Here is a 112,738-nt window from a genome sequence, read left to right as displayed (position 1 = left end):
ATTTTTTAACCAATTAATAGATGGGAATTATCCTGGTACCAGGCGATATTTTTATCTGAGATTTTACTCAAATTCATATTTTTAATAGCAAACCGCAGTTTATATGCCTGATATTCAACGGGCGTTTGCCAAATCAAATCAGGCATAAGTTTTTTCTAAATCCAGACCAAAAGATCACTCACTCCACTTCGGTCTGGCCACCGTATTCTTCTTCAGAAGATTGCGAAACTCCTTCAGGTAAGGTTCATTGCTGCGCCCGCGTTTGCATATCGCTGAGAAGGGAGATTGAAAGCCAAACTCATTGGGCAGCAGCACGCGCAGGCGATTCTCCTTAATCCAAGGCCAGGCGTAGTGCTCGGGAAGGTAGCCGATATATTTCCCGGACAGGATCAACAGCAGCTGCGCATCGACGGTTTCAACGGTCGCGCTGCCCTTGCTGAAGCCGCGCCGCCGCAGATCGCTGGTATTCCAGTAGCTGCGCGTCACCAGCGGACACTGGCTGATCAGCTCTTTATCGAGCTGTCGGCTAAAGAACATAGGATGCAGGTCGCTGCAGTAGAGCCAGTGCTGCTCGCGGTAGAGCGGTTCGCTAATGATGTTATGCACCCGCGAGTTGTAGCTGCCGATAGCGAGATCGATATGGTTATTCAGTACGCCGTTTAGCTGTTCCGCCGGGGTACGGATAATCAGCTTGATATGCACATTGGGAAACTTATCGCTAAAGCTGCGCAGCACCACCGGCAGCGACAGCGCGGTTTCCGTTTCGATGGAATCAAGCGTTGAGATACAAATCGTACCGCTATGCTCGCCTTTCAGCAGCGCCGACTGGCGCTCTAGCTCGTTCAGTTCACTCAGCACGCGGATCGCCTGCTGTAAAAAATGCTGCCCTTTTTCGGTCAGCGCAAAGCCGCCGCGCCCGCGCTGGCACAGGCTAAAGCCAAGCTGGCCTTCCAGCTGCGACATCGCATTGCTGATTGCGGAAACGGAAATCCCCAGCTCCTGCTGGGCCCGGCCATAGCTCTCAAGACGGGCCACCGCCTCAAAAACCTGGAGCTGTCGAATGTTAAGCGTCGCGTCGTTAAGCATGGCGTTTTAGTTCACTAATAAATGAACTAAGTATTTGCGGCAGACGATTTAAAGTCCAGCGCATCTTTCGCACTATCCCAGTTGTTGAGTTTTGTTGGTCAGATTCAGGAGCTGAAATGGATAACGTCTTTCATCAACCGCAGGGTGGCAACGAAATGCCGCGTTTTGGCGGCCGCGCCACAATGATGCGCCTGCCATTTATTGATAACTTACAGGGACTTGATGCAGCATTTGTCGGCATCCCGCTGGATATCGGGACCTCACAACGTTCCGGAACGCGCTACGGGCCGCGCTACATTCGTACCGAATCGGTGATGATTCGTCCGTACAATATGGCCACCGGCGCCGCGCCTTTTGATTCTCTGTCGGTAGCGGATATCGGCGACGTACCGATTAACACCTACAATCTGCTTAAATCGGTGCAAATTATCGAAGATTACTACACCGGTTTGAATAGTTTTCCGCTTATCCCCCTGACTCTCGGGGGCGATCACACCATTACCCTGCCCATACTGCGCGCGCTAACCAAAAAGCACGGTCCGGTTGGGCTGATTCACATCGATGCCCACACCGATACCAACGATGAAATGTTCGGCGAAAAGATCGCCCACGGCACCACCTTCCGCCGCGCCGTCGAAGAGGGGCTGCTGGACCTCAAACGCGTCGTTCAGATAGGCCAACGCGCGCAGGGCTACGCCGCCGGCGACTTCCAGTGGGGCGTCGATCGCGGCTTTCGTCTGGTCCAGGCGGAGCAGTGCTGGCACAAATCCCTGGCCCCGCTAATGGCCGAGGTTCGCCAGCAGATGGGAGATGGCCCGGTTTATCTCAGCTTTGATATCGATAGCCTCGACCCCATCTGGGCACCCGGCACCGGCACTCCGGAAGTCGGCGGCCTGACATCGATTCAGGCGCTGGAAATCGTGCGCGGCTGCCGCGGCCTGAACCTGATAGGCTGCGACCTGGTCGAGGTCTCGCCTCCCTACGACGTCAGCGGCAACACATCCCAGCTGGCCGCCAACCTGCTGTATGAAATGCTCTGCGTTCTCCCCGGCGTGAAATACCCATAGAGGAAAAACCATGCAGCTTAACGTCTTTCGTACGCTGTGGGGCGTCACCACCCCGTGGCAGCAAACGGTCAACGAACTCAAAAGCGTCGGCTGCTGCGGCATTGAAGCGCGGGTTCCGCTGACGGTGGAAGAGCAGCGGACGCTGGCCCAACGCATCGACGCGTCCGCGCTGGAGTATATCGCCATTGCCTTCAGCGGCGGCGGCGTCATTCCGGCTCAGAGCGAAACGCCCGCGCAGCACCTGGAGCGCTTAAAAGAACGTTTTGCGGCGGCAAAAGCGCTTAATCCGCGCTTCGTAAACCTGCTGGCCGGTAACGACCGCTGGCCGCTGGCGCAGCAGGTGGATTTTCTCGGCAGGGCGCATGAGCTCGCCGCCGAATATGAGCTGTTCTGCAGCTTTGAAACCCATCGCGCCACGTCGCTGTATAGCCCGTGGCTGACGCTGGAGATCGTTCAACAGCTGCCGCAGCTGCGCTTTACCGCCGATATCAGCCACTGGATCGTGGTAAGCGAGCGCCTGCTGGATGACCCCTGCGATGACTTCAGCGCTTTTATCGAACGGGTTCACCATATTCAGGCCCGCGTCGGCTACGACCAGGGACCGCAGGTGCCGCACCCCGCCGCGCCGGAATATCAGTCGGCCCTGCAGTTTCAACAGCGCTTCTGGGAACAGATCTGGCAATCGCAGCGCCGGCGCGGCTACCAGCAAACCACCCTTACGCCGGAGTTTGGCCCCGATGGCTACCTGCATCACCTGCCGTTTACTAACGTTCCGGTCGCCGACCTGTGGTCGCTGAATGCCTGGATGGCCCAGCGTGAACAGCGGCATTTTGTTGAATCCACCTCGCTAACTGAATAAGGAACTGAAGAAATGACCGCTGCAAAAAGTTCTTTTACTGAATTACCGACCATCGATATCAGCGACCTGACCTGCGACGATCTCGCCCGACGCCAGGCGGTGGCCGACGCTATCGGCCAGGCGGCCCGCGAAGTCGGCTTTTTCTACATTACCGGCCACGGCATCGCGCCTGAACTGATTGCCGGGGTCCGCGCGGCGGCCAAAGAGATTTTCGCCCTGCCGATGGAGCGCAAGATGGCGTACTACATCGGACAGTCGAAAAGCCATAAAGGCTACGTTCCGGAAGGCGAAGAGATTTACGGCTCCGGCAAGCCGGATCACAAAGAAGCGTTCGATATCGGCTTTCAGGCCGCTGACGACCACCCGTACGTCATCGCGAAAACGCCGCTGATTGGCGCCAACGAGTGGCCGGACGTGCCGGCGTTTAAATCCCGGGTGCTGGCCTACTATGAGGCGGTCTTCGCCCTTGGACATCGCCTGTTTGACGCCTTCGCTCTCGCCCTTGGCCTGCCGGAAGGCTATTTCAGGTCGATGGTCACCTGCCCGCCGTCGAAGCTGCGCCTGATCCACTACCCCTTTGACGCCAGCGCCGAAGACGTTCCCGGTATTGGTGCACATACCGACTATGAGTGCTTCACTCTGCTGCTCGCCGACCAGCCGGGTCTTGAAGTGCTGAATGAAGATAGCGACTGGATCGACGCCCCGCCGCTGAAGAACGCGACCGGAGAAGAGGCTTTCGTGATTAATATCGGCGACATGCTCGAAGTCCTGAGCGCTGGCACATTTATTGCAACTGCACACCGCGTACGCAAGGTGCCGCAGGAGCGCTACTCCTTCCCGCTGTTCTTCGCCTGCGACTACCACACGCTGATCCGCCCGCTGCCGGGTTTCCTTGAGGCAGGCGAAGCCAGCGAGTATCAAGAACTGAGCATTGGTGAGCATATGTGGAGCCAGGCGTTACAGACCTATCGCTACCTGCGCGAGAAAGTCACCCGAGGCGAGCTCCAGCTCCCCGAACGCGCCCGCGGCACTAACACCTTTGGTCATCTGAAAAAACAAGCACAGCAAAAAACCGTAAATAACCCGTGAGGATAAATGATGAACAAAACGCTAAAAAAACTCTCGCGCCGTGTGGCTTTATCCATCGCCGTCACCGCTTGTTTTTCACCGCTGGCTCAGGCCGCAGAGCTGCTGACCGAGGGCGTATTTAAAGTGGGGATGGAGGTGACCTATCCGCCCTTTGAGTCCTACGACAGCAATAACAACATTGTCGGTATCGACCCGGAGTTCGCGGCGCTGATCGCCGAGCATCTGAAGGCCAAACCGCAGCTTATCGACACGAAGTTCACCAGTCTGATCTTAGGCATCGGTAAAAAATACGATGCGGTGATCTCCGGTATGTACGTGACGCCCGAGCGCCAGAAGCAGGCGGACGCTATCCCTTATGCCCTGTCCGGCGCGTCAATCATTGCGCTAAAAAACAGCACTATTCAGCCGAAAACGGAAGACGAACTGTGCGGCGTGAAGGTGGGACTGCAGGCGGGTACCGCCTGGGTTTCGAGCCTGAAAACGCACTCCGACGAGTACTGTCTGAAAAACGGCAAACCGGCCATTAGTATTCAGGAATTCCCGACCGCGCCGGAAGCCTCCCAGGCCCTGCTGTCGAAAAATATCAACGCCCAGTTAGAAATCGCCCCGGCGGCGCAAATTATCGTCGAAAAAAGCCGCGGTCGCCTGGCCATTAGCTCAAACCGCCTGGTCTATCCGCTGCCGCTGGGAATTTACGTCGCCAAAGGCAATACCGAGTTGGCCGAGGCCATTAAATCAACGTTAGCCACCCTTAAAGCCAACGGCAAATACGACGCCATCATCAAGAAATACAACTTAGAAAGCATCAACTAATACAATAATGAAACGGGAGTCGGTATGGAGTTCGATTGGGGATACTTTTTCTCATTATTTAGCGTTGGGGCATTCTGGCAGGCGTGTGTCACCGTAGTTGTCGTCAGTTCATTGTCCTGGTTTATTGGCCTGATATTAGGTTTTCTTTTAGCCTGCGCTAAGCTCTCCGGCCCGCGCTGGCTGAAGGTTCCCGTCGAACTCTATATTTGGTTTTTCCGCAGCGTGCCGCTGATGGTCCTGCTGGTCTTTGTCTATAACCTGCCGCAGCTGTTTCCGGCCACCCAACCGCTGCTCGGCATTCCGTTTATTGCCGGGCTGGTATCGATGACGGTGACCGAAGCGGCCTATATGGCGGAAATCCATCGCGGCGGACTGCTTTCGGTCGCCAAAGGGCAAAGCGAAGCCGGCCATGCCTTAAGCTTTAGTTTTATCGGCGTTCAGCGCTTAATTATTATCCCGCAGGCGTTTCGTATTTCCCTGCCCACCCTGATTAACGAATACATCACCATCATCAAACTCAGCTCGATTCTGTCGGTGATTTCGCTGCCGGAACTGCTGCTGACCGGCCAGCGCCTGTATGCGCAGAATTTCCTCGTCATGGAGACGCTGCTGGCGGTCGCCGTTTATTACGTCATGGTGGTGACGGTGTTTACCTGGCTGTTCAGGGGGCTGGAAAACCTGCTGGATATTCAACGTAAGCGTCCGCAAACGCTCAATGAGAGTGAATGCGCAACCCTGCGCCAGAACCTGAAGCCGCCGGTACAGATGCAAAAAGCGCAGGCCGCCAACGGCAACCCGCCGGCGCTGGATCTCCATGCCATCGAAAAATCCTGGGGCCAACACCACGTGCTGAAAGGCATCGACCTGAAAGTGGAAAACGGCGAGGTGATCAGCATCATCGGCCCGTCCGGCTCCGGCAAGACCACCCTGATCCGCACGATTAACGCCCTTGAGAGCATCGACGGCGGCGAGATCATTCTTTACGGCGAGGATTATCTGAAAGGCGCATCCGTTGTCGATAAACAGCAAATGCGCGCGGGCGTACGCCGCATCGGCATGGTGTTCCAGGGCTTCAACCTGTTTCCCCACCGCACGGTGCTGGATAACGTGATGCTCGCCCCGCTCTATCACAAGCTGCTTGACCGCGCCGCCGCCAGGGAGCAGGCGCTGTGGCTGCTGGATCGCGTCGGTCTGCTGGCGCACGCCGAAAAGTACCCGTACCAGCTCTCCGGCGGCCAGCAGCAGCGCGTAGCCATTGCCCGCGCCCTGGCGCTGAAACCGGACATCATGCTGTTTGATGAACCCACGTCGGCGCTGGACCCTGAACTGGTTGGCGAAGTGCTGAAGGTCATTCAGTCCCTCGCCCGCGAAGGCATGACGATGATTATCGTGACCCACGAGATGGACTTCGCCTTATCAATTTCTGACCGGGTGGTGATGATGGAAAACGGCGTCGTGCAGAGCGATATGCCGCCGCAGCGCATTCGTAACGATGTCGCCGATCCGTCGCTGACCCGCATTCGTGAATTTATGGGAGTGCAATAAATGGCAACTGAACGGGAACTACGCCAGCAGCTGGCCGCCGCCTATCGTCTGGCGGCGCTCTTCGGCTGGGAAGACACGCTGTATACCCACTTTTCCGTACGCCTGCCCGGCGACGGCGAGCCGCGGTTTTTGATTAACCCCTTCGGCATGATGTTTGACGAAGTCACCGCCAGCAATTTAATCGTGGTCGATATGCAGGGTAAGGTCGTCGAAGGCAGCGCCCCGGCGAACTCGGCGGGCTTTACGATTCATAGCGCGGTCCATATGGCCCGCGAAGACGCCCACTGCGTGATCCACACCCATACGCTGCCGGGGATGGCGGTTGCCGCCTGCGCAGACGGGCTGCTGCAGCTTAACCAAATCAACACCGAATTTTATCAACGCGTCGGCTACCATCCTTATGAAGGCGTGGCGTTCGATCTCGATGAACGGGTGCGGATCCAGCGCTCGCTCGGCGAGAACATCGCCATGATCCTGCAAAGCCACGGCCTGCTGTCGGTCGGGCGCACCGTCGCCGATGCGTTTTATATCATGTACTACCTGAACCGCGCCTGCGAGATCCAGATGGCCGCCGCGCAGCTGGCGCCACTCAGCCCCATTCATACGATACCTGAGCCGCTGAGCCGACACGCCTGCGAGCAGCTGATGGGGGTTGAACATGAACGCCAGCTGGTGTGGCAGGCGTGGCTACGCCGCCTCGATCGTCTTGATACTTCTTATAAAAGCTAATGCCTATGACTCAGTTAACCATCGTCGTGGATTGTAACGATCCTCAGTACAGCGAGGAAATTTGCGCCGCGCTCGCGCTGTTTCCGCAAGTGAAAGCGGTTCTGCCAGAGGACCCCGCCGCCCGCGAGGCGCAATACGCCTGCTGCTGGTTTCCCGACCCGCAGCTGCTGGCGCGCTCGCCTCAGCTGAAGCTGATCCAGGCCGCGTCCGCCGGCGTCGACCATTTGCCCGCCAGCGTTTTCGCCAGCGACGTTCCGCTCTGTCGGGTGGTGGATGAAGATTTTCGTCACGGTATGTTTGAATACGCGCTGTGGGGCGTGCTGTGGTTTCAGCGGCGCTTTGACCGGGCGCTGGCCCACCAGCGCGAGCGCGTCTGGAAAATGTATCCACAGCGAGCGGCAGCCGATTATCACGTTGGCGTCATGGGCCTCGGCGAAATTGGCGGCTATATCGCCTCGCAGCTGGCCGGGCTGGGGTATCGGGTTTCCGGCTGGGCGCGTAGCGAAAAAGCCCTTACCGACGTGCGCTGCTACCACGGGGAGGCGCAGGCCGGCGAATTCCTTGGCCAACTGGATGCGCTGATCAACGTCCTGCCGTTAACCGAGCAGACGCGAGGCATCCTCGCCCATCCTTTACTGCAGCAGTTGCCCGACGGCGCGGCGCTGATTAACTGCGGCCGCGGCGAGCATATGGTGAATCGGGACGTGCTCGAGGCGCTGGATAGCGGCAAGCTCTCCGGCGCGCTGCTTGACGTCTTCCCCGTCGAGCCGCTGCCCCAGCAAGACCCGCTATGGCAACATCCGCAGGTGGTTATCACTCCGCATATGGCCTCCATCGCGCAGACGGAGGTGATTGCCCGCCAGCTGCTGGACAACATCCAGCGGCTGCGGCAGGCGCTGCCGCTGAAAAACCTGGTGAACAAACAGAGCGGTTATTAAGCCCGAAAACGTCAATAGTCTCATATCCGCTGCTACGCTTAATGGTCTGTCCGACAAAAAATAAGGCTGTCAGCATGAATATTGATTTATCGGGGAAAGTCGCACTGGTCACCGCCTCTACCGGCGGTATTGGTTTCGCCATCGCCAAAGGTCTGGCGGCCAGCGGCGCGGAAGTGATAATTAATGGTCGCAGCGAGCGTAGCGTGAGCGCGGCCCTCGCCCGTTTGCAAAATGCGGTTCCCGGCGCAACAACGCGTCCGGCGATCGCCGACTTAAGCAGCGCTGAGGGCGTCAATTTGCTGGTGCAGGCGGTGAGCGGGGTCGACATTCTGGTGAATAACGCCGGTATTTACGGCCCGCAGGATTTCTATGAAACCGATGATGCAACCTGGGAAAACTACTGGCAAACCAACGTGATGTCCGGAGTGCGTCTTTCCCGTGCCCTGCTACCGGCTATGGTGCAGCAAGGCTGGGGTCGGGTGGTGTTTATCTCTTCGGAATCGGCACGTAATATTCCGGCGGATATGATTCATTACGGCGTGACTAAAACCGCTCAGCTGTCGCTGGCCCGCGGGCTGGCGAAGTTTGTCGCCGGAAGCGGCGTCACGGTCAATAGCGTGCTACCGGGGCCAACTATCTCTGATGGCTTTGCTGAGATGATGAAAGATGAAGTCGCGAAAACCGGGAAATCGCTGGAACAGCTGGCAAAAGAGTTCGTGATGGCGAACCGCCCAAGCTCGGTGATTCAGCGCGCGGCCACGGTGGAAGAAGTTGCCAATATGGTGGTTTACGTCTGCTCGACACAGGCTTCAGCGACGTCAGGTGCGGCGCTACGCGTTGATGGCGGCGTGGTGGATGATATTGTCTGATAAGCTGCGCACCATAATATTGGCCCCGGTTTTGGCATAGGGGATCGCATCCGCCTGCCGGGTACGCTCCGGTGTGATATAGCGCGCCGAGGATTAAGCTGCTGAATTTGGTATCCGCCAGCTGTAGCGTCAGGGTGGCGTCCGCCGCATTGGCCGCCGGGACAAGTCCCGATGCCAGAACCAGCGTAGTGGCGAGATAGCGCAATGAGAGATTTCTTTTCATCATAAGGCTCCCTCGTTATTTATAGAGAAATGCGCCAATGATGGGCGTCGGCAAGCTGGCACAAGAGTTCAAACATCATGGTCGCGCCGGTCAGGCTGGTGAGATTGCCCTGATCAAAGGGCGGCGAGACTTCCACTACGTCGGCACCAATCAGATTCAATCCCGCAAGCTGACGAACGCAGCGCTGCGCCTGCAGCGTGGTCATACCGCCAATTTCCGGCGTTCCGGTACCTGGCGCATAGACCGGATCCAGGACATCGATATCGAAGCTGATATAGGTAGGCTGCTCGCCGACAATCGCGCGCGCCCGCTGCATCACCTTGTCAATACCCAGCTCGTCCACCTGCTCCATGCGAATGATGGTGATGCCGTTTTCCTCCGCCCAGCAGTGTTCATCTGCGGAAAACAGCGCGCCGCGAATACCAATTTGTACCGTACGCCGTGGATCGAGAACCCCCTCTTCTACCGCACGACGAAACGGGGTACCGTGGGTAAAGCGCTCGCCGCCGAAATAACTGTCGTTGGTATCCGAGTGGGCATCAAAATGGATCATTCCCAGCGGTTTATCCCGTCCGAGCGCGCGTAAAATCGGCAACGTGGTGAGATGGTCGCCGCCAGCGGTTAAAGGCATCACCTGCTGTTCAGCCAGGGCGCGATACCAGGCCTCAATGCGCGCCAGGCTATCCTGCATATCAACCGGATTGATACGCACATCCCCCAGGTCACCAACGCGGGCGTAATCATAGGGAGAACGGCGGGTAGTCTGGTGGATCCGACGCACCAGGCTTGAGGCATTGCGTAGCTCGCGTGGCCCGTGGCGAGTTCCCGCACGGTTTGTTGTTCCGCCGTCCCACGGCACGCCTACGATGCCGATATCCAGCTCAGCGGCCTGCGGTGCGAAAGGGAGGCGGAAAAAAGTCGGCAATCCGCTAAAGCGCGGGATTTCACCGTCCTGCGGCTGCGGATAGTTTTTTTCTGTTGCGGTAGTCATTGCGGTGTCTCCATGGCTTATTGGGCGATGAAGACATACTGCTGAACGGGGAATAGAGAAAAAATAGTCAAAGCCAAAAAATTAGTTTAGAAAAATAACAACAAAACCGGAGCTTACAGCGGAGTATCCCCTTTATGTCAGTTGGAAAATTTCCCAATCTGCGGCTGTTACACGTGTTTATTACCGTAGCGAAATACCAGGGCTACGCCAATGCGCAGCAGGAGCTCAACCTGACAGTTTCGGCTATCAGCAACTATATGAGCGAACTGGAAGAGAAACTTGGGATCATCCTCTGCCGTCGCGGCAGGGGCGGTTTTTCTCTGACCGAAAAAGGGGAAACCGTACTCCAGCAAAGCATCGACCTGCTGAATTCAATGGAGGATTTTGAGCGCAATACGGCGACGCTACGCGGCGAACAAACCGGGATCTTTAACTTTGGAGTGATCGATTCAACAATTACCGACCCGATGCTGCCGATGAGCGACATCATCGCCACATTTAGCGAACGTTTCCCGCGGGTGCATATCAATTTACAGGTCAAAAGCCCGAACGCGCTTTTGCAGGGTGTACTGAACAATGAACTGGATATTGCCATCGGCACCTTCTCGTTGCAGGCCAATAGCGTGGTGTCCCATCCGCTCTATCGCGAACAAAACTGGCTCTATTGCGGCGACAAACACTCGCTATTTACCCTTAAACATCCGACGGAAGCACTGATTTCCGAGATGCGAATGGTCACCCGCAGCTACTGGAGCAGCAGCGATTTAGGGCGTAAGGGCTTTAAGCGGAGCGTCGCAAGCGCGGAAAGTATGGAAGCGCAGCTGATGCTGATTCTGTCCGGCAAATACGTCGGCTATCTGCCGGAACACTACGCTTTGCCATGGGTGCAATCGCATAAGCTGCGCGCACTGCTGCCGACGGAATATGGCTATCAAGCGCCTTTTTCGCTGATTTTCCGCCGCGGCCGCAGCAAAGAACCCCTGATTCGCGCCATGCGCGATATCGTGCGCTTGCGCGTTAAATCACGCAAAAGTTAGACCCTCTGGGCTGCCCTTCCCCCCACCAGTACCGCCGCCAGCGCAACCACAACCGGCGCCAGCGAACCCCACAGCACGGCATTCCAGCCGAAGAGATTCATCAATGCGCCGGAGGAAAACGAGCCAATCATCATGACCCCGAAGACAATAAAATCGTTCAGCGATTGCACCTGAGTTTTCTCTTCCGGGCGGTGAAAATCCATAATCTGCGCCGACGCGCCGGTAAAGCCGAAGTTCCAGCCAATGCCGAGCAGGATGAGCGACAGCCAGTAGTGCATAACGTCGATACCGGCGAGGCCAACCATCACCGACAGCACCAGCAGAATCAACCCTGCGGCGTTAATACGCCGGGCGCCGAAGCGATTAATCAACTTGCCGGTAAAAAATCCGGGGCCGTACATGGCGATCACGTGCCACTGAATGCCCAGATTCGACGCCTGCTGCGAGATACCGTGCATGTGCATGGAAAGCGGCGCGGCGGTCATCAGAAAGTTCATCACCATATAGGAGATTGCGCCGCTGAAGACCGTCCGGGAAAACCCCGGCTGGCGTACGATTTCGCCCAGTGGACGCCCGCCAGATTGGGTCTGCGCCACCGGCGCGGCGGTTTTTACCCCCAGCAAGACCAGCGCCGATAGCGCCGCCACCAGTCCCTGAGCGATAAAGGTCATTGCGAAGGTGTGCGGTGGCCACAGATTCATGGTGCCGGTCACCAGCATCGGGCCGATAACCCCCGCCGCCACGCCACCCCCCATGACCAGGGAGAGCGCCCGGGCGCGCCGCTCGCCGCTGACGCCGTCGGTGGCGGCAAAGCGGAAAGAAACCGCCACCGCCGCATAGGCGCCGCCGAAAAAGGCCGCGATACAGAATAGCCAGAACGAACCGAGCACCACCGCCAGCGCAGCCAGCACTCCCGTCAACACGCCGGCCCCGGTGCCGGTCATAAAGACCGTTTTGCGTCCGCGCCTTCTGGCCAGTGCGCCAAACGGCAGTATGCAGGCGGCCATGCCCAGCACAAAAATGGTCACAGGCAGCGTTGCCAGCGTCGGAGAGGGCGCGATGGCGTTGCCAACAATCGCGCCGGTGGCGTAAAACACCACCGAGTTTGCCCCCGCCAGCGCCTGTGCCGTCGCCAGGCGAATAATATTCTGGTTTTGCTGCCCGACGGGCAGCGTTATCTCAGCGCTCATGGACTCTTTTTATCCTGAATTCGTTTTCGTTATGCCAATACCCTGACTGACATAATGAACGTAATCAGGCATTCCGACCAGCCATCACGCCGCCATCAATATCCCAAACCGCGCCGGTCACCCAGCGGGTGCTCTCGCTGAGGAGAAAAGCGACGGTCTGCGCGATATCATCAGGCGTGCCGACGCGGCCAATGGGATGGAAGCCGTCAAAGCTATTCATCACCGCCTTCACATCCTCTTCAGGAATAAAGCCTTCATAGATTGGCGTATGCACCACCGCCGGGGATACCGCATTGACGCGAATACCGCTGCCGCCCAGCTCAATCGCCAGGTTTTTCGTCAGCGCATGCAGCCCCGCCTTCGCCATGGAGTATGCCGAGGACGGCGTCGCGCCGATGGCCTGCTGCGCCCACATCGACCCGATATTCACAATCGAGCCTTTGATGCCGTTGGCCAGCATATTGCGCACCACCTCGCGGGTGATAAAAAACGTCGCGCGGTTGAGATGCATATACCGATCGTAATCGGCCATTTCATGTTCGATAAACGGCTTCGGGAAGAAGATGCCGGCGGCGTTGACCAGCAGGCTGATATCCTGATGCTCTGCATTGATGTTCGCCATTACCTGCTGCATACCGGCCTCGCTCGTCAGGTCAGCGACGATAACATCTACCTTCCCCGCTGCCGCCAGCGCCTGGCGCGCCCGTTCGGCCTTTTCCCGGCGATTGCCCACCAGCACCACGCTGCCGCCATTCTCCACCACCCGTTTGGCCGTCGCCAGCCCCATACCGCTGGTTCCGCCAACCACGAGCAGTTTTTTTCCCATAAACGTCGTATTCATCATTCACCTCTTCACGTTTGCTTGTATGGCCTCAGCATGCCTGTCCACAACCGCGCTGACGAATGAGAAGAAATAGTCCTGCAGCAAAGAAAATCTATCTTGATAGCCTATACTGAGGCGAAATTTGACTGAGGGATATCCAGCATGCGATCGCTTAACCGACTGAAATGGCTTCACGCTTTTGAAGCCGCCGCCCGCCACGGCAGCTTTACCGGCGCGGCGCGCGAGCTGGGGGTCACCCCCGCCGCCGTCGGGCAACTGGTCAGGGCGCTGGAAGAGTGGGTCGGCCATCCGCTGCTGCACCGCACCCGTGCCGGTAAAGCGCGTCTGACCCTGGTGAGCGAGGCCCAGGAAGCGCTGCAGGATATTACGCAGGGACTGGATAAGCTGGAGAGCGGGCTGAATAAGCTTCGCGGCCGCCGGGCGCGTTCGGTGGTGGTGATCACCGCCTCGCAGGTGCTGATGATGAACTGGCTGATGGAGCGCTTAAATCGCTTCTCCGCCGCCCATGAAAATATCGACCTGCGCCTCAACGTTACGGAAAAGCTGATGGATGTGGCCCACGGCGAAGCGGATTTAGGCATTCGCTGCGGCCGCGGCGACTGGCCCGGGGTCGATAAAACCTGGCTGATGGATGAGGAGGCGGTGCTGGTGTGCAGCCCGCTTATCGTCCCGGCAGAAAAAATCGCCTGCGGCGACTGGCTGGCGGCGCAAAAGCTAATTCATGATGATACGCCGCATCCCGGCGCCAGCTTTCCCTCATGGGAGGATGTGCTGGCCGCGGCTCAGGCCCCGACGGCGCGCGATAGCGGAATGCATATCGACTCAACGTCGGCGGTTATCCTTGCCGCCCTCAGCGGGCGCGGCGTCGCCCTCGTCCGCCGGGCGCTGGTAAAACAGCTCCTCGCCACGGGGCAGCTCGTCCAGCTACAGCCCGCCCGCCGCTGGCCGCTCACCTGGTCCTACTACATCGTGACGCCGCAGCATGCGGTCATGCGTCCGGAAGTGACGGTGTTTTATGACTGGCTGCTTCACGATGTGCTGGCGGAAAACCCGATGCGCTGATTATCTTCCGCCAAACCCGCATAGAAAATCTTTATTGCACTATGGTTTTACCTGGTCATGAATACGCCACTTCTGCTTAAGCACATTTTTATCCTGGCTGGCCAGCCACTGGTTTACCTTCTCCAGCAGCTGCGGGTTATCTTTATTCATCATGTAGACTTTAAAGCTGGCGGTGCCCGGGAACGGCGTCTCGTTAGCCACGCAGAATACGCCCGGTTCATTGCTCTGGTAATAGACGCCTTCAATCAGGTCGGTCACCATCATATCCGCCGTTTTCTGCCGCAGCGCTTCAAGGTTATCGATATTGTTTTTCACCCGGATAATTTGCGCATGCTTGATATGTTCATCGACAAAGCTTTGGTTGGTTCCCCCCGGATTCACTACCACCTTCACGTTCGGCTGGTCGATTTTTTCCAGGCTACCGAGGGCTGGCGCCGACGCGCAGTTAGCCAGCGCAATCTTGCCGTTCGGCACCACCGGCTGGCTTAACGCGAAATCCTTCGCCCGCGCCGCGGTTTCCGTCACCCCGCCCATGGCGATATCAAACTTATCGGCCTGCAGATCGGCGGAGAGCGTTGGCCAACTGGTCGGCACGAAGCGCACCTTCAGGCCAAGCTGCTTGCCGAGATCTTTCGCCATATCCACATCGTAGCCCAGCAGTTCTCCGGCTTTATTGTGAAACGCCAGCGGCGCGTAGTCTCCCGGCACACCGACTTTAAGTTCGCCGCTTTGTTGGATGCTGTTCATGTCGCGCGCCTGGGCGCCAAAGGCGATGGCGGCAATGATGAAAGCAAGACCTGACTTCAACTTCATCTTTATATCCTTGTCCTAATGTGAACCGCTTTTGATTAAACCGCGCTGCGCAGCGGGTTCTGTTTATTCGCCATAAAATCTTTAATCATGGTCGCCGTCAATACCGGCGGCGAAAAAGCGGACAGCGTCCCTTCGGCGGCGCGCCCGGCGAGCAGCTCGCAAAAGCGTTCAACCTGATTAACCGGACAAGCGGCAATATCCTGGGCAGAGTAACGCCACCAGCGTAGCGCCAGCAGCTGCGCGATAATCGCCTCGCTAAAGCGCATGCGGATGACCTTCGCCGGATTACCACCGACGATAGCGTACGGCGCGACGTCTTTGACCACCAGCGCGTTGGCGGCAATAACGGCCCCATCGCCAATCGTGATGCCCTGCGCCAGGGTGACATTCTGACCAATCCACACATCGTTGCCGATGGTGATTGGCCGGGGTGTTTTCTCAAAAGGGTAAAACTGGTTGGGCCTGCCGCTGTCGGCCGCCAGCGTCGCCATAACGCCGGAGTGATGGGCATAAAAAACCGGGCTGGCGCTGGCCCACTCCAGCGGATGCCGGTCGCCCAGCACCTGGAGCCGATCGGCAATCGAGGTGTAGCGCCCTACCCTGATGAGCGCCGGCAGCAGGGTTCGCGTATAGCTAAAAGCGCCCAGTGAGGCCAGCCGTTCGCCGCAGCGCCCCCAGTAGGTGGTATAGGCCTCGGTAGCTAAATTTTCCGGTACGTCGATCGGCAGATCATCACGGTAAAAGGCGTGGGCGCAGACCAGCTTCTGCCCGCCGACAAAAACGCGCTGCGCCTGCAATAGAGGCTTAAGATCACCAAAGGCGATTTTCATTTTCGATTTTCCCGCACAAAAGTACTCCCGGCCAGCCGCTTAATCTCTCGATCATTGATAGCGTACCGATCCGCTCACCGTGCGAAAAATCGTTATGACATCTCTTTTTTGTGAGCCACAGCGCGAAAGCGACGGTCAGTTATACTCCAGCGCAAACGTCACCATGCTATTGGCGGTGCCGGCGGTTACCGCGTCATCCGTCTGTACGTACTGGGCGTTGAAGTTGATATTTTCCGCCGCGCCGGCGCTGCTGGCGGTAATCCGCTTGAGCACAGGTAAGTTGCTGGCCTCGTTAATTTTGACGCCGGTTCCGGCTGCCGGCGCCGGGGCGCTGTTATTGCCGTAGGTGAGCCTGACGCCCACCCCGCTCGCGGAGGCATTGTCTTTGCTGAGCGCCAGGGTATCCGTTCCCCCGGTTTGCGTCGTCACGCCAAAAAAACCAATACGGATATCGGTCGGCGTGGAGCAGAAGACCGGAATGGAGAAGCTCCTGGCGCTGCCGCCGACGGTATTTTTGCCTTTAAACTCCGCTTTATTTACCGCGCCGAGGCTGACGTGAATATTCGCGGTTGAGACCTGACAGCTGCCGCTGCTGCCGATATCGACATTCAGCGCGGCCATATCGAGAGTGACCGGCGGGCTGGCGACAAAAGCGGCACTGCTGTCGGCCTGCTGCTGAATAGTCAGTTCGCCAATCTGCGGCTGCGCCGGAACGTTAGCGTGGTTACCGCTGGCCAGGGCGACCTCGCCGGTCTTATAAAACGTCACGAAGACTTTCACCACAATCTGCTGCTGCGTCAGCAGGTTAGCTATTTCATTGCTGTCGCAAACCGTCACGGACTCCGCGCTACCGGCCGCATGGCTGCCATCAATCACGCGAATGGCGCCGCCGCTGCACTGAAAACCCAACGTGTAGCCCATGCCGTCCAGCGCGGAGGGAAAAACGTGCTGGCCGCCGATCGACAGGGGCGATGAGGCGGTTTTAAGCTGCCGATACACCAGACGTTTAGCCGCCGCTTTCGGCAGCTGAAGATCGCAGGTGAAATGAATTCCGCTGCCGTTATCCGCCATCACGCTGGTCATCTGCGTATTCAGCGGCAGCGTAGGCAGGTACTTGATATTCTGGACGTTAACGGTCATCTGACCGATATCCCCTTTGCAGGTTTCCGCCCACCCGCCGTGGCTATAAATCCCGGCCATTAGCAGCAATAAAAACGATACTATGCGCAAAATCACCTCTGTGCTGACCTACTGGCAGACGCCAGAGACGGTTTTTACCGGACTCTGCCCCTGCTGTACGGTATCGGTAAGATGGAAATGCAGCGCGCATTTCCGCGAGATATTGTCGGCGTTCCAGGCGACATCAAGCGTCCCTTCTTGCGGGATACCGCTCAGATAGACCTGCCCGCCATCGGCCACCATGCCGCCCGGAGCCGCGCCTTGCTCGTCTTCAGCCTTACGCAGGCGAACGCTGGCGCCAAACGGCAGCGGGCCGCGGCTGTCGCTGAGCGTAAACAGTACGCGGTTGCCGATATGGGTCTGATAGTTTGCCTGCACCACCGCCCCGCCGCCGGGGATCACCGTCTGTCCTTCCAGCTCAACATCGGCATCGTCGGCCAGCGATTCGGTATCGAGCGTAATGGTGTTTTTGCGATACGCCGTCAGCGAGGGCACCACCGCATACCCCCGCCAGTCGGTATGCACGTTGCTGCCGTTTTGAATCGCCACATCGGCGGCTCCCGGCGCGCGAACGATGGCAAAGCTTTCGCCGACGGTCTGCCCCAGCGTCACGCCATGAGGATGGGCGACGATGGAGCCCGATGCGCCCCAGGTCAGCTGATGGCTTGCGCTATCCTGGCGATAGCCGAGCTGCGCGGTTCCGTAGCCGCCATGGTAATCTAGCGATGCGCTGCTGTTACTCCCCTGGCCGCCGTTAGCGTAGCCCTGCTGCAGGGAATAATAGAGATTGGGATTACGCGGAATCGAACCATACAGCGACGCCTGCTGCGAGGTGCGTCCGTTATTGCCGGAGGTGGTGCTGTAGCTAATCGCGCTCTCGGCAAGCGGGCCGCCAAGCGGAATGCTCAGGTTGAAGGACCACGAGCGATCGGCTTTTTGGCGATCGGAAGACTGGGTGTAGTAATAACCCACGCCCCACGAAACGCCTCGCCAGGCGCTGTAGAATCCGAGATGGATTGTTTCATCGCGGCTTTGGCGGTGCCAGTATTCCTGCGACCAGGCGGAAATCGCCAGGCTGCTCATACCGCCAAACGCCTGCGATACAGAGATTTCCTCGCGGCTGCGCTTGTTGTCCACGAGACCATTGCGGCTCTCAAGCGCGTTGGCCTCGCTAAAGTCGTAATAACCGCCAGAAGAGTAGCGATAGCTGGCGAGGCTAAATGAGGTGCCGGTTCCGGCAAAATCCTTCTGGTACTGCACGCGCAGCGAGTGGCCCGCCGAGCGCTTTCCCGACGGCGTCGTGGTGTTGGCCCATGTCGCATCGCCCCCAAGCGAGCCCAGCTCGCCAAAGCCGCGTCCGACGCCGAGCGCCCAGGACTGGTAATCCTGCGCCAGCTGGCTACCGCCGTAGAGCGTGAACTCAGCCGGCAGCCCATAAAATAGCGTCCCCTGTAAAAACGTCGGCGATGGCGTCCGGCTCTGCCCCGAATGGTAGCGCCCGGCGCTCAGGCTGAATTTCACCCGTCCTTCGCGCAGCATAAACGGTACGGCTGAAAAGGGTTGGGTAAAGGTCCGCACCGAACCGTCGCTCTCTTTTACCTGGACTTCGAGGTCGCCGCTTTGCGCCGTCGGATAGAGATCGCTTATGGCGAACGCCCCCGGCGAAACGAACGTTTCATAGATAACGTAGCCATGCTGGGAGATGGTGACTTTCGCATTGCTGTGCGCCATCCCGCGGATCGTCGGGGCGAAGCCGCGCTGGCTATCCGGCAGCATTTCATCATCGGACATCAGCTGGACGCCGCGAAACTGCACGCTGTCGAAAACGTCGCCGCTCGTAAAGGTATCGCCCATCCGCAGCAGGCTTTTGAGTGACTTCAGGTCGCGCTGCAGCCAGGTGCTCTGTGAATTCCAGCGCCGGGTCCGGTCATACTCCATCGACGAGACGTTACGCAGTCGCCAGGCGCCAAAGTTCACTCCGCTGCGTAAATTCAGGTAGCTGGAGCGGCTGTTGTCATCCGACTGCCGGGTTTGTGACCCGGTCAGGTTGTAGTTAACAAACGCCGCCGGAATCCCCTCATCCCAGCGCGCCGGATCGACGTACCCGCGGCTTTGCTCGTTCATTGCCGCCTGGGGAATGCTTAAGTTCAGGCGCTGAGTGGCAAAGTCAAAACGGCTGCTGGCATCGGGGATATAGCGTTCGATGTGGGTGAACGGCTCTCCCTCATGCAGGGTATTAAACGCCGGGAAAGCGCTGACGTTGACGCCATATTCCGCCAGCTGCGCCGGGGTTAACTGCGGCTGCAGCGCGCCGTTGCTGTCGACAAATGTCACCTCGCTCTGGGCTATTTCCTGGTTATTTACCCAGATGCTGACCGGATATGTCCCGGGCTGCTGGCCGCCTGATTTAGCAAAATAGTGTAAATCAGCGGTCTTTTGCTGCGGATTGGCAAATTCTAATGCCGCCGGATCAAAGTAGTCCTCCGCCCGCGCGATACCGCTTTGGCACAGCAGAAAAATCGCCGTCGGCAATAAGAAAATCCCGCCGGTTGGCGCCGCGATCGCCGAATAAACGGAAGTCATATCAGAAGTGTTATTTTTCACAATATCCCGACCAGGCGAAGCAAAATAATTACTGTTGCGCGTAATCCGTAATACCACCGAAGTCATTAATAGCGCGCCATTTAACTACCCCGGAATGAGTAATCGGCCACTCTTTATGGTCAAGGGGGCCAATCATGCCGGGTTCAGGAATGTCTGTCGCGCCAACCGAAATAACAAAAAAGGAGACAAAATAGGGCGTCGGGTTTTGGGCAACCAGTCTGGAACCTTCGATTTTAAACGTCACCTTGCGCCATGCATCGGCAGGCTCCCCCGGGAGACCATTCGGACGATAGAAAATCTTAAATTTTGATTTAATATTAACCTGAAGCTTATTCGCTTCATCTTTTTTCGTGGGCGCAATGCTTTTTACGTTGAGCCAAAAAACGGATTCGCGATCGGTGGGCAGCGTTCCGCCAATATAGTTAATACGCAATACGTTCTGCTGTTCGGGATCGAGACGGAAAAGCGGCGGCGTCACAATAAAAGGCACGCGGCTTTTATTGTTTTCCGCATAGTTTTCCACCCACGATTGCACCAGATAAGGTGAATGAGTATCCGCGTTGGTGACCGATATTGCGGCTTCACGTTTCCCTTCCTGATAAACAACACGGGTTCCTCCCATGACAATACCGGCCTGTGCCGCAGTTGATAGCAATAAAAAGGCTATCGCGGCGATCGTTCGTTTCATAATGACTACCGTCCGGGAATAATAAAAGCGGGTATCACGACCTGAAGCTGATAAAAAATTTGCAGTAATGCTGCAGCCCGTATTTCAGCCAGGCGGCGGCTCGGTCTGGGAAGCCATGAATAACCGCAGCTTTACCCGCTTTTAGGGTATTAGTTGTAAACCATATTGAAGTTGGCCGTACCGTTGGCAGAACCGGCGGAAACCGCGCTGGTTGAGACATAGTCGGCAAAGAATTCCAGATCGGCGGTACCTGTCGCCGCCCCGCTCGCGCCAGCGGTAACGCTGTGGCCGCGTGACACGGCGCCGAGATCAACCGGCGTTGACTTGTCGTCTTCGTAAAGCTTTATCGCCACCCCGCTTGCGGTACCGTTAATCGCCAGCAGATCGCTATTGTTGGTATCGCGGGTACCGTCAAACAGTACCGAGACGGTGGTAACGGTGGAAGGACAATCTTTTACTTTGATGTGGAAGGCGGTTTTCGTCGTTTCAGAACCAGCGCCGGTAAAATAGCTGCTCGCCCATTTCCCCAGATCGACGCTTTGGTTCGCGCTGGTGCTATCGACATTACAGGAGGAGTCAGTAATGGAGCCGGTAAATTCTACCTGGCCGCCCGTGCCCTGGGTTCCCGCATTAGAACCGGGGTTAACGGTCATTGCTGAACTGGCCGGTTGTGAAGGGCTGGATAATGCGCTAGCGGAAACCAGAGCACCGACAAACATTGCCATAATACGAAATTGCGTTTTCATTATTCATCTCATCTCTAACTTATATTTTCGACAGATTGAGCGCGAGGGCTTAAGCCTCGTACAAATCTGCGTACAGATCCTCCATGTTAATAATATTCGCGTTCCGTCCGCAGGATAGCAGGCAGCAAAAAATCTGAGCTGCTTATTTGACTCTTTTATTAAAAAGAAAGTTACTTCGGCGTAATTGATAAACCATTCATTAAGGGAACAAATAAATAATATCCTTACCCATTACAATTCGCAATATTTTGTTATGTTAATGAAATGCTGTTTTATTTTACATATGAAAATAATATTCAAAACATTGCTCTGTTTGTTAATTAACGCAACCAAAAATCACGAGACAACAACATTAAAAATCAACATCAGACAGTGTAATTTAACAATCACACTTAAATTTACCGCGATTTTTCGGCAATCATTCTGTGAGCGGACCGTGAATTTACACAATATTAGGATAAATCCTAGATTGGTTTTAATCTTATTTTTGTAACCAAATAAACAATAATCACCTGAGTAATTATATATAGGGGATATCAATGGCAAGGGTATTTCATGTGAAAGTAAGGAAGGCAAAACGAATAACAGCACTTTCTTTGTGGAATAATAAACCCGCAATCCGTGCTGAAGATTGCGGGTTTTCCTAAAATAAATAGCTGAGGGCGCCGATCAGAACAGACCCAGCGGCGCCGTGCCGTAGCTCACCAGCAGGTTCTTCGTCTGCTGATAGGCGTTAAGCGCCATCTTATGGGTTTCGCGCCCTACGCCGGACTGTTTGTAACCGCCGAACGCGGCGTGCGCAGGGTAAATATGATAGCAGTTGGTCCACACTCGGCCGGCCTTAATGCCGCGCCCCATGCGATAGGCCAGATTGGTATCCCGCGTCCACACCCCGGCCCCAAGGCCAAACTGGGTCTGGTTAGCAATAGACAGCGCCTCGGCTTCATCTTTAAAGGTGGTGACGCCGATAACCGGGCCAAAGATCTCCTCCTGGAAGCTGCGCATATCGTTGCGCCCCTGAATCAGCGTCGGCTGAATATAGAAACCGTTATCCAGTTCGGCAGAGATACTGGCGCGTTCGCCGCCGGTCAGGATCTTACCGCCTTCATCGCGGGCGATCTTAATATAGGAAAGGATCTTATCGAACTGCTGACGCGACGCCTGCGCGCCAATCATCGTGTCGGTATCAAAGGGGTCGCCGCGGCGAATTTGCGCTACCTTATCCATGACCCGCGCCATAAAGGGCTCGTAGATAGACTCCTGAATCAGCGCGCGGGACGGGCAGGTGCAGACCTCGCCCTGGTTAAAGAAGCCCAGTACCAGGCCCTCTACCGCCTTCTCGATATACTCTTCTTCGCCTTCCATCACGTCGGCAAAATAGATATTCGGCGACTTCCCGCCCAGCTCAACGGTACAGGGGATAATATTTTCCGCCGCGCAGGCCATAATATGCCGGCCTACCGGCGTGGAGCCGGTAAAGGCGATTTTGGCGATGCGTTTACTGGTTGCCAGCGCTTCGCCCGCCTCTTTGCCAAAACCCTGCACCACGTTAAGCACGCCCGCCGGGAACAGATCGCCAATAATCTCCAGCAGCAGCGTAATGCTAAGCGGCGTCTGCTCCGCCGGTTTAAGTACCACGCAGTTGCCAGCCGCCAGCGCCGGAGCCAGCTTCCAGGCGGCCATCAGCAGCGGGAAGTTCCACGGAATTATTTGCCCGACCACGCCGAGAGGCTCATGGAAATGGTAAGCCACCGTCGTTTCATCAATCTCCGCCGTGCTTCCCTCCTGCGCGCGCAGGCAGCCGGCGAAATAGCGGAAGTGATCGACCGCCAGCGGCAGATCGGCGTTAAGGGTTTCGCGGATCGGCTTGCCGTTATCCCAGCTCTCCGCCACCGCCAGATATTCCAGATTGGCTTCAATACGGTCGGCAACCTGCAGCAGCAGATTCGCGCGATGCTGAGCCGACGTTTTACCCCAGGCGTCGGCGGCCCGGTGCGCCGCATCAAGGGCGAAGTCGATATCTTTGGCATCAGAACGCGGAAACTGCCCGATGTTGCTACCGTCGACCGGGGAGGTATTCATAAAGAATTCACCGCCGATCGGTTCGACAAATTTACCGTCAATAAAGTTACCGTAGGCTGACTTCAGTGCAACCAAAGCGCCCGGCGTGCCAGGATGTGCATAACGCATCGCGAATCTCCTTCATGTAGGGTTGAAGCGCAGCGGCGTATTAGTTTTGTACGGCTGCTCGCTGCGCCTCTCCTCCATTGCAGGGGTTATGCCATTTTTCCAGGTTTAAAATAATTATTTATTTTCAATTACTTAATAAATTCACTTTTCGTTCTGTCGCACGGAATGTCTCTTATGTGTCGCAAATCGCAACACTACAAAAACCTTATAGCTACAATATTGCAACACAAATAAAACCACGAGGTGTCCCGTGCCAGGAAATCCGTTTGCCCTGACGCCAGAGATCGAAGCGAGTCCGCTGCTGAGCGACTCCTGGTGCCGCAGCCAGCGCTATGGCCTCGACCCCGCCACGGATGACTTCCCTCGCCTGCACGCCAGCGAACTGGCCGAGAGGCTCGCCAGCCACAGCCGCCTGCAAACGCTGGCCCAGCCGGTCGTCAATGCGCTTTCCCGCAAAGTCAACGACCTGCAATCCGTCGTGGTTCTCTCCGACGCCAGCGGTCTGGTTTTGCAAACCTTTGGCGATACGCACGCCATGCAGAAAGCGCAGCGCTTCGCTTTAGCGCCGGGCAATCTGTGGAGCGAAAGCGGACGCGGAACCAACGCCATTGGCACCGCGCTGGCGATTGACGACAGCTGCGAAATCGATGGCCGCCAGCATTTCCTGACCAGCAACCGGGGACTTTATTGCGCCGCCGTGCCGCTGCAAAGCCCCGATGGCAATATCGCCGGGGTGCTGGATATCTCCGGCCCGGCGCACTATCCGCACGCGCGAACGCTGGCGTGGGTGAAAGGCGCCGCGAAGCAAATAGAATATCTGTGGTTTAAGCAGAGTCTGCATCCGCAGCAGTGGCTGATGAGCCTGCATCCTCAGCCGGAGAAACTCGACGGCGTCGACGAGCTGCTGCTGGTGTTTACGGATGCGGTTCTGACGGCCGCCAACCGGCTGGCGATGCGCGAATTCTCGCTCAACGCAGAACAGTTCGGCCATCTCACTTTCCAGCAGCTTTTTCCACGGCTGCGGCAAACCGCCGTCAGCATACCGCTGCCGCTCGCCGCCGGGGATCGGCACTACTATTACCGTCTGCGCGCGCCCGCTACCGCAAGCGTCGCGGTGACCCCACGCCCAGGTATCGAGCTGCCCTTCTCCAGCCAGCGCGAAGGGGAGAAGCTGCTGCGTCTGCTTAACGCCGGGATCGGTTTGTGTATCGAAGGCGAAACCGGCTGCGGCAAAGAGTACGTCAGCCGCACCCTGCACCGGCACAGCCGCTGGAGCGGCGGCAAGTTCGTCGCCATCAACTGCGCCGCCATTCCGGAATCGCTGATTGAATCCGAGCTGTTTGGCTACCAGCCCGGGGCGTTTACCGGCGCAAACAAAAACGGCTATATCGGCAAAATTCGCGAGGCCGACGGCGGCGTGCTGTTTCTTGACGAGATCGGCGATATGCCGTTAACGCTGCAGACCCGGCTGCTGAGGATCTTACAGGAGAAAGAGGTCACGCCGCTTGGCGCCAGCCGGAGCTCGCCGGTTAACTTCGCTGTGATTTGCGCCACCCACCGCAACCTGGCGCAGCGCGTCGCCGAAGGTACCTTCCGCGAAGATCTGCTCTACCGCCTGCGCGAGTTTGCTCTGACGCTGCCGCCGCTGCGCGAGTGGCCTGAACTCCCGGCGTTTATCCAGCGATTGTGGCGCGATCTTGGCGGAGAAAAGCGTCGCGTCGCGCTGGGCCCGGCGCTTGTGCAACACCTGGCGACTCAGCCCTGGCCAGGCAACGTCCGCCAGTTGCAAAGCCTGATGAGGGTACTGCTGGCGCTCGCCGAAGAGGGTGAAACGCTGACAGTGGGTGATTTGCCCCAGGAATACCGAAGTTCGCCCGCCCCCCGCCCGCCGCGTGGGCTTCAGCAGCACGATGCGCAGCTGATTGCCGATACGCTGGCAAGCTATAACGGCAATATCAGTAAGGCCGCGCAGGCTTTAGGCGTCGCGCGCAGCACGCTGTATCGCCGCGCCGCCCGTCGCGGAAGCCGCTTCTGATTCGCTCGCGGCGTGAAGCGCAGCGGCCATATTACCGTCATTACCGTTACCAGGTTTCAGCCGCGCCATTTTGTCACTGCAGCATTCAGTGCTGGCGCACTGCGGCTTTTTATTTTAGACTTTACTAAATTTAGAAAAGACTAAAATAAATGAATACACCCGAACAGCTACAGGCCAGCGCCGGGGAAGCCGCCGCGCTGCTGAAAGCCATGAGCAACCCCAGTAGGCTATTGATTCTGTGCATGCTATGCGATGCGCCGGGCACCAGCGCCGGCGAACTGGCGCGCATCACCGGGCTGAGCCCCTCCGCAACCTCCCAGCATCTGGCGCGAATGCGCGATGAAGGCCTGATCGGCTGCGAACGTCAGGCGCAGCGCATCCACTACTTCATTACCCGGCCAGCGGTTCGGCACATCGTCACCACGCTGAAGTCAATCTATTGCCCTTAAGGAGCGTTTATGACTATTGCTACTCTTTCTCCTGCCGAAGCCCGGGCCCTCATCGACCACGGCGCGCGGCTGATCGATATCCGCGATGCCGATGAATACGCCCGCGAGCATATTCCCGGCGCGGAACTCGTGCCGCTGGCAACCCTGACGAATGGCGCGGCGCTGCGCGCCAGCCCTGAAGAGACGATCGTTTTTCACTGTCAGGCGGGTTCGCGCACGCAGAATCATGCCGCCCGTCTGGCGCAGGCCGCCGCACCGGCGCAGGCAAGGCTGCTGGCTGGCGGAATTCAGGCGTGGAAAGCGGCGGGTCTGCCGGTGAAAGAGGATAAATCTCAGCCGCTGCCGCTGATGCGCCAGGTCCAGATCGTCGCCGGGGTTCTGATCTTGCTTGGCGTCGCTTTAGGTTACGCTTTTAACAGCGGCTTTTTTCTGCTTAGCGCCTTCGTCGGCGCCGGATTAACCTTCGCCGGGATCACCGGTTTTTGCGGTATGGCGCGTCTTTTGGCTTTGATGCCGTGGAACCGCCGCTAGCCTCTACCTCTTTTGCTCAGTTGTTGGTAACGCTTTTGCTGAGCTATGGTTATTGTCAGCGAAAGATTTATCAGCACACAGGAGAAGCAGTATGTTTTCAGTCGGTGACCTGGTACAACCGCGCGCGGGTGGGCCAAAACTTAAAGTCGTTGAAGTCGAGGACGATCGCATTATTGCCGTTCAGGCAAACAACGAGCAGGGCGAGAAATATACGCTGAAGGCAGCCGATGTGACGGCATATAAAGAAGACGGCGATTTTGGCGTATGCTGATTAAGCCGGGTAACGATAACGGTGGGTTTCCCCACCGTTTTAACGATTAGATCAGGAAACTATCAAGGGATTTTCCCTCAGCCACCGCTTTCGCAAGCGGCTTCGGCATACGTCCCTGCCCGGTCCACGTTTTCTCGGCGCCGGTATGATCGGTAAAACGATATTTAGGCGGACGCGGCTGGCGCTTTTTGTTGCCTTTCGAGGAAGCGCTATTGTGGCCCACTAATTGTTCAGGCGTAATACCATCAGCAATCATTAATTCCAGCCAGGTATTTAGTTTCTCCTGATGTTCTGCCCGCAGTGCCTGAGCAGCCTGCTCTTCAGCACGTTTTTCTTCAGTGACGGTCCTTAGCTTTGCCAGCATATCTTCAAGCACGTCAATGGAGAATTCACGGGACATGGCGCGGAGTGAACGGATATTATTCAATTTCTCTAATAGTAATGACATATAATTCAAAAAATTCCCAAATAGCAAATGAAGCAAAGATTACGGCGCTAGTTTAATTGATACGATTATTTATTTCCAGCCTTTCACTAATTGCGGATATACCATCAGCTATATTTTGCAATAAATAAGATAAACAAATCGATAAAAGCGAAATTTCACGCAGTGAATAAACCTGGGCGAAAAGAAAAATATCAACCAGCCACTACCCTTAGCTTATTACCTGCATGCTCAGCAGGTTATCCGTATATCCACGCCAGGCCATCACAAGGCGGCACTGACGCTGGCGGAATAGTCATGCAAAAAATCTGAATGCTCACCCAGCGATTAAATCAGCATATCATGCTGACATTTTGCTTTTTGACGAGTAAAAAATGCCAAAAGTGACGCTACGCCCACCGCGACGCGATTCTGTCGCGCAATCGCCCTCTCTCGCCCCGGCCTCCCGCCGATCCCTACAGCGCACAAATCAACTATCTATTTGAAATGTATTATAAAAATAAACAATGGCAACAAAAGTAGCGTAACGAACAAAAAACAGCCTGAAGCAGAGTATTTTATCGACCAAAAGCCTTTAAATAAAAATTTATAGCTAGTTGCCTCTTTTAATGCAGAGATATAATCTACGCATATCAAAACAGGCACCCAAAAACGCTGATTTCCCGCCAATCTTCTGGCATTATCGACTTCATTTTCGAGGAGCACACCGATGTTCTCTGCGCAGTCCCGCTTGCGTCATGCGGTAGCAGACACCTTTGCGATGGTGGTTTACTGCACCGTTGTAAACATGATGATCGAAATTTTTCTCTCCGAAATGACTTTTCAGCAGTCGTTATCTTCGCGACTGGTGGCGATTCCGGTGAACATTATTATTGCGGTGCCTTACGGCTTTTATCGCGATTTCGCGATGCGCCAGGCGCGTCGCATCAGCGCGTCCGGCTGGATGAAGAACATTGCCGATGTGGTGGCCTATGTGACATTCCAGTCACCGGTATACGTGGCGATTCTGCTGGTTGTCGGCGCCGACTGGCATCAGATAGCCGCGGCGGTGAGTTCCAATATCGTGGTATCAATGATGATGGGCGCCGCGTACGGCTATTTCCTCGATTACTGCCGTCGCCTGTTCCGCGTCAGCCCCCTGCCCGCAGGCCAAAGCCTGAGTTGATGCAAAAAAGCGACTGGTTCCGCCAGCCGCTTTTTGTCAGCTATACTGCGTTTCGCCAAACAGGCCACTCAGAAAACGCTCAAGCGCCATTCGCGAACTGAACCCGTGTGGAATACCATAATGCTGTTGAGCATCCCCCGCTAAATAGAGCGGGAACTGCTCATAATGATCGCAGGTTTTGATATCCGACGCGGGCTCCGCAAGCGTTGTGCTGCGCTCTTTTAAAGCCGGATGAATAATTAACGCGGTACGCCCCATACGAGCTTCACGGTTCACATAAACATAATTATCGCCACGGCGATAGCCGTACGCTTTTTGCGTCACAACATCCATGGTGAAGCCGGCTTTTTCAAGAACACGCGCCACCTCATCGGGTCTTAAATACATACTCATTCCTCATTATCTTTTACCGCACGTTAACCTTACCTTATTCATTAAAGGCAACGCTTTCGGAATATTCCATAAAGGGCTATTTACAGCATAATTCAAAATCTTGTCCTACACTTATAGACTCAATGGAATTAAGGGAGAAACCAATGGCCAACCGAGCAAACCGCAACAACGTAGAAGAGAGCGCTGAAGATATCCATAACGATGTCAGCCAATTAGCGGATACGCTGGAAGAGGTGCTGAAATCGTGGGGCAGCGACGCCAAAGACGAAGCGGAGGCCGCGCGCAAAAAAGCGCAGGCGCTGCTGAAAGAGACCCGCGCCCGGCTTAACGGCAACAACCGCGTCCAGCAGGCGGCGTGCGACGCCATGGGCTGCGCTGACAGCTACGTGCGCGACAAACCGTGGCAAAGCGTCGGCGCCGCAGCAGCCGTTGGGGTATTTATTGGCGTATTACTGAATTTACGTCGATAATAAAACTGCCAGACCCATGAAGATAACAAATACGCGTCGACCCCTGCTCTGCAGGGGTTTTTGTTATCTCTTCGCGTAAAGCGCGGCATCAAGCTTACGCACGGCCTCGTTGGCCATTTCCGCCGACGTCAGATTAGTGAAGCTCATGATCAGCCCCCCATCTCCCCGACTCTCCATCCGCCAGTCGCTCAGCGCCTGGACGGCCAGACCGGCCCGCCTGGCGCGCTGCGCCAGAAGGCGATCGTCACCGGCCACCCTGACCACCATCTGGATCCCCCCCGCTTGAGGCACCACGGTAAAGCCCTGCGCGCGCAGCGCCGACTCAAGCCACAGGCGGCGCTGGGCATAGCTGGCGCGCATTTTCTTCAGATGTCGCCAGAAGTGGCCTTCGCGAATAAAATCCGCCAGCGTCTGCTGCCACAGCGTCGGCACGCTACAGCTCATTAGCGCGGCCTGTTCACGAAACTGCGCCACCAGCGGTTCAGGCACCACCAGCCAGGCAGCGCGCAATGCCGGAAACAAAGACTTGCTGAACGCCCCGGCATAGATGACCCGCTGCGGGGCGTCGAGGCTTTTCAGCGGCGGCAGCGGCTTACCGTGATAGCGGAATTCGCTATCGTAATCATCTTCGATAATCCACGCGGTATTCTGCGCCGCCCATAGCAGGAGCTGTCTGCGCCTGGACAGCGAGAGCGCCACGCCGAGCGGGCTCTGATGAGCCGGGGTCAGCAGCGCGAAATGGGCAGTCGGGTAATGCCGCTGCGCCCAGGCAATATCCATCCCGTCGTCGTCGACCGGAACGGGGTTGATCGCTACCCCCTCGTCGTTCACTACCGGGCGGATCAGCGGAAACCCCGGATCTTCCATCCACATTTGCTGGCCAGGCCGCGCCAGCGTGCGCAATATAAGGCGCATCGAGGCCGCGTAGCTACCGGTGATCAAGACCTGCTCAGGCCGACATTCAATGCTGCGCGACAGGCGCAAATAATCGGCGATCGCCCGGCGAAGCGTCAGTTCTCCGCAGGGATCGCCTGGCGCAAGGTCAAAACGCGTTTGCGTACGCAGACGCCGCCCCATCACGCGCGCCCACAGGCCGCGTGGAAACAGATCCAGCGCGGGCAGCCCCAGCTGAAACGGCAGCGGCGCCGCGGGCTCATCGCCCGCGACGGGCTGAACGGGCGCGTTTTGCTGCGGAATAAGCCGCTCGCTAACAAAGGTCCCCGCCTGTCCGCGCCGCTCCAGCCACCCCTGCGCCACCAGCTCGCCCCAGGCGTTCTCAACCGTCGCCCGCGATACGCCAAGCTCCTGAGCATATACCCGGCTCGCAGGCAGCCTGCTGCCGGGAGCCAGCTCGCCGCGTTCAATCGCCTGCTTAAGCTGCCTGGCAATGCGTCGGTAGTGGGGGATTTTTTGGGCGTCCATCATGGTCTGCTTTTTTCATCACAATATGGCTATCTTATGCAGTCCATTATAGTGCTATTTTCCTCGCGTCTTAATGAGGAGAGTAAAATGAACACACTACGTCAGCCGTACAATGAACTGAGCCCGGAAGTCTATAACGCCCTGGTTCAGGCCAAAATTGCGCTGGAAAAAAGCGAGCTGGATGGCGCGCTGATCGAACTGGTGTATTTGCGGGTGTCGCAAATCAACGGCTGCGCCTTCTGCCTGGAGATGCACAGCAAAGCCCTGCGTAAATCCGGTGTGGCGCAGAACAAGCTGGACGCGCTGGCAGGCTGGCGGGTGAGCGCCCATTTCAGCGATGCCGAACGCGCGGCGCTGGCGTGGGCGGAATCGGTCACCCATATCGCCGAAAGCCATGCGCAAGACGATGTTTATCTGCCGCTGCTGGACCATTTTAGCGCCCGCCAGATTAGCGATCTGACCTTCGCCATCAGCCTGATGAACGCCTTTAACCGCCTGGCGGTAAGCATGCGCCTGTAATCTCACGTTACAAAGTCCCGCCCCCCGCAGAATCCTTTTGCGGGGGCTAATCTTTACAAAAACCATATATATTGCGTTGTTGAACTTTTAAATAACTACATCTAGTATTTCCTTTATCGGTAACCCATAGCACGCGACGTCAGTTTTAGCGCCGTACTGCTATTTTAAATGGAAATACGAATCATGCGCATTACTATTTACACTAAAAACGACTGCGTACAGTGCCATGCCACTAAGCGGGCCATGGAAACCCGCGGGTTTGAATTCGACACGATCAATATCGACCACCATCCTGAAGCCGTCGATCTGCTGCGCGAGCAAGGTTTCCGCCAGCTGCCGGTGGTCATTGCCGGAGAGACCCGCTGGTCCGGCTTTCGTCCCGACATGATCAACCGCCTGCGCCCGACAGTTACAGCGGCCAGCGTATGAGCCTGATCGTCTACTTCTCCAGCAGTTCGGAAAACACGCACCGGTTTGTCCAGCGTCTGGGGCTGCCCGCCGTGCGTATTCCGCTTAACGAGCGCGAGCGCATCCAGGTAGACGAACCCTACATTCTCATCGTCCCCAGCTATGGCGGCGGCGGCACGGCGGGCGCGGTCCCTCGACAGGCGATCCGCTTTCTTAACGATCCGCACAACCGCCAGCTCATTCGCGGCGTCATCGCCGCGGGCAACCGCAATTTTGGCGAGGCCTATGGCCGGGCTGGCGACGTCATCAAGCTGAAATGCGGCGTACCGTATCTCTATCGTTTTGAACTGATGGGCACCCCGCAAGATGTCGACAACGTGCGTAAAGGAGTAAGCGAATTTTGGCAACGACAACCGCAGAACGTATAACCAGCGAGGCGCCGGATTTCCACGCCCTCAACGCGATGCTGAATCTCTACGACAGCAACGGCCGCATCCCGTTTGACAAAGACCATCAGGCGGTGGCGGCGTTTATGGCCAGCCACGTCGCGCCCAATACCGTGCCCTTCGCCAGCCAGGACGACAAGCTGACGTGGCTGGTCGCCGAAGGCTATTACGATGCCAGGGTGCTGGCACGCTACGATCGCCAGTTTATTCTCGAGCTATTTGCCCATGCCCGGGACGGCGGTTTTCGCTTCCAGACGTTTCTCGGCGCATGGAAGTTCTATACCAGCTACGCGCTGAAAACCTTCGATGGAAAGCGCTACCTGGAAGACTTTGCCGACCGCACCTGCATGGTGGCCCTGGCCCTGGCGCAGGGTAACGAGACGCTGGCCCATCAACTGACCGATGAGATCCTCTCCGGGCGCTTTCAGCCCGCCACGCCGACGTTCCTCAACGCCGGTAAACAGCAGCGCGGCGAACTGGTCTCCTGCTTTCTGCTGCGTATCGAAGATAATATGGAATCCATTGGCCGGGCGGTGAACTCGGCGCTGCAGCTATCCAAGCGCGGCGGCGGCGTGGCGTTTCTGCTCTCCAACCTTCGCGAAGCCGGGGCGCCAATCAAGCGCATCGAGAATCAGTCCTCCGGCGTGGTACCGGTGATGAAAATGCTGGAAGACGCCTTCTCCTACGCCAACCAGCTCGGCGCGCGCCAGGGGGCCGGCGCGGTCTATCTGCACGCCCATCATCCCGATATCCTGCGGTTCCTGGATACCAAACGCGAGAACGCCGATGAAAAAATCCGCATTAAAACGCTCTCTCTCGGCGTCGTGATTCCGGATATCACCTTTCAGCTAGCGAAAGAAGATGCGCAGATGGCGCTGTTCTCCCCCTACGACGTCGAGCGCCTGTACGGTAAAGCGTTCGGCGATATCGCGGTAAGCGAAATGTATGCGCAACTGGTGGCCGACGAGCGGGTCAGCAAACGCTGGATCCGCGCCCGCGACCTGTTCCAGCGGCTGGCGGAAATTCAGTTTGAGTCCGGCTATCCGTACATCATGTTTGAAGACACGGTGAATCGCGCGAACCCGATTGCCGGGCGCATCAATATGAGCAACCTGTGCTCGGAGATCCTGCAGGTCAACTCGCCTTCTACCTTTGACGAAAACCTGGATTACGCCAGCATCGGCCAGGATATCTCCTGCAACCTCGGCTCGCTGAATATCGCCCACACCATGGACTCTCCTGATTTCGCCCGCACGGTCGAGGTCGCGGTGCGCGGCCTGACGGCGGTTTCCGAGATGAGCGACATCCGTTCGGTACCGTCGGTAGCGGCGGGCAATGCCGCTTCGCACGCCATCGGCCTTGGGCAGATGAATCTGCACGGCTATCTGGCGCGCGAAGGTATTGCCTACGGTAGCGAAGCGGGCCTGGATTTCACCAATTTCTATTTCTATACCATCACCTGGCACGCGCTGCGCACCTCGATGCTGATAGCGCGGGAAAAAGGGACGCGTTTTGCCGGATTCGAGCAGTCGCGGTACGCCAGCGGCGACTATTTCCGCCCCTACCTGGAAGGCGACTGGCAGCCGAAAACGGCGACAGTCCGCGCGCTGTTCGCCCGTGCCGGTATTGTTCTGCCCGACCGCGATATGTGGCGGCAGCTGCGCGATGACGTGATGCGCTACGGTATTTATAACCGCAACCTGCAGGCGGTGCCGCCGACGGGCTCGATTTCCTACATCAACCACGCGACCTCCAGCATCCATCCGATCGTGTCGAAGATTGAGATCCGCAAGGAGGGGAAAACCGGACGGGTTTACTATCCGGCGCCGTTTATGACCAACGACAACCTGGCGCTGTATCAGGATGCTTACGAAATCGGCCCGCAGAAGATCATCGACACCTACGCCGAGGCGACGCGTCACGTCGATCAGGGGCTGTCGCTAACCCTGTTCTTCCCCGATACCGCCACCACGCGCGACATCAACAAAGCGCAAATCTACGCGTGGAAGAAGGGCATCAAAACGCTGTATTACATCCGTCTGCGCCAGCTGGCGCTGGAAGGTACCGAAATTGAAGGCTGCGTGTCCTGCGCGCTATAAGGAGAACAGGATGACCCATTTATCGCGCATCAGCGCCATCAACTGGAACAAGATTGAAGATGATAAGGATCTGGAGGTCTGGAATCGGCTGACCAGCAACTTCTGGCTGCCGGAGAAGGTGCCGCTGTCCAACGATATCCCCGCCTGGCAAACCCTCACCCCGGCGGAGCAGCAGCTGACGATTCGCGTCTTCACCGGGCTGACGCTGCTCGATACCATCCAGAATACCGTCGGCGCGCCGGCGCTGATGGCCGACGCCCTCACCCCGCACGAGGAAGCGGTACTGTCGAACGTCAGCTTTATGGAGGCGGTGCACGCCCGCTCCTACAGCTCAATCTTTTCGACGCTCTGCCAGACCAAAGACGTCGATGCCGCCTATGCCTGGAGCGAACAAAACGCGCCGCTGCAGCGCAAAGCGCAGCTGATGCTGGAGTACTATCAGGCAGATGAACCGTTGAAGAAAAAAATCGCCAGCGTCTTTCTCGAATCCTTCCTCTTCTACTCCGGTTTCTGGCTGCCGATGTACTTCTCCAGCCGGGGGAAAATGACCAACACCGCCGATCTGATTCGCCTGATTATCCGCGATGAAGCGGTACACGGTTATTACATTGGCTACAAATTCCAGAAAGGACTGGAAATAGTCAGCGCCGAGAAGCGCGAAGAGATGAAAAACTTCGCCCTCGACCTGCTGATGGATCTGTATGACAACGAACTGGCCTACACCCGTGAACTGTACGCCGATAGCGGCTGGATTGAGGAGGTCAACGCCTTTCTCTGCTACAACGCCAACAAGGCGCTGATGAACCTCGGCTACGACGCGCTGTTCCCGGCGGAAATGGCCGCCGTCAATCCGGCGATCCTCGCCGCGCTCTCGCCGAATGCCGACGAAAACCACGACTTCTTTTCCGGTTCAGGTTCATCGTATGTGATGGGAAAAGCGGAAGAAACCGTCGACGCCGATTGGGACTTTTAGCCTTACTTTCACCAGGAATATATCAGCATATTTCCTGGTGATTTATTTCACATTATTTGTTTTCACCTCACTCAATATCTTTCGGTCATCACCGTGTCATATTCAACAACATGCCCTCGATTTTCACCTGAATTAAGGCAACATAACTAAAAAATATCGACCACAAGTCATTCGTGCTCAGCCCTTATATCACGGGGGATGTACCGGAATTCTCTCCCGCGCATTTCCCTGGCAACGCCACATAAAGGGTTGTCACAGATTCTCAGTATGTTAGGGTGTAAAAAAGCAATTATCACCACCGGGTACCATATCGATATTAATAAATAACAGGAAACACTCTCTTGCATGGCAATTAAATTAGAAATCAAGAATCTCTATAAGATATTTGGCGAGCACCCGCAGCGGGCTTTCAAATATATCGACAAAGGACTATCGAAAGAACAAATACTGGAAAAGACGGGGCTATCGCTTGGCGTTAAGAACGCCAGTCTGACCATTGAAGAAGGCGAGATATTCGTCATCATGGGGCTCTCCGGTTCGGGGAAATCCACCATGGTTCGCCTTCTCAATCGCCTGATTGAACCCACCCGCGGCCAGGTCCTGATCGACGGCGTCGATATCGCTAAAATCTCTGACGCCGAGCTCCGCGAGGTGCGCAGGAAAAAGATTGCGATGGTTTTTCAATCCTTTGCGCTTATGCCGCATATGACCGTGCTCGACAACGCCGGTTTCGGCATGGAGCTGGCCGGCGTGCCGACTCAGGAACGCCAGGAAAAAGCGCTGGAGGCGCTGCGTCAGGTCGGCCTGGAAAATTATGCTCATGCGTACCCGGACGAACTCTCCGGCGGCATGCGCCAGCGCGTTGGTCTCGCCCGCGCGCTGGCGATTAACCCCGATATTCTGTTAATGGATGAAGCCTTCTCGGCGCTCGACCCATTAATTCGTACCGAAATGCAGGATGAGCTCACTAAATTACAGGCCCGACATCAGCGTACCGTGGTATTTATTTCCCACGATCTCGATGAAGCCATGCGGATTGGCGATCGTATTGCCATTATGCAAAATGGTGAAGTGGTTCAGGTCGGCACGCCGGATGAAATACTCAATAATCCGGCCAATGATTATGTCCGAACCTTCTTCCGCGGCGTCGATATTAGCCAGGTGTTCAGCGCTAAAGATATTGCCCGCCGCAGCCCGGTGGGGCTGATTCGTAAAACGCCTGGTTTCGGCCCGCGCTCCGCGCTGAAATTATTGCAGGATGAAGACCGCGAATATGGCTACGTCATTGAACGCGGGAATAAGTTTGTTGGCATTATCTCCATTGATTCTCTGAAAGCCGCGCTGAGCGAAGGCCAGGGAATCGATGCGGCGTTAATCGACTCCCCGCAGGCGGTGGATGCGCAAACGCCGCTCAGCGAGCTGCTCTCTCACGTCGGCCATGCACCGTGTGCGGTGCCGGTTATCGATGAAGGGCAACAGTACGTCGGCATCATTTCCAAACGCATGCTGCTGCAGGCTTTAGATCGCGAGGGGGCAAACAATGGCTGATCAATCTAACCCGTGGGACACCGCGCCGGCGGCGGATAGCGCAGCGCAATCCGCCGATGCCTGGGGCACCTCTACGCCAGCGCCGACCAACGGCGGCGGCGCCGACTGGCTGAGCAGCGCGCCCGCGCCGCAGCCGGAACACTTCAATATTATGGACCCGTTCCATAACACGCTGATCCCGCTCGATAGCTGGGTCACGCACGGCATCGACTGGGTAGTGATGCATTTCCGTCCGCTATTCCAGGGAATACGCGTACCGGTGGATTACATCCTGAGCGCCTTCCAGCAGCTGCTGCTGGGCATGCCGGCGCCGGTGGCGATTATTATTTTCTCGCTGATTGCCTGGCAGATTTCCAGCGTCGGCATGGGTGCGGCGACGCTGATTTCGCTGATCGCCATCGGCGCTATCGGCGCCTGGTCGCAGGCGATGGTAACCCTGGCGCTGGTGCTGACCGCACTGCTGTTTTGTATGCTGATCGGCCTGCCGCTTGGGATATGGCTGGCGCGCAGCCCGCGGGCGGCGAAAATCATCCGTCCGCTGCTCGACGCGATGCAGACCACGCCGGCGTTTGTCTACCTGGTGCCCATCGTGATGCTGTTCGGTATCGGCAACGTTCCGGGCGTGGTGGTCACCATTATCTTCGCCCTGCCGCCGATTGTCCGCCTGACCATTCTGGGGATTAACCAGGTGCCGGCGGATCTGATTGAAGCATCGCGCTCCTTCGGCGCCAGCCCGCGTCAGCTGCTGTTTAAGGTTCAGCTACCGCTGGCCATGCCGACTATTATGGCCGGGGTCAACCAGACGCTGATGCTGGCCCTGTCGATGGTGGTCATCGCCTCGATGATTGCCGTTGGCGGTCTCGGCCAGATGGTACTGCGCGGCATCGGTCGCCTTGATATGGGCCTGGCCACCGTTGGCGGCGTCGGGATTGTTATCCTCGCCATTATTCTTGACCGTCTGACTCAGGCCGTAGGACGGGACTCGCGCAGTCGCGGCAACCGCCGCTGGTATGCAACCGGCCCACTGGGGCTGATAACTCGCCCTTTCTGTAAATAAGAGCCCATCCCCCCGGCAATCGGGGGGATAGACTCCCCTTCTGATAAGTAAAAGGAACAACGATGCGACATACAGCGATCCTTGCCACAGCGTTAACCGCCCTCATTTCCACCACCGCCTTCGCGGCGGATCTGCCTGGCAAAGGCATTACCGTTAAGCCGATTCAGAGCACCATTTCGGAAGAGACCTTCCAGACCCTGCTGGTCAGCCGCGCGCTGGAGAAGCTCGGTTATACCGTCGATAAGCCGAGCGAAGTGGATTACAACGTCGGCTATACCTCGCTCGCCTCCGGCGACGCCACCTTTACCGCCGTCAACTGGCAGCCGCTGCACGACGATATGTACGCTGCCGCCGGCGGCGATAAAAAGTTCTACCGCCAAGGCGTATTTGTGAACGGCGCGACGCAGGGCTACCTGATTGATAAGAAAACCGCCGAGCAGTACCACATCAAATCTATCGACCAGCTAAAAGATCCGAAAATCGCCAAACTGTTCGACACCAACGGCGACGGCAAAGCCGACCTGACCGGCTGTACGCCTGGCTGGGGCTGTGAAGCGGTGATTAACCATCAGCTTGATGCCTATGGTCTGAATAACACCGTCACCCACAATCAGGGGAACTATGCCGCCATGATGGCCGACACCATTGCCCGCTATAAAGAGGGCAAGCCGGTCATCTACTACACCTGGACGCCTTACTGGGTCAGCGATGTGCTGAAACCGGGTAAAGACGTCGTCTGGCTGCAGGTACCGTTCTCCTCCCTGCCGGGCGTGCAAAAAAATATCGACACGAAGCTCTCTAATGGCGCCAACTACGGCTTCCCGGTCAGCACCATGCATATCGTCGCCAACAAAGCCTGGGCCGAGAAAAACCCGGCGGCGGCGAAGCTGTTTAGCATCATGAAGCTGCCGATTGCCGATATCAACGCCGAGAATGCCATGATGCACGAGGGGCATGGTTCGGAAGCGGATATTCAGGGCCACGTCGACGGCTGGATCAAAGCCCACCAGCAGCAGTTTGACGGCTGGGTGAACGAAGCGCTGGCCGCGCAGAAATAATCTCCCGCTTTTATCGCGTTTCCCCGGAAAGGCTCCCGCCTTTCCGGGCCATCAGAACGTACAGACTCCACCTTCGCTATCATCGCCCCGCCTTTCCCGCCCGATGGGTTTATATGCAAAAAATGTGCATAACTTTAACCATCAGCCTCTTAGCGGCTGTTAAGCCGCACGGCTCTCTGCTAAGGTAAATCTACCTGTTTAATCATGTGATTTTCACGTGAGTGATTAATAAGCAATTCCTATGGAAAATTCTGACGCATTGACGCATACCCCTCCCGCCGCTGAGGCCACGCTGGCTGAAGGCCTGAAAGACAGCCTGCCTATCGTCATTAGCTATATTCCCGTGGCCTTCGCCTTCGGCCTCAACGCCACGAAGCTCGGCTTCACTCCCCTGGAAAGCCTGTTCTTCTCCTGCATTATTTACGCGGGCGCCAGCCAGTTCGTGATCGTCGCGATGCTGGCGGCGGGAAGCTCGCTGTGGGTCGCCGCGCTCACCGTCATGGCGATGGACGTTCGTCACGTTCTCTACGGCCCTTCCCTGCGCAGCCGCATCCCGCGCGCGCTGAGCAACAAAAAAACCGCGATCTGGGCGTTCGGCCTGACTGATGAGGTGTTTGCCGCCGCCACCGCTAAACTGGTACGCGACGGTCGGCGCTGGAGCGAAAGCTGGATGATCGGTATCGCTTTTCTGTCCTGGGCGTCGTGGGTCTTCGGCACGCTGATCGGCGCGTATTCAGGCAGCGGCCTGCTGACCGATTTTCCGGCGGTGGAGGCGGCGCTGGGCTTTATGCTTCCCGCGCTGTTTATGAGTTTTTTACTGGCTTCTTTCCAGCGCAAGCAGTCGCTTAGCGTGACCGCCGCGCTGGCAGGGGCGCTGGGGGGAATGATTCTGTTTTCCATACCCGCCGCCATCCTGGCCGGGATTGTCTGCGGCTGCCTGACCGCTCTGGTACAGGCCAGCCTACAGGGGATGCCCGATGAACAGTGATGTCCTGACGATCGGCGTTGTGGTCGGCTGCGTAAACTATCTGTTTCGCTATCTGCCGTTGCGCCTGCGCGCCGGCAACGCGCGTCCGACGCGTCGCGGTCCGATCGGCGTGCTGCTCGATACCATCGGCATCGCCTCTATTTGCGCGCTGCTGGTGGTCTCCAGCGTGCCGGAAATTCTCCACGACGCCCGCCGCCTGCTGCCTACACTGGCTGGCTTCGCCGTGCTGGGCCTGGCCTTCTGGAAAACGCGCAGCATTATTTTGCCTACGCTTCTAAGCGCCCTAACCTACGGTGTTGTCTGGAAAATCGGCCTATGGCTATAAGCCTAAAGTATCAATTTTTGTCAATAATTCATTTGATTTATTTGTCACAATAGTTATTATATCGACTGTAATTAATGAGGTCATAACCAAAATGGATAGTTCGTTTACTCCCATTGAGCAAATGCTCAAGTTCCGCGCCAGCCGTCACGAAGACTTTCCTTTTCAGGAAATTCTGCTCACCCGCCTTTGCATGCATATGCAGGGAAAGCTGCTGGAAAACCGTAACAAGATGCTGAAAGCGCAAGGGATTAACGAGACATTGTTTATGGCGCTGATCACGCTTGAGTCTCAGGAAAACCACAGCATTCAGCCTTCTGAGCTGAGCTGCGCGCTGGGCTCTTCCCGTACCAACGCCACGCGCATTGCCGACGAGCTGGAAAAACGCGGCTGGATTGAGCGCCGCGAAAGCGATAACGATCGTCGCTGCCTGCATTTACAGCTCACCGAAAAGGGGCATCAGTTCCTGCGCGAAGTGTTACCGCCGCAGCACAACTGCCTGCATCAGCTCTGGTCTTCTTTAAGCACCAGCGAAAAAGATCAGCTCGAGCACATCACCCGTAAACTGCTTGGTCGCCTCGACCAAATGGAAGAGGATGGCGTGCTTGCGGAGTCTCTGCGCTAAGCGCGGAACCAACCGCTCAACGCTTTTTCTGGATTGACAAAGAAACGAACAGGCCAGCAGATCTTCTGCTGGCCTTTCTGATAAACAGGTCGGCTCAGCCGATGTGAAATAATAAGATCGTGGAGAATAACATGAGCGCAAATGCGGAGAGCCAAACCCCGCAGCAACCGGGCAGCAAAAAAGGGAAGCGTAAAGGCGCCCTGCTGCTGCTGACCTTGCTCTTTATTATTGTTGCCGTGGCATACGGGATTTATTGGTTTTTAGTACTGCGTCACTTCGAAGAGACCGATGACGCGTATGTGGCAGGGAATCAGGTGCAAATTATGGCGCAGGTGTCCGGCAGCGTGACGAAAGTCTGGGCCGACAACACCGACTACGTGCAAAAAGGCGATCCGCTGGTCACCCTCGACCAGACCGATGCCCAGCAGGCGTTTGAAAAAGCGCAAACCCAGCTGGCCGCCAGCGTGCGTCAAACGCGCCAGCAGATGATCAACAGCAAGCAGCTGCAGGCCAGCATTGAGGTTAAAAAAACCGCGCTTTCCCAGGCGCAGACCGACCTTAACCGCCGTATTCCGCTGGGGGCCGCCAACCTGATTGGCCGCGAAGAGCTGCAGCACGCCCGCGACACGGTTGCCAGCGCCCAGGCCGAACTGGACGTGGCGATTCAGCAGTACAACGCCAACCAGGCAATCGTGCTGGGTACGAAGCTGGAACAGCAGCCTGCTGTGCTGCAGGCGGCCACCGAAGTGCGTAACGCCTGGCTGGCCCTGCAGCGGACAAAAATCGTCAGCCCGATTAGCGGCTACGTATCGCGTCGCTCCGTACAGCCCGGCGCGCAAATCAGCAGCACCACGCCGCTGATGGCCGTCGTTCCGGCGACCAACCTGTGGATTGACGCCAACTTTAAAGAAACGCAGCTGGCGCATATGCGTATCGGTCAGCCGGCCACCGTGATCAGCGATATTTACGGCGACGATGTGAAATACACCGGTAAAGTGGTCGGCCTCGATATGGGTACCGGTAGCGCCTTCTCGCTGCTGCCCGCGCAGAACGCCACCGGCAACTGGATCAAAGTGGTTCAGCGCCTGCCGGTACGTATTGAGCTGGATGAAAAACAGCTGGCGGAGCACCCGCTGCGCATCGGCCTGTCGACCCTCGTTGAGGTGAACACCACCGACCGCGGCGGCGAGATGCTGGCAAGTCAGGTGCGTAGCTCCCCGGTTTACGAAAGTAATGCCCGCGAAATCGGCCTCGAGCCGGTCAATAAGCTGATAAACGACATCATCCAGGCCAACGCCGGATAATTCGGGGTGAGCGTAATGCAACAGCAAAAACCGCTGGAAGGCGCGCAGCTGGTCATTATGACCATTGCGCTGTCGCTCGCGACCTTTATGCAGGTGCTGGACTCCACCATCGCCAACGTGGCCATCCCCACCATCGCCGGTAACCTTGGCTCATCGTTGAGCCAGGGCACCTGGGTTATCACCTCGTTTGGGGTAGCGAACGCTATCTCCATTCCGATTACCGGCTGGCTGGCAAAGCGCGTTGGCGAAGTGAAGCTGTTCCTCTGGTCGACGGTGGCGTTCGCCATCGCCTCCTGGGCCTGCGGCATGTCAAACAGCCTGACGATGCTGATTTTCTTCCGCGTGATTCAGGGGATCGTCGCCGGTCCGCTGATCCCGCTGTCGCAAAGTCTGCTGCTCAGCAACTACCCGCCCGCCAAGCGCTCTATCGCGCTGGCGCTGTGGTCAATGACGGTGATCGTCGCGCCGATTTGCGGCCCTATCCTCGGCGGCTATATCAGCGACAACTACCACTGGGGCTGGATCTTCTTTATCAACGTGCCGATTGGTATCGCCGTGGTGGTGATGACGCTACAGACCCTGCGCAACCGCGAAACCCGCACCGAGCAGCGGCGGATCGACGGCGTCGGCCTGGCGCTGCTGATCATCGGTATCGGCAGCCTGCAGGTGATGCTCGACCGGGGTAAAGAGCTGGACTGGTTCGCCTCGAACGAGATCATCATCCTGACCATTGTCGCAGTGGTGGCGATAAGCTTCCTTATCGTCTGGGAGCTAACCGACGACAACCCGATAGTCGACCTGTCGCTCTTTAAGTCGCGAAACTTCACCATCGGCTGCCTGTGTATCAGCCTCGCCTATATGCTCTACTTTGGCGCTATCGTGCTGTTGCCGCAGCTATTGCAGGAGGTATACGGCTATACCGCCACCTGGGCCGGTCTGGCCTCGGCGCCGGTCGGGGTGATCCCGGTTATCCTGTCGCCGATTATCGGCCGCTTCGCGCATAAGCTGGATATGCGTCGGCTGGTCACCTTCAGCTTTATCATGTACGCGGTCTGTTTTTACTGGCGCGCGTGGACCTTCGAACCGGGTATGGACTTCGGCGCCTCGGCGTGGCCGCAGTTTATCCAGGGCTTCGCGGTGGCCTGCTTCTTTATGCCGCTGACGACCATTACGCTTTCCGGCCTGCCGCCGGAAAGGCTGGCGGCGGCATCGAGCCTGTCGAACTTTACGCGTACCCTGGCGGGCTCCATCGGCACCTCGATTACCACCACCATGTGGACGAACCGCGAGGCGCTGCACCATGCTCAGCTTACCGAGTCGGTGACGCCGTATAATCCCAACGCCCAGCAGATGTACGACCAGCTGCAGGGATTAGGGATGACGCAGCAGCAGGCGTCCGGCTGGATCGCGCAGCAGATAACCAACCAGGGGCTGATTATCTCCGCCAACGAAATTTTCTGGTTCTCGGCGGCGATATTTATCCTTCTGCTCGGGCTGGTGTGGTTTGCCAGACCGCCGTTCAGCGCCGGCGGCGGCGGTGGCGGCGCGCACTAAGGTTTGACCTGAAGGGATCTGCGGATCCCTTTTTTTATGGCCGCCGCGCAGGTTGTCCAGTTTGCGCTAGTTTATGTCCAGTTCGCTGGAGATGCCTTTTCGCCTTGTCATGCACGATAAAGACTCGCTTAGAAGGAGAAAATCATGCTGACTCAACCTGGTGAAAAATACCGTCCCTATCCGCCGATTGCCCTGCCCGACCGCCGCTGGCCGGAGCAGCAAATTACCCGCGCCCCGCGCTGGCTCTCCACCGACCTGCGCGACGGCAACCAGGCGCTGGCCGAGCCGATGGACAGCGCGCGCAAACTGCAGTTCTGGGACTTGCTGCTAGAGTGCGGATTTAAAGAGATCGAGGTGGCCTTTCCTTCGGCTTCGCAAACCGATTTCAACTTTGTGCGTCAACTTATTGAAGAACGGCGCATCCCGCAGGACGTGACGATTCAGGTGCTGACCCAGGCGCGGGAAGATTTAATCCTCAGGACCTTCGAATCGCTGCGCGACGCCCACCGCGCCACCGTTCACCTCTATAACGCCACCGCTCCGCTGTTCCGCGAGCGGGTTTTTGGAATGAACAAAGCGCAGGTCGTCGAGCTGGCGACCCGCGCTACCCGGCTTATCCGCCAACGGTGCGAACAGCAGCCGCAGACCCGCTGGCAATACGAGTACTCTCCGGAAACTTTTTGTTTTACCGAGCCGGAATTCGCGCTGGAGATTTGCGAAGCGGTGGCGGAAATCTGGCAGCCCTGCGCCGAACGGCCGATGATTATCAACCTGCCCGCGACGGTGGAAGTGAACACGCCTAACGTTTATGCCGATCAAATTGAGTATTTTTGTCGTCACTTCTCGCGCCGCGCCGATGTGTGCATTAGCGTTCATCCGCATAACGACCGGGGAACCGGCGTCGCCAGCGCGGAGCTGGCGGTGATGGCCGGCGCCGACCGCGTCGAAGGCTGCCTGTTCGGCAACGGCGAGCGCACCGGTAACGTCTGTCTGGTGACGCTGGCGATGAATCTCTACAGCCAGGGCGTCGATCCCCGGCTCAGGTTCGCTGAGATGAACCGGGTGGTCGAAATCGTCGAAAGCTGCAACCAGATCCCGGTTCATCCGCGCCACCCGTGGGCGGGAAGCCTGGCCTATACCGCCTTTTCCGGCTCGCATCAGGATGCGATCAAAAAAGGGTTCGACGCCCGCCGGCCCGGCGATCGCTGGGAAATGCCCTACCTGCCTATCGACCCGCAGGATATCGGCTGTAGCTACGAGGCGGTGATCCGCGTTAACAGCCAGTCCGGCAAAAGCGGCAGCGCGTGGCTGATTGAACAGAATCATGGCCTGAAGCTGCCGCGCGCGCTGCAGCAGGATTTTAGCCTGCACGTCCAGCGCGAAACCGATACGCATGGTAAGGAGATGACCCACAACGCGCTGTGGCAACTGTTTCGCGCACGCTACGGGCTGGTCCCCCAGCCGCCGCTGGCGCTGCTGGATTACCAAAGCGATAGCCAGCAGGACGGCCAGCTTTCTCTGCAGGCTTCCCTGCGCATCGCCGGCGAAACGCGACGTTTGCAGAGCCGCGGCAACGGCCTGCTGTCCGCAGCCGCCAGCGGGCTGAGCGGCCTGTTAAAGCAAAACATCGTGATTAAGGATTATCACGAGCATACCCTCGGCGAACGTAGCGACAGCCGTTCAGTCGCCTATATTCGCTGCGTCTTCCCGAATGGCGACAGCCGCTGGGGGGTGGGAATTGATAACGACGTGGCGCGCGCCTCGCTGCAGGCGCTGTGCAATGCGATGAGCGCAGGCCATTACTCCGGCGAACGGAAGTAGTCGCTGGGGGCGACGCCTGTTACCCGGCGAAACATAGCGCTAAAAGCGCTGTGGCTACCGTAGCCGAGATCCAGCGCCACCCGCAGTACCGACTGCCCCTGCGCCAGGCGAACCAGCGCTTCCATCAGCTTCGCCCGGCGCACCCATTCACTCCAGGTGAGCGTGGTCTGCTGCTGAAAATGACGATTCAGCGTGCGCTCGCTCATGCTGCTCTCTTTCGCCGCCACGGCGCTGCTCCACGAGTCGCCGGGCGCTTCTCTTACCTTCTGGCATAAACGGCGCAGCGCTTCGCTTTGCGGCTCCGGCAGGCCAAACGGCAGCACCGCCATGCCGCGAATTTCATCGAGGATCAGTTCGTAAATGCGTTCATCGCGGCTGCCCGGCGCGTAGGATTCCGCCAGCGTCAGCGACGCGACGATCAGTTCACGCAGCAGCGGAGTCACCTGCACTATCTGGCAGGCAGCGGGAAGATCGGCGCGCGCGAGAGGATCGATAAACAGGGTTCGCGCAGCCGCAGCGCCGGTAACCCGTAGGGTATGCGGGGTACCGGCGGGCAGCCAGACGCCTCGCCCCGGCGGCACGACCCAGTAGCCATGCGCAGTTTCCACCCGCACCACGCCGCTGAGAATATGCAGCAGCTGGGCGCAATCGTGCTGATGCCAGGGTTCGCTATCGCCATGGGCGTAATCATGGGCAAAAGGCACCAGCGAACGGTGTTGAAAATTGAAGGTTAAAGTCGTCGACATCGCCGCGGCGTCAGGGAATAGCGGCCCGACGGGGTTCGCCGGGCCGTGGCAGAAGCACTAGATGTGCAGTTCTTGCAGTTTTTCTTTCGGCAGCGCCAGCTCATCGTTGCTATTGACGCGGACATCGCGCTCGATGATATGGCGAGCGATTTCCTGAGCTTCTTCCAGCGAGTGCATGGTGTAGGTTCCGCACTGGTAAACGTTCAGCTCCGGGATCTGGTTCTGATCTTTCACCTTCAGCACGTCGGCCATCGCCGCTTTCCAGGCATCCGCGACGCGCTGCTCGTCCGGCGTACCGATCAGGCTCATATAGAACCCGGTGCGGCAGCCCATCGGAGAGATGTCGATAATTTCCACACCATTGCCGTTCAGGTGATCGCGCATGAAGCCGGCAAACAGGTGCTCAAGGGTATGAATGCCTCTTTCCGGCATCACTTCCTGGTTTGGCACGCAGAATCGCAGATCGAAAACGGTGATTTCATCGCCGTGAGGCGTGTTCATTTTCTTCGCGACACGCACCGCAGGCGCTTCCATTCGGGTATGGTCGACTGTGAAACTATCTAACAACGGCATTCTTCACCTCCGATAGTGATTTTTTTAAAAATAAAATGAACTCTTTTTGAGGCAGCGAGTCTGAGTATATGAAAGACGCGCATTTATTATCATCATCATCCCTGAATCAGAGATGAAAGTTTGGCCACAGTGATGTGGCCGTTTTCTTTTTTACGGCGCGTAAAGCTACGCGTGCCTTGCCAGCAGCGCTTCAAACGGCTCGCTATCCGCCGCTTCCACCTTCTTCTGACGCTGTAGCGATGCTTCACGCTCGGCAACAAAATCCGCCTCGCTTAAAATTTCCAGCGGCTCTTCGCGCAGCATCGTCCGATAGCGATCGGCCAGTTCTCTGCCGGTACCGCCAATCCCCTCTTCAAGCATAGAACGCAGAATGCGCGCCGAGAAGGTTAATTCCGGATTGTCGAAGCAGGCGACCAGCTCATCGCAGACCTGCTGATAGGCCTGACATCCGTGGATGCTATCCAGGGTCTGCGCCACGCGGCGTAAATCGCGGAACAGATCTTTGCCGACCTGGGCCAGCGGGAACTGCGCGGTTTCGCAGCCAATACCGAGCGTCAGGCCCGGCTTACGGCCTTCCAGAATCACCCGATTCCAGTTGGTGCGCGTGCACAGCAGCTCGTCGCTGCTCATCTCCGGCGCATCGGCCAGCACGCACCAGACCATAAACAGATCGAGGAAACGCACCTGCTGCTCGTCAACGCCAATCGGTGAGAACGGATTGATATCCAGGGAGCGCACTTCAATGTATTCAATACCGCCGCGCAGCAGCGCGTCGGAAGGCGTTTCGCCGCTGCGGGTCACGCGTTTCGGGCGAATCGGCGCGTACAGCTCGTTTTCGATCTGCAGCACGTTGCTGTTGATTTGCAGACGCTTCCCGTCTTTCTCCAGCCCGATATTTTCATACTCTTCGGAAGGCGTTTTAATCGCCCGCTTCAATCCTGCCACATACTCGTAGAGATCGTTAAACGTAATTCCGAGATTGCTTTGCGATTTATTGGTATAGCCCAGATCGCTCAGACGCAACGAGGTCGCGTAAGGCAGGTAGTACATGCCGTTGCTGGCTTCCTGAAAAGGCAGCGACGTCGGTTTGCCCTGCAGGAACGACGAGCAGATCGCCGGGGAAGCGCCGAACAGGTATGGAATCACCCAACCAAAACGGTAGTAGTTGCGAATGGAGCGGAAATAGCCCGCTGAGATCGCTTCTTTACCGCTTTCGGCATCCTCAACGCCGCACTTAGCCTGCCAGAAAGCCATCGGCAGCGAGAAGTTATAGTGCACGCCGGAGATGGTTTGCATCAGCGCGCCGTAGCGATTTTTCAGCCCTTCGCGATACAGCGTTTTCAGGCGGCCGATATTAGAGGTACCGTACTGCGCCAGTTCAATATCCTGGCCGGGCGCGATATAGCAAGGCATGCTCAGCGGCCACATCCGCTCGTCGCCAATATGACGTGCGGTATAGCGATGAACATCGCGCATAAAGGTGAGCATATGCTGGATATCGCCATCAACCGGCGTAATAAATTCCAGCAAAGCTTCGGCAAAATCGGTGGTAATCCATTTATGAGTCAGCGCTGAACCCAGTGCCTGCGGATGACCGGTAGTGGCCAGCGTGCCGTCAGCATTGACGCGCAGCGTTTCGCGCTCAAGACCACGTTGAATACCCTGCAGCGCCTGCGGATTTTTTTCCAGCCAGGCCAGCGCCTGTGATACGTCCGGGATCAATTTGACCTCCCGCCTGTCGAAATCGTTTGAATTAGCATAATTGTAATGGTTGAACAATCAGTCCAATTAGTGCCACCACGTCATGCCCTGAAGCGTTATCGCCGCAACGACGATATAGCGTATTGCTTTGCCAAGGCATAAAAAAAAGAGCACTGGTCCCCAGGAAATACGCATCCATCCCGCCAGTAAACACAGCAAATCGCCTATAACAGGCGCCCAGCTTAATAATAGCGCGGCCGCGCCGTAGCGCCTCAGCCAGCCGGACGCCTTCTCCTGCCAGCGCGATGTTTTGCGCAGCGGAAACAGGCGCCCCAGAATAACGTTAGTTACCCCTCCAAGGCTATTACCGATTATTGCTATTAAAACCAGTAACCAGGGCTGGCTAGCCCCCGCCAGCAGCATGGCAATCAACACCACTTCCGAATTGCCGGGAAGCAGCGTGGCGCTCAAAAAGCTGCTGGCAAACAGCGATATCAGCGACAGCGAGTCGCTCACAGCAACCGCACGTCCACGGCATCCATTCCGGCGCGCTTCGCCGCCTGCAGACCAAAGTCCGCATCTTCAAAGACCACGCATTTCTCCGCCGCAACGCCCATGCGCTCAGCGCAGAGTAAGAAAGTATCAGGCGCGGGTTTATGGTTGGCGACATGATCGGCGGCAACTACCGCCGAGAAGTAGTGACGCAGGCCCAGATGGGCCAGCAGCGCTTCAGCAACGGCGCTCTCGCTGCCGGTACCGACCGACATCGGACGACGACCGTGCCACTCCTTAACCACCTCAATCAGCGGTAAGGGGCGGACGCTATCAAGCAGCATCGCTTTCACGGCGTCCGTTTTTTCCTGCGCCAGAGAGTGAGGATCTAAATCAGCCTGATTTAATTCGATAATGGCCTGAGCGATCCGCCAGGTAGGAGAACCGTTAAGCGCGACCATGGCCTGCATATCAAAACGCATACCGTAACGTCCCAGAACCTCGTTCCATGCCTTACGATGCGTCGGCTCGGTATCGAGGATCGTGCCATCCATATCAAAAATCAGTCCTGCGTAACGTTCGTACATCGTCTTCTCACCAACCGGTTAAGGAGGAGTTACTGTAACGCAAAAGGTCTGCTTTGTCGCTGCCAGCGGTAGATGCAACAAGGGCGCTCGATGGCGCCCTTGTTGATACAGATGCAGTGTGGTGCGTTTATTTGATTCTTAAATCGTTCTCAACCATACGAACGCCCTGCACTTTTCGCGTCACTTCTACCGCTCGTTTAGCGCTATCGACGGATGAGACAAAGCCGCTGAGCTGTACACGACCTTTAAAGGTCTGGACGCTAATTTCCGAAGACTTAATCTCTTTGTCATTGAAGAGCGCGGTTTTGACTTTGGTGGTCACGACAGTATCGTCAATATACCCACCGGTACTTTCCTTTGTGGATGAACCTGCGCAGCCCGCAAGCGTGGCGGCGACCAGAAGCGTCGCGCAACACGCAGATATTGCTTTGAACCATTTCATGGATTTCTCTCCTTGCACTTATCCCACCCAGGATCAGGTCGGTTAACAGGAATAAATTATAGTGGAAAGAGGGAGTTGCCAATGAAAAAAGTGCTGAAGGACAAGGTGAATTATTGCGTTTAAGAGGTTTTGAGACAAAGAGAGTGGCTGGAGATTATCTCGCAGACCATGAAACAACAGCGTGGCTGCTATCTCGGAGGAGATGGTGCATCCGGGAGGATGACTCACTCGGTTCGCCCTTCGGGCCGTTGCTGAAGCAACGTTATCCTCCCTGGTGCTGGCGATTATCTCGCAGACCATGAAACAACAGCGTGGCTGCTATCTCGGAGAATATGGTGCATCCGGGAGGATTCGAACCTCCGACCGCTCGGTTCGTAGCCGAGTACTCTATCCAGCTGAGCTACGGATGCATCGGGAAACTTGCTTTACTGCCGATATTGATACCGCTACTAAAGCCGTATCAAGTAAGAGATGGTGCATCCGGGAGGATGACTCGCCCGGCTCGCCCTTCGGGCCGTTGCTAAAGCAACGTTATCCTCCCTGGTGCTGGCGATTATCTCGCAGACCATGAAACAACAGCGTGGCTGCTATCTCGGAGAATATGGTGCATCCGGGAGGATTCGAACCTCCGACCGCTCGGTTCGTAGCCGAGTACTCTATCCAGCTGAGCTACGGATGCATCAGGGAACTGCTAATGGTGCATCCGGGAGGATTCGAACCTCCGACCGCTCGGTTCGTAGCCGAGTACTCTATCCAGCTGAGCTACGGATGCATCGGGAAACTTACTTTACTGCAGATTTTGATACTGCTGCTAAAGCCGTATCAAGTAAGATGGTGCATCCGGGAGGATTCGAACCTCCGACCGCTCGGTTCGTAGCCGAGTACTCTATCCAGCTGAGCTACGGATGCAAAATGGCGGTGAGGCGGGGATTCGAACCCCGGATGCAGCTTTTGACCGCATACTCCCTTAGCAGGGGAGCGCCTTCAGCCTCTCGGCCACCTCACCACACGCCTCTTACGAGTGCTTCGAAGAACTTGTTTCTGCTCTTCGTCGCTGCGATGGCGCACATATTACTTTCTGGTACTTATAAGTCAAACCTTTTTTCGAGACCTTTTTTTCGTTTGCACACTTCCCGCGCAATTAGCCTGTGAAAACGGCAAAAAGAGTATTTTATCAACAAGAAATTGGCGATTACGCCGCTGCTAACGCAAAAGATAATTGTCGCGGACGCGGAGAAAGAGACAAAAAAGAGGGGCTATCGGAGAGGAAAAGTGGCAAAAACGGGGGATGGAAGGAGGCGCCTCACCGAATAGCGAGGCGCGAAAACCTTAGTAACTGGACTGCTGGGATTTTTCAGCCTGGATACGCTGGTAGATCTCTTCACGATGCACGGAGACTTCTTTAGGGGCATTAACGCCAATACGTACCTGGTTACCCTTCACCCCTAAAACTGTCACAGTGACCTCATCTCCAATCATGAGGGTCTCACCAACTCGACGAGTCAGAATCAGCATTCTTTGCTCCTTGAAAGATTAAAAGAGTCGGGTCTCTCGTATCCCGGCATTATCCATCATATAACGCCAAAAAGTAAGCGATGACAAACACCCTACGGTGTAAGCAGTCACGGCATCACATTCTGTTAAACCTAAGTTTAGCCGATATACACAACTTCAACCCGACTTTATCGTTATCAGTGCTTCTCGCGCAAGATGCTGTAATCCGAGAATCACAGCATCTATGCAATTATAGTTATTACAGTTTTGCGCTTACCCAGCCTTTCACACTGGCCAACGCAGCAGGGAGAGCAGACGCATCGGTACCGCCGGCTTGCGCCATATCCGGACGACCGCCCCCTTTACCGCCCACCTGCTGGGCGACCATACCAATCAGTTCCCCTGCCTTCACGCGGTCTGTCACATCCTTAGACACACCTGCAATCAGAGAAACCTTACCCTCTGCGACCGTGGCCAACACAACAACCGTTGAACCCAGCTGATTTTTCAGATCGTCAACCATAGTACGCAGCATTTTCGGCTCAACGCCAGCCAGTTCGCTGACCAGCAGCTTAACGCCGTTAATCTCTTCCGCTTTGCTGGAGAGATTTGCGCTCTCCTGCACAGCAGCCTGCTCTTTCAACTGCTGCAGCTCTTTTTCCAGCTGACGGCTGCGTTCTAACGCGGCACGTACTTTGTCGCCGAGGCTGTGGGTGTCCCCTTTCAGCAGCTGCGCGATATCGCTCAGCTGATCGCTTTGCGCATGCAGCATCGCCATCGCACCTTCGCCGGTGACCGCTTCGATACGGCGCACGCCCGCGGCGGTGCCGGATTCAGAGGTAATGCGGAACAGGCCGATATCACCGGTGCGCGAGGCGTGCGTACCGCCGCACAGCTCGGTGGAGAAATCACCCATGCTCAGCACGCGAACGCGATCGTCATACTTCTCGCCAAACAGCGCCATCGCGCCGGATTCACGCGCAGCGTCAATATCCATGATATTGGTTTCGATCGGCAGGTTGCGGCGAATTTGCGCGTTCACCAGATCTTCTACCGCGCGGATCTCCTCCGGCTTCATCGCTTCAAAATGCGAGAAGTCAAAGCGCAGCGCTTTGTCGTTAACCAGAGAACCCTTCTGCGCAACGTGCGTACCAAGAACCTGGCGCAGCGCCGCGTGCATCAGGTGCGTTGCGGAGTGGTTGAGGCGGATACGCTGACGGCGAGCCTCATCAACATCGGCCTGCACGGCGTCGCCGACTTTCAGCGAGCCGCCGGTGACTTTACCGATATGACCAATGGCCTGACCGTATTTCTGCGCGTCGTTGACCTGGAAGGAGAAACCGGCGCCCTTAAGTTCGCCTTTGTCGCCCACCTGGCCGCCAGATTCCGCGTAGAACGGCGTCTGATCGAGAATGACCACCGCTTCCTGGCCCGCGTTAACCGCATCAACCGCTTTGCCATCGATAAACAGCGCGGTGACTTTGCCGTTCAGTTCCAGGCTGTCATAGCCCTTAAACTCAGAGACGCCGTCGACGCGGATCATCGCATTGTAGTCCGCGCCAAAGCCGCTGGATTCGCGCGCGCGACGGCGCTGCTCTTCCATTGCCGCTTCAAAACCCGCTTCATCAACTTTGATGTTGCGCTCGCGGCAAACGTCCGCGGTCAGGTCAACCGGGAAGCCGTAGGTATCGTACAGGCGGAAAGCGGTTTCGCCGTCCAGCGTGTCGCCCTGCAGTTTAGCCAGCTCTTCATCCAGCAGCGCCAGTCCGCGCTCCAGAGTACGGGCAAACTGCTCTTCTTCGGTCTTCAGCACCTGCTCAACCTGAGCCTGCTGCTGTTTCAGCTCTTCGCCGGCGGAACCCATCACGTCAATCAGCGGGGCAACCAGTTTCCAGAAGAAGGTCTCCTTCGCGCCCAGCATATTGCCATGGCGAATTGCGCGGCGAATGATGCGGCGCAGCACGTAGCCGCGGTTTTCATTCGACGGGATAACGCCATCGGCTATCAGGAACGCGCAGGAACGAATGTGGTCAGCGATAACGCGCAGCGACTTGTTAGAGAGATCGGTCGCGCCGGTAACCTTCGCCACGCTCTTAATCAGATCGCGGAACAGATCGATATCGTAGTTGGAGTTGACGTGCTGCAGCACGGCGGCAATACGCTCGAGGCCCATACCGGTATCTACGGACGGCTTCGGCAGCGGCTCCATGGTTCCGTCAGCCTGACGGTTGAACTGCATGAAGACGATATTCCAGATCTCAATATAGCGATCGCCGTCTTCTTCCGGCGTTCCCGGAGGGCCGCCCCAGATATGGTCGCCATGGTCGAAGAAGATTTCGGTGCAGGGGCCGCACGGCCCGGTGTCGCCCATCTGCCAGAAGTTATCGGAAGCAAACGGCGCGCCTTTGTTGTCGCCGATGCGGATAATACGCTCGCGCGGTACGCCAACTTCATTTGCCCAGATATCGAACGCTTCATCGTCGGTTTCGTAAACGGTCACCCACAGTTTTTCTTTCGGCAGGGCGAACCAGCTTTCACCGGTCAGCAGTTCCCATGCGTATTTGATGGCGTCCTGTTTGAAATAATCGCCGAAGCTAAAGTTGCCCAGCATTTCAAAGAAGGTGTGGTGACGCGCGGTGTAGCCGACGTTTTCCAGATCGTTGTGTTTACCACCCGCACGAACGCAACGCTGCGCGGTGGTCGCGCGCGAATAATTACGTTTGTCGAGACCAAGGAAGACATCCTTGAACTGGTTCATCCCGGCGTTGGTAAACAGCAGGGTCGGGTCGTTATGCGGCACCAGGGAGCTGCTCGCAACTACCTGATGTCCTTTACTATGGAAAAAGTCGAGAAACGCCTGACGGATCTCAGCGGTGCTCTTGCTCATAATTATCCTGAAATCAAGCTAACGAAATGTCGCTGGCAGCCACTACCCAGTATTGACCGGCAGGCTACTCACGAAAATAAAGTGGGAATAAGATAAGTTTTCTTCACGGGGAAGTAAAATCCCGGATGGGTCAATCTGCAAAATTTCGCCAGATTTCCTGAATATCTTCCATCAGATAACCGCGATAGAGCAAAAAGCGCTGAATTTTGACTTTTTCGGCAAATACGGTGGGCAGGGGTTCGCCATATTTTCGCTGCGCCTGCTCTTTGGCAAGCTGCGCCCAGTCGATTTCGCACTCGCGCATGGCTGCCTCTATCGTCTCGCGGGAAATCCCCTTCTGCTTTAGCTCCTGGCGGACGCGCGCCGGGCCGTATCCCTTGCGGCTGCGGCTGGCAATAAACTGACGAACAAAGCGTTCGTCGTCCAGATAGCGGTTCTCAATACACCATTCAACGACGTTATCGACCTCTTCCGGCGTCACGTTTAACGCTTCCGGGCCGTTTTTACTCATAACCGGCGCGGCCAGTTTGCGCCTTAGCTCCTGTTCGCTGTGGTCGCGCATTGCCAGAATGCGAATCGCGCGATCCAGCAGCCTGGCGTAGTCAGAGCGGCGGGATGAAGTTTCAGTCACGGGCAGCCTCGCTAATCAAAAAAGCAAAAGGGCCGCGTAAGCGGCCCCTTGTTAGTCTGTTCAGACGATATCAGAAATCCTGTTCGGTTTCCGCTTCGCTGTTGCCATCAACCGCGAAGTCCGGCGTGGCATCCTGATTGCTCAGCAGCAGTTCACGAACTTTCTTCTCAATCTCTTTTGCCGCTGCCGGGTTCTCTTTCAGCCAGGAGATGGCGTTCGCTTTACCCTGACCAATTTTATCGCCGTTGTAGCTGTACCAGGCGCCGGCTTTCTCGATCAGCTTCTCTTTCACGCCGAGATCGACCAGCTCGCCGTAGAAGTTAATACCTTCACCGTAGAGGATCTGGAATTCAGCCTGTTTAAACGGCGCGGCGATTTTGTTTTTCACCACTTTAACGCGGGTTTCGCTGCCGACGACGTTGTCGCCCTCTTTCACCGCGCCGATACGACGGATGTCCAGACGCACGGAGGCGTAGAACTTCAGCGCGTTACCGCCGGTGGTGGTTTCCGGGTTACCGAACATCACGCCAATTTTCATACGAATCTGGTTGATGAAGATCAGCAGCGTGTTGGACTGCTTCAGGTTGCCCGCCAGTTTACGCATCGCCTGGCTCATCATACGCGCCGCGAGGCCCATATGAGAGTCGCCGATTTCGCCTTCGATTTCCGCTTTCGGCGTCAGCGCCGCAACGGAGTCGACGACGATAACGTCTACCGCGCCGGAACGCGCCAGCGCGTCACAGATTTCCAGAGCCTGTTCGCCGGTATCCGGCTGGGAGCACAGCAGGTTGTCGATATCGACGCCCAGCTTGCGTGCGTAAACCGGGTCCAGCGCGTGTTCCGCATCGATAAACGCACAGGTTTTACCTTCGCGCTGCGCGGCGGCGATAACCTGCAGCGTCAGCGTGGTTTTACCGGAAGATTCAGGCCCGTAGATCTCGACGATACGGCCCATCGGCAGGCCGCCTGCGCCCAGGGCGATATCAAGGGAAAGCGAGCCGGTGGAGATAGTTTCCACATCCATGGAACGGTCTTCACCCAGGCGCATGATGGAGCCTTTACCGAATTGTTTTTCGATCTGGCCCAGTGCTGCCGCCAACGCTTTCTGTTTGTTTTCGTCGATAGCCATTATTACTCCTCTCATGCCGGGTGTAACCGGGTAGTGAATTCTGTTCTGTTGAAGCAATTATACTGTATAGTCATACAGTATCAAGTATTTTGTAGAAATTGTTGCCAGAGGAGATTTAGCGCATAGGCCGTGGCCTGGCGGCGTACCGACTCGCGGTCTCCGGCGAAGCATTCGCGCCGGGTCACGCCCTGTCCGCTGGCGCTGGCGACGCCAAACCAGACGGTTCCCACCGGCTTTTCCGCGCTGCCGCCATCCGGTCCGGCAATGCCGCTGACCGAAATCGCATAGTCCGCGCGGGCCGCGCGCAGGGCGCCAACCGCCATCTCCACGACCACCGGTTCACTCACCGCGCCATGCTCAAGCAGCGTCGCTTCGCTGACGCCAATCATCTGCGATTTCGCTTCATTGCTGTAGGTCACAAAACCGCGCTCAAACCATGCCGAACTACCGGCGATATCGGTAAGGGTTTTGGCGACCCAGCCGCCGGTGCAGGACTCCGCCGTGGTCACCGTCGCGCCGCGCGCTTTCAGCGCCTGCCCCACCTGCTCGCTCAGCTGCATTAATTCGGAATCTGTCATTCGTCGCCCCACGTAAGCTGTACAACCAGGCCATCAAAGATAGCACTTTCAGCAGAGATATGGGGATGAGGTAACGAATTTACGAGTCGGCTTCCGAAAAACATCGACCGCGCCCGACGGCGTATTTTCGGATAGCCGCCAGGGGGCGCCGGTATACAATTCATCGCACGTATAAGGAAGAGTGAAATACGAGGTTACCAGGAATGGCTAAAGCAGCGATGACCTCCGAGCAGAACGTGAATACGCCTGCGTCTGTTTGTCTGCGGCGTCGTGTCACTGTTTACCGCGCTACTGCCTATGTTTACCCGCTCATTTAACTCGCTGTACCAAGGCGTACAGATCCTGCTGGGGGTGAGCTGTATTGTCTGTGGATTGACATTAATTAAAAAAAATTCAAACAGATACTTGCAGAATAATAAGGTCAGTTAACCGGCCCGCGGCGGGCCGGCTTCATTTATTTCATACTCGCCGCAATCAGCTCCACGTTGTGGCGCAGCATTTTCACGTAGCTGTCCGCCACGCCGCCCGGTTTAGAGAGCGCTTCAGGGTAGAGCTCTCCTCCCGGCTGCGCGCCCGTTGCGCTGGCAATCTGTTTAACCAGTCTTGGATCAAGCTGATTTTCCATAAACCAGGTATGCACATCGTCGGCTTTAATTTGCTTGATTAAGGCCGCCACCTGCGCCGCGCTGGCTTCACTTTCCGAAGACAATCCCTGCGGCGCGAGGAAGGTCACGCCATAAGCGCGGCCAAAATAGCCGAACGCGTCATGGCTGGTCAGCACCTTACGCTTTGCCTGCGGAATGGCGCTGAACCGATCTTTTGCCCAGCGATCGATCTCATTGAGCTGGCTGATATAGCGCTGACCGGAGGCCTCCAGCGCCGACTTATCCTCCGGGTCGGCTTTCACCAGGCCGTTGAGGATATTCTGCGCATACAGCGCACCGTTCGCGGCGCTGTTCCACGCGTGCGGATCGGTTACCGTTGCGCCATCTTCTTCCAGCGTATGGGTTTTTACGCCGCCGGAAGCCACCACCAGCTCGCCTTTAAACCCCGATGCCTTAATCAGCCTGTCCAGCCAGCCTTCCAGTCCCAGGCCGTTCACCACCACCACATCGGCTTTGCTCAGCAGCGCGCTGTCTTTCGGCGAGGGTTCAAAGGTGTGCGGGTCGCCGTCCGGCCCCACCAGCGTATCTACATGCACATGTTCGCCGCCAATCTGCTGCGCCATATCGCCTAATACGGAAAAACTACTCACCACGTTTAGCGTTTTCGCCATCACCCCGTGCGATGCCAGACCCAACGCCAGCGCCAGCCATATCCCGGTACGTTTCATCATGTTCCTTACCCCATTAATTTACGCCAGCCGACAACCAGCCGGCTGCGCGTGCCAAAAAACACCGATATAAAAAAGATACCGCTGGCGGTCAGCACAATAGCGGGCCCGGCTGGCAGGTTTGCCGCCCACGACAGGCTCAGCCCCATCCATGCGCAAAAGCCGCCGATGAGCGCCGCCAGCAGCAGAATGCCCGGCAGCGTCCGCGCCCAGCAGCGAGCCGCGACCGCGGGCAGCATCATGACCCCCACCGCCATCAGCGTGCCGAGCACCTGAAACCCGGCCACCAGATTGAGCACCAGCAGGGCGAGAAACAGGCCGTGCAGCAGCGCAGGCAATCTTCGCGCGTTTACCTGAAGCCAGACGCTGTCGAAGGCTTCGCTGACCAGGCCGCGATAAAACAGGGCAATGCCGATCAGCGTCAGGCTGGCGACGCCGCTCACAAACACCGCCGAATCGCTGTCCACCGCCAGAATCGAGCCGAACAGCAGATGCAGCAGGTCGACGTTAGAGCCGCGCAGCGAGACCAGCGTGACGCCCAGCGCCAGGGAGCCGAGATAAAATCCGGCAAAGCTGGCATCCTCTTTTAAAGGCGTGCGTCGGCTGACCCACCCCGCCACCAGCGCGACCGCGATGCCGGCGATAAAACCGCCGACGGTCATCGCCAGCAGCGACATCCCGTTGAGCAGATAGCCCGCGGCCACGCCGGGCAAAATTGCATGCGAGAGCGCATCGCCCATCAGGCTCATGCGGCGTAAAAGTAAGAAGACGCCGAGCATGGTGGTGCTCAGGGACAACGCCAGGCACACCAGCAGCGCGCGGCGCATAAAGCCAAATTCGATAAAGGGCTGAATGAACGTATGCCAGATCATGCCAGCCTCACGCCGTGAAAGGCGGGAAGCACATCAGGCGTACTGCCCCAGCGGGCGCGCTGCGGCGTCAGCAGCATCGTTTCCGGGAAATAGTCGGCGACCCGCTGGTTATCGTGCAGCACCGCCAGAATCGTCTGCCCCTGCTGATACATTTCCAGGATCAGCGCCATCAGCTCGCGGCAGGTGGCTTCATCGATGCCGGTAAACGGTTCGTCGAGCATCACCAGCGGCGCGCGCTGCACCATCACCCGCGCGAAGAGCATGCGCTGAAACTGGCCGCCGGAGAGCTCCTCAATCGGCGTTTTCGCCAGCGTTAACAGCCCCACCCGCTCTATGGCTGCGACGATGCGCTGACGCACCTCTCCGCCGAGCCCACGCAGCAGCGATACGCGCGGCCAGGCGCCCTGGCTGACGACATCCTGCACCGTGAGCGGAAACTGCGACTCCAGCGCGTGCCGCTGCGCCAGCCAGCCGATAACCGGCCGTCCCTCGCGCCAGTTCAGGCGGCCGCTGACCGGCGGAATAAACCCGGCCAGCGTCTTTAACAGCGTCGATTTCCCGCAGCCGTTCAGGCCGACGATAGCGGTCATACTCCCCGTTGCAAGCGTGCCGCTAAGCGACGGCGTAATCGCCAGGCCCTCATAGCCCGCCACCAGGTGATCGAGCTCAATCATGGCAGCGATACCGCCCACCAGGTTGCCAGCCACAGAGCGGCCAGCAGCACGCAGGCCATCCCCAGACGGGCGATGCCTGAAGTCATCAATAAGGAAGTCAATGTTTACGCCTCAACAAAACGTTATAACATAACAATATTAAAAAAGGCGCGAAATGTAAATTGGCGTCAACAAAAGGAAATGCTGCAAAATGTTACAGGCTCCTCTCCGGACGGAGAGGAGCGCAGAAGGCGGGATTACTGCATGCGGGCCTGAGAAACCGCCAGACCCAGCTGCCAGACGGCCATCGCGTAATGGGTGCTGTGGTTATAGCGGGTAATGGTGTAGAAGTTCGGCAGGCCGTACCAGTACTGGTAGCCAGTGCCGACGTCCAGACGCAGCAGGCTCGCCTGCTGATGGTTACCCAGCGGCTGAGTCGGGGTAAGTCCTGCCGCCGCCAGCTGCGAGACGCTGTATTTGGTTTTGAACCCATTGTTCAGCCCAGGCGCCTGGCCTAGCGCTTGTACCGCCACGAGATCGCCGCTCACCCAGCCGTGCTGCTTGAAGTAGTTCGCCACGCTGCCGATCGCATCGACCGGATCCCACAGGTTGATATGCCCGTCGCCGTTAAAGTCCACGGCGTACTGCTTATAAGAAGAGGGCATAAACTGACCGTAGCCCATCGCGCCGGCGAAGGAGCCTTTCAGATCGAGCGGGTCGTCCTGTTCGCTGCGGGCCATCAGCAGGAACGTTTCCAGCTCGCTGGAGAAGTACTCGGCGCGGCGCGGATAGTTAAACGACAGCGTCGCCAGCGCATCAAGGATGCGGGTTTTCCCCATCACCCGGCCCCAGCGGGTCTCGACGCCAATAATCCCGACGATAATCTCCGGCGGCACGCCGTATACCTGGTACGCGCGGTTGAGCGCATCCTGATACTGGTTCCAGAACGCCACGCCGTTCTGCACGTTATCCGGGGTAATAAACTGCTTTTTGTAGCGCAGCCAGGCGCCGTTTGGCCCTGACGGCGGCAGCCCGGTGGGCGCCTGACGGTCCATCAGACGCAGCACGTAATCCAGGCGTTTGGCCTGGGAGAGGATTTGATGCAACTGCTGTCGGTCGAAGCCGTGCTTGCTCACCATTTTATCAATGAACTGTTCCGCCGCCGGGTTATTGGCGAAATCGCCGCTCATCTCCATCACATTATGCTGCGGCTCGAGTAAAAAACCGCCCGTGCCGCCCGCCATTTCCTTTTCAGCAGAAGTTTGAGGTTTGCTGCTGCAGGCAGCGAGGAGAACGCACAGGGGGAGTAAAGCCAGGGAACGACGCTTCAACATGGGACATCCATTTAACAAATCGGCAAGGGGTAATTATGGTAAAGCATGCGCCCGCTCACAAGGAAGCGGCGGCAATGTAAATTCTTTTTTATCGCTCTTTTTCCTCCCACCCCGCCGGATCCTTCGCTCATTTCAGTCACAATCTTTCAAAATAAAATATTTATCTTTCATTTTGCGATCAACATAACAATTTCAAACCTTTTAAAATGATTAAAATCAGCTGCCAGTTAGCAAGAAAAATAACACGCTGAAGGAGAGAACAATGATTGAAGTCGTTACCCACGGCGCCGAATGGTTTATCGGCCTGTTTCAGAAGGGAGGCGAGGTGTTCACCGGTATGGTCACCGGGATCCTGCCTTTGCTGATCAGTCTGCTGGTGATCATGAACGCGCTGATCAACTTTATTGGTCAGCAGCGGATCGAAAAGCTGGCGCAACGCTGCGCCGGTAATCCGATCTCCCGCTACCTGCTGCTGCCCTGCATCGGCACCTTCGTTTTCTGTAACCCGATGACCCTGAGCCTTGGGCGCTTTATGCCCGAGAAATACAAACCGAGCTACTACGCGGCGGCCTCCTACAGCTGCCACTCAATGAACGGCCTGTTTCCGCACATCAACCCCGGCGAACTGTTCGTCTATCTGGGGATCGCCAATGGACTCACCACCCTCGGTCTGCCGTTAGGGCCGCTGGCGGTGAGCTATCTGCTGGTGGGCCTGCTGACGAACTTCTTCCGCGGCTGGGTGACCGACCTGACCACGTCGATTTTTGAGAAAAAAATGGCCATCCAGCTTGAGCAGAAAGTGCATCTGTCAGGAGCGACATCATGACCCGTATTCGCATTGAAAAAGGCGCCGGCGGCTGGGGCGGCCCGCTCGAACTCGACGCCGTTGCCGATAAAAAGATTGTCTATATCACCGCGGGCACCCGCCCGGCGATCGTCGATAAAATTGCCCGCCTCACCGGCTGGCAGGCGGTCGATGGCTTCAAAGAGGGCGAGCCGCCGGAAGCGGAAATCGGCGTGGCGATTATCGACTGCGGCGGCACCCTGCGCTGCGGTATCTACCCGAAGCGCCGCATCCCGACCATTAATATCCACGCGACCGGCAAATCGGGTCCGCTGGCGCAGTATATCGTCGAAGACATTTACGTTTCCGGCGTCAAAGAGGAAAACATTTTCGCCCTGGAAGAGGGGCACTCCCCGGCCCCGCAGGCCGCGCCTGCCCAGCCGGCGGCCCGCGACTATGACACCAGCAAAAAGATCACCGAGCAGAGCGACGGCCTGCTGGCCAAAGTTGGTATGGGAATGGGCTCCGTCGTGGCGGTGCTGTTCCAGGCCGGGCGCGACACCATCGATACGGTGCTAAAAACCATTCTGCCGTTTATGGCCTTCGTCTCGGCGCTGATCGGCATCATCATGGCCTCCGGCATCGGCGACTGGATTGCCCACGGTCTGGCGCCGCTCGCCAGCCATCCGCTGGGCCTCGTCACCCTGGCGCTGATCTGCTCCTTCCCGCTGCTGTCGCCGTTTCTCGGCCCCGGCGCGGTCATCGCCCAGGTTATCGGCGTGCTGATTGGCGTGCAGATTGGCCTTGGCAATATTCCGCCGCATCTCGCCCTGCCCGCGCTGTTCGCCATCAACGCCCAGGCCGCCTGCGATTTTATCCCGGTTGGCCTGTCGCTGGCGGAAGCGCGCCAGGACACCGTGCGCGTCGGCGTACCGTCGGTTCTGGTGAGCCGCTTCCTGACCGGCGCGCCAACGGTGCTGATCGCCTGGTTCGTTTCCGGATTTATTTACCAATAAGAGGTGCCTGAAGATGACCGTGATTTACCAGACCACCATTACCCATATCGGCGCCAGCGCGGCGATGGCGCTGGACGAGCAGATGCTGATCACCTTCCGCGAAGGCGCCCCGGCCGATATCGAAGAGTACTGCTTTATTCACAACCACGGCGAGCTCTCCGGCGCGCTGGTGCCGGGCGCTGAGCTCCAGCTTGGCGAGCTGCGCTACCCGGTCACCGCCGTCGGCGACGTCGCCGAGCAGAACCTGCGCGAGCTGGGCCATATCACGCTGCGCTTTGACGGTCACCGCGAAGCGGAATTCCCCGGAACCGTACACGTGGCGGGCCCGGTGCCGGAAGGCATCGCCGCCGGCTGCGTACTGAAATTTGTTGCTTAAGCTGTAAGGAGAAAAGTATGAATCAGGTTGCTGTTGTCATTGGTGGGGGACAAACCTTAGGGGAGTTTCTGTGTCGCGGGCTTGCTGCAGAAGGCTATCGCGTGGCGGTGGTCGATATTCAGAGCGATAAAGCGACCCGCGTCGCACAGTCGATTAACGCGGAATATGGCGAAGGAACGGCGTGGGGCTTCGGCGCGGACGCCACCAGCGAAGCCAGCGTCGTCGCCCTCGCCCGCGGGGTGGACGACATTTTTTCCCGCGTCGACCTGCTGGTCTATAGCGCCGGGATCGCTAAAGCGGCGTTTATCAGCGATTTCGCGCTGGGGGATTTCGACCGCTCGCTGCAGGTGAATCTGGTGGGCTACTTCCTTTGCGCCCGCGAGTTTTCCCGCCTGATGATCCGCGACGGCATTAAAGGTCGCATCATTCAGATCAACTCTAAATCCGGCAAAGTGGGCAGCAAGCATAACTCCGGCTATAGCGCGGCAAAGTTCGGCGGCGTGGGGCTGACGCAGTCGCTGGCGCTGGACCTCGCGGAGTACGGGATTACCGTGCACTCCCTGATGCTCGGCAACCTGCTGAAGTCGCCGATGTTCCAGTCTCTGCTGCCGCAGTACGCCACCAAGCTGGGGATCCCGGAGGAGCAGGTCGAGCAGTATTACATCGACAAAGTCCCGCTGAAGCGCGGCTGCGATTACCAGGACGTACTTAACGTGTTGATGTTTTACGCCAGCCCGCAGGCTTCCTACTGCACCGGCCAGTCCATTAACGTCACCGGCGGGCAGGTGATGTTTTAAAACGTTGCGCACTGTTTTCCCGGAGGCGATGCTGCGCATCTGTCCGGGCTACCGATTATGCGGCTTTCTGGTAGCCCGGACAGGCGCAACGCGCCGCCTCCGGGGGAATTTTCCCACACTTTAAGGAGATTTTATGGTTACCGCGCTCATCACCGTCGCCGCCATCGCCTGGATAACCCAGCTTGCCTTTGGCGGCTGGCAAATCCGCCAGTTCAATCGCGCGTTCGATCGGCTGTGCCAGCAGGGCCGCGTCGGCGTGGGCCGCTCCTCGGGGCGGTTCAAGCCGCGGGCCGTCGTCGCCATCGCCGTTGACGAAGACGACCGCATCCGCGATACGCTGTTAATGAAAGGCCTCACCGTCTTCGCCAGGCCGCGAAAAATCCCCGCTCTCCACGGCAAACATCTTAAGGAATTGCAGCCTGATGTGATCTTTCCCAATGATCCGCTCTGTCAGAATGCACTATCATTAGCGCTTAATCCGAAACATGGATAATTTCGTTGTGAACGTTAATATCTTGCGAAATTATCATTTCGAAACTTTAAACGCAGGATACAACGCCTATGAAACCACGTCAGCGCCAGGCAGCCATTCTCGAGCACCTGCAATCGCAGGGCAAATGCTCGGTCGAAGAGCTGGCGCAACACTTCGACACCACCGGCACGACCATCCGTAAGGATCTGGTGATCCTTGAGAATGCCGGTACCGTTATCCGCACCTACGGCGGCGTGGTGTTAAATAAAGACGAGGCCGACCCGCCCATCGACCACAAAACGCTGATCAACACCCATAAAAAAGAGCGGATTGCCGAAGCCGCGGTCAGCTTTATTCACGATGGCGACTCGATCATTCTTGATGCCGGCAGCACCGTACTGCAAATGGTGCCGATGCTCAGCCGCTTCAACAACATCACCGTGATGACCAACAGCCTGCATATCGTCAACGCCCTCTCCGAACTGGATAATGAGCAAACCATCCTGATGCCGGGCGGCACATTCCGCAAGAAATCGGCCTCTTTTCACGGCCAGCTGGCGGAAAACGCCTTCGAACAATTCAGCTTCGACCGCCTGTTTATGGGCACCGACGGGATTGATTTAATCGCCGGCGTCACCACCTTTAATGAGGTTTATACGGTCAGCAAAGCGATGTGCAATGCCGCCCGCGAAGTTATCCTGATGGCCGACTCGTCAAAGTTTGGCCGTAAAAGTCCCAATATCGTCTGCGGCCTCGAGAGCGTGGACAAACTGATTACCGATGCCGATATCAGCCCGGAATTTAAGCGGGCGCTGGAAGACAAAGGCATCGAAGTCATCATTACTGGAGAACATCATGAGTAACTTTCTGTTAGAAGCCGGACGCCAGACCCTAATGCTGGAGCTTCAGGAGGCGAGCCGCCTGCCTGAACGCCTGGGCGACGACTTCATCCGCGCGGCGGAAACCATCATCCACTGCGAGGGCAAACTGGTGGTCTCCGGTATCGGCAAATCGGGCCATATTGGTAAAAAGCTGGCCGCCACCTTCGCCAGTACCGGCACCCCGGCATTTTTCGTCCACCCGGCGGAAGCGCTGCACGGCGATCTCGGGATGCTCGACAGCCGCGACGTGATGCTGTTTATCTCCTACTCCGGCAGCGCCAAAGAGCTGGATCTTATCGTCCCGCGCCTGGAGGAAAAGTCGATTCCGCTGCTGGCGATGACCGGTAAATCCACGTCGCCGCTGGCGCTGGCGGCGAAAGCGGTGCTCGATATCGCGGTGGAACGCGAAGCCTGCCCGATGCACCTCGCCCCAACCTCCAGCACCGTCAATACCCTGATGCTCGGCGACGCGCTGGCGATGGCGGTGATGCAGGCCCGCGGCTTTAACGAAGAAGATTTTGCCCGTTCGCACCCGGCTGGGGCGCTGGGCGCGCGGCTGCTGAACAAGGTTCACCATCTGATGCGCCGTGACGGCGACGTGCCGCGCGTAGACGTCGACACCAGCGTGATGGACGCGATGCTCGAACTCAGCCGCACCGGCCTGGGGCTGGTGGCGGTCTGCGATGAGCAAAATCACGTGCAGGGCGTGTTTACCGACGGCGACCTGCGCCGCTGGCTGGTGGGCGGCGGCAGCCTGCAGGATATCGTCAGCCAGGCGATGACCCGCAACGGCGTCACCCTGCAGGCGGAAAGCCGCGCGATAGAAGCCAAAGAACGCCTGATGAAGCACAAAATCAGCGCCGCTCCGGTAGTGGATGAAAACGGCCAGCTGGTCGGCGCGATTAACCTGCAGAACTTTTATCAGGCCGGGATCCTTTAAGGCCCAGACGCTTCGCCAGCCGGTGCAGGTTGGCGACATCGAGCCCCAGCGCGCGGGCGGCGGCAGCCCAGCTGCGGCCGTTAGCCGCCAGCGCGCTGGCTATCGCTTCGCGCTGGAACGCCTCCGTCGCCTCGCGCAGGCTCACCGCTTCCGCCGCCGGCTGCGGGCTGACGCCCGGCAAGGCCGGCACTTCCCCGGCCAGCTGAAAATGCCGCGGCTCCAGCACGATGTCATTACCCGCCTGCGTCGCCCGCGCCAGCACCACCGCCCGATGAATCGCGTGCTCCAGCTCGCGCACGTTGCCCGGCCACGGCCAGGCCAGCAGTCTGGCCCGCGTCGCCTCGCTTAAAATCACCTGCGCCAGCCCCATGCGCAAACGGCACTGTTCGCAGAAATAGCCGGCCAGCAGCACCACGTCATTTTCCCGCTCGCGCAGCGCCGGAACCGATAGCGGAAACACGCTCAGACGATGATACAGATCGGCGCGAAAACGCCCCTCCACCACCTCCTGACGCAGGTCGCGGTTGGTGGCCGCCAGCACCCGCACATCAACCCGCAGACTGCGATCGTCGCCGACGCGCTGAATATCGCCATACTGCAGCACCCGCAGCAGCTTGGCCTGCAGCGCCAGCGACAGCTCGCCGATTTCATCGAGGAACAGCGTCCCGTTGTCCGCCATTTCAAATTTACCGCTGCGGTTGCTGATCGCCCCGGTAAACGCCCCTTTAACGTGACCAAACAGCTCGCTCTCCGCCACGCTCTCCGGCAGGGCCGCGCAGTTAAGGTACACCAGCGGATTGGCCGCCCGCGGCGATCCCTGATGCACCGCTTTCGCCACCAGCTCTTTGCCGGTGCCGGTCTCGCCGCTGATCAGCACGTTCAGATCGGACGCCGCGACGATGTCGATCTCTTTTTTCAGCTGCAGCATCGGCGCCGACAGGCCAATGATCTCCTGACGTTCGGCTGGCGGATACACGATAGCCTGCTCCGGCAGCACGTTTTGGCTCTCCAGCCGGGCGATCAGCAGCGCGTTATTGAGCGCCCCGGCCACCAGGGCGGCAATCAGCCGCAGCTCCTCGTCGCTGAAGCTGTCAAAACGGTCCGCATCCATGCCGTCGAGGGTCAGCGCGCCGATCAGGGTTTGCCCGGCAAACAGCGGCAGGCCGACGCAGGCGTGCACCTTCAGGCTCTCCTGACCGGGGATCAGGCCATCGTAAGGGTCCGGCAGGCTGCTATCCGCCGGGAAGCGCACCACGTCCCCCGCGCGGGCAATCGCCTCCAGCCGCGGGTGGCCTTCAAGGGCAAAGCGCCGGCCAAGCACGTCCTGGGCCAGGCCATCAATCGCCAGCGGCACAAACTGGTGCGCTTCGTAACGCAGCAGCGCCGAAGCATCGCAGCCGAGTATCTGCCGCAGGGTGGTAATCAGCCGGGAAAAACGGTCGGCGTGGCCGAGATCGCTTTGTAAATCAATGGCGATTTTCGCCAGGGCCTCGACGGAGAAACTCATTGTCGCCTCATAGTCATTCTGACAATCCACATAGTCATATCGACTATTTTAACCATTGTCATTTTGACATCAACAGATTTATCGGAAAATAAAAAACACATTAAATTCAATAAATTAAAAACATGGCACGCATCTTGATATAAGCAAAATATCTTTTTTGAACAACGCTGAATTAATTGAGGTTGCTATGTCTATTCTGGTTAAAAATAACATTCATTGGGTTGGCCAACGCGACTGGGAAGTGCGTGATTTCCACGGGACTGAATACAAAACGCTGCGCGGCAGCAGCTACAACAGCTATCTCATCCGGGAAGAAAAAAATGTGCTGATCGATACCGTCGATCATAAATTCAGTCGCGAATTCGTGCAGAACCTGCGCGGTGAAATCGACCTCGCCGATATCGATTACATCATTATCAACCATGCGGAAGAGGACCATGCCGGCGCGCTGACCGAACTGATGACGCAAATCCCGGATACCCCGATCTACTGCACCGCCAACGCTATCGACTCCATTACCGGCCACCACCATCACCCGGAGTGGAACTTTAAGGTGGTGAAAACCGGCGACAGCCTGGATATCGGCAACGGCAAACAGCTGATTTTCGTCGAAACCCCGATGCTGCACTGGCCGGATAGCATGATGACCTATATGACCGGCGACGCGGTGCTGTTCAGCAACGACGCCTTCGGCCAGCACTACTGCGATGAGCATCTGTTTAATGATGAAGTTGACCAGGTTGAGCTTTATGAACAGTGCCAGCGCTACTACGCCAACATTCTGACCCCGTTCAGCCGCCTGGTGACGCCGAAAATTAGTGAAATCCTCGGCTTCAACCTGCCGGTAGATATGATTGCCACCTCCCACGGCGTGGTCTGGCGCGATAACCCGACGCAGATCGTCGAAAAATATCTCGAGTGGGCGGCGGATTATCAGGAAGACCGCATCACCATTTTCTACGACACCATGTCCAACAACACCCGCATGATGGCCGACGCGATCGCCCAGGGCATTACCGACGTGGACCCCCGCGTGGCGGTGAAAATTTTCAACGTCGCCCGCAGCGATAAAAACGACATTCTGACCAACGTGTTCCGCTCGAAGGGCGTGCTGGTCGGCACCTCCACCATGAACAACGTGATGATGCCGAAAATAGCAGGGCTGGTGGAAGAGATGACCGGCCTGCGTTTTCGTAACAAGCGCGCCAGCGCCTTTGGCTCCCACGGTTGGAGCGGCGGCGCGGTTGATCGCCTGTCCACGCGTTTACAGGATGCAGGCTTTGAAATGTCCCTGAGCCTGAAGGCCAAATGGCGCCCGGACCTTGACGCGCTGGAATTGTGCCGCGAACACGGTCGTCAAATCGCCCGCCAGTGGGCCCTCTCCCCGCTGCCGGCGAGCGAGGCGCAACCAGCCGCGCCTGAAGTAACGCCCTGCGCCGCGCCCGCGGTAGCCGATCTCGGCCCGAAAATGCAGTGCAGCGTTTGCCAGTGGATTTACGACCCCGAACAGGGCGAACCGAACCAGGACGTTCAGCCGGGTACACCCTGGAGCGAAGTCCCGGATAACTTCCTCTGCCCTGAATGTTCGCTGGGTAAAGATGTGTTTGATGTGCTGGCGTCGGAGGCAAAATGAGTGATGGCATCGTCATCATCGGCTCGGGCTTCGCGGCCCGTCAGTTGGTGAAAAATATTCGCAAGCAGGACCCGAACATCCCGCTGACCCTGATCGCCGCCGACAGCATGGATGAGTACAACAAACCGGATCTCAGCCATGTGGTCAGCCGCGGGCAGAACGCCGACGATCTGACCCTGCAAACGGCGGGTGAGTTTGCCGAGCAGTACAATCTGCGCCTGTTTCCGCATACCTGGGTCAGCGATATCGACGCCGATAATCAGGTTGTGAAGAGCCAGGACCGCGAGTGGCGCTATGACAAACTGGTGCTGGCCACCGGCGCGACGCCGTTTATCCCGCCGGTGCCGGGCCGCGAGCTGATGCTGACCCTCAACAGCCAGCGGGAATACGGCGCGGCGCAAAGCCAGCTGCGCGATGCAAAAAGGGTGCTGATCGTCGGCGGCGGGCTGATTGGCTGCGAGCTGGCGATGGATTTCTGCCGCGCCGGCAAAGCGGTGACAGTGGTGGATAACTCCGCCAGCGTGCTGTCGGCGCTGATGCCGCCGGAAGCCAGCAGCCGACTGCAGCATCGTCTGACCGACATGGGCGTGGATCTGATGCTGAAGTCGCAGCTGCAAAGCCTGGCGCAGAACGCCGACGGAATTCGCGTCACTCTTGACCGCCAGCGTACGCTGACGGTGGATGCGGTGGTCGCCGCCGCCGGTTTGCGCCCGGAAACGGCGCTGGCGCGGCATGCGGGTCTGCAGACGCACCGCGGAGTGGTGGTGAACAGCCAGCTACAAACCAGCCATCCGGCAATTTACGCCCTCGGCGATTGCGCGGAAATCAACGGCATGGTCCTGCCGTTCCTGCAGCCGATTCTGCTGAGCGCCATGTGCCTGGGGAAAAATCTGCTGACTCAGCAGGGAGAACTGAAGCTGCCGCCGATGCTGGTGAAGGTTAAAACGCCGGATTTACCGCTACACCTGGCGGGCGATACCCGGCGCGAGGATCTGACGTGGCATATCGTTGCCGCCAAAGACGGCCTGGTCGCGAAAGGCGTTGACGCCGAAAACCAGCTGCGCGCTTTTGTGGTCAGCGAGGATCGTATGAAAGACGCCTTTGCGCTGCTCAAGCAGTTGGTGAGTTAGCCTGTATGAACTGACGTTATTCCCGGGTCGCGGCGTAAACGCCTTACCCGGGCTACCCAGCCGCGCATACAGATTCACAGCAGCCTGCGGTCCTGTAGCCCGGGCAGGCGCTTTGCGCCACCCCCGGGAGCAGCGCGCAGAGTGGCATAATTTCCCGGAGGCGATGCTTGCGCATCTGTCCGGGCTACCGGCCAGCAGATGGCCATTAATCTGTAGCCCGGCTAAGCGCAGCGCGAGCCGGGGAAATGCCCAACCTACCGCGCCAGGTTATCGTATCCGCGCCAGCGGTAGTTGAGCACCGACAGCACCCAGCAAGCCACGAACAGCCCGACCACCACAAAACCGGCGTCGCCGAGATGGTCATTCAATGCGCCGATCCAGCGCCAGACGCCGCCGCTGAGGGAAAACTTATCCATCACCAGTCCCAGCGCTTCCAGGCCGCCGATAAACAGCGCCACCACCACCGAGGTGCCGGTAATGGTCATATTGTAATAGAGCTTACGCTGCGGCTTACTGAACGCCCAGCCGTAGGCGCCGACCATCAGCACGTTATCAAGCGTATCCACCAGCGCCATCCCGCTAGCGAACAGCGCCGGAAAAACCATAATCGACCAAATCGACATCCCGCTCGACGCGCTGGCGGCTGAGATCCCCAGCACGCCGATTTCCGTCGCCGTATCAAAGCCGAGGCCAAACAGAAAGCCCACCAAATACATCTGCCAGCTGCGGTTAATCAGGCGGAAGGTTTTCCCGAACACCCAGCTCATCATGCCGCCGCCGGTCATGACCTCATCGCTCACCTTTTCGCCCTGCTTCCACGCCCGAAAGCTGCGCCAGACGCTGCGCAAAATGACCAGATTGATAAACGCCATAGCCAGCAGGAACAGCGCCGACACGGCAGTGCCGATAACGCTGCCGGTCTCGTGAAACCAGCTCATCTGCTGGCCAAACGCGGTGGCGGTCGCGGCAATCGCCGCCGACGCCAGCACCACAATCGACGAATGTCCCAGCGAGAACCACGCGCCAACGGCAAAAGGCCGCTTCCCCTGCTGCATCATTTTGCGGGTCACGTTGTCGATCGCCGCGATATGGTCGGCGTCCACCGCGTGGCGCAGACCGTAACCCCAGGCCAGCAGGCTGGCGGCCATCAGCGCGCCGCTGCCGCCGAACGCCGCAAACGCCCAGCCCCAGGCCAGCAAATTGGCGGCAATCAATGCCAGCACCAGCGCCGCTGCGCGCGGCTGCTGACGCAAAATCGTCACTATCATGTCGGTGTCCTTTAAGCCTGCAGGCGGGCCGCAGCGATAACCGCCTGGCCGAGGGCAATCGCGCCATCGCCTGCGGGCAGCTGCTGCGGAAAGAGCAGAGTAAAATCGGCCAGATAAAAGGTCAATCGCGCCGTCAGCAGGCGGTTGTGCAGTACCCCACCGCCGAAGGCCAGCGTGTGAATATTGCGCGCGTTCGCGTAATCGCGCATCATCGCCGCCAGCCCGCGGGCCAGCGCATCATGAAAGGCCCAGGCTTTTTGCGCCGGACTCGCCTGCCAGCTCAGCCACCGCTGCCAGAACGTCGCCAGATCCAGTTTTCCATCGCGCCACGGCAGCGTCGCCGGGTGATCAACCCCTTCGCAGGTCGCCGCCAGCGCTTCCAGACGGCACGCCGCTTCCCCCTCATAGCTCAGGGTGAGCGGGGCGCAGCCCAGCGCGCAGGCGACGGCATCAAACAGCCGTCCGCACGACGACGCTTTGGGCGCATTTATGCCGCGCTCAATCGCTCGCGCCAGCAGCGGCCAGTTTTGCTGACGCAGTGCGGCGGTTGCAGGATAATCTTGCCAGTCAGGGACAAATGCCAGGCAGTGGGCGAGCAGATTGCGCCACGGCTGACGCGCCGCGAGGTCGCCGCCGGGCAGCGCCACCGCCGGCAGCCCGCCAAGACGCTCGCACTCGCGATAGTTGACCCGCAGGCATTCGCCGCCCCACAGCTCGCCGTTCTCCCCCATCCCGATACCGTCGAGGGTCAGGGCAATCACGTCGCCGCCGTCCAGCGGCCAGCGATGCTCGGCCATGCAGGCGGCAGCGTGGGCATGATGATGCAACACGCGCTCCACCGGTAGCGCCAGCGACGCCGCCCACCGCGAAGCGCGGTAGCCGGGATGGGCGTCAGCCACCACCCGCTGCGGGGTAAAAGCGTAAATCTCCTGCATCAGACGCAGCGCCTGTCGCCACTGCTCTTCGACGCCCTCGTCGTCGAGATCGCCAAAATGCTGGCTGAGCACCGCTTCATCGCCGCGCAGCAGGCAGAAGGTATTTTTCATCTCCGCGCCGAGGGCCAGCAGCGGCGGCGCGTCGCAAAAGCCCGGCGGCAGCGCCAGCGCGTCCGGCACGTAGCCGCGGGCGCGACGCAGCATCTCGCCGCTTTGCCGTACTACAGAATCATCCATCCGCTGCACAATCTCGCGGTTATGCAGCAGAAAACCGTCGGCAATTTCGGCTAAATCCGCCAGCGCCTCGGCGTTGGTTAACGCCGGCGGGCGACCGCTGAGGTTGCCGGAGGTCATCACTAATGGGCGCGCCAGCGCCTGCGAAAGTAAATGCTGCAGTGGATTAGACGGCAGCATCCCCCCTACTTCCGCAAGCCCTGGCGCAATCAGGTCGCACAGGCCAGCCACCTGCGCTTTGTCCAGCAGCACGATCGGCGCGGCGGGAGAGGTCAGCAGCGTCACCGCTGGTCCGCTGAGCCCTGCCGTCGTCGCCAGCATCACCGCCAGCGGTTTCGCCGGGCGATGCTTGCGCGCCCGCAGCGTCGCCACGGCAGCGCGATTTCCGGCATCGCACACTAGATGAAAACCGCCCAGCCCCTTCACCGCCACGATATCACCCGCCCGCAGGCGAGTAATCGCCGCGTCTAAAGCGGCCTCACCAAATAAATGCCCCTTCGGGCCGCGCCACTCCAGCCGCGGGCCGCACTCGGCGCAGGCCACCGGCTGCGCGTGAAAGCGGCGATCGGCGGGATGGCGATACTCCGCCGCGCAGGCGGGGCAAAGAGGAAACGGCGACATAGCGGTCAGCGGGCGGTCGTAGGGCATGGCGCGAATAATGGTAAAGCGCGGCCCGCAGTGGGTGCAGTTGATAAACGGATAGCGGTAGCGGCGATCCTGCGGGTTGTTCATCTCCGCCAGGCATGCCGGGCAGGTGGCGGCATCGGGCACGATCTGCGTGCGCATGCTCCCGGCCCCGCTCTGGCGGATGGTGAAATTCAGCGGCGCGACGGCCCAGACAAACGGCTGAGTTTCTGTGCTATCGATACGCGCCAGCGGCGGGCAGCGGCGGGTTAACGCGCTGAGAAAGGCCGCATCATCGCCGACAAGGCGCACCAGCACGCCGTCGCCGTCGTTGCACACGTCGCCGCGCACTCCCAGCTGCTGCGCCAACTGCCAGACGAAGGGGCGGAATCCCACCCCCTGCACTTTACCGCGAATGCGGATCTGCACCCCGTTCATTGCGCGGCCGGATTACCAGGCCAGCGCGGTGCGGCGGCGTTTTTCGATATTCATCTGTTCGAGCCTGTTGCGGTCGACGCAAATCAGCGCGTGGGTCGGACAGGCGTCCATACAGGCCGGGCCTTCCTCACGGTGATAGCACAGGTCGCATTTGTTGGCTTCGGCTTTTTCCGCTATCACGTTCAGCCCCGCGCCGCTGTGGCGAATAACCGGGCGCACCACCACTTCCATGGCGCCGTACGGGCAGGCCACCACGCAGGTTTTGCAGCCGATGCAGCGCTCCTGCATCACGTGGACGAAGCCCTGGTCGCGGCTGATGGCGCCGTTCGGGCAGACGTTGGCGCACGGGGCGTCCTCACACTGACGACAGGCGGTGGCCGTCGACACGTTGACGCCTTTGATCACGTGAATACGCGGTAAAAAGGTTTTTGGCGTCAGCGCGGCGCAGTCCTGATTTTCCTGATGAGAGACCACGCAGGCCACTTCACAGGTGCGGCAGCCGATGCATTTGCTCGCGTCGGCGATAATGAAACGGTTCATCCATTTCTCCAGCTGTAAGAAGGTTACGCGCCGGAGTATGCATAATACGTTCCAACTTTTATCTTTCTGATATTAAAGGGGGTAATTACTGGAGAGACTGTCATCGTCAGTTGTGACGATGACAGCTGACGACGTCAGGCGTGCGGGCCGGGCACCATTGAGTCGCGTTCGATCAGCTCGCCGGGGAAGGTTTGCTGAAATTTTAAATCGCCGCCGTCGAGCATAAAGATCAGCCGGTTGATGCTCTCTTTGATCATCTCCGTCACCGGCACTTTGACGCTGGAGAGCGCCGGCACCATATACGGCGCCAGCACGATATCGTCAAAACCCACCACCGAGACCTGCTCCGGAACCTTAACGCCGAGCTGATGCAGCTGTTTCATCGCGCCAACCGCCATATCGTCGTTGCTCGCCACCAGCGCGCTGTAGCCGACGCGGCGCTGGCGCAGCGTTTCGACCCCCGCCGCGCCGGTTTCCGGCGTCCAGCGCCCTTCGACGATCAGATCGTTATTCACCGCAATGCTGTGGCGGGCCAGCGCGTCTTTATAGCCCGAGAGCCGCTCAACGCCGGTTGGCGAATCCAGCGAACCGGTAATAAACGCGATATCGCGATGGCCGAGCGCGATAAGCTTTTCCACCGCCATCGTCGCCGAGGCCTTTTGATCGGACCAGACGCAGTGGCTGGCGTTGCGGCGCAGGCGGCGGTTGAGCACCATGATCGGCCGCTCATGATTTTCGATAATCTCGTCCATCTCATCAACGCTGAGAAAGCGCGGATAGATAATAATCGCATCGCAGCGCAGATCGAGCAGATACTGAATCGCCTCGCGCTCCTCCTCCGCGCTGTGCTTGCCGTCGGCGAGGATCAGCTGCCGCCCTTTGTCTTCTGTCATCCGCGCCACGTGGTAAAGCAGTTCGCTGAAATAGACGCCGTGATAAAGGGTGTTGGTCACCACCAGCCCGAGGGTCTGCGTCTTTTTCGTCGCCAGATTGCGCGCCAGCAGATTCGGCCGGTAGCCGCTTTCGGCCACCGCCTGGAAGACGCGATCTTTGGTCTCCTGGCTGACATAGCCGTTCCCCGACAGCACCCGCGAAACGGTGGCCTTCGACACCCCCGCGCGCTTCGCGACCTCCAGCATTGTTGCCATGTGGTTATTCCTGTTGCCAATGTTGCCCGCAGTGTACTGCACGCGCGGCGCTTTTTCAGCATTTGCGCGTATCCCGCGCTGACGCACACTCCGCGATCAAAATCACAAAATCGAGATCTTATTTTTTTATTTCTTGTATGCATTCATGAAACTAATCATGATTTTGTGGAACCGGTTTCCTATATATGCATCATGCCGCTCCGCTTTCCGGCGCGGTGACAAGCCAGTACCCCATTGATAAACAGGATAAAATCCGATGTCTAAAAATTATGCAGCTCTGGCGCAGCAGGTTGTGGCGGCAATTGGCGGCGCAGATAACGTGGCCGCCGTCACCCACTGCATGACCCGCCTGCGTTTTGTGGTCAAAGACAACGAGCGGGTCGACAGCGCCACCCTCAAAGGGCTGAAAGGCGTACTCGGCGTCGTGCGTAGCGATAACCAGTGTCAGGTCATCATCGGCAATACCGTCTCCCAGGCCTACCGCGAGGTGGTCGCCCTGCTGCCGGGGGATCTGCGCCCTGTCGAACCGCAGGGGAAACCGCCGATCACCCTGAAGCGCATCGGCGCCGGGATCCTCGACGCGCTGATCGGCACCATGTCGCCGCTGATCCCGGCGATTATCGGCGGATCGATGGTCAAGCTGCTGGCGATGATCTTAGAGATGACCGGCGCGCTGCCGAAAGGCGCGCCAACGCTGACCATCCTGACGGTTATCGGCGACGGCGCGTTCTTCTTCCTGCCGCTGATGGTCGCGGCCTCCGCGGCGGTGAAATTTAAAACCAATATGTCGCTGGCGATTGCGATTGCCGGGGTGCTGGTGCACCCGAGCTTTATCGAGCTGATGGCCAAAGCCGCCCAGGGCGAGCACGTGGAGTTCGCCTTTATTCCGGTGACGGCGGTGAAATATACCTATACCGTGATCCCGGCGCTGGTGATGACCTGGTGCCTCTCTTATATCGAACGCTGGGTCGACCGTATCACCCCGGCGGTGACGAAAAACTTCCTTAAACCGATGCTGATCGTGCTGATTGCCGCCCCGCTGTCGATTCTGCTGATTGGCCCGCTCGGTATCTGGATCGGTAGCGCCATTTCCGCGCTGGTCTATACGATCCACAGCTACCTCGGCTGGCTGTCGGTGGCGATTATGGGCGCCCTGTGGCCGCTGCTGGTGATGACCGGGATGCACCGCGTCTTCACGCCGACTATCATTCAGACCATCGCCGAAACCGGCAAAGAGGGCATGGTGATGCCGTCGGAAATCGGCGCCAACCTGTCGCTGGGCGGCTCATCGCTGGCGGTGGCATGGAAAACCAAAAACCCTGAGCTGCGCCAGACGGCGCTGGCGGCCGCGGCTTCCGCGATTCTGGCGGGGATTTCCGAACCGGCGCTGTACGGCGTGGCGGTGCGGCTGAAGCGACCGCTTATCGCCAGCCTGATTAGCGGCTTTATCTGCGGCGCGGTGGCCGGCATTGCCGGGCTCGCCAGCCACTCGATGGCGGCGCCGGGCCTGTTCACCAGCGTCCAGTTTTTCGACCCGGCCAATCCGATGACCATCGTCTGGGTCTTTGGCGTCATGGCGCTGGCGGTGGTGCTGTCGTTTGTCCTGACGCTGATGCTCGGCTTTGAAGATATTCCGCAAGAAGAAGCCGCCGCCGACGCCAGACAGCGTCAGGCCGGCACCCAGGCTTCTCACGCCTGAACACCATTTTGTTAACGAGGTAACGCATGGCGACTTTTCCACAGGGATTTTTATGGGGCGGCGCGCTGGCCGCCAACCAGTCCGAAGGGGCATATCTGGAGGGCGGCAAAGGGCTGACCACCGTCGATATGATTCCTCACGGGGCTCACCGCCTCGCGGTCAAGCTGGGGCAGGAGAAACGCTTCGCGCTACGCGAAGATGAGTTCTACCCGAGCCACGAGGCGATCGATTTTTATCATCGTTATAAAGAAGATATCGCCCTGATGGCCGAGATGGGCTTTAGCGTCTTCCGCACCTCTATCGCCTGGAGCCGCCTCTTTCCTGAGGGCGATGAGCTGGAACCGAACCCGGAAGGGATCGCCTTCTACCGCTCGCTGTTCGAGGAGTGTAAAAAGCATAATATCGAGCCGCTGGTGACGCTGTGCCATTTCGACGTGCCGATGCACCTGGTCACCGAGTACGGCTCCTGGCGCAATCGTAAAATGGTGGAATTTTTCACCCGCTACGCCCGTACCTGTTTTGAAGCCTTTGATGGGTTAGTGAAATACTGGCTTACCTTCAATGAAATCAACATCATGCTGCATAGCCCATTCTCCGGCGCCGGTCTGGTGTTTGAAGAGGGGGAAAATCAGGAGCAGGTGAAATACCAGGCCGCCCATCATGAACTGGTCGCCAGCGCCTTAGCGACCAAAATCGCCCACGAGGTGAATCCGCAAAATCAGGTCGGCTGTATGCTGGCGGGCGGCAATTTCTACCCTTACTCCTGTAAGCCGGAAGACGTGTGGATGGCGCTGGAGAAAGATCGCGAGAACCTGTTCTTTATCGATGTCCAGGCGCGCGGCGCGTATCCGGTGTGGGCGGCGCGGGTATTCCGCGAGAAAGGCGTGACCATCGCCAAAGAAGCGGGCGATGATGAAATCCTGCGCCATACCGTCGATTTCGTCTCCTTCAGCTACTACGCTTCGCGCTGCGCGTCGGCGGAGATGAACGCCGGCAACACCAGCGCCGCCAATATCGTTAAGTCGCTGAAAAACCCGTACATCAAAGCCAGCGAATGGGGCTGGGGCATCGACCCGCTCGGCCTGCGTATCACCATGAATATGATGTATGACCGCTACCAGAAACCGCTGTTCCTCGTGGAGAACGGTCTCGGCGCGTTCGATGAGATTGACGCTAACGGCGAGATCAACGACGACTACCGTATCAGCTATCTGCGCGAGCATATTCAGGCGATGGGCGACGCCATCGAAGATGGCATCCCGGTGATGGGCTATACCAGTTGGGGCTGTATCGATCTGGTGTCCGCCTCCACCGGCGAGATGAGCAAGCGCTACGGCTTTGTCTACGTTGACCGCGACGATGCCGGTCACGGCACGCTGGCGCGCAGGCGCAAGAAGTCGTTCTGGTGGTATAAGAAAGTGATTGCCAGCAACGGGGAAGATTTGGCGTAGAAATTTTCCCGGCTCGCGCTGCGCTTAGCCGGGCTACAGGTTCATCAACGCCCGCGGACCGGTAGCCCGGACAGATGCGCAGCATCGCCTCCGGGAATGATAAACGCTACGGGTGACAAAAGTAGCCGTAGCCCGGGTAAGGCGTTTACGCCGCGCCCCGGGAAAAAAAGTACACTTGCTCCCTCCTGGCCGAACTCCCGGCTTGCGCTGCGCTTAGCCGGGGAACTCCGGTTCCTCAGCGGCTTCCAGCGCCGCGAAACCGCCCTGCCCCTGCCAGCCATCAAGCCGCGCGTACACCGTCGCGACCGCGTCCTTGATCGGCTGGGTCATCGGATAATAAAAGCCGACGATATCCGGCTGAATGCCTAAGAAAATCACCTCGCCGACATCCTCTTTTAGCTGATCGATCAGATAGTTGAGCGGCATATTGTGGGTGGTCATCATAAACATCTCGGCGATATCGTCCGGGTCGACGATACGGATCTCGCCGGGGTTCAGGCCCATATCGGTAGCATCGACGATCAGCAGGCGCTCGGGGCGCAGCTCGCGAATGGCGACGATGTCGTTTTCCGGCGCGCTGCCGCCGTCAATCACCACCCACTCGCCGACGGGATTAGCCGCGCACATCTCCGCCAGCAGCGGGCCGGCGCCGTCGTCGCCCATCATACTGTTGCCGACACAGAGTAAAACGTCAGTCACGGAGTCTCCTCACCATCAGATAGATGGCGCTTTCCTGGTGAATATCATGCAGCATGCTGAGCAGGGTTTTGCTCCATGCCTGCTGCTCGGGGGTCTGCCGGGCCTGCGCTTTATCAAACGCGTTGGCCAGCATCGCCACATGATTGCTATCGATGACGATCTCGCCGTACTTCGGCACGCCTTCCATTTTGCGCCGCGCGACGCTGCCCTCTTCGAGGGTCGCAATCCACGCCAGATACGCCTGCCACGGGCAGCTCAGCGCCGCCTCCAGGCAGTCGATCACGCCGAGGTGGTGGCCAATCGCCAGGCTGTAATAGACCACCTGCTGCGCCTGGTCAGGCGTGGCGTCGTTCTCATCAATAAATTTACGGCTCAGTTGACTGAACACCACCGTCTCGCTCATCGGATACGCGCTCCTTCTACGACCTGGTTCAGATGGGTGACGATCTCGGTCAGACGCGGATCTTTTTCCGCCTCCAGCCAGCGCATCACCTGGCTATCGCCCTGCCCCAGCAGGCGCATATAGTCGTCGGCAATCTGCCGGCCGTAGCGATAGCCCGCCAGCCGGCGCGCTTCGCGATCGATGCGCACCCGCAGCGGCTGTACCATATCCGGGTGCAGGAGTTCGGTCGGCTGCTCGTCCTGCTCGCCCGGCACGCGGGCGTGGATTTTCTGTTCCAGCAGGCCCAGCGCCATCGCGAAGCCGTACAGCGTCGCGGCCGGGGTGGGCGGGCAGCCGGGAATATAGACATCCACCGGCACGATTTTATCGGTTCCGCCCCACACGCAATAAAGGTCGTGGAAGATGCCGCCGCTGTTGCCGCAGGCGCCATAGGAGATGCAGATTTTCGGATCCGGCGCGGACTGCCACGCGCGCAGCGCGGGAGAACGCATCGCCCGGGTCACCGCCCCGGTAAACAGCAGAATATCGGCGTGACGCGGCGACGGCACCACTTTGATCCCAAAGCGCTCGGCGTCGAACAGCGGCGACAGGGTGGCGAAAATCTCGATCTCGCAGCCGTTGCAGCCGCCGCAGTCCACCCGATAAACGTAGGCGGAACGCTTAATTTTCTTCAGCAGCGATGCCTTCATGCTGGCGATGGACTCATCCACCGTCATCGGCACCGGAATGCCGTTGTCATCGCGCGGGCCTAATAAGTTGCTCATCAGCTGGCCTCTCTCATATGGCGAGTCAGTTCAATACGATCGGACGGCACCAGGCACTTCTGGCGTTTGCACTCCGGGCAGGTCTCGAAGCTTTCGCGATGCAGCTCGGCGCGGCTATCGCCGTTGTGTTTGAGCAGCGCGATGGCATAGTCGATCTCTTTCTGTACGGCGAATGGGCGTTCACACACCCGGCAGTGGCAAATGGCAAAACGCGATTGCTGGAGAAAATCCTCTTTCTTCCATACCGCCAGCTCGTACTCCTGAGAGAGCTTAATCGCCGCCGTCGGGCAGACCTCTTCGCAGCGTCCGCAAAAGATGCAGCGCCCGAGGTTGAACTGCCACCCCAGCTGGTTGGCGGCCAGATCGGTCTCCACCGTCAGGGCGTTCGACGGGCAGGCGTTAACGCAGGCGGCGCAGCCGATGCACTGCTGCGGATTATGCTCCGGTTTGCCGCGGAAGTTTTTATCCACCGGCATCGGCTCCAGCGGGTATGAGTGCGTCGCGGTGCCGGTTTTGATGACTTTTTTAATAAAGGTAAACATGGCGATTCCTTATTTCAGCGGCGAGTTCTTACGCTCGATGCTGTAGCGCTCCAGCTCTTTGTACGGCACCACTTTGCTTTTCTTCTTGCGCACGTCGACCACGGTCATGCGGTCGGTACAGGAGTAGCACGGGTCGAGGCTGCCGATAATCAGCGGCGCGTCGGAAACGGTATTGCCGCGCAGCATATAGCGCAGGGTCGGCCAGTTGGCGTAGGTCGCCGCCCGGCAGCGCCAGCGGTACAGCTTCTGGTTGTCGCCGGTCATGCTCCAGTGGATATCATCCCCGCGCGGCGCTTCCGAGAAGCCGAGCGCGAAGCGGTGCGGAATATAGGTGAAGCCCTCCACCATCAGCGGGCCGCCCGGCAGGTTATCAAGGCCGAAGTCGATCATATTCAGCGCGGTATAGACTTCGTTGATACGCACCTTGAGGCGCGAAATCACGTCGCAGCCCTGCTCGCTGTGGACGGTCATCGGCAGCAGGCCGTAGCCGACAAACGGGTGATCGGCGCGGGTATCGCGGGCGTGGCCGCTGGCGCGCACCATCGGGCCGACGTTGCTGAAGTCGCGGGCGATTTGCGGGTCGAGACGACCGATTCCGACCGTGCGCTGCTCCATATTCGGCGTGCTGAGCAGCATGTCCACCAGCTCCTGCACGTCGCGGCGCATCTGCTGCGCCAGCTGGCGGGTCTGGATCATGTCCTCTTTCAGCAGATCGCGACGAATGCCGCCAATCAGGTTCAGGCCGTAGGTTTTACGCGCCCCGGTGAGAATTTCCGCCATCTTCATCGAGGTTTCGCGCACGCGGAAGAACTGCATAAACCCGGAGTCGAAGCCGGTGAAGTGGCAGGCGAGGCCGAGGTTCAGCAGGTGCGAGTGCAGGCGCTCCACCTCCAGCAGAATGGCGCGGATCATCTGCGCGCGCTCCGGCACCACGATGCCCATCGCGTTTTCCACCGAGGTGGTATAGGCGGTGCTGTGGGCGAAGCCGCAGATGCCGCACACGCGGTCCGAGAGGAAGGTGACTTCGTTGTAGCCCATGCGGGTTTCCGCCAGCTTTTCCATCCCGCGGTGGACGTAGAACAGGCGATAGTCGGCGTCGATAATATTCTCGCCGTCAACGAACAGGCGGAAGTGGCCCGGTTCGTCGGAGGTGACGTGCAGCGGGCCAATCGGCACCACGTTGTTCTTTTTAGTCCCCAGCTCGTTGATAAACTCGTAGGTTTCGGCGTCGGTGGTCGGCGCCGGACGCTGGCGGTAGTCCATGCTGTCTTTACGCAGCGGATAGAGTTCATCCGGCCAGTCGTCCGGCAGCACCAGCCGGCGCTCGTCCGGCAGCCCCACCGGCACCAGGCCGTACATATCGCGCACTTCGCGCTCGCCCCACACGGCGGCAGGCACGCGCGGCGTCACCGACGGGTATTCCGGTTTGTTGGCGTCCACCTCCACGCGCACGGTGATCCAGCATTTCGTGCCCTGCTCCATAGACAAGACGTAATAGACGGCGTAATGACCGTTCAGCTTGCGTTCGTCATTGCCGAACAGCACCGACAGCCAGCCGCCCTGCTTGTAATACAGGAACTCGACCACTTCCGGCAGATAGTTGACCTTTACCGTGACCGTCAGCTGGTCTTTGGTCTGCCAGGCTTCATCCAGCACCACGCCCGGAAAGGTTTGGTGCAGCGCGGCGAGATAATGTTGACCGATTTTTTCTTCAGACATGCTCAAACTCTCTTAAATCACGCCACCAGCAAGGAGACGAAGGCTAAAAAGGCAAAACCAAACCCGGCCCAGGTGACGCGGGAGGTGGCGCAAAAGCGCAGACGCGCCATGCTGTTTTCGAACAGCGCAATCACCAGCACGCCAAGCACCAGCTTGACGACGGCAACCACCAGCGCCAGCAGCAGACCGCCGACGCTAAAGCTGGTCATCTGTCCCCACGGGATAAATACGCCGACGAACATCTGCAGGACCACCAGCTGCTTGAGGCTGATGCCCCACTTCAGCACGCCGAAGCCGCTGCCGCTGTATTCCGAGAGCGGACCTTCCTGAAGCTCCTGCTCCGCTTCCGCCAGGTCGAACGGCAGCTTGCCCATTTCGATAAAAGTAGCGAAGGCGCAAGCGCACAACGCCAGAATCAGCGGAAGAGTGCGGGCGGTGGGCCAGTGGTAAATGGTGTCGGCGATGCTGCTGATATGGGTGGAACCGGCGACCTGCGCCGCGACCCACAGGCCGAGCAGCAGGATAGGCTCGACCAGCACGCCGAGCATCGCTTCGCGGCTCGCCCCGATAGCGGTAAACGGACTGCCGGTATCAAGGCCGGAGATAGCGAAGAAGAAACGGGCAATGGCGAACAGGTAGATCAGAGTGATCAGGTCCCCCAGCCCCGCCATCGGCGAGTCAACGGTCACCACCGGCAGCGCGGTGGCGATGGTCAGCATCACGCCGACCATCACGTACGGCGTCAGGCGGAAGACCCAGCCGGAAGCATCCGGGCCAACGCTCTGACGGCCCAGCAGCTTCAGGATATCCCGGTACTCCTGCAGCACACCCGGGCCGCGGCGGTTATGCAGACGCGCGCGGGCGACGCGGGTCACCCCGGACAACAGCGGCGCGACGGCGAACAGCACCAGCGCCTGCAACAATGCAATTAATACGCTCATTCTCAGGCTCCTCGGGAAATCACAATCACCACCAGTACCGCCAGCTCCACCAGCGCCACGCCGCGAAACAGCGCGGGCACGGAAGCGTTCTGCCAGCCGGGCACCAGGCGTACCGGGTTCAGCCAGTGGCGCAGCTTGAGAATCGGCGCAAAGGCTTCTTTCACCGGCATGGCGAAACCGTGGGCGGTCACCACCATGGATTTTTCATGGTCGTAACCGCAGACCCAGGCCGCGCCGCGGGAGCGCGCTGGCAGGCGATCGCCCTTGAAGAGGATCATCAGCAGCAGCGGCAGCAGCGGGCAGGCAATCAGCAGAATGGCGATCAGCGGCTGGGAGACCACGCTGGAGACCTCCGCCTGCACCGGAAACGCCCCGCTCACCAGCGGCAGCAGCCACGGCGCGGCAACCCCGCCAATCACGCAGCAAACGGCAGAAAGCACCACGCTAAAAGTCATCAGCCCCGGCGCGCAGGTAGCGTTTTCCGCCTCTTTACTGCGCGGCGCGCCGAGGAAGGTGACGCCGTAGACTTTCGCCATACACATCACCGCCAGGGCGCCGGTAATCGCCAGGCCCACCGCCAGCAGCGGCCCCAGCAGGCGGCCAACAAACGCGTCGCCGGTGCTCAGCTTGAAGAAGGACTGATAGATCACCCACTCCCCGGCAAAACCGTTCAGCGGCGGCAGCGCGGCCATCGCCATCAGGCCCACCAGCATGGAGAGCGAAATCAGCGGCATTTTCTTGCCGATGCCGCCGAGCTTTTCGATATCGCGATGACCGGTGCGGAACCACACTGCCCCCGCGCCGAGGAACAGGGTGGTTTTAAACAGGCTGTGGTTGATCAGGTGATACATGCCGCCGATAAAACCCAGCACCATCAGGGTCGGGTTATGGGTCGCCACGCCGGTGACGAACGCCCCGAGGCCGAGCAGGATAATGCCGATATTTTCCAGGGTGTGGTACGCCAGCAGGCGCTGAATATTGTGTTCCATCAGGGCGTACAGTCCGCCGACGAAGGCGGTGATCATCCCCAGCACCAGCAGCATCACGCCCCACCACAGCGGCGGTACGCTACCGGCCAGCGACACCGTCAGGATGCCGTAGAGACCGACCTTCATCACCACCGTGGAAAACAGCGCGGCGGCCGGCGCGCTGGCGCCGGCGTGAGCCTGCGGCGCCCAGCCGTGCAGCGGAATGACCCCGGCCAGCAGCGCAAAGCCGATCAGGCCTGGCAGCCACAGCAGCGCTTTTTGCGGTACCGCCAGCGCCAGCTGGTTAATCTGCGCCAGCTCAAGGGTGCCGTAGGACGACCACACCAGCCAGCAGCTCCACGCCATCAGCAGCGTACCCAGACGCCCCAACGCAAACCACAGCTTGCCGGACTGCGCGCAGCCGGTAAGAAACGCGGCGCACAGGGCCATAATCTCCGCCATCACCACCAGCGCGCCGAAGTTCGTCACCACCACCGCGCAGACGGCGGCGGCCAGCAGCAGATTCACCAGCAGGCCGTTGGCTTTGACCTGCGAGTGGCGATGCCAGGCGATATTGAACAGCGAAATCGGCAGCGCCGACAGGCCGATCGCCAGCAGCCACAGCGCGTTGACGCCGCCCACGCGCAGGGTCAGGTGCAGCATCTGCAGCATACCGCCGCTGACGCGCTCCGGCATCAGCAGCGCCGTTCCGCCCGCCAGCACCAGCATCGCGCTGGCGACCGCGCCGCCGATCCCGGCGATCGCCCCGCTCAGCGGTTTGCGCAGGGCGAACAGAAACGCCAGCACCGCGCTGGCGGCGTACCAGGCCACCGCCTGATTCACTAAGGAAATCACACTCATTTCACGTCCCCTTGTTGCGCCTGGAACAGCGACAGATCGCCGAGGTCGGTATTAAAAGTCAGCTGCCGCTTACGCTTGCTGGCCTGGGCGATATCGCGGATATCCACCAGCAGCAGCGCGTTGGTCGGGCAGGTACGAACGCACGCCGGGCCCTGCTCGTCGAAGTGGCACAGGTCGCATTTAACGGCGATAGCGCGCACGCCCGGCACCCAGTCGAGCAGCGTGCTGACGCGGGCCGGCGCCGGCGGCGCGGCGGGGGCCATGGGGGTATTGGCGTTAGCCGGTATATCCAGCGGACGGCTGCCGGAAAACTCAATGGCGCCGAACGGACAGGCGATGCCGCACAGCTTGCAGCTTACGCACAGGCTCTCGTTGAGCTGCACCGCGCCATCAACGCGATTAATGGCGTTAACCGGGCAGACGGCGGCGCAGGGCGCATCTTCACAGTGGTGGCACATCTGCGGCGCGGATTCTTTTTCATTGCGCATTAAATGCAACCGGGGCATGGCTTGCAGGCCATGCTGGCGGTGAGTCTCAGCGCAGGCGGCTTCGCAGGTGCGACAGCCGATACAGACGGTGGAGTCAGCAATTACAAAACGGTTCACCGGGTCATCCTCGGGTGAAAGTCATTTTTGACGAAAACAGGTTGCGCAGGTGTCAGCTTCGACACTTGTCGACACCTGACGATTAACGGGCCAGCGTCAGGTGGCTTAAATCCACCGGCTGGTCTTGTTCGATAGCCTCATAGAGACGGTCGTAAACGCTGGCGATAGTCGCCAGATAGTGCTCGAGAACCTGCTCGCGGTCGCGGTTGCTGATCCGGCCATCGATAGTGCCATCCGAGCCCAGCGTGGCCTGGGCGATCAGACGCCTGTCGTCGCCGTTTTTGGTTTCCACGTAATACTCGATGGTGTGGCTGTTAAACCCTTCCGCCAGCGCGACGTAGACCTGAAAATGGCCAAACAGGACGAAGCACAGTTCTTTATCCGGCGCGCAGCTCATGGCGTGATGCAGACGCGCTTTCGACAGGGTTATTCCCTGTACCAGGGAGTTGCAATAGGTGTGCCACTGCTCCTGATGCTGGCGGTGACGATCGGCGATGTAGTCCGCCTTTTCACTTAATTCCCAAATAGTCATCCCGGATCCCCCGTTGTATGAGATGCACCGGTTAAGCATTTTCCATGCCAAAAATTAATTTATTGATTTTAAATGAATTTATTAAATACCGGACGGCAGAAAGACATGTCGATGACGATATCTGACGCGCGTCATCGACATTTCCGTGACATTACCTGTGACCTGGCATCGTTATTGCATTAAAGGGCCATCGCGATACGGAGGCACCATGCACGAAATCACCCTTAGCCAGCGGGCGCTGGAAATTATCGAACAGCAGGCGCAGCAGGCCGGCGCGCGTCGGGTCACCGGCGTGTGGCTGAAGGTCGGGGCGTTTTCCTGCGTGGAGGCCAGCGCGCTGACCTTCTGCTTTGAGCTGGTGTGCCGCGGCACGCTGGCGGAAGGCTGCGAGCTGCATATCGCCGAGCAACAGGCTGAATGCTGGTGTGAAACCTGCCAGCAGTACGTGCATCTCATCTCGCAGCACGTGCGCCGCTGCCCGCAGTGTCAGAGCGACCGGCTGCAGATCGTGGCGGATGACGGCTTACAGATTCAGCGAATAGAAGTAACTCAGGAGTGACATATGTGTACAACCTGCGGCTGCGGTGAAGGCAACCTTTATATAGAAGGCGATGAGCATAACCCGCATTCGGCGTTTCGCAGCGCCCCCTTCGCGCCTGCCCCGCGCCAGATGATGAACATTACCGGCGTGAAAACCGATAACTTTTCCCCCACCCGCTCGGCAGCGGGCGACCTGCACTACGGTCACGGCGAGGCGGGTACCCACGCGCCGGGCCAAAGCCAGCGGCGGATGCTGGAAGTGGAAATCGACGTGCTGGATAAAAACAACCGTCTGGCCGCCCGCAACCGCGCGCGCTTCGCCGCTAAAAACCAGCTGGTGCTGAACCTGGTCTCCAGCCCGGGCTCCGGCAAAACCACCCTGCTGACGGAAACCCTGCTGCGGCTGAAAGCGAAAACCGCCTGCGCGGTGATTGAAGGCGATCAGCAAACGGTGAACGACGCCGCGCGCATCCGCGCCACCGGCACCCCGGCGATTCAGGTCAACACCGGTAAAGGCTGCCATCTCGACGCGCAGATGATCGCCGACGCCGCGCCGCGCCTGCCGCTGGATGACCGCGGGATCCTGTTTATCGAAAACGTCGGCAACCTGGTGTGCCCGGCGAGCTTCGACCTCGGCGAACGCCATAAAGTGGCGGTGCTGTCGGTCACCGAAGGCGAAGACAAACCGCTGAAGTATCCGCATATGTTCGCCGCCGCCAGCCTGATGCTGCTCAACAAGGTCGACCTGCTGCCGTATCTCAACTTTGACGTGGAGAAATGTCTGGCCTGCGCTCGCGAGGTGAACCCGGATATTGACATCATCCTGCTCTCCGCCACCAGCGGCGAAGGCATGGACCAGTGGCTTAGCTGGCTGGAGGCGCAGCAATGTGCATAGGCATTCCCGGACAAATCTGCGCCATTGACGGCAATCTGGCGAAGGTCGAAGTGTGCGGCATTCAGCGCGAAGTCGATCTCACCTTAGTCGGCGCGGTCGACGACCGCGGTCAGCCGCGTCTCGGCCAGTGGGTGCTGGTCCACGTGGGTTTCGCCATGAGCGTAATCAACGAAGCCGAAGCCCGCGACACCCTCGAAGCGCTGCAAAATATGTTTGAAGTCGAGCCGGACGTCGGCGCGCTGCTGTACGGCGAGGAGCGGTAAATGCGTTATGTCGATGAATACCGCGCGCCGGAACAGGTGATGCAGCTGGTGGAGCATCTCCGGCAGCGGGCGCGCCTGCTGCCGCATACCGCCGACCGTCCGCTGCGCATTATGGAAGTGTGCGGCGGCCATACCCACGCCATTTTTAAATTCGGCCTCGACCAGCTGCTGCCGGAAAATATCGAGTTTATTCACGGCCCCGGCTGCCCGGTGTGCGTGCTGCCGATGGGACGCATCGACGCCTGTATCGATATCGCCAGCCGTCCGGGGGTAATTTTCTGCACCTTTGGCGACGCCATGCGCGTGCCGGGGAAAAACGGCTCGCTGCTGCAGGCGAAATCGCGCGGCGCCGACGTCCGCATCGTCTATTCGCCAATGGACGCCCTGAAGCTGGCGCAGCACAATCCCGAACGTGAAGTGGTGTTCTTCGGCCTTGGTTTTGAAACGACGATGCCCGCCACCGCCCTGACCCTGCGCCAGGCCCGCGAGCGCGGCGTCGCCAACTTCTACTTTTTCTGCCAGCACATCACCCTGCTGCCGACCCTGCGCAGCCTGCTCGACCAGCCGGATAACGGTATCGACGCTTTTCTCGCCCCCGGTCACGTCAGCATGGTGATTGGCACCGACGCCTACGGCTTTATCGCCAGCGACTATCATCGTCCTTTAGTGGTGGCCGGATTCGAACCGCTTGATCTACTGCAAGGCGCGGTGATGCTGGTTGAGCAGACAATAGCGCGGCACAGCGACGTGGAGAACCAGTATCGCCGGGTGGTGCCCGATGAGGGTAATCCGCTGGCGCAGTCGGCCATCGCCGAGGTGTTTTGCCTTAGCGGCGATAGCGAGTGGCGCGGGCTGGGGGTGATTAGCGACTCCGGCGTGCATCTGACGGCGGCATACCAGCGCTTCGACGCCGAGGCGCATTTCCGCCCGGCGCCGCAGCGGGTCAGCGACGACCCGCGCGCCCGCTGCGGCGAGGTGCTGACCGGCCGCTGTAAGCCGCACCAGTGCCCGCTGTTCGGCAAGACCTGCAACCCGCAGAGCGCGTTCGGCGCGCTGATGGTCTCATCGGAAGGCGCCTGCGCCGCCTGGTATCAATATCGCAGTCAGGAAATCGAAGCATGAAAAGCGTTCAGTTAGCCCACGGTAGCGGCGGTCAGGCGATGCAGCAGCTGATCGGCGACCTGTTTATGCAGGCTTTCGCCAACCCCTGGCTGGCGGAGCAGGAGGATCAGGCGCGTCTCGATCTCACCCAGCTTAGCGCGCAGGGCGACAGGCTCGCCTTCTCCACCGACAGCTACGTCATCGATCCGCTGTTTTTTCCCGGCGGCAATATCGGCAAGCTGGCGGTGTGCGGTACGGCCAACGATGTGGCGGTGAGCGGCGCGCTGCCGCGCTATCTCTCCTGCGGGTTTATTCTCGAAGAGGGGCTAGAGATGGCCACCCTCGAAGCGGTGGTGAACAGCATGGCTCAGACCGCCCGGGAGGCCGGTATCGCCATTGTCACCGGCGATACCAAAGTGGTGCCGCGCGGGGCGGCGGATAAGCTGTTTATCAATACCGCCGGGATCGGCGTGATCCCCACCGGTATTCGCTGGGGGGCGCAGCAGATTAGCGCCGGCGACGTGCTGCTGGTCAGCGGTACGCTTGGCGATCACGGGGCGACTATCCTCAACCTGCGCGAGCAAATGGGGCTGGACGGCGCGCTGTCCAGCGACTGCGCGGTGCTGACGCCGCTGATTCAGACGCTGCATCATATTACCGGCGTTAAAGCGCTGCGCGATGCGACCCGCGGCGGGGTGAACGCGGTGGCCCACGAGTTCGCCGCCGCCAGCGGCTGCGGGATTGAGCTGTATGAGAATAAGCTGCCGGTGAACGAGACCGTGCGCGGCGTGTGCGAGCTGCTGGGGCTGGACGCGCTGAATTTTGCCAACGAAGGCAAGCTGTTGATCGCCGTCGCCCGCGAAGCGGCGGAAAGCGTACTTGCGCATTTACGGTCTCATCCGTTAGGCCGCGATGCGGCGATAATCGGCGACGTTGTGGCGCGCGCGGGCGTGCGCTCCATCGGCCTGTACGGCGTCAAACGTACGCTGGATCTTCCTCACGCCGAGCCGCTGCCGAGAATTTGTTAACGAGATTCAGGAGCTTTCCCGGAGGCGGCGCGATGCGCCTGTCCGGGCTACCCTAACCCGGATCGCACGAACCTGTAGCCCGGACAGATGCGCAGCATCGCCTCCGGGGAAAAATTAGGATCTCTGCATGATTATCCCGCCCAAACCCGCGGGCAACTGCGGATGGGTGGACGGCGGTCACAACCGCTTTATAAACAGACTATTATTTGTGTCATCACTTTCTTCTGCGCCGCTTTGCGGCGCTTTTGGACTTAAGCAATGTCGTATACACCGATGGGCGATCTTGGGCAGCAGGGTCTGTTTGATATCACCCGCATTTTATTACAGCAGCCGGATCTGGCCGCGCTGAGCGAGACGCTGACCGGCCTGGTGCAGCAGTCCGCGCTCGCCGACCGGGCGGCGATTATTCTGTGGCATTCCGGCAACCATCGCGCGACAAGGCACGCCTGCGACGATGCCGGGCATCCGGTGAGCTATGAAGATGAAACCGTCCTCGCCAACGGCCCGGTTCGTCGTCTGCTGTCCCGACCGGATGCGCTGCATTGCGATAGCGCCACCTTTGCCGAGACCTGGCCGCAGCTGGCCCGAAGCGGACTCTATCCCACCTTTGGCTATTACTGCCTGCTGCCGCTGGCGGCGGAAGGCCGCATCTTCGGCGGCTGCGAATTCATCCGCGATGACAACCGGCCATGGACTGAAAAAGAGTACCAGCGGCTGCACACTTTTACGCAAATCGTCGCCGTGGTGACCGAGCAGATCCAGAGCCGGGTCAGCAATAACGTCGATTACGACCTGCTGTGCCACGAGCGCGATAACTTCCGCATCCTCGTGGCGATCACCAACGCCGTGCTCTCGCGGCTGGATATCGACGAGCTGGTCAGCGAAGTGGCCAAAGAGATCCACCGCTACTTCCGCATCGATGCCATTAGCGTGGTGCTACGCAGCAACCGCAAAGGCAAGCTCAACATCTACTCCACCCACTACCTCGACGCCAGCCACCCGGTGCACGACCAGAGCGAAGTGGATGAAGCCGGCACCCTGACCGAGCGGGTCTTCAAAAGTAAAGAGATGCTGCTGCTCAATCTGCACGAGCATGACCCGCTGGCGCCGTACGAAAAAATGCTTTTCGAGATGTGGGATAACAAAATTCAGACCCTGTGCCTGCTGCCGTTGATGTCCGGCAATACCCTGCTCGGGGTGCTGAAGCTGGCGCAGTGCGATGAGAAAGTGTTCACCACCACCAATCTTAAGCTGCTGCGGCAAATCGCCGAGCGCGTCTCGATCGCCATCGACAACGCCCTCGCCTACCGCGAAATTCAGCGCCTGAAAGAGCGGCTGGTTGATGAGAACCTCGCCCTGACCGAACAGCTCAACAACGTGGAGAGCGAGTTTGGCGAAATCATTGGCCGCAGCGAGGCGATGAACAGCGTGCTCAAGCAGGTGGAGATGGTGGCGCAGAGCGACAGCACGGTGCTGATCCTCGGCGAAACCGGTACCGGTAAGGAGCTGATTGCCCGCGCTATTCATAATCTGAGCGGCCGCAATAGCCGGCGGATGGTCAAAATGAACTGCGCGGCGATGCCCGCCGGGCTGCTGGAAAGCGACCTGTTTGGCCACGAGCGCGGCGCCTTCACCGGCGCCAGCGCCCAGCGTATCGGCCGTTTCGAACTGGCGGACAAAAGCTCGCTTTTCCTCGATGAAGTGGGCGATATGCCGGTTGAGCTACAGCCGAAGCTGCTGCGCGTCCTGCAGGAGCAGGAGTTCGAGCGTCTCGGCAGCAATAAGCTGATTCACACCGACGTGCGCCTGATCGCCGCGACCAACCGCGATCTTAAGCAGATGGTCGCCGATCGCGAATTTCGCAGCGATCTCTACTATCGGCTGAACGTCTTCCCGATCCACCTGCCGCCGCTGCGCGAGCGGCCGGACGATATTCCGCTGCTGGTGAAGGCCTTCACCTTTAAAATCGCCCGCCGTCTGGGACGCAATATCGACAGCATTCCGGCGGAAACGCTGCGCCTTCTCAGCCGCATGGAGTGGCCGGGCAACGTGCGTGAGCTGGAAAACGTCATTGAGCGCGCGGTGCTGCTGACCCGCGGCAGCGTGCTGCAGCTCTCCTTGCCGGAAATGAACATCGAGCCGCAGCCGCTGGCGGCAGAAGTGCTGCCGGAGGAAGGCGAAGATGAATACCAGCTGATTGTCCGGGTGCTGAAAGAGAGCAACGGCGTGGTCGCCGGACCGAAGGGCGCGGCCCAGCGTCTGGGATTAAAGCGCACCACTTTGCTTTCGCGCATGAAACGGTTGGGCATTCATAAAGACCAGCTGCAGTAGGCGTATCTTCAGAACGCTGTTTCATTTTGATTTTAATGAAACAGCGTTCTGTGAAGCAACTCGCGTTACCCGCCGCTCATCGATGATAAATAAGCCTTTTCCTTAATGGAGATGCTTATGACGCGTTTACCTCTGACCGCCGCCATCGCTTTGCTTTTCTCTTCTCAGGCTGCATTTTCCTCTCTGCCCACTTTTTCTGTCTGGCCCGGCGGTGAAGCGCCCGGCGCGAAAAACAGCCCGGCGAGCGAATCGCTGGTGGAGCGCAGCAAAGACCCCTCGCTGCCCGATCGCGCGGTCACCGGCGTTCGCGCTCCGACAATTACCGTTTACGCGCCGGAGAAGCCCAACGGTATCGCGCTGCTGGTGACGCCGGGCGGCTCTTATCAGCGGGTGGTGCTGGATAAAGAGGGCAGCGATCTCGCCCCGGAGTTTAACGCCCGGGGCTATACCCTGTTTGTGATGACCTACCGGATGCCGGCGGACGGTCATGCGGAGGGCAGCGATGCGCCGCTGGCCGATGCCCAGCGCGCGCTGCGAACCCTGCGGGCGCGGGCCGCCGAGTGGCGTATCGACCCGCATAAAATCGGCATTATGGGCTTTTCCGCCGGGGGACACGTGGCGGCCAGCCTGGAGACCCGTTTTAGCGAACCGGCTTACGCCGCCGTGGATGTTATCGACCAGCAGAGCGCGCGGCCGGACTTCGCGGTGCTCGGCTATCCGGTTATTTCTATGGATCCGGCGATTACCCATCCCGGATCGCGCAAGGCGTTGATTGGCGAAACGCCGACGGCGGAGCGGCAGCGTCGTTATTCACCGGAGCAGAACGTCACGACGCAGACGCCGCCGACCTTTATTTTCCACGCGGTGGACGATCCTTCGGTGCCGGTGGATAACGCGCTGGTGATGTTTAACGCCCTGCGCGCGCAGCAGGTGCCGACCGAGCTGCATCTGTTCGCCGAGGGGAAACACGGATTTGGCATTCGCGGGACCCGGGGCCTGCCCGCCGCCGAGTGGCCGCAGTTGGCGATGAACTGGATAGCCTCGCTGGCGGAAATAAAAAAATAGCGCCGATAATCCCCGGCTCGCGGCTGTCGCCTTAGCCGGGCTACCTGTCCGCAGACTGCGGGGACCTCGTAGCCCCGGTAAGGCGTCAGCCGCCACCGGGGAGAGCATCCGAAGCCCGTTGGGTACGGCTTCCCGGAGGCGGTGCTGACGCACCTGTCCGGGTTACCTGTCCGCAGACGGCGGGGAACCCGTCGCCCCGGTAAGGCGACAGCCGCCACCGGGGAGAGCATCCGAAGCCCGGTGGGTACGGCTTCCCGGAGGCGGTGCTGGCGCACCTGTCCGGGCTACAAGTTCGTGCGGTTTGGTAGCCCGGACAGGCGCGTCAAGCGCCGCCTCCGGGGGATTTTGCCGAGCTATTTATCAGAACTGAAGCCGTTGCTGGTCGCCAGCTCGGCAAACCACAGCGCGTTGCGCTTTATCTGCCGCTCTCCGGTTTGCAGATTAAGCCGCCAGAAACCGTAGCGGCGCTTGAACGAGTTAATCCATGACCAGTTATCGATAAAGGTCCACTGATGCACGCCAAAGCAGTTCGCGCCGTCGGCTATCGCGCGGTGCAGCTGCACCAGATGCTCTTCCATCAGGCCGATGCGGAACGAATCGTCAATCACCCCGTCTTCGCCCGGTTCGCCTTCCGACTCAATATCCATCGCGATGCCGATTTCCGCGAGGAACCACTTTATATTGCCGTAGTTATCGCGAATATTGGCGGCAATGTCATAAATCGCCTGCGGCAGAATCTCATTATTATCGCGATAAGGATTAAAGCGCCCTTCTGGATTCACGTAGTTTTCGAAATAGAACTCCGGGGTGAAATAGTCCAGCGTATAGTCGCTTTCGCGCGCCTTCACCCGCCGCGGAACGTAATAGTTAACGCCGAGAAAATCGACGCGCGATCCGGTAATCAGCTCCACGTCGGCTTTTGTCACCTCCGGCAGGCAGTCGTGCGCGGCCAGAATTTCGCACAGCTCTTTCGGGAACTGATGCTTCACCAGCGGATCGAGAAAGCTGCGGTTGAAAAACAGATCCGCATACCACGCCGCTTTTTTATCCTCAGCGCTGTCGTTACGGGTATAGGAGGGCGTCAGGTTCAGCACCACGCCAATCTCGCTCTCCAGCGCCAGCGCGCGAAACTCGCGCACCGCTTTGGCGTGGGCCAGCATAATGTTGAACGCCACCTGCGCCGCCAGACTGCCGTCTTTCTTGCAGGGGTAGTGGAAGTCGTACAGATAGCCGCCCTCAACCGGTACAATCGGCTCGTTGAAGGTGATCCAGTATTTCACTTTGTGACCAAACAGCTCGAAGGCGGTGCGGGCAAAGCGCGCGAAGAGATCCGTCACGTGCGCCGACTCAAAGCCGCCGTACTGCTTTTGCAGCGCTTCCGGCATGTCGAAGTGGTAGAGGTTAATCATCGGTTCAATGCCGTTTTCGATCATCTCATCAAGGTAGGCATGATAGAAACGCACCGCGTCCGCATTGGGCGCGCCGGTTTCGAAGTCATCAATTAGCCGCGACCACTGAATCGACGTGCGAAAGGAGTTGAACCCGGTCCGCTTCATCAACGCCACGTCCTGAGGATACTGATGATAGGTATCGCAAACGGTTTGCGGCCCAATCTGCTGATAAAAACGTTCCGGCTGTTCGGCAAACCAGCTGTCCCAAATAGAACGGTGCGGCTTGTTGCTGATGCCTTCCGTTTGCGGACCGGATGCCGCCGCGCCCCAAAAAAAGCCTTCCGGAAACTGATACCGGGTCATAACGCCTCCTGTAAGTTAAAAAAGGCCGCACCCGACGGGCGCAGCCAATAAGCACTACTCTGCAACCACTTCAATCGATTTGATAAACATATAGCCCCAGTCGCCGGCGAATTTACCGAAGTCGATGCGGTTATCGCCGGCCTTCAGCTCGACCGGCACCAGTTGCTGCTGGCCCTGTTCATCGGTCTGCGGGAACTCAACCGAGATTGGCGCGCCGCCGTTGACAATAAACGAGTTTTTCTTGCCGCCCCATTTGCCGCTGAACGTCACCCGCAGCAGATACTTGCCGGCCCACGGCGCGGAAACCTGCCAGCTCACCTTATCGCCGTCGTTGGCGAACGGCCCGAGGAAGCCGTCTTCGTCAATCGTCAGCGCGTCTTTCTCGCTTTTCGCCGCCTCAATCTTGCCCTCGGTCACGTGCAATACCCCACCGCCAAAACGGCAGTAGTCGGCGGGGACTTTACCGACGGCTTCCGTCACCGTGACCTTTACGGTTTTGCTGCTTTTGAGCAGGCCGTCATCGGCGCTAAAGGTCAGCGCATATTCACCGGGGGCGCTGAACCAGGCGCGGGTTTCGGCTTTATCCGTCGCGCAGAAATGAGCCTGCGCGCTGCCGCCGTTGCTCCAGTTCACCTTTACGTCGCGGTCCGGGAGTCCGTCATCGCGCCAGCTCGCGCTCAGCTGCACGCCCTGATCCTGGCTGGTGGTGAGCGTCTCCGCCAGCGCGACTACCGGCGCCTGATTCGCCTGGGTGTGCTTCACGCTAATCACGTTCGAAGGCGCTGAGCTCCCGCTCTCATTCTTAGCGATGACGCGGTAATAGTACGTATTCCCCAGTTGCAGACTGCGATAGTCATCGCGGAACAGATCCATCGTCTGCGGGTTCCACTCGTTAACGCCATCGGAAATATCGCGCCCCACCACTTTCCACGGCCCGGATGCCGAATCAGCGCGCTCGACATCATAAGCGCGCCCTACCGCCGCCCCCAGCCAGTTGATAGCAAACGGTGAATCCGTCGCCCGCAGCGTCGGCGCATCCGGTTTCGGCAGCGGCGGCGCGTTCTCCTGCCCGTTCATCTGCGCCGCGGCGGTCCGCACCAGGTCGACCACTTCCATTTCCTCATTGGCCTTACCTTCCATCGGGAAGCCCGGCAGATGGTAGCTGTAGTGGCCGGTGGACTCTTTATGCCAGTAGAAACCGCCATCATGACGATGACCGCGGAAGCCCCAAATCAAGCCGCCCGCCGCCTGCGCGCCGTTGACTTCGCTATGGACGATCGACTGCATAATGGCGTTAAGCTGCTGCGCGTCCAGCAGGCCGAATTCGCCCACCATATAGACTTTTTTACTCGCTGCCGCCGTCAGGTCTTTTTTCACCTGATCGGGATGGTTGTTATCGGCATTGGTGTAATAGTGGTTGCTGACGATATCGACATTAGGATCGTTGAGCGCAAACCCGTTAATTTTCTTGTAGGTGCCATCGACCACCAGCTGATGCGGCGCCCACTTTTTGATCCACGCGGCGGTCTGCTGAAGGAACGCCGCGTTGGTGTCTTCCAGTTCGTTGCCGGTCTCCCAGGCCATAATCGCTTTTTCGTCGAAATAAGGACGACCGGTCACGCTGTTGGTACGGGTGATAACCTGGCGAATCACGTCAAGATAGGCCTTGAAGGTTTTACTGTCGGTACGGTAAAAATCCTCCGGCTTTTCGTGGTAGAACGCCGCCAGCTGCTCGCGACCGCCCCACCACCACCAGTGATCGATAAACGGCAGGATCAGGCGCAGCCCCTGTTTGTCCGCCTCGGCGATCATGTTGTCGTATACCCGCATCGCCTTTTCGTTCAGGCGCGGCATGCCGTCGGTGGTTTCCGGGGCCAGAATATGGGTTTCTCGACCGCAGGCCTCGTCAAACGTCTGCTGCACCGAGAGCACGTATACCCGCTGCGCCCTGGCGCCGGTTTGCACCATCGCCTTAATCCAGTTTTCCTGCTCTTCCGCCGTCGGCCAGCGGAAGTATTGCCCCCAGCCGCGCGTGTCGGCCTTACAGGTACCGCGCGCATCGTCCTCGATACGGTGCAGCTCCGGCGCGTGGATGCCCGCAAAGCGGAAAACCTTGTCGCCGTCTTTTAGCGTCGCGCCGTCGCGGGTAATAAAGTGTTCAAAGTGCGAGCGCTCTGCGGCCATCGCGCCTGCGCTTCCCAGCGCCGAAAGCAGCGCGACGAGCATCAGTTTTGTCACCGGCTTAATCATCGTTATCTCTCCTTAGAACCAGACTTCGGCCTGCACGCCAAAGTTCAGCGTGTCGGTGTCGCCGCTGCGCGAGTAGCCGCCTGCGGAAATAGTATTGGTGTCCCAGTTATAGTTGCCGTCCAGCGCGTCGGACACGCCTTTGTCCCACTTCGCGTAAGTGACGAAGAAGCGCAGCTGCGGGCGGGTCCAGAAGCCGGAATCAAAGGTCAGGGTCGGCGCGATGGTCACTTTCGTCAGGCCGCCTTTGCCTTTACCGTCCACGCCTTTGTAGTTTTTATCGTCGAGATATTCGTAGCCCAGCTCGTACTGCATGGCGAAGTTTTTGGTGATCTGCTGGTACGGGCGGATCCCCGCCACCCAGCTGGTGCGTCCCCAGCCGTCGGCATCTTCCGTCCACCAGCGGTAGTTTTTGTCTTTCTGATAGTAGGCAAACGTGGAGATTTCCCAGTCGCCGAGCGAGGCCATGTTATCCAGCACCACGCGCCAGGACTGGGTATCGTCGAGGTTTGCCCAGCCCCAGCCGTTTTTACCCAGCGAGTCCCCGGCCGCCAGGCCGCGCCCGTACTGGAAGACCACGCGAGAGTAGCCGCCAGTCAGGCCGTAAAAACCGTCAAAGTTGTAGACGCCGGTTACGCCGTAGCCCTTTTCCGCCGAGGTCGGGTGCTTCTCATTGCGGTTCATGTGGTGGCCAATCAGCTCAAGGTCGAAGCCGGTTCCGCCGATCTTTTTCAGCCACAGGTTGAGCGAGTAGTCATCCGGATAGCCCTGATCGCCTTTGTCGACCGGGTAGGCTTTGGTTTCGTCGGTTGGCGAGAAGGCGTAAACCCCGGCATCGAAGCGCGCGAAGCCAAGATCCATATTGTCGAAGCCGCCGCCGGTACCGTTGTACTGAATGTACTCCCAGTCGAACTGGTGGCTGGAGGTGTTGGAGCTGCTGTAGCGCTTACCGGCCCAGAAGGTCATTTCCGGCGCGAAGTCGAGGTTTGACAGTTCGGCGAAACCTTCGCGGAACTGCACATCATGCCCGTCGTCATCCTGACAGTTCCAGTCGGAGGTGCATTTCGACTGATGGGTAATGTTGGCCTGGACTTTAGCCACCACGCCGCTGTCCGAGGTTAACGTCACCGTCGGGATCAGTTCGATCTTGGTATCCTCTTCGTTGCCCAGACGCCACTTGCCGTCCGGCATCAGGCCAACGGAGTCGGCGCGGTTGCCGTCGGCGTTGGCGAGGATCCCCGAACGGATATAGCCGTGGAGCATAAAATCGTACTTCGGATCGGCGATGGCGCAGTCGCTCATCACCGCGAGGGCGAGTAAAGACAGAGGTATTGAATGATTTAGCCTGATCATTTTTATTCCTTGGTTATTTTTTTATTAACACTGCCTGAGAACGGGAGGAAATTTACGGATCAAAATTGGAAATGTACATCCATTAACGGAAATCGCTTTCCGTAATTGCCGGATGAGTTCACAATTTTAACGAGAGCGGGCGAATATTCGTGATGAGGTTCACATAATCCGGCAGAAATAAAAAAGCCCGCGCGCGGCGGGCTGTGGCTGGCAGGCGAAAAGCTTAGCGTTCGGCGTCGGCGAGCTGGCGTTCATAGACCTTGAAGAACGGACGATAGAGCATCCAGGCGTTAAAAATGGCAAACAGGCACATGCATAAGTTTTTCCAGCTGCCGTTGGCTGACCACGCCGCGCCGAGCGGCGCCGGCATCGACCACGGCAGCATCGCCACCGCCCGATCGAGAATCCCCAGTTGGGTTAAATACCAGGCGATACAGGCATTTATCAGCGGCACAAACAGAAACGGCAGCAGAAAGACCGGGTTCATGATAATCGGAAAACCAAACAGTATCGGCTCATTGATATTAAACAGCGAGGGGAGCAAGCCAATTTTCCCCACGCTTTTCAGCTGCCGCGAACGGCTGCGCATCGCCATAAACACCAGCGGCAGGGTGGAGCCGATGCCGCCGATCAGCAGGTAAAAATCCCAGAATCCCTGCAGGTAAATATGCGGCAGCGTGGCGGAACCGGCGGCCAGCGCCTGCTGGTTTTCAAACAGATAGGTCATCCAGAATGGGTTCATAATCCCGGTGATAATCAGCGCCCCGTGAATGCCGACAAACCAAAGCAGGTTACAGATAAACAAAGAGATTAATACCGCGGTTAAGGTGTCGGACGCCACCACCAGCGGCCGCACCGCTTCGCTAATCAGCTCCGGTAAAATGCGCCCGGTGCTCTGCAACAGCAGCGCGTTGATGACGCTGATGGAGAGCATCACCACCAGCAGCGGGATCAGCAGCTGAAAGCCGTTGCGGGTCATCACCGGCACCTCTTCCGGCAGGCGGATGCACCAGCCTTTTTTGTAGAAGAAGCGCACGATCTCAATGGAGTAAGTACTTGAAATCAGCGCGGTAAAAATCCCCATCCCGCCAAGATAAAGATTGGCCGCGCCGTTGCCGCGAAAGCCGATAAACAGCAAGAACGCCAGGCAGCCGGTCAGCCCGCAGAGCCGTTCCGGCAGCCGGTACTGCTTGGCAAGACTGGCGCTGGCGCCGAAGGCCACAATCAGCGCCACCAGCCCGATAGTCAGTTCGAAAGTCGGCAGCAGAATGGGACGCAGCTGGAAATAGAACTGGCCGAAAAACGATGCGCCGTCGATGGAAACGGGCGGAAACAAAATCGGCACCAGCAAACTTCCGACAATCACAAACGGCATCGCCAGCGCAAAGCTGTCGCGCATCGCCGTGATGTGGTTATTGCGCGTCAGAACGTTGGCCAGCGGCGCCAGACGCTGCTCGATGATGTCGACGGCAACATTCATCAACTGAATGTTCATAATCCTGCCTTTCAGAATAGGTTGGTCGCCAGGATGATCGCGCACTCCCGGGTAAAGTAAAAGCCCGCCATAGGTGATCGTGGTCACAATAAATAAATCCACAAACGGAAAGCGCTTTCCGTTTTATATCCATTATGACTATAGTCGGCGCATCCATCTCATCAGGAGCGATATATGAAAAAGATAATGTTGTGCTGTTCCGCGGGCATGTCCACCAGCCTGCTGGTGAAAAAAATGATCGCCGAAGCCGAGCAGCGCGGTCTACCGGTGGAGATCAACGCCTTCGGCGTCGCGGAATTCGATCGGCAGGTCGGCCATTACCAGGTGGTCCTGCTGGGGCCGCAGGTGAAATACATGCAGAAAGATCTGCAAAAACAGGCGGATAAATACGGGATCCGCGTGGAGCCCATCAACATGATGGATTACGGCATGCAGAAAGGCGGCGCCGTGCTGGATTTCGCGCTTTCCCTTATCGATAACAAAAATTAAGGAAAGATCATGAGCTCTCTGTACGCGAAGCTGATCGCCGTGATTGAACAGAAGATCACCCCTATGGCGGGGGCGATCGGCCAGCAAAAATACGTTACCTCCATCCGCGACGGTTTTATTACCGCCCTGCCCTTTATGATCGTCGGCTCGTTTTTGCTGGTCTTTATTTTCCCGCCTTTTTCTCCGGATACGACGTGGGGTTTTGCCCGCGCCTGGCTGCAATTTTCCCTCGATCATCGCGATGCGCTGATGCTGCCATTTAACTTCAGCATGGGGGTGATGACGCTGTTTATCGCCGTCGGGATCGCCGCCAGCCTGGCGAAACACCACAATCTGGACTCGCTGACCGCCGGGATGCTGTCGCTGATGTCGTTTCTGCTGGTGGCCGCGCCGCTGAAGGATGGCCAGATCTCCACCGCCTACTTCTCGGGTCAGGGGATCTTTACCGCGATTCTGGTGGCGATTTACTCCACCGAACTGTACGCCTTCCTCAAGCGGCACAACATTACGATCCGTCTGCCGCCTGAAGTTCCGGCGGGCGTAGCGCGCTCGTTTGAAATTCTGATCCCGGTGCTGGCGATCGTGCTGACGCTGCATCCGCTGAATCTGTTTATCGAAGCGCAGCTGGGAATGATTATCCCGGAAGCGATCATGTCGCTGGTGAAACCGCTGGTGGCGGCTTCCGATACCCTACCGGCGATTCTGCTGTCGGTGCTGGTGTGCCAGGTGCTGTGGTTTGCCGGGATCCACGGGGCGCTGATCGTCACCGGGATCATGAATCCATTCTGGATGGCGAACCTGTCGATCAACCAGGCGGCGATGGCCGCAGGCACCGCGATCCCGCATATCTACGTCCAGGGCTTCTGGGATCACTACCTGCTGATCGGCGGCGTCGGATCCACCCTGCCGCTGGCGCTGATGCTGCTGCGCAGCAAGGCCGTGCATCTGCGAACGATTGGCCGGATGGGCGTGGTGCCGGGCGTATTTAACATCAACGAGCCGATTCTGTTTGGCGCGCCGATCATCATGAACCCGCTGTTCTTCCTGCCGTTCGTGCTGGTGCCGATGATCAACGCGACCCTGGCCTACTTTGCGCTGAAGCTGGACCTGGTGAGCCGCGTGGTGTCGATGACGCCGTGGACGACGCCTGCCCCTATCGGCGCCTCATGGGCGGCGAACTGGAGCTTTAGCCCGGTGATCATGTGCCTGATCTGTATGGCGACGGCGATGGTGATGTACCTGCCGTTCCTCAAAGCCTACGAAAAACAGCTGCTTGAGCAGGAGCACGCTAACGCGGCCGCCCAGGCCGAAAGCGCGCCGCAGTCCGCATAATTCATACTATTCAGAGGGTTGTCATGGAATTAGAAGAACAGGTGATGGGTATCATCATCAACGCCGGCCAGTCGCGTAGCCTGTGCTACGAAGCGTTGAGCTGCGCTAAAGCGGGGGATTTCACCGCCGCCGACGAAAAAATGAAAGAAGCGGCGCATTTCGCCCGCGAGGCGCATCGGGTGCAGACCCAGCTGATTGAGGCCGACGAGGGAGAGGGTAAAACCAAAATGACCCTGGTGATGGTTCACGCTCAGGATCATCTGATGACCTCAATTCTGGCGAAAGAGCTGATCGGCGAACTGATCGCCATTTACCGCTCGCGACCGCTGCACGCGTAGAGTTCCTCCTCTCCAGGGGAGAGGAGGTGACGTAGCCCGGGTAAGGCGTTTACGCCGCGACCCGGGAAAACGGTAAATTTTCATGTCATCTGGCTGACTTCCCGGCTCGCGCTGCGCTTAGCCGGGCTACCTGGACTGCATGCGTAGCCTCCTCCCGGAGAAAACCGGCTGGCCTCGGGAAACCGTCTACCACGATTAAGGACAACCATGCTACATCTCGGTTTAGACATCGGCGGCACCAAAATGGAAGCCGTCCTGCTCAACGCGGCGGGCGAATGCGTCTATCGCCAGCGCCGTCCGACACATAAAGAGAGCTACGACGCGTTTATGCAGCAGCTGCTCGGGCTGATTGAGAGCGTCCGCGCCTGGAGCGAGCGTCCGTTTACCCTCGGTATCGGCCTGCCGGGGGCTATCGACCCGCAAAGCGGCCTGATTAAAAACTGTAACTGTCTGGTGCTTAACGGCCACGACCTACGCCACGACCTGATGCGGGAGCTCGGTCAACCGGTATGGATGGCGAACGATGCCGACTGCTTCACCCTCTCTGAGGCGGTGGACGGCGCGGGCGCCGGGGCGACGACCGTATTCGGCGTCATCATCGGCACCGGCTGCGGCGGCGGCGTCGCGGTGAACCAACGGCTGCTCAGCGGGCCTAACGCCATCGCTGGCGAATGGGGACACAATCCCCTGCCGGGCTACCGCCCCGAGCGCGACGGCCCGGCACAGCCCTGCTACTGCGGAAAAGAGAACTGCATCGAAAGCTTTATTTCCGGCACCGGCTTTGCCCGCCGCTACGGCGCGCAGGCGCGATCCGAAGCGATTATCGCCGCCGCGCAAAACGGCGATCCCCTGGCGCTGGCCCACTGGCGGCATTTTATCGACGCTTTCGCCCGCAGCCTGGCGTCGGTAATCAATATCCTCGATCCGCAGGTGATTGTGCTGGGCGGCGGGCTCTCCAACGTCGGGCAAATCTATGAGCAGCTGCCGTCGGCAATCGTCCCGTATCTCTTCTCCGATAGCTGCCGGACGCAGATCAAACAGGCCCGCTTCGGCGACGCCAGCGGCGTGCGCGGCGCGGCCTGGCTACCGGTTCTGGACAGCGCTGAAGGCCGCCGGCGGTAGACACTTTTTTCAGCAGGTATGCTAAGCTAGGCGAAAATATTCAGACAGAAAATGCCATGCCAACCATTGATGATGTTTCAAGATTAGCGAATGTCTCCCGAGCGACGGTATCCCGCGTGCTGACCGGCACCAGGGGCGTGCGCGAAGAGAGCCGGGAAGCGGTTCTGCGCGCGGTAGAAGAACTTAACTACCGCCCGAGCTTTGCCGCGCAAAACCTCGCCAGTCAGACATCCAATCACGTGGGGCTGGTGATCCCGGCGAACGATGACAGCAGCGGCGCGCGCCTGCTGCCGATGCTCTCATTAGCGCTAAAGGGGCTGAATAAAAACCTGATTGTTCAGTACGTGACGGATGCGGCGGAACAGGCGGCGGTGGTTGACGATTTACAGCGCCAGTGCGTGGCGGTGGTGGTGCTCGGCGCCGTCCCGGCGGAGGCGCCGCGCAACGTGATCTCCTTTGACCGTTTCAGCATTGCCGGAGTCAATAATCAGGGCTACGACTACGCTTTCGCCACCGAAAGCGCCTGCCGCTACGTGATCGGCAAGGGCCATCGCAATATCGCGCTGCTCGTTGATAACGACAGCGATGACGCCAGCCGCCAGATGCTCGAAGGCTATCGCAACGTTCTGCAAAACTACTCCATCCCTTTTAACCGGCAGCTGATGCTGGCGGCCAACGATAACGTTGAACAGGCGCTGCTGACGCTGATTAACAGCTTCAGCAAATACTCGGTGATTATCGTGAAACGGGACCGCTACGCCGCCGAAGCGATGCGCCTGCTGCGCGAGTTCAACGTTGCCGTACCGCAGGAGGTCTCGCTGCTGAGCCTGGAGGATTCCCCCCTCGCCTCGCTGCTCAATCCGCCGCTCACCTGTATTTCCTGGCCGCTGGAGCAGCTGATGGAGAACTGCCTGCAGCGTATTCGTAACCTGATTGACGAGCGCCCCACCTTCTCCGCCGAAGGGCGTACGCTAGCGGGGCGCCTGATCCCGCGCCAGTCGGTGGCCGATCTCTCCTGATTCTAGCGTCCGGCCTTCCGCGTGGCCGGGCCTTTCCTCTCGCGCCGCTGGTTCCCACGCTAATCATTCGCCTCACATCTAAATAAGAATTATTTTCATTTATAAATAGCGTGTGCTATATAACATAGCAATGGCTATAAATGATGATTAATTAATCGCAACGTTGTGAGGGACCTTATGCTGCACCTGCCCCCCCTGAAGCATCTGATGTTTGCCGCCACGCTGGCGCTGTTGGCCGTCGCCCCCGTCCAGGCAAAAGAGAAATTTAAAGTGATCACCACCTTCACGGTAATCGCCGACATGGCGCAAAACGTCGCGGGCGACGCCGCCGACGTCAGCTCCATCACCAAACCGGGAGCCGAGATCCACGAATATCAGCCAACGCCCGGCGATATCAAACGCGCGCAGGGCGCGCAGCTGATCCTCGCCAACGGACTGAATCTTGAACTGTGGTTCGCCCGCTTTTATCAGCACCTGAACGGCGTGCCGGAAGTGGTGGTCAGCAACGGCATTCAGCCGATGGGCATCAGCGAGGGGCCGTATAACGGTAAGCCCAACCCGCACGCGTGGATGTCGGCGGACAACGCGCTGATCTATGTCGATAACATTCGCGACGCGCTGGTGAAGTACGATCCTGAAAATGCCGACGCCTATCGCCATAACGCTGAGACCTACAAAGAGAAGATTCGCCACACCATGACGCCGCTGAAGGCGGAACTGGCGAAACTGCCGCAGGACAAGCGCTGGCTGGTAACCAGCGAGGGGGCGTTCTCCTATCTGGCCCGCGATAACGGCCTGCAGGAGCTCTATCTGTGGCCGATCAACGCCGACCAGCAGGGCACTCCGCAGCAGGTGCGGAAAACCATCGACACCATGAAGAAAGCGCATATCCCGACTATCTTTAGCGAAAGCACCATTTCCGATAAACCGGCGCGTCAGGTGGCAAGAGAAGCAGGCGCCCACTACGGCGGTGTCCTGTACGTCGACTCCCTGAGCGCCGCCGATGGCCCGGTGCCGACCTACCTCGACCTGCTGCGCGTCACCACCCAAACCATCGTCCAGGGCATCAACGACGGACTAAGGAAACAGGCATGAGTAACGAGCTGCCGGGCCTCGCGGTCAACAACGTCAGCGTGACCTATCGCAACGGTCATACCGCCCTGCGCGACGCCTCGTTCCGCGTGCCGCGCAGTTCCATCGCCGCGCTGGTTGGGGTGAACGGTTCGGGCAAATCAACGCTGTTTAAAGCGCTGATGGGCTTTGTGCGCGTCGGTAAGGGCGATATCGCGATCCTCGGCCAGCCGGTTAACCGCGCCCTGCGCCAGAACCTTGTCGCCTACGTTCCGCAGGCGGAAGAGGTGGACTGGTCTTTCCCGGTGCTGGTGGAAGATGTGGTGATGATGGGGCGCTACGGCCATATGGGCTGGCTGCGGCGGGCTAAAGCGCGCGACCATGAGATTGTCGATGCCGCCCTGGCGCGGGTCGGCATGAGCGAGTACCGGCAGCGCCAGATCGGCGAGCTCTCCGGCGGGCAGAAAAAGCGCGTGTTTCTGGCCCGCGCTATCGCTCAGCAGGGGAAAGTCATTCTGCTGGATGAGCCCTTCACCGGCGTCGACGTACAGACCGAAGCGCGCATCATCGAACTGCTGCGGGAGCTGCGCGACGAAGGCTGCACCATGCTGGTTTCCACCCATAACCTCGGCTCGGTGAGCGAGTTCTGCGACTACACGGTGATGGTCAAAGGCACCGTGCTGGCCAGCGGCCCGACTGAAAGCACTTTTACCGCCGAAAACCTCGAACTGGCGTTTAGCGGCGTGCTGCGCCACGTGGTGCTGAGCGGCGCGGAAGAGCGGATTATTACCGACGATGAGCGGCCGTTTATCAGCCGTCGGGCGGCGGGAGGCGAAAGATGAGCTGGCTGCTGGAGCCGTTTGGTTATCAATATATGCTGAACGCGATGTGGGTGTCGGCGCTGGTGGGCGGAGTGTGCGCGTTTCTCTCCTGCTACCTGATGCTCAAGGGCTGGTCGCTGATTGGCGACGCCCTCTCCCACTCTATCGTGCCGGGCGTGGCGGGCGCTTATATGCTCGGCCTGCCCTTCGCGCTGGGGGCGTTTCTTTCCGGCGGGCTGGCGGCGGGCAGCATGCTGTTTCTTAATCAGCGTTCGAAGCTGAAGGAAGACGCGATTATCGGCCTGATCTTCTCCTCTTTTTTCGGTATCGGCCTGTTTATGGTGTCGCTGAACCCGACCTCGGTGAATATCCAGACCATTATTCTCGGCAATATTCTGGCCATCGCCCCGGAGGATATTATCCAGCTGGCGGCCATTGGCTTTATTTCGATGGCGATTCTGCTGCTGAAGTGGAAAGACCTGATGGTGACCTTTTTCGATGAGAATCACGCCCGCTCGATTGGCCTCAATACCAGCGGGCTGAAGCTGCTGTTCTTTACCCTGCTGGCGGCCTGTACCGTGGCGGCGCTGCAAACCGTCGGCGCGTTTCTGGTGATTTGCCTGGTGGTGACGCCCGGCGCTACCGCCTGGCTGTTGACCGACCGCTTCCCGCGCCTGCTGGCCATCGCCGTGGCGATTGGCAGCCTGACCAGCTTTTTCGGCGCCTGGCTGAGCTACTATCTGGACGGAGCGACCGGCGGAATTATCGTCGTCGCCCAGACGCTGCTGTTTTTAACCGCGTTCGTTTTCGCGCCGAAGCACGGCCTGCTCGCCAGCCGTCGTCGCGCCAGGGAGGCCTCATGCTGAGCGCGCTGCTTGAACCTTTCCAGTTCTCTTTTATGGTCAACGCCATGCTGGTGGCGGTGATCGTTGCCGTCCCCTGCGCGCTGCTGTCGGTGTTTTTGGTGCTAAAAGGCTGGGCGCTGATGGGTGACGCCATGAGCCACGCGGTTTTCCCGGGGGTGGTGGTGGCGTATATCCTCGGTATCCCCTTCGCCATCGGCGCGTTTATCGCCGGGTTGTTCTGCGCCATCGCCACCGGTTATCTCGACGATAACAGCCGTATTAAGCGCGATACGATCATGGGCATCGTGTTTTCCGGGATGTTTGGCGCGGGCCTGGTGCTGTACGTGTCGATTCAGTCGGAGGTGCATCTCGATCATATTCTGTTTGGCGATATGCTGGGTATTTCCGCCAGCGATATTGTACAAACGTCGCTGATCGCGCTGGCGATTGCGCTGATTATCGGCCTGAAGTGGCGCGATTTTCTGCTGCACGCCTTTGATCCGCAGCAGGCGAAGGCCAGCGGATTGCGCTGCGGGCTGCTGCATTATGGGCTGCTGTGCATGATTGCGCTGACCATCGTGGCGACGCTGAAAGCGGTGGGGATCATTTTGTCGATTTCGCTGCTGATAGCGCCGGGGGCTATTGCGCTGCTGCTGACGCGGCGTTTTGTCAGCGCCCTGCTGCTGGCGGTGGCGATAGCGTTAAGCTGTTCGCTGGGCGGCGTGTGGCTGTCGTTTTATCTCGACAGCGCCCCGGCGCCGACCATCGTGGTGCTGTTTACCGTTCTGTTCGTTATCGCGTTTGTCTGGACCTCGGTTCGCGATAGCCAAACCACAGCCCATTCCGGCGAGGCCCCGGGTCGCGGCTGACGCCTTACCCGGGCTACCTTGACGGGCATTATTCCCGGAGGCGGCGCGTTGCGCCTGTCCGGGCTACCTCTCCCCCAGGACGTAGCCCGGACAGATGCGCAGCATCGCCTCCGGGGGAAATTCGCTATTTTTTAGGCCGGTACTTTTCCGGCAGTTCCGGCACCGGACGTTTGTCATCGATCAGATGGCGAATCGTCAGGATCGGGTGCCGCCAGAGCATCCGCGGCCCCGCCCAGCGCATAATCCGCTTCATCTCTTCGCGTTTCGCGGGCTGGTAGCAGTGCACCGGGCACTGCTTGCAGGCGGGCTTCTCTTCGCCAAAGACGCATTTATCCAGCCGCTTGTCGGCATAGTCGTTAAGCGCCTGATAGTGTTCGCCGTCGTCGCGGGCATCCGGGCAGCGGCGCTGGTAGAGCGTTATCATGCTGCTAATGGTCTTTTTTTCCCGCGCAATACGTTTGCCCGCCATCGCCTGTTCCCCCCGAAAAGATGCATTCATAATACACATTCATAGAGGGCGATGCAGCCCCATACTCCCTGAGGATTATGCCGGTTTATCCACGTGCCCCAGCGCTTTTTCCGGGAAGCATACGTCGCGCACCCGGCGCTTGAGTTCCGCCGCGTCGGGGAAACCGCCATCCTGCTTGCGCTCCCAGATTTGCACATCATCAACGGCCACCACGAAGATCCCGCCGGTTCCCGGAATCAGCGTGACCGAGGCGATGTCGGTGCTAAAGCTGTGCAGCAGTTCCTGGGCCATCCACGTGGCGCGCAGCATCCAGTTGCACTGCGAACAGTAGGTAATGGTAATCGCGGCTTTGTGGCTCATCGGCGTCTCGCTGTCGGTCAAAGGGCAAATTGTAAACAACTTGCAGATTAATTGAAGAATACATGATTATTTTGTTGCAAACGATAATACCTATCATTACCATTCGCAATCAATAAGCATGGAGAAAAAACGTCCAGTAACGGAATAACCGGACACACCTGCACTCTGGAAGTAACGCGTGAGCCAATACTAATAATGATTAAGGCGTGGCTACTATGTATAACTCCACTCAATCAACAGCATGGTTCAAGAAAAGCCTGCTGGTGACTTCTTTGCTTACAGCAATTTATCAAACTTCCGCCGGGGCGGCTGATACCACCGCGAAAACCACCAGCAGCGCATCTTCTGATGACAGCTCGGAACGGATGACCGTTACCGCGCCGGCGCCGTTGCTGAAAGCGGGCAGCGAACATTCGATCAGCGCTCAGGAGCTGCAGGATAAAGGGGCCAACGACTTTGGCTCCATCATGCGCTACGAGCCGCTCATTAGCGCCACCGGCGCCAGCGGCGGTTCCGGCAACGGCAAAAGCGGCTTCGACCGCGGCGGCTATACCGGCTACAACATACGCGGCATGGAGAGCAACCGCGTCGGGATCGACGTCGACGGCATCGCCCAGCCGAACGCCACCGGGCGCAGCTACGCCAGCCGCGCGGGCCTCAATACGTTCGGTATGGGCCGCGACTACATTGACCCCTACATGTACGGCAGCATCGATATTCAGTCCGGGGCGACCTCAACCGATACCGCCAACAGCGCCATCGGCGGCAACGTCTCTTTCCGTCCGAAGTCCGCGGATGACTACCTGCATCCGGGCAAAACCAGCGCCTTCGGCTACCGCAGCGGCTACGACTCATCCGATCGCAGCTGGCACAACGGCGTCACCGTTGCCGGCGGCGATGAAACCCTGCGCGGGATCTTCGTCTACAGCCGTCGCGACGGCCAGGAAACGGAAAACAACAGCGGGACCGTTGATTCATACCCGGCAAACTGGCACTCCAACGCCTTTATGGCCTCGGGGATCTGGCAGCCGAATGACGAACATAAGCTCACCAGCACCTTCGATTATTACCATAAAACGAACCACACGCATTATGACGCCTGGGACTCCAGCGGCAACAGCGTTATCGGCACGTCAAACCAGACCAGCCAGACCCGCCGCTGGGGCCTGAGCCTGAAAGACGACTGGACGCCGATGAACGACTATATCGACAGCGTATCGACCAAGGTCTACTACCAGCATACCGAGGCCCATGATTGGACATACATGCCGGACAGCGTCACCCGCGCGATGCAAACGGTGAGCTCCGACTACGATACCGACACCTGGGGCATTCAGAGCGCGCTGGCGAAATCGATAGGCCGCCACGATTTGAGCGCCGGTTTTAACGCCAGCACGACGAAAACCCAGCGCCCGTTAACCCAGTCGCCAACCCCGAGCGCCTTTAGCCAGATCATGCAGCCGGACGCCGACAGCCGCGGCTATATCGTCGCCGGCTTCCTGCAGGACAAAATTAACTTCGACCTCGACGAGCATAACTTTGCGGTTATCCCGGGCATTCGCGTGATGCATCAGTCGACCAGGCCGGAGAACGTCTCCGATCTGGCCAACAACAGCAGCGTGCTGACCGGTTCCGACGTGTCAAATCTGTACGGTAAGAACGCTGATACCCAGGCGCTGCCGTCGCTGGTCTTGCAGTACGATATCACCCCGCGCCTGATGACTTATCTGCAGTATCAGCGCGGCGCGCAGTTCCCGAACGCCAGCCAGCTGTACGGTTCGTGGAACCTCGGCTCCAGCTACGCCGGACGCGCCCAGTATGCGCTGATCGGCAACACCGATCTGAAAACCGAAACCAGCGATAACGTTGAGTGGGGGATGAAGGGCGAAGTGGCGGAAGGCATCACTATGCGCACCGCGCTGTTCTACAACACCTATAAAAACTTTATCGCCTATACCCGCTACACCCGCGCCAATAATCCGGTGCAGTTCACTAACGTACCGTCGAACATCTACACCATTTACCAGGCGGAAAACCGCGATAAAGCGTACATCTACGGCGGCGAAATCAGCGCTAAATTCAACTTTGGCACCTGGTTTGAAGAGGTTAACGGCCTGAGCGCCACCCTCGCCTACGGCTATAGCGAAGGGCAATCGAAATCGAGCTACAGCGGCGATAAGTACGTCGACCTCGATAGCGTCGCGCCAATGAAGGCCATCGTCGGCGTGGCGTGGGACGATCCGGCAAAAGTGTACGGCACCGCGCTGACCGCCACCTTTGTTAAGGGCAAGCGCGCCACCGCCACCAGCCGTGAAAGCTATACCAACACCGGCTCCGCGATTACCGATTCGACCAGCGAATATATGCGCGTTCCGGGCTACGGCATGCTGGACTGGACCGCGTACTGGCAGGTCGCGAAGAACGTGCGCGTCAACGGCGGCGTATACAACATTACCGATCGTAAATACTGGGATTATCTGAGCAGCCGCAATATCGAAATGTCCACCAATCAGGACGCCAACGACCGGGCGCTGGCGGTGATGCCTGGCCGCACCTGGCAACTGGGCGTTAACGTCGATTTCTGACCGGCTAATAATAAGAAACCTGCTCCCCGGCCGCGAGCCGGGGAAACTCATCGTAGAGAAGGATGTGAATTATGCACAACACCCAACCGCAACATACCCCGCTGTGGCAGCGCTATCTGGCCACGAAAGCGCAATCTTCCGCGAAATACGCCCGCGATATCGCCGCCGAAATGGGGATTAGCGAAGCCGAACTGACCGAAGCCCGCCAGGGCTACGATGCCGTACGTCTGCAGGACGACGCCCGCGCCATTCTGACGGCGCTGGAAGCCGTGGGGGAAACCAAATGCATCTGCCGCAACGAATATGCGGTGCATGAGCAGGTCGGCGAATTTACCCATCAGCATCTGAGCGGCCACGCCGGGCTGGTGCTCAATCCGCGCGCCCTCGACCTGCGCCTGTTTCTCAGCCAGTGGGCCAGCGCTTTTCACCTGAGCGACAACGGTCGCCAGAGCATTCAGTTCTTCGATCCGCACGGCGACGCGCTGCTCAAGGTTTACACCACCGGAAATACCGACATGGCGGCCTGGGATGCGCTGATTGCCGCGCATACGCAGCAATCGCCTGCCCCGCTGGCGATTCGCCCGGCCGATCCGCTGAAATATGCCGATGCCGCCGACGGCGAGGCGCTGGAAAACGAATGGCGCGCCATGACCGACGTTCACCAGTTCTTCGGCCTGCTGAGAAAATATAAC

At 58.6% G+C, this 112,738-nt stretch carries 108 protein-coding genes and 5 tRNA genes (1 of these 113 running past the window's edge); 59 read left to right on the top strand and 54 right to left on the bottom strand.

Annotated elements, in window-relative coordinates:
- Positions 1 to 174 precede the first annotated feature (174 nt).
- Positions 175 to 1,086: a LysR family transcriptional regulator gene (locus tag CMQ96_RS14325; RefSeq protein WP_004135102.1), complete on the bottom strand. Its 912-nt coding sequence runs from the start codon at positions 1,084 to 1,086 to the stop codon at positions 175 to 177.
- A gap of 116 nt (positions 1,087 to 1,202) precedes the next feature.
- Between CMQ96_RS14325 and speB (CMQ96_RS14320) the strand changes: the two genes are divergently transcribed.
- The 8 genes from speB (CMQ96_RS14320) (at position 1,203) to CMQ96_RS14285 (ending at position 8,995) form a co-directional block, all read left to right on the top strand.
- Positions 1,203 to 2,153, top strand: a complete 951-nt coding sequence (gene speB, locus CMQ96_RS14320) for an agmatinase (RefSeq protein WP_004135100.1) — start codon at positions 1,203 to 1,205, stop codon at positions 2,151 to 2,153.
- Between the two features lie 10 nt (positions 2,154 to 2,163).
- Entirely contained in the window at positions 2,164 to 3,012 is an 849-nt protein-coding gene (locus CMQ96_RS14315) for a sugar phosphate isomerase/epimerase (RefSeq protein ID WP_049131004.1), read from the top strand.
- 12 nt (positions 3,013 to 3,024) lie between these two features.
- Entirely contained in the window at positions 3,025 to 4,101 is a 1,077-nt protein-coding gene (locus CMQ96_RS14310; protein ID WP_049131002.1) for an isopenicillin N synthase family oxygenase, read from the top strand.
- 9 nt (positions 4,102 to 4,110) lie between these two features.
- A complete protein-coding gene (locus CMQ96_RS14305; RefSeq protein WP_024358401.1) occupies positions 4,111 to 4,914 on the top strand; it encodes an ABC transporter substrate-binding protein in 804 nt (267 codons plus the stop codon).
- A 24-nt stretch (positions 4,915 to 4,938) separates the two neighbouring features.
- Positions 4,939 to 6,459: an amino acid ABC transporter permease/ATP-binding protein gene (locus tag CMQ96_RS14300; RefSeq protein ID WP_049130999.1), complete on the top strand. Its 1,521-nt coding sequence runs from the start codon at positions 4,939 to 4,941 to the stop codon at positions 6,457 to 6,459.
- Entirely contained in the window at positions 6,460 to 7,188 is a 729-nt protein-coding gene (locus tag CMQ96_RS14295) for a class II aldolase/adducin family protein (RefSeq protein ID WP_049130998.1), read from the top strand.
- A gap of 5 nt (positions 7,189 to 7,193) precedes the next feature.
- Positions 7,194 to 8,126 carry a glyoxylate/hydroxypyruvate reductase A gene (locus tag CMQ96_RS14290; RefSeq protein WP_024358402.1) on the top strand — a complete coding sequence of 311 codons (933 nt, stop codon included), beginning with the start codon at positions 7,194 to 7,196 and terminating at the stop codon, positions 8,124 to 8,126.
- A 74-nt stretch (positions 8,127 to 8,200) separates the two neighbouring features.
- Positions 8,201 to 8,995 carry an SDR family NAD(P)-dependent oxidoreductase gene (locus tag CMQ96_RS14285; RefSeq protein WP_004135085.1) on the top strand — a complete coding sequence of 265 codons (795 nt, stop codon included), beginning with the start codon at positions 8,201 to 8,203 and terminating at the stop codon, positions 8,993 to 8,995.
- 242 nt (positions 8,996 to 9,237) lie between these two features.
- Here the strand turns inward: CMQ96_RS14285 and speB (CMQ96_RS14275) are convergent, their stop codons facing one another.
- Positions 9,238 to 10,209 (bottom strand): agmatinase, encoded by a 972-nt coding sequence (gene speB / locus CMQ96_RS14275; protein ID WP_004135083.1) that lies wholly within the window; start codon positions 10,207 to 10,209, stop codon positions 9,238 to 9,240.
- Positions 10,210 to 10,343: 134 nt separating this feature from the next.
- Between speB (CMQ96_RS14275) and CMQ96_RS14270 the strand changes: the two genes are divergently transcribed.
- On the top strand, positions 10,344 to 11,246 hold the full coding sequence (locus tag CMQ96_RS14270) for a LysR family transcriptional regulator (RefSeq protein ID WP_004135081.1): 903 nt from the start codon (positions 10,344 to 10,346) through the stop codon (positions 11,244 to 11,246).
- Here the strand turns inward: CMQ96_RS14270 and CMQ96_RS14265 are convergent.
- Together CMQ96_RS14265 and CMQ96_RS14260 are read right to left on the bottom strand one after the other, a co-directional pair.
- Positions 11,243 to 12,436, bottom strand: a complete 1,194-nt coding sequence (locus CMQ96_RS14265) for an MFS transporter (protein WP_098066947.1) — start codon at positions 12,434 to 12,436, stop codon at positions 11,243 to 11,245. The two genes, CMQ96_RS14270 and CMQ96_RS14265, sit on opposite strands and share 4 nt — an antisense overlap.
- A 64-nt stretch (positions 12,437 to 12,500) precedes the next feature.
- Positions 12,501 to 13,277: an SDR family NAD(P)-dependent oxidoreductase gene (locus CMQ96_RS14260; protein WP_024358405.1), complete on the bottom strand. Its 777-nt coding sequence runs from the start codon at positions 13,275 to 13,277 to the stop codon at positions 12,501 to 12,503.
- 144 nt (positions 13,278 to 13,421) lie between these two features.
- Here CMQ96_RS14260 and CMQ96_RS14255 point away from each other — a divergent pair, with 144 nt between their 5' ends.
- Positions 13,422 to 14,342: a LysR substrate-binding domain-containing protein gene (locus CMQ96_RS14255; protein ID WP_049089887.1), complete on the top strand. Its 921-nt coding sequence runs from the start codon at positions 13,422 to 13,424 to the stop codon at positions 14,340 to 14,342.
- A 39-nt stretch (positions 14,343 to 14,381) separates the two neighbouring features.
- Here CMQ96_RS14255 and CMQ96_RS14250 read toward each other — a convergent pair whose 3' ends face one another.
- The 7 genes from CMQ96_RS14250 to CMQ96_RS14215 form a co-directional block, all read right to left on the bottom strand.
- Positions 14,382 to 15,155: a transporter substrate-binding domain-containing protein gene (locus CMQ96_RS14250; protein WP_098066946.1), complete on the bottom strand. Its 774-nt coding sequence runs from the start codon at positions 15,153 to 15,155 to the stop codon at positions 14,382 to 14,384.
- A 35-nt stretch (positions 15,156 to 15,190) separates the two neighbouring features.
- Positions 15,191 to 15,985 carry a CatB-related O-acetyltransferase gene (locus CMQ96_RS14245; protein ID WP_049085033.1) on the bottom strand — a complete coding sequence of 265 codons (795 nt, stop codon included), beginning with the start codon at positions 15,983 to 15,985 and terminating at the stop codon, positions 15,191 to 15,193.
- 135 nt (positions 15,986 to 16,120) lie between these two features.
- Positions 16,121 to 17,185: a fimbrial protein gene (locus tag CMQ96_RS14240; RefSeq protein WP_224247014.1), complete on the bottom strand. Its 1,065-nt coding sequence runs from the start codon at positions 17,183 to 17,185 to the stop codon at positions 16,121 to 16,123.
- A gap of 48 nt (positions 17,186 to 17,233) precedes the next feature.
- Positions 17,234 to 19,768 carry a fimbria/pilus outer membrane usher protein gene (locus CMQ96_RS14235; RefSeq protein ID WP_098066972.1) on the bottom strand — a complete coding sequence of 845 codons (2,535 nt, stop codon included), beginning with the start codon at positions 19,766 to 19,768 and terminating at the stop codon, positions 17,234 to 17,236.
- A gap of 28 nt (positions 19,769 to 19,796) precedes the next feature.
- Positions 19,797 to 20,456, bottom strand: a complete 660-nt coding sequence (locus CMQ96_RS14230; RefSeq protein WP_032710963.1) for a molecular chaperone — start codon at positions 20,454 to 20,456, stop codon at positions 19,797 to 19,799.
- Positions 20,457 to 20,605: 149 nt separating this feature from the next.
- The gene (locus CMQ96_RS14225; RefSeq protein ID WP_004135068.1) at positions 20,606 to 21,202 is read right to left on the bottom strand and encodes a fimbrial protein; all 597 of its coding nucleotides are present in this window, start codon (positions 21,200 to 21,202) and stop codon (positions 20,606 to 20,608) included.
- Positions 21,203 to 21,871: 669 nt separating this feature from the next.
- The gene (locus CMQ96_RS14215; protein ID WP_004123921.1) at positions 21,872 to 23,392 is read right to left on the bottom strand and encodes an aldehyde dehydrogenase family protein; all 1,521 of its coding nucleotides are present in this window, start codon (positions 23,390 to 23,392) and stop codon (positions 21,872 to 21,874) included.
- A 250-nt stretch (positions 23,393 to 23,642) separates the two neighbouring features.
- On the opposite strand from CMQ96_RS14215, the gene CMQ96_RS14210 reads away from it, so the two are divergent.
- The 4 genes from CMQ96_RS14210 to CMQ96_RS14195 all read left to right on the top strand — a co-directional run bounded on the left by CMQ96_RS14210 (position 23,643) and on the right by CMQ96_RS14195 (position 26,678).
- Positions 23,643 to 25,427, top strand: a complete 1,785-nt coding sequence (locus CMQ96_RS14210) for a sigma-54-dependent Fis family transcriptional regulator (protein ID WP_024358412.1) — start codon at positions 23,643 to 23,645, stop codon at positions 25,425 to 25,427.
- A gap of 149 nt (positions 25,428 to 25,576) precedes the next feature.
- The gene (locus tag CMQ96_RS14205; RefSeq protein ID WP_098066945.1) at positions 25,577 to 25,876 is read left to right on the top strand and encodes a helix-turn-helix transcriptional regulator; all 300 of its coding nucleotides are present in this window, start codon (positions 25,577 to 25,579) and stop codon (positions 25,874 to 25,876) included.
- A 9-nt stretch (positions 25,877 to 25,885) separates the two neighbouring features.
- A complete protein-coding gene (locus CMQ96_RS14200; protein ID WP_049089881.1) occupies positions 25,886 to 26,407 on the top strand; it encodes a rhodanese family protein in 522 nt (173 codons plus the stop codon).
- A 91-nt stretch (positions 26,408 to 26,498) separates the two neighbouring features.
- Positions 26,499 to 26,678, top strand: a complete 180-nt coding sequence (locus tag CMQ96_RS14195; RefSeq protein ID WP_004135063.1) for a hypothetical protein — start codon at positions 26,499 to 26,501, stop codon at positions 26,676 to 26,678.
- Positions 26,679 to 26,724: 46 nt separating this feature from the next.
- Here the strand turns inward: CMQ96_RS14195 and stpA are convergent, their stop codons facing one another.
- The gene (gene stpA, locus CMQ96_RS14190) at positions 26,725 to 27,126 is read right to left on the bottom strand and encodes a DNA-binding protein StpA (protein WP_004135062.1); all 402 of its coding nucleotides are present in this window, start codon (positions 27,124 to 27,126) and stop codon (positions 26,725 to 26,727) included.
- A 706-nt stretch (positions 27,127 to 27,832) separates the two neighbouring features.
- Here stpA and alaE point away from each other — a divergent pair.
- A complete protein-coding gene (alaE, locus tag CMQ96_RS14180) occupies positions 27,833 to 28,288 on the top strand; it encodes an L-alanine exporter AlaE (protein ID WP_098066943.1) in 456 nt (151 codons plus the stop codon).
- 36 nt (positions 28,289 to 28,324) lie between these two features.
- Here the strand turns inward: alaE and CMQ96_RS14175 are convergent, their stop codons facing one another.
- Positions 28,325 to 28,675 (bottom strand): DUF2002 family protein, encoded by a 351-nt coding sequence (locus CMQ96_RS14175; protein WP_004123942.1) that lies wholly within the window; start codon positions 28,673 to 28,675, stop codon positions 28,325 to 28,327.
- Between the two features lie 149 nt (positions 28,676 to 28,824).
- Here CMQ96_RS14175 and CMQ96_RS14170 point away from each other — a divergent pair, with 149 nt between their 5' ends.
- Complete coding sequence (locus tag CMQ96_RS14170) at positions 28,825 to 29,151, top strand: DUF883 family protein (RefSeq protein ID WP_004123945.1); 327 nt, start codon at positions 28,825 to 28,827, stop codon at positions 29,149 to 29,151.
- 63 nt (positions 29,152 to 29,214) lie between these two features.
- On the opposite strand, the gene CMQ96_RS14165 is transcribed toward CMQ96_RS14170, so the two are convergent.
- Positions 29,215 to 30,573, bottom strand: a complete 1,359-nt coding sequence (locus CMQ96_RS14165; RefSeq protein WP_024358416.1) for a PLP-dependent aminotransferase family protein — start codon at positions 30,571 to 30,573, stop codon at positions 29,215 to 29,217.
- An 87-nt stretch (positions 30,574 to 30,660) separates the two neighbouring features.
- On the opposite strand from CMQ96_RS14165, the gene CMQ96_RS14160 reads away from it, so the two are divergent.
- The 14 genes from CMQ96_RS14160 (at position 30,661) to leuA (ending at position 45,295) form a co-directional block, all read left to right on the top strand.
- Positions 30,661 to 31,092 carry a carboxymuconolactone decarboxylase family protein gene (locus CMQ96_RS14160; protein ID WP_024358417.1) on the top strand — a complete coding sequence of 144 codons (432 nt, stop codon included), beginning with the start codon at positions 30,661 to 30,663 and terminating at the stop codon, positions 31,090 to 31,092.
- A 183-nt stretch (positions 31,093 to 31,275) separates the two neighbouring features.
- Complete coding sequence (gene nrdH / locus CMQ96_RS14155; RefSeq protein WP_004135058.1) at positions 31,276 to 31,521, top strand: glutaredoxin-like protein NrdH; 246 nt, start codon at positions 31,276 to 31,278, stop codon at positions 31,519 to 31,521.
- Positions 31,518 to 31,928, top strand: coding sequence for a class Ib ribonucleoside-diphosphate reductase assembly flavoprotein NrdI (gene nrdI / locus CMQ96_RS14150; protein WP_004135055.1), 411 nt, complete (start codon positions 31,518 to 31,520; stop codon positions 31,926 to 31,928). The genes nrdH and nrdI overlap by 4 nt, the downstream gene beginning before the upstream one ends.
- Positions 31,901 to 34,045 (top strand): class 1b ribonucleoside-diphosphate reductase subunit alpha, encoded by a 2,145-nt coding sequence (gene nrdE / locus CMQ96_RS14145; RefSeq protein WP_024358418.1) that lies wholly within the window; start codon positions 31,901 to 31,903, stop codon positions 34,043 to 34,045. The genes nrdI and nrdE overlap by 28 nt, the downstream gene beginning before the upstream one ends.
- Before the next feature lie 10 nt (positions 34,046 to 34,055).
- Positions 34,056 to 35,018 carry a class 1b ribonucleoside-diphosphate reductase subunit beta gene (nrdF, locus tag CMQ96_RS14140; protein ID WP_004132940.1) on the top strand — a complete coding sequence of 321 codons (963 nt, stop codon included), beginning with the start codon at positions 34,056 to 34,058 and terminating at the stop codon, positions 35,016 to 35,018.
- Positions 35,019 to 35,363: 345 nt separating this feature from the next.
- Positions 35,364 to 36,566, top strand: a complete 1,203-nt coding sequence (gene proV / locus CMQ96_RS14135; RefSeq protein ID WP_024358419.1) for a glycine betaine/L-proline ABC transporter ATP-binding protein ProV — start codon at positions 35,364 to 35,366, stop codon at positions 36,564 to 36,566.
- Entirely contained in the window at positions 36,559 to 37,623 is a 1,065-nt protein-coding gene (gene proW, locus CMQ96_RS14130; RefSeq protein ID WP_024358420.1) for a glycine betaine/L-proline ABC transporter permease ProW, read from the top strand. The genes proV and proW overlap by 8 nt, the downstream gene beginning before the upstream one ends.
- Positions 37,624 to 37,685: 62 nt before the next feature.
- Positions 37,686 to 38,681 (top strand): glycine betaine/L-proline ABC transporter substrate-binding protein ProX, encoded by a 996-nt coding sequence (gene proX / locus CMQ96_RS14125; protein ID WP_098066942.1) that lies wholly within the window; start codon positions 37,686 to 37,688, stop codon positions 38,679 to 38,681.
- 241 nt (positions 38,682 to 38,922) lie between these two features.
- Positions 38,923 to 39,669 carry an AzlC family ABC transporter permease gene (locus CMQ96_RS14120; protein ID WP_004132932.1) on the top strand — a complete coding sequence of 249 codons (747 nt, stop codon included), beginning with the start codon at positions 38,923 to 38,925 and terminating at the stop codon, positions 39,667 to 39,669.
- Positions 39,659 to 39,994: an L-valine transporter subunit YgaH gene (gene ygaH / locus CMQ96_RS14115; RefSeq protein WP_024358422.1), complete on the top strand. Its 336-nt coding sequence runs from the start codon at positions 39,659 to 39,661 to the stop codon at positions 39,992 to 39,994. The genes CMQ96_RS14120 and ygaH overlap by 11 nt, the downstream gene beginning before the upstream one ends.
- Positions 39,995 to 40,085: 91 nt before the next feature.
- Positions 40,086 to 40,616 carry a transcriptional repressor MprA gene (gene mprA, locus CMQ96_RS14110; protein WP_004104785.1) on the top strand — a complete coding sequence of 177 codons (531 nt, stop codon included), beginning with the start codon at positions 40,086 to 40,088 and terminating at the stop codon, positions 40,614 to 40,616.
- Between the two features lie 131 nt (positions 40,617 to 40,747).
- Positions 40,748 to 41,920, top strand: coding sequence for a multidrug efflux MFS transporter periplasmic adaptor subunit EmrA (emrA, locus tag CMQ96_RS14105; protein WP_004123983.1), 1,173 nt, complete (start codon positions 40,748 to 40,750; stop codon positions 41,918 to 41,920).
- Between the two features lie 15 nt (positions 41,921 to 41,935).
- Complete coding sequence (gene emrB, locus CMQ96_RS14100) at positions 41,936 to 43,474, top strand: multidrug efflux MFS transporter permease subunit EmrB (protein WP_004123984.1); 1,539 nt, start codon at positions 41,936 to 41,938, stop codon at positions 43,472 to 43,474.
- Positions 43,475 to 43,618: 144 nt separating this feature from the next.
- Positions 43,619 to 45,295, top strand: a complete 1,677-nt coding sequence (leuA, locus tag CMQ96_RS14095) for a 2-isopropylmalate synthase (RefSeq protein WP_004132925.1) — start codon at positions 43,619 to 43,621, stop codon at positions 45,293 to 45,295.
- Here the strand turns inward: leuA and CMQ96_RS14090 are convergent.
- The 20 genes from CMQ96_RS14090 to mltB all read right to left on the bottom strand — a co-directional run bounded on the left by CMQ96_RS14090 (position 45,274) and on the right by mltB (position 60,747).
- A complete protein-coding gene (locus CMQ96_RS14090) occupies positions 45,274 to 46,041 on the bottom strand; it encodes a helix-turn-helix transcriptional regulator (RefSeq protein WP_024358424.1) in 768 nt (255 codons plus the stop codon). The two genes, leuA and CMQ96_RS14090, sit on opposite strands and share 22 nt — an antisense overlap.
- A gap of 57 nt (positions 46,042 to 46,098) precedes the next feature.
- Complete coding sequence (gene luxS / locus CMQ96_RS14085) at positions 46,099 to 46,614, bottom strand: S-ribosylhomocysteine lyase (RefSeq protein ID WP_004104795.1); 516 nt, start codon at positions 46,612 to 46,614, stop codon at positions 46,099 to 46,101.
- Positions 46,615 to 46,779: 165 nt separating this feature from the next.
- Positions 46,780 to 48,336 carry a glutamate--cysteine ligase gene (gshA, locus tag CMQ96_RS14080; protein ID WP_024358425.1) on the bottom strand — a complete coding sequence of 519 codons (1,557 nt, stop codon included), beginning with the start codon at positions 48,334 to 48,336 and terminating at the stop codon, positions 46,780 to 46,782.
- Positions 48,337 to 48,402: 66 nt separating this feature from the next.
- The gene (locus CMQ96_RS14075; protein WP_024358426.1) at positions 48,403 to 48,831 is read right to left on the bottom strand and encodes a YqaA family protein; all 429 of its coding nucleotides are present in this window, start codon (positions 48,829 to 48,831) and stop codon (positions 48,403 to 48,405) included.
- Positions 48,828 to 49,394, bottom strand: coding sequence for a fructose-1-phosphate/6-phosphogluconate phosphatase (gene yqaB / locus CMQ96_RS14070; protein WP_004123996.1), 567 nt, complete (start codon positions 49,392 to 49,394; stop codon positions 48,828 to 48,830). The genes CMQ96_RS14075 and yqaB overlap by 4 nt, the downstream gene beginning before the upstream one ends.
- Positions 49,395 to 49,521: 127 nt before the next feature.
- Positions 49,522 to 49,836 carry a BON domain-containing protein gene (locus CMQ96_RS14065; RefSeq protein ID WP_024358427.1) on the bottom strand — a complete coding sequence of 105 codons (315 nt, stop codon included), beginning with the start codon at positions 49,834 to 49,836 and terminating at the stop codon, positions 49,522 to 49,524.
- 333 nt (positions 49,837 to 50,169) lie between these two features.
- Positions 50,170 to 50,246 (bottom strand) — tRNA-Arg (locus tag CMQ96_RS14060).
- A gap of 192 nt (positions 50,247 to 50,438) precedes the next feature.
- A tRNA-Arg gene (locus CMQ96_RS14055) sits at positions 50,439 to 50,515 on the bottom strand.
- Between the two features lie 16 nt (positions 50,516 to 50,531).
- A tRNA-Arg gene (locus CMQ96_RS14050) sits at positions 50,532 to 50,608 on the bottom strand.
- Between the two features lie 60 nt (positions 50,609 to 50,668).
- Positions 50,669 to 50,745: transfer RNA gene (locus CMQ96_RS14045), tRNA-Arg, on the bottom strand.
- Positions 50,746 to 50,749: 4 nt separating this feature from the next.
- A tRNA-Ser gene (locus CMQ96_RS14040) sits at positions 50,750 to 50,842 on the bottom strand.
- Positions 50,843 to 51,165: 323 nt separating this feature from the next.
- Positions 51,166 to 51,351, bottom strand: coding sequence for a carbon storage regulator CsrA (gene csrA / locus CMQ96_RS14035; protein ID WP_000906486.1), 186 nt, complete (start codon positions 51,349 to 51,351; stop codon positions 51,166 to 51,168).
- Between the two features lie 238 nt (positions 51,352 to 51,589).
- Positions 51,590 to 54,217, bottom strand: coding sequence for an alanine--tRNA ligase (gene alaS, locus CMQ96_RS14030; protein WP_024358428.1), 2,628 nt, complete (start codon positions 54,215 to 54,217; stop codon positions 51,590 to 51,592).
- A 130-nt stretch (positions 54,218 to 54,347) separates the two neighbouring features.
- Positions 54,348 to 54,848 (bottom strand): recombination regulator RecX, encoded by a 501-nt coding sequence (gene recX, locus CMQ96_RS14025; protein ID WP_024358429.1) that lies wholly within the window; start codon positions 54,846 to 54,848, stop codon positions 54,348 to 54,350.
- Between the two features lie 70 nt (positions 54,849 to 54,918).
- Entirely contained in the window at positions 54,919 to 55,977 is a 1,059-nt protein-coding gene (recA, locus tag CMQ96_RS14020) for a recombinase RecA (protein WP_024358430.1), read from the bottom strand.
- 80 nt (positions 55,978 to 56,057) lie between these two features.
- Positions 56,058 to 56,555, bottom strand: a complete 498-nt coding sequence (pncC, locus tag CMQ96_RS14015) for a nicotinamide-nucleotide amidase (RefSeq protein WP_049099726.1) — start codon at positions 56,553 to 56,555, stop codon at positions 56,058 to 56,060.
- Positions 56,556 to 57,009: 454 nt separating this feature from the next.
- Entirely contained in the window at positions 57,010 to 57,888 is an 879-nt protein-coding gene (locus CMQ96_RS14005) for a metal ABC transporter substrate-binding protein (protein WP_004132219.1), read from the bottom strand.
- A gap of 8 nt (positions 57,889 to 57,896) precedes the next feature.
- Positions 57,897 to 58,760, bottom strand: coding sequence for a metal ABC transporter permease (locus tag CMQ96_RS14000; protein WP_024358432.1), 864 nt, complete (start codon positions 58,758 to 58,760; stop codon positions 57,897 to 57,899).
- On the bottom strand, positions 58,757 to 59,467 hold the full coding sequence (locus CMQ96_RS13995) for a metal ABC transporter ATP-binding protein (RefSeq protein ID WP_176518988.1): 711 nt from the start codon (positions 59,465 to 59,467) through the stop codon (positions 58,757 to 58,759). The genes CMQ96_RS14000 and CMQ96_RS13995 overlap by 4 nt, the downstream gene beginning before the upstream one ends.
- 203 nt (positions 59,468 to 59,670) lie before the next feature.
- Positions 59,671 to 60,747 carry a lytic murein transglycosylase B gene (gene mltB, locus CMQ96_RS13985; protein ID WP_098066940.1) on the bottom strand — a complete coding sequence of 359 codons (1,077 nt, stop codon included), beginning with the start codon at positions 60,745 to 60,747 and terminating at the stop codon, positions 59,671 to 59,673.
- A 262-nt stretch (positions 60,748 to 61,009) separates the two neighbouring features.
- On the opposite strand from mltB, the gene CMQ96_RS13980 reads away from it, so the two are divergent.
- The 7 genes from CMQ96_RS13980 to gutQ all read left to right on the top strand — a co-directional run bounded on the left by CMQ96_RS13980 (position 61,010) and on the right by gutQ (position 66,013).
- Positions 61,010 to 61,573 carry a PTS glucitol/sorbitol transporter subunit IIC gene (locus CMQ96_RS13980; protein ID WP_098066939.1) on the top strand — a complete coding sequence of 188 codons (564 nt, stop codon included), beginning with the start codon at positions 61,010 to 61,012 and terminating at the stop codon, positions 61,571 to 61,573.
- The gene (locus CMQ96_RS13975) at positions 61,570 to 62,547 is read left to right on the top strand and encodes a PTS glucitol/sorbitol transporter subunit IIB (RefSeq protein ID WP_004132226.1); all 978 of its coding nucleotides are present in this window, start codon (positions 61,570 to 61,572) and stop codon (positions 62,545 to 62,547) included. Before CMQ96_RS13980 ends, CMQ96_RS13975 begins: the two co-directional genes overlap by 4 nt.
- 13 nt (positions 62,548 to 62,560) lie before the next feature.
- Positions 62,561 to 62,923, top strand: a complete 363-nt coding sequence (srlB, locus tag CMQ96_RS13970) for a PTS glucitol/sorbitol transporter subunit IIA (RefSeq protein WP_004132227.1) — start codon at positions 62,561 to 62,563, stop codon at positions 62,921 to 62,923.
- A 17-nt stretch (positions 62,924 to 62,940) separates the two neighbouring features.
- A complete protein-coding gene (gene srlD / locus CMQ96_RS13965; RefSeq protein ID WP_004132228.1) occupies positions 62,941 to 63,720 on the top strand; it encodes a sorbitol-6-phosphate dehydrogenase in 780 nt (259 codons plus the stop codon).
- 133 nt (positions 63,721 to 63,853) lie between these two features.
- Positions 63,854 to 64,213, top strand: coding sequence for a transcriptional regulator GutM (gene gutM, locus CMQ96_RS13960; RefSeq protein WP_024358436.1), 360 nt, complete (start codon positions 63,854 to 63,856; stop codon positions 64,211 to 64,213).
- A gap of 68 nt (positions 64,214 to 64,281) precedes the next feature.
- Positions 64,282 to 65,055 carry a DNA-binding transcriptional repressor gene (locus CMQ96_RS13955; RefSeq protein WP_024358437.1) on the top strand — a complete coding sequence of 258 codons (774 nt, stop codon included), beginning with the start codon at positions 64,282 to 64,284 and terminating at the stop codon, positions 65,053 to 65,055.
- Entirely contained in the window at positions 65,048 to 66,013 is a 966-nt protein-coding gene (gene gutQ, locus CMQ96_RS13950; RefSeq protein WP_098066938.1) for an arabinose-5-phosphate isomerase GutQ, read from the top strand. Before CMQ96_RS13955 ends, gutQ begins: the two co-directional genes overlap by 8 nt.
- Here the strand turns inward: gutQ and norR are convergent.
- The gene (gene norR / locus CMQ96_RS13945) at positions 65,976 to 67,520 is read right to left on the bottom strand and encodes a nitric oxide reductase transcriptional regulator NorR (protein ID WP_098066937.1); all 1,545 of its coding nucleotides are present in this window, start codon (positions 67,518 to 67,520) and stop codon (positions 65,976 to 65,978) included. The genes gutQ and norR overlap by 38 nt on opposite strands.
- Positions 67,521 to 67,707: 187 nt before the next feature.
- Here norR and norV point away from each other — a divergent pair, with 187 nt between their 5' ends.
- Together norV and norW are read left to right on the top strand one after the other, a co-directional pair.
- Positions 67,708 to 69,153 carry an anaerobic nitric oxide reductase flavorubredoxin gene (norV, locus tag CMQ96_RS13935; protein WP_098066936.1) on the top strand — a complete coding sequence of 482 codons (1,446 nt, stop codon included), beginning with the start codon at positions 67,708 to 67,710 and terminating at the stop codon, positions 69,151 to 69,153.
- The gene (norW, locus tag CMQ96_RS13930) at positions 69,150 to 70,283 is read left to right on the top strand and encodes an NADH:flavorubredoxin reductase NorW (protein ID WP_064410898.1); all 1,134 of its coding nucleotides are present in this window, start codon (positions 69,150 to 69,152) and stop codon (positions 70,281 to 70,283) included. The genes norV and norW overlap by 4 nt, the downstream gene beginning before the upstream one ends.
- A gap of 254 nt (positions 70,284 to 70,537) precedes the next feature.
- On the opposite strand, the gene CMQ96_RS13925 is transcribed toward norW, so the two are convergent.
- The 4 genes from CMQ96_RS13925 to CMQ96_RS13910 form a co-directional block, all read right to left on the bottom strand.
- Complete coding sequence (locus CMQ96_RS13925; protein WP_024358441.1) at positions 70,538 to 71,551, bottom strand: HoxN/HupN/NixA family nickel/cobalt transporter; 1,014 nt, start codon at positions 71,549 to 71,551, stop codon at positions 70,538 to 70,540.
- 11 nt (positions 71,552 to 71,562) lie between these two features.
- Complete coding sequence (gene hypF, locus CMQ96_RS13920; RefSeq protein ID WP_098066935.1) at positions 71,563 to 73,782, bottom strand: carbamoyltransferase HypF; 2,220 nt, start codon at positions 73,780 to 73,782, stop codon at positions 71,563 to 71,565.
- Between the two features lie 12 nt (positions 73,783 to 73,794).
- Positions 73,795 to 74,322, bottom strand: a complete 528-nt coding sequence (hydN, locus tag CMQ96_RS13915) for an electron transport protein HydN (protein WP_004124065.1) — start codon at positions 74,320 to 74,322, stop codon at positions 73,795 to 73,797.
- 134 nt (positions 74,323 to 74,456) lie between these two features.
- Positions 74,457 to 75,470: a LacI family DNA-binding transcriptional regulator gene (locus tag CMQ96_RS13910; protein WP_024358443.1), complete on the bottom strand. Its 1,014-nt coding sequence runs from the start codon at positions 75,468 to 75,470 to the stop codon at positions 74,457 to 74,459.
- A 256-nt stretch (positions 75,471 to 75,726) separates the two neighbouring features.
- Between CMQ96_RS13910 and ascF the strand changes: the two genes are divergently transcribed.
- Both ascF and CMQ96_RS13900 read left to right on the top strand, forming a co-directional pair.
- A complete protein-coding gene (gene ascF, locus CMQ96_RS13905) occupies positions 75,727 to 77,169 on the top strand; it encodes a PTS cellobiose/arbutin/salicin transporter subunit IIBC (RefSeq protein ID WP_098066934.1) in 1,443 nt (480 codons plus the stop codon).
- Positions 77,170 to 77,195: 26 nt separating this feature from the next.
- On the top strand, positions 77,196 to 78,620 hold the full coding sequence (locus tag CMQ96_RS13900; protein WP_098066933.1) for a 6-phospho-beta-glucosidase: 1,425 nt from the start codon (positions 77,196 to 77,198) through the stop codon (positions 78,618 to 78,620).
- A gap of 213 nt (positions 78,621 to 78,833) precedes the next feature.
- Here the strand turns inward: CMQ96_RS13900 and hycI are convergent, their stop codons facing one another.
- The 9 genes from hycI to hycA all read right to left on the bottom strand — a co-directional run bounded on the left by hycI (position 78,834) and on the right by hycA (position 86,654).
- A complete protein-coding gene (hycI, locus tag CMQ96_RS13895; RefSeq protein ID WP_098066932.1) occupies positions 78,834 to 79,319 on the bottom strand; it encodes a hydrogenase maturation peptidase HycI in 486 nt (161 codons plus the stop codon).
- Entirely contained in the window at positions 79,312 to 79,722 is a 411-nt protein-coding gene (locus CMQ96_RS13890) for a formate hydrogenlyase maturation HycH family protein (protein WP_004134344.1), read from the bottom strand. Before CMQ96_RS13890 ends, hycI begins: the two co-directional genes overlap by 8 nt.
- Entirely contained in the window at positions 79,719 to 80,486 is a 768-nt protein-coding gene (locus CMQ96_RS13885; protein WP_004104846.1) for an NADH-quinone oxidoreductase subunit B family protein, read from the bottom strand. The genes CMQ96_RS13890 and CMQ96_RS13885 overlap by 4 nt, the downstream gene beginning before the upstream one ends.
- Entirely contained in the window at positions 80,486 to 81,028 is a 543-nt protein-coding gene (locus CMQ96_RS13880; protein ID WP_098066931.1) for a formate hydrogenlyase complex iron-sulfur subunit, read from the bottom strand. The genes CMQ96_RS13885 and CMQ96_RS13880 overlap by 1 nt, the downstream gene beginning before the upstream one ends.
- A 9-nt stretch (positions 81,029 to 81,037) precedes the next feature.
- Entirely contained in the window at positions 81,038 to 82,747 is a 1,710-nt protein-coding gene (gene hycE, locus CMQ96_RS13875; protein ID WP_024358448.1) for a formate hydrogenlyase subunit HycE, read from the bottom strand.
- Positions 82,748 to 82,764: 17 nt separating this feature from the next.
- Positions 82,765 to 83,688 (bottom strand): respiratory chain complex I subunit 1 family protein, encoded by a 924-nt coding sequence (locus tag CMQ96_RS13870; protein WP_024358449.1) that lies wholly within the window; start codon positions 83,686 to 83,688, stop codon positions 82,765 to 82,767.
- Positions 83,689 to 83,690: 2 nt separating this feature from the next.
- Positions 83,691 to 85,517 carry a formate hydrogenlyase subunit 3 gene (hycC, locus tag CMQ96_RS13865; RefSeq protein ID WP_049088685.1) on the bottom strand — a complete coding sequence of 609 codons (1,827 nt, stop codon included), beginning with the start codon at positions 85,515 to 85,517 and terminating at the stop codon, positions 83,691 to 83,693.
- Positions 85,514 to 86,122, bottom strand: coding sequence for a 4Fe-4S dicluster domain-containing protein (locus tag CMQ96_RS13860; RefSeq protein ID WP_049088683.1), 609 nt, complete (start codon positions 86,120 to 86,122; stop codon positions 85,514 to 85,516). Before CMQ96_RS13860 ends, hycC begins: the two co-directional genes overlap by 4 nt.
- An 82-nt stretch (positions 86,123 to 86,204) precedes the next feature.
- Positions 86,205 to 86,654 (bottom strand): formate hydrogenlyase regulator HycA, encoded by a 450-nt coding sequence (hycA, locus tag CMQ96_RS13855; RefSeq protein WP_004134329.1) that lies wholly within the window; start codon positions 86,652 to 86,654, stop codon positions 86,205 to 86,207.
- Between the two features lie 208 nt (positions 86,655 to 86,862).
- On the opposite strand from hycA, the gene hypA reads away from it, so the two are divergent.
- The 7 genes from hypA to CMQ96_RS13820 all read left to right on the top strand — a co-directional run bounded on the left by hypA (position 86,863) and on the right by CMQ96_RS13820 (position 93,877).
- A complete protein-coding gene (gene hypA / locus CMQ96_RS13850) occupies positions 86,863 to 87,213 on the top strand; it encodes a hydrogenase maturation nickel metallochaperone HypA (RefSeq protein ID WP_004134327.1) in 351 nt (116 codons plus the stop codon).
- A gap of 3 nt (positions 87,214 to 87,216) precedes the next feature.
- Positions 87,217 to 88,089, top strand: coding sequence for a hydrogenase nickel incorporation protein HypB (gene hypB / locus CMQ96_RS13845; protein ID WP_004134325.1), 873 nt, complete (start codon positions 87,217 to 87,219; stop codon positions 88,087 to 88,089).
- Positions 88,080 to 88,352, top strand: a complete 273-nt coding sequence (locus CMQ96_RS13840) for a HypC/HybG/HupF family hydrogenase formation chaperone (protein WP_004104861.1) — start codon at positions 88,080 to 88,082, stop codon at positions 88,350 to 88,352. The genes hypB and CMQ96_RS13840 overlap by 10 nt, the downstream gene beginning before the upstream one ends.
- A complete protein-coding gene (gene hypD, locus CMQ96_RS13835; RefSeq protein WP_049099312.1) occupies positions 88,353 to 89,474 on the top strand; it encodes a hydrogenase formation protein HypD in 1,122 nt (373 codons plus the stop codon).
- Positions 89,471 to 90,481 carry a hydrogenase expression/formation protein HypE gene (hypE, locus tag CMQ96_RS13830; protein WP_098066930.1) on the top strand — a complete coding sequence of 337 codons (1,011 nt, stop codon included), beginning with the start codon at positions 89,471 to 89,473 and terminating at the stop codon, positions 90,479 to 90,481. The genes hypD and hypE overlap by 4 nt, the downstream gene beginning before the upstream one ends.
- A gap of 258 nt (positions 90,482 to 90,739) precedes the next feature.
- Positions 90,740 to 92,812 carry a formate hydrogenlyase transcriptional activator FlhA gene (gene flhA, locus CMQ96_RS13825; RefSeq protein WP_098066929.1) on the top strand — a complete coding sequence of 691 codons (2,073 nt, stop codon included), beginning with the start codon at positions 90,740 to 90,742 and terminating at the stop codon, positions 92,810 to 92,812.
- A gap of 117 nt (positions 92,813 to 92,929) precedes the next feature.
- On the top strand, positions 92,930 to 93,877 hold the full coding sequence (locus CMQ96_RS13820) for an alpha/beta hydrolase (RefSeq protein ID WP_098066928.1): 948 nt from the start codon (positions 92,930 to 92,932) through the stop codon (positions 93,875 to 93,877).
- 353 nt (positions 93,878 to 94,230) lie between these two features.
- Here CMQ96_RS13820 and CMQ96_RS13815 read toward each other — a convergent pair whose 3' ends face one another.
- From CMQ96_RS13815 to CMQ96_RS13800, 4 genes are all read right to left on the bottom strand, one after another.
- A complete protein-coding gene (locus CMQ96_RS13815) occupies positions 94,231 to 95,631 on the bottom strand; it encodes a glycoside hydrolase family 1 protein (RefSeq protein ID WP_098066927.1) in 1,401 nt (466 codons plus the stop codon).
- A gap of 54 nt (positions 95,632 to 95,685) precedes the next feature.
- Positions 95,686 to 97,878 (bottom strand): CBM35 domain-containing protein, encoded by a 2,193-nt coding sequence (locus CMQ96_RS13810; protein WP_176518989.1) that lies wholly within the window; start codon positions 97,876 to 97,878, stop codon positions 95,686 to 95,688.
- A 15-nt stretch (positions 97,879 to 97,893) separates the two neighbouring features.
- Entirely contained in the window at positions 97,894 to 99,231 is a 1,338-nt protein-coding gene (locus CMQ96_RS13805; protein WP_024358454.1) for a carbohydrate porin, read from the bottom strand.
- 223 nt (positions 99,232 to 99,454) lie between these two features.
- On the bottom strand, positions 99,455 to 100,726 hold the full coding sequence (locus tag CMQ96_RS13800) for a PTS sugar transporter subunit IIC (RefSeq protein ID WP_024358455.1): 1,272 nt from the start codon (positions 100,724 to 100,726) through the stop codon (positions 99,455 to 99,457).
- A 174-nt stretch (positions 100,727 to 100,900) separates the two neighbouring features.
- On the opposite strand from CMQ96_RS13800, the gene CMQ96_RS13795 reads away from it, so the two are divergent.
- The 9 genes from CMQ96_RS13795 to sitD all read left to right on the top strand — a co-directional run bounded on the left by CMQ96_RS13795 (position 100,901) and on the right by sitD (position 108,632).
- Entirely contained in the window at positions 100,901 to 101,215 is a 315-nt protein-coding gene (locus tag CMQ96_RS13795; protein ID WP_004134312.1) for a PTS sugar transporter subunit IIB, read from the top strand.
- A 9-nt stretch (positions 101,216 to 101,224) separates the two neighbouring features.
- On the top strand, positions 101,225 to 102,547 hold the full coding sequence (locus CMQ96_RS13790) for a PTS cellobiose transporter subunit IIC (RefSeq protein WP_004134311.1): 1,323 nt from the start codon (positions 101,225 to 101,227) through the stop codon (positions 102,545 to 102,547).
- 23 nt (positions 102,548 to 102,570) lie between these two features.
- Complete coding sequence (locus CMQ96_RS13785; RefSeq protein WP_004134302.1) at positions 102,571 to 102,885, top strand: PTS lactose/cellobiose transporter subunit IIA; 315 nt, start codon at positions 102,571 to 102,573, stop codon at positions 102,883 to 102,885.
- 207 nt (positions 102,886 to 103,092) lie between these two features.
- Entirely contained in the window at positions 103,093 to 104,007 is a 915-nt protein-coding gene (locus CMQ96_RS13780) for an ROK family protein (RefSeq protein ID WP_024358457.1), read from the top strand.
- 56 nt (positions 104,008 to 104,063) lie between these two features.
- On the top strand, positions 104,064 to 105,026 hold the full coding sequence (locus CMQ96_RS13775; protein ID WP_024358458.1) for a LacI family DNA-binding transcriptional regulator: 963 nt from the start codon (positions 104,064 to 104,066) through the stop codon (positions 105,024 to 105,026).
- 177 nt (positions 105,027 to 105,203) lie between these two features.
- Positions 105,204 to 106,121 (top strand): metal ABC transporter substrate-binding protein, encoded by a 918-nt coding sequence (locus CMQ96_RS13770; RefSeq protein WP_024358459.1) that lies wholly within the window; start codon positions 105,204 to 105,206, stop codon positions 106,119 to 106,121.
- Positions 106,118 to 106,939, top strand: a complete 822-nt coding sequence (locus tag CMQ96_RS13765; protein WP_004132184.1) for a manganese/iron ABC transporter ATP-binding protein — start codon at positions 106,118 to 106,120, stop codon at positions 106,937 to 106,939. The genes CMQ96_RS13770 and CMQ96_RS13765 overlap by 4 nt, the downstream gene beginning before the upstream one ends.
- Positions 106,936 to 107,784, top strand: coding sequence for an iron/manganese ABC transporter permease subunit SitC (gene sitC, locus CMQ96_RS13760; protein WP_004132182.1), 849 nt, complete (start codon positions 106,936 to 106,938; stop codon positions 107,782 to 107,784). The genes CMQ96_RS13765 and sitC overlap by 4 nt, the downstream gene beginning before the upstream one ends.
- Positions 107,778 to 108,632 carry an iron/manganese ABC transporter permease subunit SitD gene (gene sitD, locus CMQ96_RS13755; protein ID WP_098066925.1) on the top strand — a complete coding sequence of 285 codons (855 nt, stop codon included), beginning with the start codon at positions 107,778 to 107,780 and terminating at the stop codon, positions 108,630 to 108,632. Before sitC ends, sitD begins: the two co-directional genes overlap by 7 nt.
- 124 nt (positions 108,633 to 108,756) lie before the next feature.
- Here sitD and CMQ96_RS13750 read toward each other — a convergent pair whose 3' ends face one another.
- Together CMQ96_RS13750 and CMQ96_RS13745 are read right to left on the bottom strand one after the other, a co-directional pair.
- Positions 108,757 to 109,101, bottom strand: coding sequence for a nitrous oxide-stimulated promoter family protein (locus tag CMQ96_RS13750; protein ID WP_024358461.1), 345 nt, complete (start codon positions 109,099 to 109,101; stop codon positions 108,757 to 108,759).
- 75 nt (positions 109,102 to 109,176) lie between these two features.
- Complete coding sequence (locus tag CMQ96_RS13745) at positions 109,177 to 109,461, bottom strand: SelT/SelW/SelH family protein (RefSeq protein WP_049130262.1); 285 nt, start codon at positions 109,459 to 109,461, stop codon at positions 109,177 to 109,179.
- A gap of 215 nt (positions 109,462 to 109,676) precedes the next feature.
- On the opposite strand from CMQ96_RS13745, the gene CMQ96_RS13740 reads away from it, so the two are divergent.
- Together CMQ96_RS13740 and CMQ96_RS13735 are read left to right on the top strand one after the other, a co-directional pair.
- Entirely contained in the window at positions 109,677 to 112,046 is a 2,370-nt protein-coding gene (locus CMQ96_RS13740; protein WP_004137401.1) for a TonB-dependent receptor domain-containing protein, read from the top strand.
- A 71-nt stretch (positions 112,047 to 112,117) separates the two neighbouring features.
- On the top strand, positions 112,118 to 112,738 hold the 5' portion of the coding sequence (locus tag CMQ96_RS13735; protein WP_024358463.1) for a hemin-degrading factor. Its footprint extends 420 nt past the window's final position; 621 of the gene's 1,041 nt are visible here — the first part of the coding sequence; the start codon lies at positions 112,118 to 112,120; its stop codon lies beyond the right edge, outside the window.

Source organism: Klebsiella sp. MBT K-1, from assembly GCF_002556465.1.
Lineage (GTDB): Bacteria > Pseudomonadota > Gammaproteobacteria > Enterobacterales > Enterobacteriaceae > Klebsiella > Klebsiella grimontii.
The sequence above is the reverse complement of the archived record's forward strand: the minus strand, read 5'-3'. Positions and strand labels throughout refer to the sequence as shown.

What these genes read in the sequence shown, in the direction of transcription:
- CMQ96_RS13870 (WP_024358449.1), bottom strand. Translation starts at nt 83,688, where the DNA reads ATGAGCGTATTAATTGCATTGTTGCAGGCGCTGGTGCTGTTCGCCGTC.
- CMQ96_RS13785 (WP_004134302.1), top strand. Translation starts at nt 102,571, where the DNA reads ATGGAATTAGAAGAACAGGTGATGGGTATCATCATCAACGCCGGCCAG.
- CMQ96_RS14205 (WP_098066945.1), top strand. Translation starts at nt 25,577, where the DNA reads ATGAATACACCCGAACAGCTACAGGCCAGCGCCGGGGAAGCCGCCGCG.
- hypD (WP_049099312.1), top strand. Translation starts at nt 88,353, where the DNA reads ATGCGTTATGTCGATGAATACCGCGCGCCGGAACAGGTGATGCAGCTG.
- CMQ96_RS14005 (WP_004132219.1), bottom strand. Translation starts at nt 57,888, where the DNA reads ATGAAACGTACCGGGATATGGCTGGCGCTGGCGTTGGGTCTGGCATCG.
- proX (WP_098066942.1), top strand. Translation starts at nt 37,686, where the DNA reads ATGCGACATACAGCGATCCTTGCCACAGCGTTAACCGCCCTCATTTCC.
- CMQ96_RS13885 (WP_004104846.1), bottom strand. Translation starts at nt 80,486, where the DNA reads ATGAGCAACTTATTAGGCCCGCGCGATGACAACGGCATTCCGGTGCCG.
- CMQ96_RS14170 (WP_004123945.1), top strand. Translation starts at nt 28,825, where the DNA reads ATGGCCAACCGAGCAAACCGCAACAACGTAGAAGAGAGCGCTGAAGAT.
- CMQ96_RS14290 (WP_024358402.1), top strand. Translation starts at nt 7,194, where the DNA reads ATGACTCAGTTAACCATCGTCGTGGATTGTAACGATCCTCAGTACAGC.
- hycC (WP_049088685.1), bottom strand. Translation starts at nt 85,517, where the DNA reads ATGAGTGTGATTTCCTTAGTGAATCAGGCGGTGGCCTGGTACGCCGCC.
- srlD (WP_004132228.1), top strand. Translation starts at nt 62,941, where the DNA reads ATGAATCAGGTTGCTGTTGTCATTGGTGGGGGACAAACCTTAGGGGAG.
- sitD (WP_098066925.1), top strand. Translation starts at nt 107,778, where the DNA reads ATGCTGAGCGCGCTGCTTGAACCTTTCCAGTTCTCTTTTATGGTCAAC.
- hypB (WP_004134325.1), top strand. Translation starts at nt 87,217, where the DNA reads ATGTGTACAACCTGCGGCTGCGGTGAAGGCAACCTTTATATAGAAGGC.
- CMQ96_RS14285 (WP_004135085.1), top strand. Translation starts at nt 8,201, where the DNA reads ATGAATATTGATTTATCGGGGAAAGTCGCACTGGTCACCGCCTCTACC.
- norV (WP_098066936.1), top strand. Translation starts at nt 67,708, where the DNA reads ATGTCTATTCTGGTTAAAAATAACATTCATTGGGTTGGCCAACGCGAC.
- CMQ96_RS14090 (WP_024358424.1), bottom strand. Translation starts at nt 46,041, where the DNA reads ATGTCGACGACTTTAACCTTCAATTTTCAACACCGTTCGCTGGTGCCT.
- CMQ96_RS13800 (WP_024358455.1), bottom strand. Translation starts at nt 100,726, where the DNA reads ATGAACATTCAGTTGATGAATGTTGCCGTCGACATCATCGAGCAGCGT.
- hycA (WP_004134329.1), bottom strand. Translation starts at nt 86,654, where the DNA reads ATGACTATTTGGGAATTAAGTGAAAAGGCGGACTACATCGCCGATCGT.
- CMQ96_RS14305 (WP_024358401.1), top strand. Translation starts at nt 4,111, where the DNA reads ATGAACAAAACGCTAAAAAAACTCTCGCGCCGTGTGGCTTTATCCATC.
- CMQ96_RS14165 (WP_024358416.1), bottom strand. Translation starts at nt 30,573, where the DNA reads ATGGACGCCCAAAAAATCCCCCACTACCGACGCATTGCCAGGCAGCTT.
- CMQ96_RS13805 (WP_024358454.1), bottom strand. Translation starts at nt 99,231, where the DNA reads ATGATCAGGCTAAATCATTCAATACCTCTGTCTTTACTCGCCCTCGCG.
- CMQ96_RS14120 (WP_004132932.1), top strand. Translation starts at nt 38,923, where the DNA reads ATGGAAAATTCTGACGCATTGACGCATACCCCTCCCGCCGCTGAGGCC.
- sitC (WP_004132182.1), top strand. Translation starts at nt 106,936, where the DNA reads ATGAGCTGGCTGCTGGAGCCGTTTGGTTATCAATATATGCTGAACGCG.
- CMQ96_RS13795 (WP_004134312.1), top strand. Translation starts at nt 100,901, where the DNA reads ATGAAAAAGATAATGTTGTGCTGTTCCGCGGGCATGTCCACCAGCCTG.
- CMQ96_RS13820 (WP_098066928.1), top strand. Translation starts at nt 92,930, where the DNA reads ATGACGCGTTTACCTCTGACCGCCGCCATCGCTTTGCTTTTCTCTTCT.
- CMQ96_RS13745 (WP_049130262.1), bottom strand. Translation starts at nt 109,461, where the DNA reads ATGAGCCACAAAGCCGCGATTACCATTACCTACTGTTCGCAGTGCAAC.
- CMQ96_RS13925 (WP_024358441.1), bottom strand. Translation starts at nt 71,551, where the DNA reads ATGATAGTGACGATTTTGCGTCAGCAGCCGCGCGCAGCGGCGCTGGTG.
- mprA (WP_004104785.1), top strand. Translation starts at nt 40,086, where the DNA reads ATGGATAGTTCGTTTACTCCCATTGAGCAAATGCTCAAGTTCCGCGCC.
- CMQ96_RS13765 (WP_004132184.1), top strand. Translation starts at nt 106,118, where the DNA reads ATGAGTAACGAGCTGCCGGGCCTCGCGGTCAACAACGTCAGCGTGACC.
- hydN (WP_004124065.1), bottom strand. Translation starts at nt 74,322, where the DNA reads ATGAACCGTTTCATTATCGCCGACGCGAGCAAATGCATCGGCTGCCGC.
- CMQ96_RS13900 (WP_098066933.1), top strand. Translation starts at nt 77,196, where the DNA reads ATGGCGACTTTTCCACAGGGATTTTTATGGGGCGGCGCGCTGGCCGCC.
- alaS (WP_024358428.1), bottom strand. Translation starts at nt 54,217, where the DNA reads ATGAGCAAGAGCACCGCTGAGATCCGTCAGGCGTTTCTCGACTTTTTC.
- CMQ96_RS14265 (WP_098066947.1), bottom strand. Translation starts at nt 12,436, where the DNA reads ATGAGCGCTGAGATAACGCTGCCCGTCGGGCAGCAAAACCAGAATATT.
- CMQ96_RS14325 (WP_004135102.1), bottom strand. Translation starts at nt 1,086, where the DNA reads ATGCTTAACGACGCGACGCTTAACATTCGACAGCTCCAGGTTTTTGAG.
- CMQ96_RS14250 (WP_098066946.1), bottom strand. Translation starts at nt 15,155, where the DNA reads ATGAAGTTGAAGTCAGGTCTTGCTTTCATCATTGCCGCCATCGCCTTT.
- norW (WP_064410898.1), top strand. Translation starts at nt 69,150, where the DNA reads ATGAGTGATGGCATCGTCATCATCGGCTCGGGCTTCGCGGCCCGTCAG.
- CMQ96_RS14300 (WP_049130999.1), top strand. Translation starts at nt 4,939, where the DNA reads ATGGAGTTCGATTGGGGATACTTTTTCTCATTATTTAGCGTTGGGGCA.
- CMQ96_RS14175 (WP_004123942.1), bottom strand. Translation starts at nt 28,675, where the DNA reads ATGTATTTAAGACCCGATGAGGTGGCGCGTGTTCTTGAAAAAGCCGGC.
- speB (WP_004135100.1), top strand. Translation starts at nt 1,203, where the DNA reads ATGGATAACGTCTTTCATCAACCGCAGGGTGGCAACGAAATGCCGCGT.
- CMQ96_RS14310 (WP_049131002.1), top strand. Translation starts at nt 3,025, where the DNA reads ATGACCGCTGCAAAAAGTTCTTTTACTGAATTACCGACCATCGATATC.
- CMQ96_RS14270 (WP_004135081.1), top strand. Translation starts at nt 10,344, where the DNA reads ATGTCAGTTGGAAAATTTCCCAATCTGCGGCTGTTACACGTGTTTATT.
- CMQ96_RS14295 (WP_049130998.1), top strand. Translation starts at nt 6,460, where the DNA reads ATGGCAACTGAACGGGAACTACGCCAGCAGCTGGCCGCCGCCTATCGT.
- CMQ96_RS14065 (WP_024358427.1), bottom strand. Translation starts at nt 49,836, where the DNA reads ATGAAATGGTTCAAAGCAATATCTGCGTGTTGCGCGACGCTTCTGGTC.
- gutQ (WP_098066938.1), top strand. Translation starts at nt 65,048, where the DNA reads ATGAGTAACTTTCTGTTAGAAGCCGGACGCCAGACCCTAATGCTGGAG.
- nrdH (WP_004135058.1), top strand. Translation starts at nt 31,276, where the DNA reads ATGCGCATTACTATTTACACTAAAAACGACTGCGTACAGTGCCATGCC.
- proW (WP_024358420.1), top strand. Translation starts at nt 36,559, where the DNA reads ATGGCTGATCAATCTAACCCGTGGGACACCGCGCCGGCGGCGGATAGC.
- stpA (WP_004135062.1), bottom strand. Translation starts at nt 27,126, where the DNA reads ATGTCATTACTATTAGAGAAATTGAATAATATCCGTTCACTCCGCGCC.
- CMQ96_RS14000 (WP_024358432.1), bottom strand. Translation starts at nt 58,760, where the DNA reads ATGATCTGGCATACGTTCATTCAGCCCTTTATCGAATTTGGCTTTATG.
- CMQ96_RS13910 (WP_024358443.1), bottom strand. Translation starts at nt 75,470, where the DNA reads ATGGCAACAATGCTGGAGGTCGCGAAGCGCGCGGGGGTGTCGAAGGCC.
- CMQ96_RS13955 (WP_024358437.1), top strand. Translation starts at nt 64,282, where the DNA reads ATGAAACCACGTCAGCGCCAGGCAGCCATTCTCGAGCACCTGCAATCG.
- emrA (WP_004123983.1), top strand. Translation starts at nt 40,748, where the DNA reads ATGAGCGCAAATGCGGAGAGCCAAACCCCGCAGCAACCGGGCAGCAAA.
- CMQ96_RS13840 (WP_004104861.1), top strand. Translation starts at nt 88,080, where the DNA reads ATGTGCATAGGCATTCCCGGACAAATCTGCGCCATTGACGGCAATCTG.
- hypE (WP_098066930.1), top strand. Translation starts at nt 89,471, where the DNA reads ATGAAAAGCGTTCAGTTAGCCCACGGTAGCGGCGGTCAGGCGATGCAG.
- CMQ96_RS13790 (WP_004134311.1), top strand. Translation starts at nt 101,225, where the DNA reads ATGAGCTCTCTGTACGCGAAGCTGATCGCCGTGATTGAACAGAAGATC.
- CMQ96_RS13770 (WP_024358459.1), top strand. Translation starts at nt 105,204, where the DNA reads ATGCTGCACCTGCCCCCCCTGAAGCATCTGATGTTTGCCGCCACGCTG.
- leuA (WP_004132925.1), top strand. Translation starts at nt 43,619, where the DNA reads ATGCTGACTCAACCTGGTGAAAAATACCGTCCCTATCCGCCGATTGCC.
- alaE (WP_098066943.1), top strand. Translation starts at nt 27,833, where the DNA reads ATGTTCTCTGCGCAGTCCCGCTTGCGTCATGCGGTAGCAGACACCTTT.
- pncC (WP_049099726.1), bottom strand. Translation starts at nt 56,555, where the DNA reads ATGACAGATTCCGAATTAATGCAGCTGAGCGAGCAGGTGGGGCAGGCG.
- proV (WP_024358419.1), top strand. Translation starts at nt 35,364, where the DNA reads ATGGCAATTAAATTAGAAATCAAGAATCTCTATAAGATATTTGGCGAG.
- CMQ96_RS13890 (WP_004134344.1), bottom strand. Translation starts at nt 79,722, where the DNA reads ATGAGCGAGACGGTGGTGTTCAGTCAACTGAGCCGTAAATTTATTGAT.
- hycE (WP_024358448.1), bottom strand. Translation starts at nt 82,747, where the DNA reads ATGTCTGAAGAAAAAATCGGTCAACATTATCTCGCCGCGCTGCACCAA.
- nrdF (WP_004132940.1), top strand. Translation starts at nt 34,056, where the DNA reads ATGACCCATTTATCGCGCATCAGCGCCATCAACTGGAACAAGATTGAA.
- CMQ96_RS14315 (WP_049131004.1), top strand. Translation starts at nt 2,164, where the DNA reads ATGCAGCTTAACGTCTTTCGTACGCTGTGGGGCGTCACCACCCCGTGG.
- srlB (WP_004132227.1), top strand. Translation starts at nt 62,561, where the DNA reads ATGACCGTGATTTACCAGACCACCATTACCCATATCGGCGCCAGCGCG.
- CMQ96_RS13780 (WP_024358457.1), top strand. Translation starts at nt 103,093, where the DNA reads ATGCTACATCTCGGTTTAGACATCGGCGGCACCAAAATGGAAGCCGTC.
- ascF (WP_098066934.1), top strand. Translation starts at nt 75,727, where the DNA reads ATGTCTAAAAATTATGCAGCTCTGGCGCAGCAGGTTGTGGCGGCAATT.
- CMQ96_RS13880 (WP_098066931.1), bottom strand. Translation starts at nt 81,028, where the DNA reads ATGTTTACCTTTATTAAAAAAGTCATCAAAACCGGCACCGCGACGCAC.
- CMQ96_RS13740 (WP_004137401.1), top strand. Translation starts at nt 109,677, where the DNA reads ATGTATAACTCCACTCAATCAACAGCATGGTTCAAGAAAAGCCTGCTG.
- CMQ96_RS13775 (WP_024358458.1), top strand. Translation starts at nt 104,064, where the DNA reads ATGCCAACCATTGATGATGTTTCAAGATTAGCGAATGTCTCCCGAGCG.
- CMQ96_RS14215 (WP_004123921.1), bottom strand. Translation starts at nt 23,392, where the DNA reads ATGCGTTATGCACATCCTGGCACGCCGGGCGCTTTGGTTGCACTGAAG.
- speB (WP_004135083.1), bottom strand. Translation starts at nt 10,209, where the DNA reads ATGACTACCGCAACAGAAAAAAACTATCCGCAGCCGCAGGACGGTGAA.
- CMQ96_RS14200 (WP_049089881.1), top strand. Translation starts at nt 25,886, where the DNA reads ATGACTATTGCTACTCTTTCTCCTGCCGAAGCCCGGGCCCTCATCGAC.
- gutM (WP_024358436.1), top strand. Translation starts at nt 63,854, where the DNA reads ATGGTTACCGCGCTCATCACCGTCGCCGCCATCGCCTGGATAACCCAG.
- ygaH (WP_024358422.1), top strand. Translation starts at nt 39,659, where the DNA reads ATGAACAGTGATGTCCTGACGATCGGCGTTGTGGTCGGCTGCGTAAAC.
- CMQ96_RS13815 (WP_098066927.1), bottom strand. Translation starts at nt 95,631, where the DNA reads ATGACCCGGTATCAGTTTCCGGAAGGCTTTTTTTGGGGCGCGGCGGCA.
- yqaB (WP_004123996.1), bottom strand. Translation starts at nt 49,394, where the DNA reads ATGTACGAACGTTACGCAGGACTGATTTTTGATATGGATGGCACGATC.
- flhA (WP_098066929.1), top strand. Translation starts at nt 90,740, where the DNA reads ATGTCGTATACACCGATGGGCGATCTTGGGCAGCAGGGTCTGTTTGAT.
- CMQ96_RS13980 (WP_098066939.1), top strand. Translation starts at nt 61,010, where the DNA reads ATGATTGAAGTCGTTACCCACGGCGCCGAATGGTTTATCGGCCTGTTT.
- csrA (WP_000906486.1), bottom strand. Translation starts at nt 51,351, where the DNA reads ATGCTGATTCTGACTCGTCGAGTTGGTGAGACCCTCATGATTGGAGAT.
- CMQ96_RS14260 (WP_024358405.1), bottom strand. Translation starts at nt 13,277, where the DNA reads ATGAATACGACGTTTATGGGAAAAAAACTGCTCGTGGTTGGCGGAACC.
- hypA (WP_004134327.1), top strand. Translation starts at nt 86,863, where the DNA reads ATGCACGAAATCACCCTTAGCCAGCGGGCGCTGGAAATTATCGAACAG.
- CMQ96_RS14225 (WP_004135068.1), bottom strand. Translation starts at nt 21,202, where the DNA reads ATGAAAACGCAATTTCGTATTATGGCAATGTTTGTCGGTGCTCTGGTT.
- CMQ96_RS14245 (WP_049085033.1), bottom strand. Translation starts at nt 15,985, where the DNA reads ATGAAAATCGCCTTTGGTGATCTTAAGCCTCTATTGCAGGCGCAGCGC.
- CMQ96_RS14195 (WP_004135063.1), top strand. Translation starts at nt 26,499, where the DNA reads ATGTTTTCAGTCGGTGACCTGGTACAACCGCGCGCGGGTGGGCCAAAA.
- CMQ96_RS13750 (WP_024358461.1), bottom strand. Translation starts at nt 109,101, where the DNA reads ATGGCGGGCAAACGTATTGCGCGGGAAAAAAAGACCATTAGCAGCATG.
- CMQ96_RS14255 (WP_049089887.1), top strand. Translation starts at nt 13,422, where the DNA reads ATGCGATCGCTTAACCGACTGAAATGGCTTCACGCTTTTGAAGCCGCC.
- luxS (WP_004104795.1), bottom strand. Translation starts at nt 46,614, where the DNA reads ATGCCGTTGTTAGATAGTTTCACAGTCGACCATACCCGAATGGAAGCG.
- CMQ96_RS14230 (WP_032710963.1), bottom strand. Translation starts at nt 20,456, where the DNA reads ATGAAACGAACGATCGCCGCGATAGCCTTTTTATTGCTATCAACTGCG.
- recA (WP_024358430.1), bottom strand. Translation starts at nt 55,977, where the DNA reads ATGGCTATCGACGAAAACAAACAGAAAGCGTTGGCGGCAGCACTGGGC.
- emrB (WP_004123984.1), top strand. Translation starts at nt 41,936, where the DNA reads ATGCAACAGCAAAAACCGCTGGAAGGCGCGCAGCTGGTCATTATGACC.
- CMQ96_RS14240 (WP_224247014.1), bottom strand. Translation starts at nt 17,185, where the DNA reads ATGGCCGGGATTTATAGCCACGGCGGGTGGGCGGAAACCTGCAAAGGG.
- mltB (WP_098066940.1), bottom strand. Translation starts at nt 60,747, where the DNA reads ATGTTGAAGCGTCGTTCCCTGGCTTTACTCCCCCTGTGCGTTCTCCTC.
- hypF (WP_098066935.1), bottom strand. Translation starts at nt 73,782, where the DNA reads ATGAACGGGGTGCAGATCCGCATTCGCGGTAAAGTGCAGGGGGTGGGA.
- CMQ96_RS14160 (WP_024358417.1), top strand. Translation starts at nt 30,661, where the DNA reads ATGAACACACTACGTCAGCCGTACAATGAACTGAGCCCGGAAGTCTAT.
- nrdI (WP_004135055.1), top strand. Translation starts at nt 31,518, where the DNA reads ATGAGCCTGATCGTCTACTTCTCCAGCAGTTCGGAAAACACGCACCGG.
- CMQ96_RS13975 (WP_004132226.1), top strand. Translation starts at nt 61,570, where the DNA reads ATGACCCGTATTCGCATTGAAAAAGGCGCCGGCGGCTGGGGCGGCCCG.
- norR (WP_098066937.1), bottom strand. Translation starts at nt 67,520, where the DNA reads ATGAGTTTCTCCGTCGAGGCCCTGGCGAAAATCGCCATTGATTTACAA.